The following is a 91,820-nucleotide window of genomic DNA, read 5'->3' on the forward strand; positions in this document are numbered from 1 at the left end:
CACGATCGCGGCCATCGCGCTCGGCTTCTGTATCGCGGTGCCGGTCGCCGTGCTCCGCGTCTACGGCGGCCCGCTGCGCTGGCTCGCGCTCGCCTACACCGAACTGATCCGCGGGACGCCGCTGCTGGCCCAACTGTTCGTCCTCTACTACGGACTGCCGTTGGCGGTCTGGCTCAACGATATCAGCGTCATCGGCCGCGGATTCGTTCCGGAGTACGCGTTCTGGATCGCCATCGTCGGCTTTACGATCAACGGCTCGGCCTACCAGGCCGAGTACATCCGCGGTGCCTTAGAGAGCGTCGACGAGGGCCAACTGACCGCCGCGCGGGCGATCGGCCTCTCGAAACTCGAGGGGATCCGCTACGTCGTGCTCCCCCAGACGCTGCGGTACGCGATTCCGGCGTGGACGAACGAACTGGTCTACCTGATCAAGTACTCCTCGCTGGCGGGCTTTATCACGGTGCCCGAACTCTACTACCGCGCCAGCCGGATCGCGTCCTCGACGTTCGAGTACACGCCGATCTACGTGCTGCTCGCGATCGTCTACCTCGGGATCGTCCTCTCGGCGACGAACGTGATGGACCGCGTCGAGCGCTACGTGGCGGTCCCCGGTATCGGTCAAGTGGAGGGTCGCCAACAGGCGACGGGCGACGAGGCTGCGGCTGACGCGCCCTCCGACGAGGACACCGACCCCGGCACCGAGACGCCCGAGCGATCCGGGGCGTAAGTCCGTCTGTCCGTCCGGTTCACTCGCGCTCGTCCGTTCTGCGGCGCGTCGTTTCCCAGTCGATGTGGCGACGCACAGTTCACGCTCAGCAACCCAGCGGCTGCTCGAGCGCTCCGTCGGAGTAAATCACGGTGAGAAACAGGCGGTCCGACGGCGCTTCTCGACTCAGTTCGTCGTCGACTTCGACCCCGAGTCCTCATCGGGTTCCGGGGGCGGCTCCGCGCCCTCGATCGCCTCCGCTGCGTCGGTGTCCTTCTCGACGTCGACGTGCCAGCGGTCGATCTCGTCGTCGAACTCGGCGAGACGATCCGAGACGTCGGCCTTCAGGCCGTCGTCGTTGATGTTGACTTCGAACACGAACTGCTCGTCGCCGTTCCCGCCGCGGGCCGACTGCTGGATGTTCGCGCTGATCAGTTCGTTGTCGAAGTAGTACGGCGCCAACTGGGTCATCACGTTTTGGTAAACCGTGTCCTCGACCCGACGCAGGGCCTTGCGGCTGGCCGAGTCGGCCGCGCGCGCGACGTAATCGATCGACTCCTTCCAGTTGTCGACCGCGGCCTCGGCGTCGTCGTCCTCGAGTTGCTCGTAGGACTCCGACAGCTTCTCGCCGGCCGTCTTGATGTCCTCGTCGGGGCCTTTGCCGGCCTTCTCGCCCTTGCCCTCTTCGACGCTTGCCTGGTCGGCGGTCTTCTCGCTCACGTCGACCTCGAGGGTTTCGTGGGCCTTGGGCCGCCACTCTTCCCACTCCTCGAAGGCGTCGGCGAGTTGTTCCTCGTCGCGGTCGTCGGAGCCGTCGGGCTCGGTGTCGTCGACGCTGACGATATCCTCGTCGGGGTCGTGGACGCCCGCGTCATGGAGCGCGCGGGTGATACGTTCGCCGTGCTCGACGACGTCTCCCCAGTCACCGCGAACTTTGAATCCCGAGATGCTCTCTTCCATTCGGCTGACCGGGTAATAGGTGCGCGTCGGTATAAACTTCTCCGCCGTCTCGAAATCTGCGGGGGTCGGTGCGGCCCACGCGGTGGCCGGCAGAACCGACAGTAACGTCCTGCTCGCAGCGGTTTCGTCTACATCTGGGTCATCTGGCCGTGCTGGCCCTGCTGTCCCATCCGCTCCTGCCGAGTCATCGGCTCCAGCTGTCCCTGCTGGCCGACTATCCTCAGCACCGTTTCACAGGAGTTCATCGTCCGCTCGATCGTCGCGACCGTCTCCGCGATGTGGGAGTGTTGCTGGCTGTACTGGCGGATCTCCGGCAGCCCCTCGGTCGCAACGCGGATGAACGTCTCCGCGAGTTCGGGGCCGAACATCGAGTCGCGCGCGAGCATCTTCTCGTTGAGTTCGGCTATTTCGGCGATATCCTGGCAGATACGCGCACACGTTTGCATCTGCGGGCCCATCCCCGCACACTCCTTCGCGCACCAGCCGGCGACGTGGGATAGCTCCGTGAAGTCCTCGAGGGCGATGCGCAGTTCGTTCGTTAGGTGATCTTCGAACGAGCGCGCGCCGCCGGTTTGGGGCTGCATTTGGGTTTGGGCCTGTGGCTGCTGCTGGATCTGCATCTGCGGCTGGGACTGCGGTTGCATTCCCTGGCTTCCAATCTGCCCGCCCGTCTCCTGCATTCCCGGCTCCATCTGGGACGACTGTCCGCTCGTGCCGGTCGTTCTCATCTGTTGGGTCCCCGACTGCATGCCCGGCTGTCGCTCCGATCGCGCGCCCGGCTGCGTGCCCGTCATCTGTGCGCCGCCTCCCTGCTGCATCTGCCCGGACTGCTCGTTCATCGCCTCGTACTCGGACCGTTCGTGGGGCTGTCGCTGCGGTGGCTGGTGCGTCATTGTCCTCGAGACCGCCTTCGCCGATTCGTCGATTAAACCGGGACCACCGTTTCGCCCGGTTCGAACGACAAATCCCCGTTTTCCGTCCCCGGTGCCCGCCCCCGAAATCGGTGGCTCGCGAGGGTCGAATCTGCTACCGATCCGATCCCGCGATCGTAATCGATTCTTAGGCGATCGTAACTCGCTCTTTCGCCGAACGGCAGTACCGTGCTGGAGCGAGCGAGCGCCTCGAGCCGGCCGAACGCGGCGCGGTCGGCGCGAAATCGCGCGAACGGTGGACATACCGGCGGCTGATCGATACCGTAAACTATCCGGCGGGAGGCTGTACTGGTATGCCGATCGAAGATCGGGACGACGCCTATCTGATCACCCACGCACTGGCGAAGGACACGCTCTCGCGGCTTCGAGACGTCGAAACCGAGCAGGTCAGCTTCCGGAAGGGCCTGGTCAAACTCGGCCGCATCTGCGGCTACGAGATCATCGACGGCCGCATGGAGACGGAGTACGTCGAGATCGAGACGCCCCTCGAGCAGACCATGGGCGAGCGCGTCCGCGGGCTCGACGACGTGGTCATCATCAACGTCCTCCGCGCAGCGACGCCGTTCGTCGAGGGGCTGCTGAAGGCCTTCCCGCGCGCCCGGCAGGGCGTCATCAGCGCGAGCCGCGATGAAGAGGCCGGTCGAGACGAGGACGGCTCGTTCCCGATCTCGGTCGACTACGTGAAACTCCCCGAGATCACCGAGGACGACACGGTCATCATCGCGGACCCGATGCTCGCAACCGGCTCGACGATGTGTACCGTCCTCGATCACGTCACCAGCAACGCCGTCGAACCGGAGAACCTGATCGTCCTCTCGGCCGTTTCGGCGCCCGAGGGACTGCTCCGCGTCGACGAGGAGTTTCCCGAAGCGGATCTGCTGACGGTCTCGATCGACGACTACCTCGACGACGACGGGTTCATCGTGCCGGGACTGGGCGACGCCGGCGACCGAGCGTTCCGAACGACCTGATCCGCTTCTCACGCCGCGGCAGTGTTCGGTTCCGGCTTCGTCCACCGCTACTCGAGCGAGCGTCGGAGCGAGCCGCGAGCATCGCTCGTCCCGGCCGCTCGAGCACCCGCCTTTTTACCGATCGGTCCGAATCGAGTGGTATGGTGACGAACACGGAGACAGACGGGGACGACGCGTACGCGGTCGTCGATCCGGACGACCTCGAGTCGGTCGAGGGTCGGCCCTGCGATCTGCGGCGGCTCAGCGAGGCGACCGGACTGGAGAACCTCGCGATCAACCGGTTCTGCGCCGAACCGGGCGAGCAACTCCCGTTGGCGTACCACTACCACGAGACCCAGGAGGAGGCCTTCATCGTCCTCTCGGGAACGCTGCAGGTCGAGACGCCTGACCGGGAGTTTTCAGTCCCCGAAGGATCGGTCTTCACGGCGAAACCCGAGTCGCCCCACCGCGCGTACAATCCGGACGACGCTGACGACGCGGTCGAAGTCATCGCCGTCGGCGCGCCGCCGGTGCCGGACGACGCCGTGGCGTACGACCCGGACGATTCGTAATCGCCTGCGGAGCAGCGAGTCGGCTACTCGAGCAGGCCCTTGATGTAGCCGATCGCGAACAGCCGGCCCATGTCGGTGTAGCCGGACATCGCGTCCTCGCGGTCGTCCTCGCCGATCATCCGCGGGACGTGGTCGGGCCGGATCGGGCCGTCGAAGCCGACCTCCCGGTAGGCGTCGATCGCCGCGCGCATGTCGGTCGGCCCCTCGTCGTGCCAGGTTTCGACGAAGGAGTCGCCGTCGCCCTCGACGTCGCGGAAGTGGACGAAGTGGATGCGCTCGCCGAACTCGCGGATCGCCTCGATGGTGTCGGTCTCCATCGCCGCGAAGTTGCCTTGACAGAAGGTGACGCCGTGGCGCGGGCTGTCGTGGAGGTCGAGGATGCGGCGGTAGTCCGCGACTGATTTGACGATGCGCGGGACGCCTCGGACGGGGGAGCGCGGCGGGTCGTCGGGGTGCAGCGCCAGGTTGACGCCGTACTCCTCCGCGACGGGAACGACTTCCTCGAGGAAGTACTCGAGATTCTCCCAGAGTTCCGCTTCCGTGATTTCGGCGGCGGGGTGGTCCGGGGCGCGCTCCATCCACTCGTTGTCGAAGGCGATCCGCTGGGAGTCGCCGCGACCGGGCACCGAGTCGGAGGTGCGGATGACGCCCACCGGGTTCTCGGTCCAGACCCAGCAGTAGGTGTCGATGCCGAGCCGACCCATGTTTTCGATCAGCGTCTTTACCGTCTCGATCTCCTCGTCGCGGCCCTCCTCGCCGAGGACGGTGGCGTTCATCGGCGGCCGATCCTCGACGACGTCGAGCGAGAAGCCGTGGTCGGCGAACCGGTTGCGGGTCTGCATGAGCGTGTCGTACTCCCACCACTTCTCGTCGACGCCCCAGAAGCGGACGACGGCGGTGTCGATGCCGAGCTGCTTGGCCATCGTCCACCGTTCGTCCGGTTTCGGGGGCAACATCACGGTCGGATCCATATTACGCGGTTCCTCATGTCCCGGGGGTATCGGTGTTTCGGAACGTATCGGTGGCGTGTGACACGGTTCCTCGCCGCGAATCCGACGGTGCGACGTCGTTTGCCGTCCTCGAGTTACTCGGCGCCTCGAGCGCGTTATTCAGAACAGGTATCGATTCCAAACAGCGCATTCACCGGACACCGCTGGATGAGCGCCGTTGCGAGCACGTCGCTGCCGACGACGAACGCGAGCGTGCCGAGCGTCCGATCCCGGTTCCGGTAGCCGAACACCAACAGTGCGACCGCGAGGACGGTTCGCATCGCTCGGTCGAGGCCGCCGACGTTCTTGTCCATACCGAATCGACGGCTGCGGTGTACGTAGTAGTGTCCCCGAAGACGGGAGCCGTCGGTTACTCGCCGGTCAGCCGACGAAGCGGGTCCTCGCCTTGCCACCGGGCGTACGCGTACGACGCAGCCAGCAGAATCGCCCCGACGACGAGGAACGCGAGCGCTCGAGCGATCGCATCGAGTCCCTGCATGTCGAACAGAAACACCTTCGCGGTCACGAGCCCGAGGACGGCCATCCCCTGGAACCGGAGTCCGCGAACGTCGACCGAAAGGCCGGCGGTAACGAGCGCGAGGCCGAAGGCAGCCCAGGCGACGGAGACGCCGGCACCCGAAAGCTCCAGTCCCAGAACGACGACCGTCAGCCCGGTGCCGGCCACGGCGTACGGCGCGGCAACCGGCACCGAGTCGCCGGTCCGCGGAGTCGTCATCGTTTCGCCGCGGAACCGTAGGGCGAGACCGTAGAAGACGGCGACCGCGAGCGCGAACGCGACCGGTCGGCCGGTTGCTGTCGCCAGCGGCGCACCGGTGTCGAACGCCGGGAGTTCGGCGGCGTCCACGGCGAGGAGTTTGCCGACCGTCCCGAGCGCGACGAGATGGCCGCCGGTGCGGAACGCCGGAGCATCCGTTCGGTCGGCCCCGAAAATCGAGCCGCAGAGGAGCGCGAGCAGCCCGACGGTCGCCCCGAACGGCTCCGCTGCCAGCACGACGGCGCCCCCGAGCAACACGACCGCGAGGGCACCGGCTGCCTCGTCCCGTCGCACCGGCCGGCGATCGGTGATCGCGTAGACGCCGACGAGCGCGAGGCCGACGGCGCCGAGTGCGACTCCCTCGAGCGGCGCTTCCGGAACCCACTCGGTGACGATGTCCTCAAGGAAGACAGCCCCGATTCCGGCGTTGAGGACGGTCAGTGCGCCAATCTGGGGGCGATACCAGCGACCGTCCGCGTCGGCTCGGCGAAGAACGTAGCCGCCCACGAGGTAGATTCCGAGGGCAGCGACGACGACTGCGGCGGCGAGCGACGCCGCCGGCTCCGTCTCGGCGCGCCACACCGCGACGAGTCCGTACGTCGGCAGGACGCTGGCGAGGACGAGCCGGTACCACGGGCGTACCGCGGCGATGGCGACGAGGCCGACTGCGAGCAGCAACGCGTAGGCGGGCGTCACGACGAACGTCTCGGCCTCGAGGCCGAGGTACGCCGTCCCGTAGCCGAACAGGAAGGCTTCGCCGGCGACGATCGGCGCGCCGTCGCGGACCGACACGGCCGCTGTTCCGGCGACGAGGATCGTCAGCGCCGCGAGGACGGCCCACAGCGGCGTTCCCAGGGCCGTCCGATACGCTTCGAAGCCGTAGGCCGCGTAGCAACTGAAGTACGCGATCGCGAGCCCGACGCCGGCCGCGATCTGCCCCCAGCGAACGTAGCCCTGTCGCTCGGCGGCAAATCGACCGCCGGCGAACAGCGCCACGCCGGCGACCGTGCCGGCGACGACGCGACCCAGCGGACCGAGCAGGCCGGCTTCGATGGCCAGCCGGACGAAGAACACCACGCCGGCGACGAGCGCGGCTCCGCCGAGGAGTCCGAGCCACTTGATGCCGATGTCGCGCTCCCAGTTCTGCGTGCGCTCCTGTTCTCGATCGTGAGCCGCTGTGTCGTCCTCGCGCGGCGTCGTCTCGTCCGACGGCGCTCGATCGGCGCGGTCGTCGACCGCGTCGCGATCGGTCCGCGTCGCCGCTGTGGACTCTCCGTCGACCGCTGCCTCGAGGTCGGCGACGCGACGCCGGAGGGTGGCGACCTCGGACCGGAGTCGCCGTACCTCCGCCGCGAGGTCGTCATCGTCGTCGCTCATAGTCGGTTCTCTCAGCGTCGGCTGAAAAACATTCTGGAGTGACAGGTTGGTCTTCGGTGCGCTCGGCGATCCGGTCCGACTCCCGAACCCCTTCGTTTCCGGTCGAACTCGCGACTACCGTTCGTCCGGTCCCGCCGAGTCGCTCGAGGCCGAAAGCCCCGCGTCCCGGTCGCGATCGAGTGCCAGCGGCGCCTCGTGGTGGTCGGAGTAGCCGTCGAACCAGCGGGCGATCCGCTCGAGGCGGTCGACGACGTGGGCGGGTTCCCCCGAGCGCGAGAGTTCGTGGCCCTCCCGCGGATAGCGCACGAGTCGGGTGTCGACGCCGTGTTTCTTGAGTCCGAGGTAGAACAGTTCGGCGGTGTTCGCGGGCGTCCGGTAGTCGCGATCGGAGTGGAGGACGAGCGTCGGCGTCTCGACCTCGGCGACGTGAGCGACCGGCGACTGCTCCCAGAGGAACTCCGGTTCCTCCCAGGGCGTCGTGTCGAAATCACCCTCGAGGAGGTGGAACGCGTCCGTCGAGCCGTAGAAGCCGGTGAGATCGTAGACGCCGCGCTGGGAGACGGCCGCCGTGAACCGATCGGCGTTGCCGACCGCCCAGGCGGTCATGAACCCGCCGAAGCTGCCGCCGGTGACGAAGACCTCGTCGTCGTCGACGTACTCGCGGTCACAGACCGCGTCGACACCGGCGAGCACGTCGGTCAGCGTGACCTCGCCCCAGTCGCGCTCGATGGCCGTCGCGTGGGCCTCGCCGTAGCCCGTCGAGCCCCGCGGGTTGCACCAGAAGACGGCGTAGCCCCGCGCCGCGAGCGTCTGGAACTCGTGCCACATCGTCCCCGCGGTCGTCCAGTGGGCGTGGGGGCCGCCGTGGATCTCGACGAGCAGCGGGTAGGTTTCGCCCGGAGAAGCGTCGGCGTCGAACTCGGGCGGGGTGAGCAGCCAGCCCTGAATTTCTTCGCCGTCCTCGCTCTCGAACCACAGTTCTTCGGGCTGGCGGACCGCCCGCTCCGCGAGGTAGTCGCCGTTGACGCGGCTCAGACGGTGCGGCTCGTTGCCGCCGCGGGTCGTCACGAAGACGTCGCCGGGGTGGTCCCACTCGCTCTGGACGAGTGCGACCGCGTCCCGACCGACGTGGAAGTCCTCGACGGTCGCGCCCTCCCCGTAGATCCGCTTCGGGTCGGCTTCGGCGTCGCCCGGCACCGACCAGAGAACGCGCGATCCCTCGTCCGGCGTCGTGAAGTACAGGTCGTCGCCCTCGGGCGCCCAGGTGAAACTGCAGCGGTGGCCGACGGTCCGATCGAGCGGCGCCGTCGGCGTGGTCTCGGTACCATCTACGCGGTCGTGAACGCGAATCTCGGTCTGGCGCATCGAGGCCTGCTCTTCGGGCGTGTACTCGAAGGCTACTCGCTCGTCCGCGGTCGCCTCGAGCGAGTCCGGCCCGAGCCAGCCCGAGGTCTCGGTGAACGCCTCGCGGTCGTCGGTCGCGAGGTCGTGAGCGAACAGTTCGTACCGCAGCGAGTCGTCGGGTTCGGGCTCTTCGCCGACCTTGCTCGCGTAGTAGACCGTCTCGTCGTCGCCCCAGGTGGGTGCGATGTAGTCGCGGTCGCCGTCGGTGAGGCGGGTGATTGCCTCGCCGTCGTCTTCGTCGCCGTCCTCGAGCGCCGGCCCGTCGGAGAGCGCCGCCTCGAGGTCGAGCACGTAGACGTGGCTCCGACGGCCGTCGAAGTACTCGGTGTCGGCCCGGTAGATGGGCCGGTCGATGACGCGCGGATCGGGCTCGTCGGGTTCGTAGTCGGGATCGACCGCCAGGTCGCGGCCGTCCTCGCGGTCGGCTGCCGTGACTCGCTGGCTGAAACATAAGCGGGAGCCGTCCGGACTCCACTCGAGGCTGCCGATGCCGCCGACGACGGCCGTGAGTTGCCGGGCCTCGCCGCCGTCGGTCGGGACGACCCACAGTTGCTGGCGGTCACCCTCGCCGCGAGTGCTGACGAACGCGAGCCACGAGCCGTCGGGGTGCCAGCGGGGTTGGCTGTCGACGCCGTCGCGGGCCGTAAACTGCGTCGGTTCGTCGCCGCCGACCGGGACGACGAACACCGTCGCAGTGTACGATTCGTCGTCATCGGGGACGCGGCGGACGAACGCGACGCGCTCGCTGTCGGGCGAGACGCGGGGGTCCTCGGCGTGTGCGAGGTCGGTGTAATCGCTCGCAGTAATACCGTTCATATCAGCGGGGAATAGCGGCCGTCTGAAAGGCGTTCGGGTACAGTGGTGATTTCACGCCCTGAAGTTAGGTCGTCTCCCGCGAGGAACCGATCTTTACTACCACCGGAGAATATTCAGGCAACATTTCCGAGGCTTAAAGCCACTTCCGACGAACAATGTGCACGACGACGCTGCTGCGGGTCGAGAACGGGCCAGCCTGTTTATTCTTATTCATTAAATATAAAGGATATGTTTGATAGGAAAAACTCGGAAATAGTACGTATCTCAAAGGTAAATCGAAGACTCTATTAATATAATGATGGATATATGGCTGATATGGTGCAAGACATCAATCGGCGTCGGTTCATCGCTGCAAGTGGGATTGCTGGACTAGCTGGACTCGCCGGGTGTATCGGTGACGATGCCGAAGGCAACGGTAACGGAAACGGCGACGGCAACGGAAGCGGCAATGGAAACGGCGACAGCGGCAACGGCAACGACAGCGGTAACGGCGACGGCGAAGAGGACCTCGAGGAGGCCAACCCCGACGAAGGCGGGGAGATCCTCTCGTGGCACGCCGGCGGGACGGGCGGTACCTACTACCCGCTGTCGGGCGACTTCAAGAGCATCGTCTCGGAGCACACGCCCCACGACCTGCAGGTCCAGTCGACGGGTGCGAGCGTCGAGAACGTCGGCAGCCTCAACCGCGAACGGGCCGACTTCGCGCTGATCCAGAACGACATCGCGTACTTCGCGGTCAACGGCACCGGCCTCGAGGAGTTCGAGGGCAACGCCATGGAGAACATCCGCGGCGTCGCGACGCTGTACCCCGAAACGATCCACGTCATCACGCAGGCCGACTCGGGCATCGAGACGCTCGAGGACCTCGACGGTGCGACGATCAACACCGGTGACCTCGGCAGCGGGACCCAGGTCAACGCCCTGCAGATCCTCGAGTCCGCGGGGATCGAGGAAGGGGATTTCGAGGAGCAAAACGCCGACTTCGCGACCGCGGCCGACCAGATCCGCGACGGCGACGTCGACGCCGCGTTCGTCGTCGGCGGGTGGCCGGTCGGCTCCATCGAGGAGCTCGCGACGACCTCGGACATCGCGCTGGTTGAGGTCTCCGGCGACGTCCGCGAGAGCATCATGAGCGACGCCGAGTGGTTCGCCGAGGACACCGTCCCCGCCGGCACGTACGACGGCGTCGACGAGGACGTCGAGACCGTCTCCGTGCAGGCGATGATCGCCACGCACGAGGGTGTCGACGAGGGCATCGTCGAAGAGGTCACGACCGCGATCTTCGACAACACCGACCAGATCACGCAGAAGGCCGACTTCATCAGCGCCGATACGGCACAGGACGGCATGCCGATCGACCTCCACCCCGGCGCCGAAGCGTACTTCAACTAACTCCGGTTCGGGAGTCCACCCTTTCATCTCTTGACCGTGAACGTAACCCGTCGACACGTCGTCGTTGTCCTCCTCGTACTGGCAGTTCTCGGCGCGTCAGCGATCGCCGTTGCGACCGCTGCGGACGACAAAACGCTCGTCGTCACGGATGCCGATACCGGGGAACCGGTGCTCGAGGTTCCCGTCGAGGACGGGACCGAAGTGACGCTCTCGTACACGCACAGCGTCGAGAAGACGACCGTCGAGGACATCTACGTCGTCGACGGGACGGAACTGCGGATGGATCGGATGGTCTTTTCCTCGCACGGTGCGGGGCTGCCGACCAGCGGTCCGATCGAGGAGACGTCGGACGGCTTCGTCGTCTATTCGAACGAGTCGTACGCGAACCTGAACGTCGTCCCGGGATCGGTCGCCGGCCACGAACTCGTCGTCGGCAATGAGCGCTACGACTTAGTCGCCCGCTCGGACGGGCCGGTGGTGCTCTCGGTAGCCGAACGCAGCCTCTCCGAGCAACTGTCTGCGCCGCTATCGACCGACCACCGGCTCGATCCGATTCGCGCGCTCGACTCGATTACCACCCATCGCTGACCAGATATGAGCGTAGACACGCCTAATACGGACGCACTCTCGGAGGAAGAACAGGAAGAGATCTTACAGGAAGTCCAGCGCCGGCGAACGCTCGGCGGGCTGGTCGCCGGTCTCGTCGGACTCATCGCCATCACGTTCTCGGCGTTCCAGCTGTGGCTCGCCGCCCGCGGGCGAACGTTCTCGGCGACGCTTCCGTACGTCGGCGAGGTCGGCTTCGGCCAACTGCAGCAACTCCAGATCAACGCGATCCACGTCACCTTCGCGCTGGTGCTGGCGTTTCTGCTGTTTCCGCCGACCCGCGGCCGGGGGCCGGTTTCCAGGCGGCTCGGCCGGATCGAACCCGCCGCTCGCGATCAATTCGGCCCCGACAGCGCGCTGACCCGGCTCGTCGAACGGCTCGGCGACGGGGTGCGCTGGGCGTTCGTCGATCGATCCATGCGCCGGATCACGCCCGTCGACGTCGTCCTGATCTTCCTCTCGCTGCTGCCGATGCACTACATCGTGACCCAGTTCGACGAGATTCGGCAGATTCCGATCTTCGGCATCCGTGCCTCGAGCCCGGTTCAGGAGGTGTACACCCACCGGTTCGTGAGCCCGATCCTCGAGCCGCTCGCGACCGGCCTCGGCGCCGTCGGAATTCCGCTCGACGACGTCTCCTACGCGTTCCTGGTCGGCGTCCTCGGACTCCTGCTGGTGCTCGAGGCGACCCGGCGGACGCTCGGCCCCCTGCTCATGGGGCTGGTCGGCTTCTTCATCGTCTACGCTCGGTGGGGGTACCTCGTCCCTCGCGATTCGCCGATCGGCTCGCTGGCGATCCAGCCCGACACGTGGGGGAACATCGTCTACAACCTCTGGTACACGGTCGAGGCGGGCGTGATGAGTACGCCGGTCACCGTCAGCGTCCGCTACATCTACATTTTCATCCTCTTCGGCGCCTTCCTCGAGATGAGCGGCGCCGGGAAGTGGTTCATCGATCTGGCGTACTCGCTGACCGGGACCAGACAGGGCGGCCCCGCCAAGGCCAGCGTCGTCTCGAGCGGCTTCATGGGGATGCTCTCGGGGTCGTCGATCGCGAATACGGTGACGACGGGGGCGTTCACGATTCCGCTGATGAAACGCTCGGGATACTCCCCCGAGTTCTCCGGTGCGGTCGAGTCCTCGGCGTCCTCGGGCGGCCAGATGCTGCCGCCGGTGATGGGGGCCGCCGCGTTCCTGATCGTCGAGTACCTCGGCGTCCCGTACGCGGACGTCATCGTCGCCGCGACACTGCCCGCAATCGCCTTCTTCTTCGGCATGTGGATCATGGTCCACTTCGAGGCGGTCCGCGGCGGTATCGGCGGCCTGCCCCGCGACGAACTCCCCGCCGTTAGCTCGCGGTTCCGTGAGGGCTGGTTCTACCTGATTCCGATCGTCCTCCTGCTGTACTTCCTCATCGTCGCGCGGCTTTCGATCGGCCGCGCCGGCTGGTACACGATCGTCGCGATCACCGCCCTGATCGCAGTGGTTGCCGCATACAACGACCGAACCCGCGTCCCGCTGCTCGGGACGATCGCGGCCGTCTACCTCGCACAGACGGCGGCGTACGCGGTCGCCGGCACCGGGATCGCGGGGACGATACAGGCGGGAATCGACGCTGGGTCGGCGGCCGAACCGCTCTCCGTCGGCGCCGCCGCGACCGCCGCGTTCGGCGATCTAGGCGCGATCGCGGTCCTCGTCAGCCTCGCCGTCCTGCTCGCCCGTCCGAGTTCGGAATCGCCGCTGCTCGAGTTCGAGGACGACGTCGACGACGCCGCCGAGCGGACCGCGACGACGCTCGGTCTGTCCCGGGCTGGCTCGAACACGGCTTTCCGGTTCATCACGTTCGTCCTGAAATCGATGGACTCGGGCGCGCGAACCGCGACGACCGTCGTCGTCGCCGTGGCCGCCGCGGGCGTCGTCCCGGGCGTCATCAGCGTCTCCGGGCTCGGCCCGAACCTCGCGGCGCTCATCGACACCGTCAGCGGCGGCTCGATGCTCCTGCTGCTCTCGCTGACCGGCGTCGCCTCGATCATCTTCGGGATGGGGATGCCGACCACCGCGATGTACATCATCCTCATCGCGATGCTCGAGACGCCGCTGGTCGAGGCCGGCATCGTCGCGCTGGCGGCGCACCTGTTCGTGCTCTACTTCGGGCTGATGGCGGACGTCACGCCGCCGGTCGCCGTCGCCGCGTTCGCCGGTGCGGGGGTCGCCAAAGCCGACGAACTCAAGACGGCGTCGACCGCGTTCCTGCTCTCGCTGAACAAGATCCTGGTGCCGTTCGCCTTCGTCTTCTCGCCCGGCATCCTCCTGCTCCAGCGCGGCGAGGACGGCTGGACCCAAAGCGTCATGTCGCTGTCCGACGTCGCCGATCTCGGCTTCTTCGTCCCCGAGGTCGTGATCCCGGTCCTGGGCATGTTCCTCGGGGTCTACGCCCTCGGCGTGACGATCATCGGTTACCAGTACGCGGCCGTCTCCCAACTCGAGCGGGCGGGCTACTCGGTGGCGTCGATCCTGCTGATGGTGCCGGAGATCCCGCTGCTCGTCCTCGAGGGCGTGATCGAACTGTTCGGTATTCCGGCGGCGCTGACGATCTTCCCCCTCACGGTATCGCTTCGCGCCGTCGGGCTGGCGATACTCGTCGGACTCTCCGCCCGGAACCGTCGCGTGGCCGACGAGAGCGAGTCGGATCTCTCCGCCCCGACGGCGAGCGACGCCTGATCGGCGCGCCGTCCGCTCGTCGCGTCCCTGTTTTCTCCGTTCGATCGTCGCCGTAGAATCAGTTACTCGTCGGCTTTACCGAGGTCGACCCGTCCGCTCGTCGCACTCCGCAGCCGATCCCGCAGCGCGTCGGCTTCCTCGAGCGGCACGCGCACGTCGAAGGTGACGTCGGCCGCGTAGTCGGCGTCGAACTCGTAGCCCTCGCTCTCGAGAATGCCCCGCACAGTACCGGAGTCGTCGTACTCGACGGTGACCGACACCCGCTCGTGGGGGCGCTCCTCGACGACGCCGGCCGCGTCCACGGCGTCCTTCACCGCCCGCGAGTAGGCCCGGACGAGCCCGCCGACGCCGAGTTCGGTGCCGCCGAAGTAGCGGGTGACCACGACCGCGCAGTTCTCGAGGTCGCGCTGTTCGAGGACGTTCAGCGCCGGCTTGCCCGCGGAGCCGGAGGGCTCGCCGTCGTCGCTCGAGTACTCCCGCAGGAGTTCGCCGTCGGCGTCGGCCCGCACCCGGTAGGCGGGGACGTTGTGGGTGGCGTCGGCGTACTCCTCGCGGATCCGCGCGACGAACGCCTCCGCGGCGTCGACGGAGTCGACGGGTCGGGCGTGGCCGATGAACTCCGAGCCCTGCACGACGAACTCCGCGGTCGCGGGCTCGGCGATCGTCTCGAACGTTCGGCTCACGCTCTCCCACCGCCGCTTTCCCGCGTCTCGACCATAGCGACCCTACGCTCGCCCTCGAAAAGAGACCGTCGGTCCCGCGCTCGCGGCGTCGGGGCCGTCCCAGTGGTCACCAATATTAGCCGTCGACCCCGATCCCTTCAACTCTGGCTCACCTTTTATCGTCATCGCCGTGCTATCGGCCCGCATGGACGACATCGACACCGATCCCGAACTGGCCGACGAAATCATGTCCGTCTGCCGAACGACGGTCGGCGACGAACTCCGCAGCGTCACGTACTTCAGCGAGGATGCAGTCGACCAACTCTACCTCCGATCGGACTTAGAGCAGACCGCCGACCTCGTCGGCTTCGCCGAACACGAACGGATGGGCTTTCGCTCGCAGTCGGCCTACCGCAACACGCAACTGGGCGACTACGAGGCGACGATTCGGATGTTCGAGAACGGCTACCTCTCGCGGGTCATCCGCGGGGAGCACGGCGTCTGGGTGACGACCGACGACATGTCGATGGAGCGGTTCGAGGAACTCACGAGCGCGCTCAAACAGGTGCTCGACGACGCCTGAGTCCCGAGCCGACCGCATTACACTGCCGCTACCGCCACCGCCGAGCCCTACTGCAGTTCGATCTTCCGTACGTACTCGAGGTCCCGAATCTCGGTGATCACGTCACCCGGCAGCTCCTGGTCGGTGACCAGGTAGAGCTTCGGTTCGTCGGTGAACTCCGGATCCTCGCTGATGGTCTGGCGGATCGAGATGCCGTTGTCGGCCAGCGTGCCGGTGATACCCGCGACGATGCCCTCCTGTTCGGCGTTGTCGGGCGTGATCGTCAGCACCGTCAGATCGAGCACCGGCGCGAGATCCATCAGGCTCGGCACCTGCGAGATGTTCTGGAAGATCCGCCGCAGTTCCGGATCCTCGAGGATGACGTCCGTCGTCGAGTCGACGACCCGCCGGTCGACGTCGATCTCCCGCGCGATGCCCGTGTTCGGGATTTCGATGCCGCCCGAGACGACCCGTCCCTCGTCGTTGACCGAAAAGCCGCGCTCGAGGAGCAGCCGGATCACCGCCTGCTGGCTCGGCGACCCCTCGAACTTCTCCATGATTTCGTCGAACATTCGTCGATTCTTTCCGGGTGTACGGGGGCGAGCGTATAATGGTCGGTGGTTGGCCGCCGTCGCTGTACCCGTCTGACGGACGTTTTTACCCGCCCGGCGTCTATCGGTGCCCATGCGCGCACTCCGGAGCTGTGACTTCTGTGACGCCGAGGCGGTCGGCGCGTTCGAGGTCGTCCCGCCCGAACTCGAGCCGACCGAGGCCGAACAGCGCCGCGTCGTCCTCTGTGGGGACTGCAAGGCGCAACTCGAGACCCTGCTCGAGCCGTTGCTCGCCCGTGCCGGCGCGGCATCGACGGCCGCCGGCAGCGGTGCCGACGTGGGTTCGGATTCCGATACGAACGCGGATTCGAACTCGGGACCCGTCGTCGCAGCGGCCGACGAAACCACGCAAAAACGCCAGCGAACGAGCAGCCCGAACGCGACGATCTCCGAATCCGGAGGCGACTCGAGCGCGACCGCTGACGCCGCTGCCGACACGTCCGCCGACGCACCGGCGTCGGACTCGGAGTCGAAATCGGAGTCGGAGCCAGGGATTACGTTCGAGACCGACGAAGCGGCCATCGCCGACTCGAGTGCGGGTCAGTCGGATCCGGATACGGCTATCGAATCCGGAGACGAATCCGCCGATACCACCGAATCAACCGAGACAACAGCGCATCCGTCCAAATCGGACGCCGACTCCGGCTCGAGTGACGGGAGTGAGACCGCCGACGCGAACCACGAGAGCGCGAACCGCCCGCCACGAGCCTACGGCAAAGTAATTCGGCTCCTTCGCAACCGCGAGTTCCCCGTCGCCAGAGCCGACGCAGCCGAACTGGCAGCCGGCGCGTACGACCTCGAGCCGACAGCCGTCGATGCGATCATCGACCACGCGATCGAGAACGACGAGTTCGTCGAGCGCAACGGGGCGTTACACAGGGCCTAACTCGTCTCGATAGCCGACGCCTGTTACTCGTTCAGCGTCCCCTTCGTGCTCGGCGTCCCCTCGCGGCGCTCGTCTATCCGCGTCGCGTCGTCGAGCGTCCGCGCCAGCGCCTTGAACAGCGCCTCGACCTCGTGGTGGGCGTTCTCGCCCGTCACCTCGAGGTGCAGCGTCAGTCCGGCGTTCATCGCCAGCGATTCGGCGAAGTGGCGGGCCATGTCGCTGGTGAACCCGCCGATCGAGTCCTGGGAGAACTCGCCGTCGAAGTAGAACCGCGGTCGGCCGCTGACGTCGACGACGGCGCCCGCGACGGCCTCGTCCAGCGGGACGCGCCGATCGGCGTAGCGGACGATCCCCGACCGATCGCCCAGCGCCTCGTCGACGGCCTGCCCGAGCGCGATCGCGACGTCCTCGACCGTGTGGTGGTCGTCGATCTCGAGGTCGCCGTCGCAGTCGACCTCGAGGTCGAACAGGCCGTGTTTGGCGACCGACTCGAGCATGTGATCGAAGAAGCCGATACCGGTGTCGACCGCGGCCGTTCCGTCCCCGTCGATCGTGATCGTACACTCGATGGCCGTCTCAGCCGTTTCGCGGGTTACGGTCGCCGTTCGCTCGCTCATGTCGGTCCGATCGGAGCGACGGTACAAGGGGATTGCGCTCGGCAGCGGTCGTCGGCCGCGCTCAAGGACCATCGAACCGACGCTCTCTGTTACCGATAGGGTACCACTGACCATTGGCGACCGCAGTCGTGTGTCCCCATTCTGATCGGTTACGATCCCAGTCCATTTTGGTGCCTCACTGTTCCCCTCGAGCGGACAGTCAGCCGAAAGCGAAGATACGGGATGAGAGAGTGTTTTAAAATTTTAGACGGAATCTCAAAGCGTTTCGAATAGTGATTCACTGCCGGCTAACGCGGTGAAACGAACCGAAACGACGCCAATGTTCGGCCCCTTATATGATGTCCGCAGTGAATGTCTGTCCTACGCAGAGGTGAACCGACGACGATGTCAAACCACTCCCCGCTCTCGAACGAATCGATCGGTCCGTCCAGCCCTGAGACGGACCGACACCGACGAGTCCTCCACTCGCTCAAAGGTCCCGCCCAGTTCCTCTCGTTCTGGGTTGCGATCGCCCTCCCCTTCATCCATCTCCCGTTGCTCGCACAGGGACTGGGCGATCCGAGCGTCACCTTCACGTTCTTCGCGTTGCTCGCGGGTAACGTGCTCGCGCTGTACGTCGGCCACGGCTACAATCAGTAGTCCACTCGGCCGCGTGCGGTGGCGCTTGCCGATTCCGTCCTGTCGTCCGGCTCCGCCCTCCACACCTCCACGGCCCTCCACCGTTCGATTTCGTCGCCCTCCAGGACTCAGTCCGGTGTTCGCGGCCACCGACCGACGTACTCGTTGCGCCGTGTGACTCGAACCCACGGTCAGCGGATTTTGCCGTTACTGCGGCGCATATGTGCGTGGAGTAGTATGCATACTAAACATGAGCGACGACGCGAGCGACGGGACCGACGAGTCGGACTGTTCCGAGCGGGGGCTCGGAACACGAAGCGTCCACGCCGGACAGCACCCCGATCCCGAGACGGGGGCGATGGCGCCGCCGATCTACCAGACCACCTCCTACGTCTTCGACGACGCCGACACCGCCGCCGCCCGCTACGCCTTAGAGGACGACGGCTACATCTACTCGCGGATCAGCAACCCCACGGTCAACACCTTAGAGGAGCGCCTCGCCTCACTCGAGGGCGGCGCGGGCGCGGTCGCGACGGCCAGCGGGATGGCCGCGCTCGATTCGGCGACGCTCGTGCTCGCCGAGGCCGGCGACAACGTCGTCTGTTCGACCGACACCTACGGCGGGACGACGGCCTACTTCTCGAAGACCGCCTCGCGCCGCGACATCGAGGCGCGGTTCGTGCCGACCCTCGAGTACGACGCGTACGAGGACGCGATCGACGAGGACACCGCCTTCGTCCACGTCGAGACGATCGGCAACCCGTCGCTGGTGACGCCCGACTTCGAGCGCGTCGCGGCGATCGCCCACGACAACGGGGTCCCGCTCGTGGTCGACAACACGTTCGCGACGCCCGCCCTGTGTCGGCCCTTGGAGCACGGCGCGGACGTCGTCTGGGAGTCGACGACCAAGTGGCTCCACGGCTCCGGGACGACCGTCGGCGGCGTCCTCGTCGACGGCGGCTCCTTCGACTGGGGTGCACACGGCTACGACGAGATCGCCGGCCAGAACCACGCCTACCACGACGTCGATTTCTCGCGGGACTTCCCCGAGGCGCCGTTCGCCGAGACCGTCCGCTTCCGGTCGCTGCGCAGTTTGGGCAACCAGCAGTCCCCGTTCGACGCCTGGCAGACGCTGCAGGGACTCGAGTCGATGCCCCTGCGGGTCCAACGGCACTGCGAAAACGCCGCCGTCGTCGCGGACTACCTCGCAGACCACGCGGACGTCGCCTGGGTCACCTACCCGGGCCTCGAGAGCCATCCGACCCACGACAACGCCACTCGCTATCTGGACGATTTCGGCGGGATGGTCGCGTTCGGGCTTGAAGGCGGGTACGAGGCCGGCAAGGCGTTCTGCGAGAACGTCGAGGTCGCGCAGTTCCTCGCGAACATCGGCGACGCGAAGACGCTCGTCATCCACCCCGCGAGTACGACTCACGGGCAGCTTACACCCGAGGAACGCGAAGAGGCGGGTGTGACGGAAGATCTGATTCGGATGTCGGTCGGCATCGAGGATCCGACGGACATCCTCACCGATCTCGAGCAGGCGATCGAGGCAGCCACACGGGAGACGGCGGGTGACACACCGTGACGACCAAAAACACGGTCGACCTCGGGGCGTTCCAGTTCCTTTCGGGAGAGACGATCTCCTCGCTCGAGGTCGCCTACGAGACCTACGGCGAGTTCACCGGCGACAACGCGGTGTTGATCTGTCACGCCCTGACCGGCAGCGCACACGTCGCGCGACGACCCGACGCGGGCGGCGACACGGCGGGTCAGGCCCGCGCCTGGTGGGGCGACGTCGTCGGCCCCGGGAAGGCCATCGACACGACCGAGTACTTCGTCGTCTGTGCGAACGCCCCCGGCTCCTGTTACGGGACGACGGGCCCGGCCAGCGAGAACCCCGAGACGGGCGAGCCCTACGGCACCGACTTTCCGCCCGTAACGGTCGGGGATTGGACCCGCGCGCAGCGACAGCTGCTCGACGAACTCGGTGTCGGCCGCCTGCACGCCGTCGTCGGCGGCAGCGTCGGCGGGATGAACGTCTTGGACTGGCTGCGTCGCTACCCCGACGACGTGGACCGCGCCGGCGTCGTCGCCTCCGCCGCCCGCCTCGATCCGCAGTGTCTCGCGCTCGATACCGTCGCTCGGCGGGCGATCACCAGCGATCCGAACTGGAACGGCGGCCACTACTACGGCGGCCCGGAACCCGACGACGGCCTCGAGCGCGCGCGCCAGATCGGTCACATCATGTACCTCTCGAAGGCCTCGATGGCCCGCAAGTTCGGCCGCCGGTCGGCCGGCCGCGAGACGGTCCGCGAGGAGCCGCCGGACCCCGCGGCAGCCTTCTTCCCCTACCGGGAAGTCGAATCGTACCTCGACTACCAGGCCGAGAAGTTCGTCGACCGGTTCGACGCCAACAGCTACCTCTACATGACCCGCGCGATGGACGACTTCGACCTCTCGGCGGGCTACGAGGGAGACGCCGACGCCTTAGCTGCCTTCGAGGGGGAACTCCTCCTGCTGTCGTTTACCGGCGACTGGCACTTTACCGTCGACCAGTCCGAAACCCTCGCGGATGCCGCCCGCGAAGCCGACGTCGACGTCGCCCACCACGTCATCGAGTCCGACCACGGCCACGACGCCTTCCTCGTCGAACCCGAGAAGGTCGGCCCGCCGCTGTCCGAACTGCTCGAGACCGGACTCGCGGGCCGCACGATCACCGACACCGAGGCGGAGCCCGAATCCGCCGATTCCGATGGATTCGCACCGGTTCACACGAGTCTCTTCTCCAAGTAACCGGTCAACCGGTCGAGCCGACCTCGAGCCGTGCGCTCGCACCTATCCGAACCCGAGTAACGACCGCAGCGTTCGCGTTCGAACGCCACAGTCGTCGGCGAACTCGCAGCCCTCGCACTTGGTGCGGTTGGTCGTGCGCGCCGGCGGCCCGTCCATCTCGCGGACCGTCCGGAGCACCCGCCGGTAGCGAGCCTTGCGTCGCGTCGTCAACGCGACCGAGCGGACGACCCCGTAAGCCGGGTACTCGAGCCACGCCCGGTCGACCGCCGTCTCGTGCTCCCACGCCAGCGCCTTCGCGGCCGCGACGGCGTGGACCGACTGGGGATCCCAGACGCCCTGGTCCGGCGGTTCGCCGGTCGAGACGAGCACCGGCTCGAGGGGATCCTCGAGCACCTTGTGGACGATCCCCCGACAGTCCCGGCCGGTGGCTAGCACGTCTCGATCGGCGGGTGCACAGAGACGGCGCCAGTGGTCGCGTTCGTCCCCTGAGTCGTCGCCGGTCTCGAGTCGCTCCCGGGTCGCCCCGAGCGTCTTCCGGTACTGCGCGGCCGGGATAGCGATCGGTTCGTCGGCGAGGGCGGTCGATGGCGCCTCGAGCAACTCGTCGTACCGCGTCGCGAGGTCGCGGACGGCCTCGACGTCCGGAGGTGGCCGTCGCTGGTCGTCGGTGGTGCGCCGGTAGTAACACTTCCGCGGACAGTACGCCGCCGTTCGAAGATCGCTAAACGAGACGAGCGAGCGGGACACGGGGCGTCTGGCCGCCCCTTCGTACAAAAACGCGCGGCCGATACCGCGCGCTCGTCACCGTCGAACCGAGCCGAAGTGGAGTAGCCCGTCGAATCGTTAGAAGTCGACGTCCGTCTCCATCCCTTCGGTCGCGTCCTCGAGGCCGTCCTCGCGAACGTCGGTCGTCATCCGCTCGGAGAGTTCGGCGTCCGCGAGGATGCTGTCGAACTCGTCGCGGTAGCGGTCGTTGGCCGTCCGGGACTGGTCCTCGGCTTCCGCGACGCGGCGGTAGCGGCGGATCTGGGCCTCGCTGACGTCGTACTCCGCGGCCAGCGTCGCGTCGTCCTCCTCGCGGCCGCGGATCGCCGTGAGGTCGACTTCGTCGGCGTCGTCGTCGCGGACGAGGTGCAGCGACATTCGGGCCTCGAAGATCTCGTCGGCGTCGACGCCGAGTTCCTCGGCGATCGCCGCGTCGCTCTCGTCGTCGTAGAACGCCTTCGCGACCTCGCTGAGTTCGTCGTTCGAGAGGTCGGTCTCGAACTCGTAGCGCTCGCGCATCTGCGTGATGACGTTCTCGAGGCGCTCCTCGTCGGTTTGTTCGTCCCGCTCGAGCGAACCCCGCGTGTTCTCCTGGGACTCCGTGACGGTCTCCTCCCCGTCGGTGACGTCGGTGAAGATATCCCGCAGTTCCTCCGTTTTTTCGTTCATGCGTGGACACTCCCGACGGGCGGCTATTTAAGCCTGTTGCCAGATAGCGTTGGCGAGAAATCGACCGTGTAGAACCGTTGGAAACTCGAAAATGGTTTCGAATTTTCGCACGACAGCGACGGGATAAACCGGTTGCAATCGGGACAAGAATTAAGGTCCAGTCTTCCGGGTAATTGACTATGAACGTTATCGCCCAGTCGGACGTCGCGCGGGAGACCTACTGGGGCATCAGCGCCACGGAGTACGCCGTGTTCTACCTCCTGACGGCGATCGCGATCGCCGTCTTCCTGTACGGCGTCTACCGGCGATTCGCCCGGTACGCGGCCGGCGACGACGACCCGTTCGCTCGCTTGAACGACCTTCCGTCGCGCACGCTGGCTGCGGCGAAGATCGTCCTCTCGAACGAGAAGCAGTTCGATCGGGACCTCTACGGCGGGTTGATGCACGCCTTCATCCTCTGGGGCTTCCTGACGCTGTTTATCGCGACGTCGATCCTGGCGGTCGACGGCTACGTCTACAAGCCGATCGTCCAGGGGCACTTCTGGGAGGGGGACTTCTACCTGGCCTACCAGTTCGTCGTCGACGCGATGGGCCTGCTGTTCGTCGTCGGTCTCGGGATGGCGATCTACCGCCGCTACTGGGTCCGCAACGAACGCCTCTGGGGTCGCCACACTTCGAGCGAGGACGATCTCTTCATCTGGACGCTGTTCGGCCTCGGCGTCGGCGGCTTCCTGCTCGAGGGGCTGCGCGTCTACAGCGCCGGGATTCCGGACCACGAGGCCGTCAGCTTCGTCGCCTACGGGATGGCGCTCGCGTTCGATGCGGCCGGGCTCGCGACGCTCGGTCCCGAGCAGGCCGGAGTAAACGCGGCCGGCCTGAACGCCGAGAACCTCCACTGGCTCGCGTGGTGGTCCCACTCGCTGCTCGCGTTCTTCTTCATCGCGTGGATCCCCTACGCAAAGCCGTTCCACATGCTCTCTTCCTTTGCGAACGTCGTCACGCGCGACGAGAAGGCAGGGCGGCGACTCCCCAACGTTCCCGCCGATCTGGACGCGACCAACGCCGAATCCCTCGACGATTTCACCTGGAAGGAACTGCTCGATCAGGACGCCTGCACCAAGTGCGGCCGCTGTTCCTCGGTCTGCCCCGCGAAGGCGTCCGACCGGCCGCTGGATCCGCGCAACGTCATCCTCGACCTGAAGTCGTACCGCGAAGATCGCGAGGCCGGCGCCGAACCGCAGCCGATCATCGCGGACGGCGGCACGTCGGCCACCGACACCGAGACCATGGAGTCCTGTATGGCCTGCATGGCCTGCATGGACGCCTGTCCGGTCGAAATCGAGCACCTGCAGTCCTTTACCCGCCTGCAGCGCCAGATGACCGATCAGGGGGACGTCGACTCGAGCGTCCAGGACGTCTTCCAGAACGTGATGCAGAACGGCAACACGTTCGGGAACGCGCCGCGCAATCGCGCCGACTGGGCCGACGACCTCGAGTTCGACATCACGGATGCCCGCGAGGAGAAGGTCGACTACCTCTGGTACGTCGGGGACTATCCGAGCTACGACGAGCGCAACAAACGGGTCGCCCGGTCGCTGGCGACGATCCTACAGGAAGCCGACGTCAGCTTCGGCATCCTCTTCGAGGACGAGAAGTACGACGGTAACGACGTTCGACGGATCGGCGAGGAGTTCCTCTACGTCGAATTAGCGGGCCACCACGTCGAGACCTGGGAGGACTGCGAGTTCGACACGATCGTCTGCACCGACCCCCACTCCTACAACACGTTCAAGAACGAGTACCCGGAGGTCGACTTCGAGGAGTTCGCCGACGACCCCATGATGCCGTTCGACTACACCGACGACTGGAACGCCGACGGCGAAATCGAGGTCTATCACTGGACGCAGGCCGTCGAGGAACTGGTTCGGGAGGGCCGGCTGGACCTGAACGGCGACGAACTCGAGTACACCGTCACCTACCACGACCCCTGCCACCTCGGACGGTACAACGACGAGTACGAGGCCCCGCGCGAACTCATCCGGGCGACCGGCTGCGAACTCGCGGAGATGCCGCGCAACCGCGCCGACTCGTTCTGCTGTGGCGGCGGCGGTGGCGGGCTCTGGATGGACTTCGAGGAGGATCCAAAGCCGAGCGAGGAGCGCCTGCGGGAAGCGCTCGAAGACACCGCGGCCGGCGCGGCGGTGGAGAAATTCGTCGTCGCCTGTCCGATGTGCATGACGATGTACGAGGACGGCCGCAAAACCGGCGACTTCGAGGACGAGATCGAGATCGTCGACGTCGCGGAACTACTCGTCGAGGCGATCGGAAAGACCGAAGACGCGCGACTCGAGGTCGCTGCGGACTGACGCTCGGCTGGAGGCTGGAGCCGACTGCACCGTGGGCCCGCTACGCGTAGTGCTCCTCGAGGTAGTCCACGATATCTTCGCTTTCGTAGAGCGTCTCCTCGCGGTCGGCGTCGACGAGGAACGGAATTATGTCCTCGCTGCCGAGGTCGGTTAGCGTTTCGCGAACCGTCTCGCCGTGCGGACAGCCCTCCGCTTGGTAGCGTTCGAGCATCCCGATACGGTACGCGGCGGCGATCCGTAAACGGTAGCCGGTACTCGCAGCCGAGCGACGCGTCCGCCGGTCCGTGACGTCGATCGGGGCGCTCAGAGCGCCTCCGGAATCGGTACACCCCCAAAGACCACCAGCGCGACGAGCCAATAGACCGCGTACAGCCCCAGGAGCGCGTAGCCGTGCCGTCGCCGGAGCCGCCCGCTCGAGATGAAGTACGCCGCGACGGCGGTACAGACGAGCACAGCCGGGAGATGGAAGACCAGCACGGCGCGGGGAATCGCGACCTCGGCGACGAACGCGATGACGCCGACGTTCGCCGTGACCGAGAAGATCACGCTCCCGATGACGTGCCCGATCCCGATCTCCGGGACGCCGCGGCGGACCGGCTCGAGCGTCAGCAGCAGGTTCTCGAACGTCAACACCAGCGTCAGCACCGTCGCACCGAAGACGGTCTGTTCGAGGCCCCACGACTCGACCAGCGCCTCCGAGCCCGTCTCGAGCAGCAGGGCGCCGGCCGTGACGCCGACCAGCGCGACGCCCGCCAGTCCGAGCCAAAAGAGCCCCTCGTAGGGTCGATCCGCGACGATTCGATCCTCTGGAATCTCCTCGAGAACCGTCCTGATGTCGACGTCCGAAACGTGGAGGTCGTCGATCGCGACGCCGCCGTCGGCCTCGAGTCGCTCCGCGATTTCGGAGTCGCGGAAGACCGGCACGTCCCGGTGGAACTCCCGGTACACGATGTAGCCGAACAGCCCGAGGAAGATCGCGGCCAGCAACAGCCCGTGGACGAGCGTGAGCGTCCCGACGAGGACGAACGGCACCAGCGCCAGCGGCGACAGCGCGAACAGCCACAGGTAGTCGTCAGGGATCGCAACCGGGAACGGCCGGACGACCGCGGCGACGGCCAGCGTGATCCCGGTGATCGCCAGCGCGGTTCCCAGCGCCGTCCCGAGCGCGACCTGCTCGAGTTCGCCGGCTCCGAACACCAGCGCGATGACGGTATCGTCGAACTCGAAGCCGGTGAAGACGATCGCGAGTGCGAAAATCGACACCCCGAGTCCCAGCGACGCGCGGGTCAGGTAGCTGATCAGCTTCTCGACGCTGTAGGTGAGCACGACCGCACCGACAAGGAGGAGGACATACGCCATCCAGAGCCCCTGTGACTCGATAACGCCCTCGAGTAGCTCCTCGAGCATGCCATCCCGTATGTGAATCGCCAGCATATAACTAACACCTCGGGTAGACGAGTCCGTTGGAAGTCTCTATACGGGATTTTGTGACTGTCGGGTTCGAAAACGGAAAACAGGACGGCGAACGGAACGGAGTCGGTCGCGACCGCGACCTCGCCGCGGTATCAGCCGCGACTGAGCGGCGCGCCGCTCAGTCTTCGATCTCGATTGCCGGTCGACCCGGCTCGGCGTTCTTCAGGACGCTCTCGTCCGCGTCGTCGGCGCGGAGCACCCGAACCGGCGCGTCGAACTCGCGCTCGAGCAGCCACGCGGCGGCCTCGAGGGCCTCGTGCTCCTCCTCGGGCGGGAGGGTCATCGACAGGGCCTCGCGCTCGGCCTGCAGGTCCTGGCCGTAGTCCGCGGCGGCGTCGCCCTGCTCGCGGATGTGGCTCTCCTGCATGAGTTCGCCGATCAGGTTGTCGGCGTCGCTCTCGATCGCGATCTCTAAGGCGTCGTACTTCCAGTCGGGCGCGACGACGACGTCGATCGCCTCGGGGTCCTCGATGCCGGCGACCTCGATGATGTCGCGGACGTCCTCGCGGGTGTTCTCGACCAGCCGGCGGCGCTTTTCGACGCGGTCGCGGTCGACGGTCGCGGTCGGCCACGCGGCGTCGACGACGAACTCGTCGTGGCCCAGTCGGTCGTACAACTCCTCGGTCAGGTGCGGCGCGACCGGCGCGAGCAGCCGGACGACGGCCGAGAGGCCGCGCTCGTAGGTCTCGGCGTGGGGCTCGGCGTGATTCGCGTATTGCCGCAGCGTCCGAGTCAGATCCTGCGTCTCGCGCAGCGCCTTATTGAAGGTCAGATCGTCGTACTCGTCGGTCGCGATGGCGATCGTCGCCTCGATCTCGTTCTCGACGTAGCGCGCGACGGCGTCGTACTCGCCGTCGGGCTCTTCAGCCGCGAACTCCTCGACCATCTCCTTCAGGCGACCCAGGAAGGCGTTCGTCGAGCGCACGCCCTCCTCGCTCCAGTCGAAGTCGCGCTCGGGTTGGGCGGCCTGCATCATGAACAGCCGCGCGGTGTCGGCGCCGTACTCCTCGACGATCCGCTGGGGCGAGACGACGTTGCCCTTCGACTTGGACATCTTCTCGCCCTCGAGCTGGACCATGCCCTGGGCCAGCAGGTTCTCGAAGGGCTCGCGGTGCTCTAAGCCCTCGTGGTCCGCCAGTACCTTCGTGAAGAACCGCGAGTACAGCAGGTGCATCACGGCGTGTTCGATGCCGCCCACGTACTGGTCGACCGGCATCCAGTCGTTGGCCCGCTCGCGGTCGAACGGCGCGTCCTCGAGGCCGGGCGAGACGTACCGGAGGAAGTACCACGAGGAGTCGACGAAGGTGTCCATCGTGTCGGTCTCCCGCGTAGCGTCGGCGCCACACTCCGGACACGTGGTCTGCTTCCACTCCTCGGCGGCGTCCAGCGGGTTGCCGGTGGTGTTGATGAACTCCGGCAGTTCGACGGGCAGGTCCTCCTCCGGCACGAGGACGGGGCCGCACTCGTCGCAGTGGACGACCGGAATCGGCGTCCCCCAGTAGCGCTGCCGGGAGATGCCCCAGTCGCGCAGCTGGTACTGCTTGGCTTCCTCGGCGCTCTCGATGTCCTCGGTCAGGCGCTCGCGGGCGGTCTCGCTGTCCAGCCCGGAGTAGTCGCCGGAGTTGATCAGGACGCCGTCCTCGGTGTAGGCGGCTTCCTCGACATCCGGCGCTTCGGGTTCGCCCTCCTCGGGTTCGGGCGCGATGACCGGGACGATGTCCAGATCGTGCTTCTGTGCGAACGCGTGGTCGCGCTCGTCGTGGCCGGGAACGGCCATCAGCGCGCCGGTCCCGACGTCCGAGAGGACGAAGTCCGCGACGAAGACCGGAATCTCGTCGCCGGTGACGGGGTTGGTCGCGGTCAGGCCGGTCTCGACGCCGTTGGGCTCGTCGCCGTCGGGGTCGGCCTCCTCCTCGATGAACCGCCGAATTTCGTCGTCCTCCTCGGCCAGTTCCTCGCTGATCGGGTGGTCCGGCGCCAGCGCGAAGAAGGTCGCGCCGTGGATGGTGTCGATGCGGGTCGTGAAGGCCGTGACTGGGCCGTACTCCCGCGGCTCGCTCCCCTCGCCGCGTCCGCTCGAGGCGCGTGGCGCCTCGCTGACCTCGAAGTCGACTTCCGACCCGTACTGGCGGCCGATCCAGTTGCGCTGCATCTGGCGCACCGAGTTAGGCCACCCCTCGAGGTCGTCGATCGCTTCCAGCAGTTCGTCCGCGTACTCGGTGATCTGCAGGAACCACTGCTCGAGTTCGCGCGTCTCGACGGGCGTGTCACAGCGCCAGCAGAGTTCGGCCTCGCCCTCGACCTGTTCGTCGGCCAGGACGGTCTCGCAGTGGGGACACCAGTTGACCTCGGCGTCGCGGCGCTCGACGAGGTCCTCCTCGTGGAATCGCCGGAAGAGCCACTGGTTCCACCGGTAGTACTCCGGCGTGCAGGTGGTGACCTCGCGGTCCCAGTCGTAGCCGAAGCCCATCGAATCCATCTGGTCGCGCATCGTGTCGATGCAGTCGAAGGTCCAGTCCCGGGGGTTGGTGTCCCGTTCCTTGGCCGCGTTCTCGGCGGGGAGGCCGAAGGCGTCCCACCCCATCGGGTGGAGCACGTCGTCGCCCTGCATCCGGCGGAAGCGGGCGTACGCGTCCGTAATCGTGTAGTTGCGGACGTGGCCCATGTGGAGCTTGCCGGACGGGTACGGGTACATCCCGAGGACGTACGTCGGATCGTCGACGTCGTCGGGCGTCCGGTAGACGTCCGCGTCGTCCCACGCCTCTTGCCAGCGCCGTTCGACTGCCGCGTGGTCGTATCCCGCGTCGCTCATTTGCTTATATACGTGTGGGCGCGTCGCCGCCCTATAGCTTTCCATCCGACAACAGCCACTGCCCGAAAATCGCGCCGGACGGACCCGGCCGTACCGACGGACTCCCCTCAGATGAGGCCCAGTACTGCGAGGACAATGCCGAGTGCGAGTGCGCCGCCGCCGACCGCCCGCTGGAGGCGGAGCTTCGAGCGCAACTGCTCTCGCTGGTCGTCGAGGGTCTCGGTCCCGACGACCAGCGGCGTCTCGTCGGTCTCTCGGAGCACGTAGCCGTCGGCCGTCTCGCGGAGTTCGCCCCGAACCACCAGTTCGTCCCCGTCGCGGATCACGGTCGCCTGATACTTGTCCGGCCAGTTCGTCTTCCCGCCGACGCTGACCGAGAACTCGAGGTCGCTCACGACGCCGTCGTCGCCGGCCAGTCCCGTCCGTTCGAAGAAACGATTGATGGGATCGAGCTCGCCGAGAAGGGTCTCTTCCTCCGGTTCGCCGAGAAATAGCTGCGGCGAGTCGAACGGATCGATCGCGTCGTCTCGCCGGGACGGCAGCGCCGAGGCGTCGACGCGGACGCGATCCCAGCCGCGGTCGACGGCGAACTCGCCGACCGACAGTCCGTCCTCGACGGTCCGCCAGCGGGTGCTTCCTTCCGATCCCCCGCCGCCCTTTCGGCGGAGACGCCACGCCCAGAGGGCGGGCGGATCGCCGCCGACCGTGAGCTCGGGTCCGGTCCGCGCCGGCGCTGCGGCTTCGTCGACCCGAACCGGCCCCCGAATCGTCGCTTCGCCGCCCGGCTCGAGGCGCTCGTCGTCCGCGGTGTCGACCTCGTCGATCGTCGCGTACCGCTTGCGAGTCGAGCGGGCCTGTAACAGGACGAACCCGCCGATCAACGCGCAGACTCCCGCGACGACGAGCGCATTCGCATCGACCATGTCCGACTAGCTGTCACTCGGGTATAATAGTCGTAGGGGTGACGTTTCGAGAACGGTGCGAACGCGATCCGCTGTCGATCGGAACGCCGCGTCGAGGCGGTGCCGGGAGCGATGTGACCCCACGGTCGACCCCCAGCGGGTAGTTGTCGGTCGATTCAGTTTCGATATCGACCGGTCGACGATTATTCGATGTCGATCTCTTTCGACTCGTTGCCGCCGCTGACCTTCGGCAGCCGAACGGTCAGCACGCCGTCCTCGTAGCCCGCCGACACTCCGTCCTCCTCGACTGGTTCCGGTAGGCGAATTCGCCGGTTCGCCGTCTTGTGGGTCCGCTCGCGGCGCAGGTACTCGCCCTCCGCGTACTCCCGTTCGTCCTCGCGGTTGGCTTCGAGGCGCAGCGTCCCCTCCGAGAGCGTCAGATCGATGTCGTCGGTCTCGTACCCCGGCAGGTCGGCGGTGACGACGTACTCGTCGCCGGTGTCGGCGACGTCGACCGGGACCGTACCCGGTACCTGAAGCCCGCCGCTGGTCATTCCCTCTTCGACCTGCCGGCTGACGCGGTCGAGCATCTCCTCGAGTTCGTCGAACGGGTTTCGTCGCATACGCGACGCTACGCCCTCGAGCGGGATAAATCTGCCCGCGAGCGAAGGACAGAAGGCTCGTCTCGGCAGCGATCGGGCAGCAGCGGGCTCGAGCCGAAGATAGCGCCGACTACTCCGGCAACGTTACCAGCCCGTTCTCGAGCGCGTCCTGCAAAACTTCCCGCGCATGTCCGTCAGGATTGACGCCCTCGTAGACCGCCTGCACCTCCCCATCAACCAAGAAGTACGTCGTCCGCGCGGCCGCGCCACCCTGCACGTCCACGTCGAACGCCGCTGCGATCTCGCCGTCGGGGTCCGCGAGCAGATCGAACTCGAGCCCTTCCGCTTCGCAAAACGACTGGTGCGAGTCGACGTCGTCGGTCGAGACGCCGTAAACGTCGACGCCGGCGTCTCGGTAGGTATCGTACTCGCGCTGGAACTGGTTCGCTTCGATCGTACAGCCGGGCGTGTCGTCCCGCGGGTAGAAGTACAGCGCCGTCGGCTCGTCGAACTCGAGGGTCACGTCGGTACCGTCCTGATTCGGCGCGGTTACGGTCGGGGCGTCCGTTCCTTCGTCGAGAGGCATACGCGACCTCCGGCCGGAGCCGAAAAACCGTTTGCGGTGCTCGAGGTGATGTGCGCCCCGATGCGACGCGGTTCAAGTGAAAGCCGCGCGTTAAAGCCGCTGTCTCCGGTTGTCATAGGTGCTATGTCCGTCATCGAACTCGGTCCGAACGACGTCGTCACAGCCGATCCGGACACCGATCTCGGCACCATCGCACAGCGTCTCGCCTCGAACAACGTCGGCGCCGTCGTCATCGTCGAGAACGACGAACCCGTCGGCATCGTCACCGACCGCGATATCGCTCTCGAGGTCGGCCAAAGCGACGACGTCGAGTCGAAAGCGGCCGAAGACGTGATGACGGGGAGTCCGACGACGCTCGCCGCGGACGCGGATCCGATCGAAATTTCGGAGGCGATCAAGGAGGAGAACGCGCGACGGTTCCCGGTCGTCGACGAGGACGGCAAACTGACGGGGATCGTCACCCTCGACGATCTGGTCGCGACGATCGGCGAGCAACTCGAGAACGTCGCGGACACGATCGAGACCCAGTCGCCGGAGTACAGTCCGTAGACCGTCATCGCGGCGGCTTGCGGATCGCCACGGTCTGCGAACCGCGCTCCGTACCCGTACTCGCGTCCGTTCGTTCTTACTCGCCGACGTCACTCGACGACGTGTTCCGTATCGTACGAGCCGAGCCGGCGCACCCACCCGTCTTCGGCGAGTGCTTCGATCTCCTCGAGGGCCTCCTTCGTCCGGCGCTCGTAGAGGCCGGCTTCGATGTCGATGTGGAAGACGTAGTCGCCCAGTCGCTGGCCGCTCGGGCGCGACTCGAGGCGCACCAGGTTGATGTCCCGCTCCGCGAAGGGCTCGAGCAGTTCCAGCAGGAGGCCGGGGTAGTCGACGTCCGGGTAGACGACCAGCGAGGTCTTGCCGCCGCCCGTCGAGCGTTCCTCGGCGGGCGCGATCGCGAAGAACCGCGTCGCGTTCGAGTCCCGGTCCTGAATGTCCTCGGCCAGCACCTCGAGGCCGTTCCCGCCGTCGGCGTTCGCGGGGTGGCCGATGCCGGCGACCGTCGGATCCTCGCGGGCGAACTCGACACCTTGGGCCGTGCTCGCGACGGCCTCGAGGGTGGCGTCGGGGTACTCGCGCTCGAGGTAGTCGCGACACTGCGCCAGCGCCTGCGAGTGGCTGGCGACGGTGTCGAACGCCGGACCCTGCGCGAGCAAGGCGTGGCGGATCGGGGTGACGATCTCGCGGACGACGGCGACGTCGTACTCCGCGAGGGCGTCTAAGCTCTCGGTGACGCTGCCCTCGATGCTGTTCTCGATCGGGATGACGCCGCGCTCGTACTCGCCGCTCGCGACGGCGTCGACGATCGACGTCACCGACTGGCGGAAATCGATCGCGTCGTCGTCGGCGACGGCGGTCGCCGCTCGATGTGAGTAGGTCCCTTCCGGTCCGAGCGTCACTGCGGTCATTGCCGTTCCGTAGTGTGGACGGGGTGAAAAGAACGTCGGGACTGAACGCCCGCCCGACTGCGTCGCTCGAGCCGTGGCTGCACCCATCGAGGGCCGCTCGAGAGCGAATCTGCCACAAGCTATATTCGAATTCTGGCGAATAGTTCGGGAACCGCAGGTCGAGAGCTAGTGCCAGGAGTGGACAGGGATTGGGATAGTCGCCGATCGTTTCACGTACGCTACGCCGACGTCGACGGCGGCCGCGAACGCCTCGCCGCGGCGATCGAGCCGCCGTATCGCGTCACCGACGTCGCCGCCGCCGAGGTCGACACCCTTCGCGGGGCGGTCGATCCCGACGTGGACTGTTTGGTCGTGACCGAGGCGTTCCGCGAGCGGAGCGACGGCCGGTCGTGGACCGACTCGCTCGAGGCCGTCCGCGCCGCGCGGCCGTCGCTGCCGATCGTTCCCGTCGTTCCGTCGTTCGATCCCGAGCGGGTTCGATCGCTGGTGCGGGCCGACGTCGCCGACGTCGTCTGCCGCGCTGATGGGTCCGAGTCGTCGGAGACGGGTGCCACGCCGGAGTCCGATCCAGCGGCGCGCCTTCGGGCCCGGATCGACGACATCTACGACGCCTCGATTTCGGACGTCAGCGGCACCGTCCTCGAGATCGCGCGCTCGCTGATGGGCGCCGCCCCGGACGAAGTCGACATCGAGATCGAGTGGGCACTCGGCTCGATCGGCACTCGGCTCAACGCCGACCGCTGTCTCGTGTTCGAGTACGACGAGCAGGCGGCGCGACTCGAGCCGACTCACGCCTGGGACGCCACACAGTCGGGTACCGCTTCGCTCGAGTCGACGGGCTCGACTGCCGTCTCCGATACGGATGGCACAGTATCTGCGGACGCTTCGGCCGTCGAGCCGATCGACCCGTCCGCGTTCCCCGGCTTCGAGGACTCGCTCCGGGAGTACGACGCTCACGCGATCCCGCCGACGACCGATCGTCCCGAGATCGACGTGCCGGACGGATTCATCGGCGACCTCGCCCCGAACGAGGACGGCGAGGCCGGCGATACCCACCCCTACCTCGAACGACGGGGCCTCGAGGCGCTGCTCGCGGTGCCGATCGTGATCGACTGGGAACTGCGCGGCGTGCTCGTCGTCGGCCAGGATCACCGCCGACCGTGGCCCGACCGGCTGTGCCGACAGCTCCGGATGCTCGGCGAACTGATCGGCCACACGATCGAACGTACGCGCCGCCGGCGCGAACTCGTCCGGAAGAACGAGCACCTCGAGCAGTTTGCGTCCGTCATCAGTCACGATCTCCGGAACCCGCTGAACGTGATTTCGGGGACCGCCGACCTGATCGCGGAAACCGAGGAGTTGCACCGCCTCGAGCACATCACCGCCGCCGCCGATCGCATGGCGTCGATGATCGATGACCTCCTGTTGCTCGCCCGCGACGGGGCGAAACTCGGCGCGGTCGAATCGGTTTCGCTCGAGTCGGTCGTGCGCGATGCGTGGGCCGGCGTCGAGACGGCAGACGCGACGCTCGAGACGCACGATTTGCCGACGGTCGAAGCGGATCCCGGCCGGCTGCAGCAGGCGCTCGAGAATCTCGTTCGCAACGCCATCGAGCACAACGATACCAGCGTCAGAATCCTCGTTGAAGGCACTGCCGACGGGTTCGCGTTCGAAGACGACGGCGCCGGCGTTCCGCCGGACCGCCGCGAGCACGTCTTCGAGGAGGGGTACTCGGGCGCCGGCGGCACCGGTCTCGGCCTGTCGATCGTCGAAACGGTCGTCTCGGCCCACGGCTGGGACATCTCGGTGACCGACGGCAAGCAGGGCGGTGCGCGCTTCGAGATTGCGACGGGTGAGGCGACCGAGTCTGTCGTCGGCTCGGTCGCGACGTCGGGCGTCGATCCGGATTCGAACTCGAACGTCCCGTTCTAGTGCCGTCGATCGGATTCAGCGATCATCTGACCACCACCCGTCTTCCCCGTTCTCATCCACGAGTTGTCAGGTGGCGGTAACAATTATCACACTCTCGGAGAGTTCCTTCCAGTAGCCGGTAGCCACCGGTTCCCCGGTGGTTCAGTTCGGCGAACAGATACGATGATCGAAACCGTCATACCGAATCGAATCCGCCGCCAGTACAGCGTTAAAATCGTCGCAATATTGGGGTGCGTCATCGGCGTCACCCTCCTCTTTGCGGTCATCTTCGGACGGTACGCCGTCTCCGGTCCGGCCGCGGAGACCGAAACTCGTGCGATCGCGGCCCTCTCGGGGCTGGTCGTCGTGTTCGTTATGAACCTCGGCCTGCTCGGAATCGTCCTCGGCGGGAACGTCTCTCTGGCGCTTCGCCGGCTCGGGACCGAAACCGAGCGAATCGGCGACGGCGAGTTCGACGTCGACCTCGAGACCGATCGCATCGACGAGATCGGCGAGCTGTACGGCTCGGTCGAGCGGATGCGCGACTCGCTCGAGGACACCCTCGCCGACCTCGAAACCGAACAGGAGCGCGCACAGCAGGCCCAACGGGAGGCCGAGGAGCGGGCCGACCAACTCGAGGACGAGCGGGAGCAGCTCCGGGAGACCCGCGCGGCGGTCGAGCGCCAGAACGAGCGGCTCGTCGCCGAGGCCGAGCGCTTCTCGGACGTCATGGACGCCTGCGCCGACGGCGACCTTACGCAGCGACTCGAGCCGCAGGTCGACGACGAGGCGATCGAAGCGATCGCGCGTTCGTTCAACGAGATGCTCGATCGGATGAGCGAGACGATGGCGGACGTTCAGGACTCCGCGGACGCCGTCGAGGAGATCTCCGTCGAACTCGAGGACTCGAGCGCGGAGATCCGGACGGCCAGCCGGGAGGTCGCCGATTCCGTTCAGGAGATCGCCGACGGGGCGGCCGAGCAGACCGACGACCTCGACGCGGCGGCCGCGGAAGTCAGCGACCTCTCGGCGGCCACCGAAGAGGTAGCCTCGACGACCGGCGAGATCGCCGACCAGTCCGAGTACGTCACCGAACTGACCGAAGAGGGCCGCGAGGCGGCCGCCGAGGCGGCCGAAAACATCGACGAACTGGTCGAGAACACGGAGACGGTCGTCGAAACCGCCGACGCGCTCACCCGCGAGACCGAACAGATCGAGGAGATCATCGCCCTGATCGACGACATCGCCGACCAGACGAACCTGTTGGCGGTCAACGCCTCGATCGAAGCCGCCACCGCCGGCGCCGACGGCAGCGGCTTCGCGGTCGTCGCCGACGAGATCAAGGCCCTCGCCGAGGAGACGATGGCCGCCGTCGACGACATCGAGGAGACGCTCGAGTCGATCCGCGACCGGACGGAGACGACGGCCGACGAGATCGGCGAGGTCGAGTCGAACATTACGTCGACGGCGACGATCGTCGACGATCTGGAATTGCGCCTCGAGACGATCGCCGGCGAAGTCGAGCAAGTCGACGGCAGCATCCAGCAGATCGCCGCGACCGCGGACGATCAAGCCGATTCCGCACAGGAGCTGTCGGCGATCGTCGACGACGTCGCGGCGGTCTCGGACGAGACCGCGACCAAGGCCCAGCAGGTCGCCGCGGCCTCCGAGGAAACCAGCGCCACGATCGATTCGGTCTCGACGACCGCGACCGACCTCGGCGACGACGCGCGCGACCTGAAGCAACTTCTCGACGCGTTCACGCTCGAGGGTGGAGCGACGAATCGGTCCGTTCGTTCGGCGGCCGGGGTCGGAGGTGACTGATCGTGGTCGATATCGCAACCGCCATCGGCGCCTCGACGCTCGTTTTCGTCGTCGCGACGCTCGCGTTTCTGGCCTGGACGCGGCGCCTTCCGGCTGCGTGCCGACGCTACGGGTACGCCGCGACGGCAGCCGTCGGCGTGATGGCGATCGCGTACGTCGGTATGACCGCCATCGAATTCGTTATCGGCGGCAATACGGATCTGGCGCGGTTCCTGGGCTACACCGGGATGTGGATCCCGATCGTCTACGTGACCAGCGCGATCGCCGGCGTCGACCGGCGGGCGGCGCTACTCTTGCTCGCGATCGTACTGGGCCGAGTCTGGATCACCCTCGTCGGCTACCTCCTGGACGGAATCGCGGGACAAATCGCGTCCCTGTTACCGTTCGCGCTGCTGATCGCCGGCGTCTACCTCCTGTACGGTCCGTTTACGCGCGTCGCCGCGTCCCGGTCGGGCGACCGGTCGCTGCTGTTCACGAAGCTCAAGCACCTGATCGTCCTCGGCTGGATCGGACTCGTGATCAACGGCCTCATCGCGGCGGACGGGCTCGGGCTCGTCGACGACTTCGTCGCGCTGTTGACGCTCGTCTACGTCGAAGCCATCCTCCTGCTCGGGTTCGCCGGGCTCGTCCTGCGAAACGTCGACGCGCTCGAGGCGGCGGCTGAGGAGGGAAGATTGCGCTCGTCTCGAACCGATACCAACCTCGAGGAGAGGCGCCGCGCCGAAACCGCTGAGACCGCTGAGACTGTCGAGACGGCCGAGAGCGTCGAGACGGGCGACTGAAGCGGCAGATTTCGATCGTTTCTTTTACACGTAGTCCGGTTGCGATCACTCGAGTGTCAGCCGCTACGCCTCGAGTGGACGCTGCGATGGATCGGCCGCGCGTATGGTCGGCCGAGTTAATCGTCGCTCGGCGCGGGACCGGCGGTCGACGCGTCGGCGTCGACGATCCAGCCGTCTTCGGTCGCCCGCTCGGCGACGCGGGGCTGGAAGACCCACGCGGACAGCGCGATGATCGGAATCATCGTCGCGGCGACGACCGCGTAGCCGAGGTGGAGGTTCGGCAGGAACGGCGCGGCGAAGATCAGCGGGTAGATCGACCCGCCCGAGGAGCCGATGCCGCCGACGACGCCGGCGACGCTGCCCGAACTGTCGGGGAACATCGCCGGCACCTGCGCGAAGATCGCGCCCTCGGCGAAGGCACAGCCCAGCCCGACGAAGAAGCCGGCGACGACGGCGACGTAGATGTTTCCAGTGAGGCCGGCCGCGGTCATTCCGAACATCGCACACGTGACGAACACCAGCGTCGCGAACGTCCACTGTTCGCGGTAGCGGCCCTCGAACCACGGGAGGAGGTCCGTCTCCGTGCGCGCGACGACGTCGCTGACGTAGCCGCCGATCGGCCGCAGCAGGCCCGCCGCGATCGAGAACGTCGCCGCGAAGGTCGCCGCGATCACGATGTCGCTCTGGCCGAACGCCTCGCGGTAGTAGGTGCCCAGCCAGCCGTTCATCGCCAACTCGAGGCCGAAGGTCATGACGTAGGCGACCGAGAGCACGACCGCGCCGTAGCGGGTCGCGATGTACAGCCACTGTTTCAGGCTGACGCTCGCTTTCGTCGCCTGACGCTTGTGCTCGCTCTTGGCGGCGTCGCCGAAGACGAAGTACAGGACGCCGACGACGACGGCCAGCGCGCCGGTGTAGAAGAACGCGGCGCGCCAGTTGGCGTCGAACAGCGGGCCGACGTACCCCTCGCCGAAGAGCCGCGGCAGCGTGAAGTACGCGCCCAGGCCCGCGCCGGCGTTGCCGATCCCCGCGAAGATCCCCTCGGCCGTCCCTAACTCTTCTTCCTCGAACCACTCGGAGACGTGCTGGATACCGATGACGAACGTGATTCCCGCCAGCGACGCGACGATCCGCGAGGCGGTGAACACCTCGTAGGTCTGGGCGAACGCGCTGATGATCGCGAACGCCCCCACGATCACCATCGTCCCGCCCGCGGTCACCGGCGCGCCCCACTTGTCGGTCAGCGGCCCGATGACGATCCGACCGAGCGGGACGGCGATGACGGCCGCGCTCGAGACGACGCCGAGTTGCGCGACCGAGAGGCCGAACTCGTCGGCGATCTCGCCCGTAAAGGGGGCAAAGGAGAACCAGATGACGAAGCCGAGGTTGAACATCGCCGTCGCGAGCAGCAGGTTCTTCCACTTCCCGGGGAGCACGCTCATGCCACCACCTCCGCCTCCGGGTCCGGATTCGAATCCGGATCCGATCCTGAGGTCGTCTTCGCCGGCTCGGGCTCGAACTGGGCGCGTTCGTCGCACGCCACTTCTGTCGTACGATCCGACTCTCTATTCCGAATCTGGTGGACGAACGGGTTCATATCTCGGGTGACACTCGACGCTCGAAATTCTATAAACCTAATCATTAGTCGAATCCAACAATACTGTCTCTTCCCCGTCCGCTCTAAGGGATAGAATGTCCTTTAGGAAATTGACGGTCGTCGCTCGACGCCCGATTCGGATTTCGTTTGTCGCGAAAACCCGCGTCGAATATCACAGACTAAACCACACGATCTGTACAGTCGTCACTCGACGTGTAATGTGTCCGAGAAAATACCGTCGGCCGTCGTCACTCCTCGAGGTGTTCGATCCCTTGTTTCGAGACGTTCGCCTCCGTGATCTCGTCGGGCATCCAGTCGGGCTTGTCGTCGGGGGCGGTCTCCTCCCAGGCCCAGCCCTCGTAGATGTGGACCTTGTCCGTGCCCTTCTCTCGGAGTTTCAGTTCGACTCGGTCGGCGTCGGCCTCGCTCGAGCCGGGCTCGAGCCGTCGGGCCGCCTTGAGCGCCGCCTGCCGCGGGGTGTTCCCCGAGAAGACGCTCGTCTCCTCGCCGTCCGAGTCGCGCAGTGCGAAGTTCCGTTTGCCGTCTTCACGTACCATGGGTTCGCCTCCGTGTCAATTCAGCACACGACCTGACATAAAGATATCCCCCGAAATCGACCGACTGCGGCGGTATCTTTAAGTGCAGCGGGTGCGCATCTTCCCCGCAGTATCAACCGCTTGTCGTCGCTTCGTCCACTTTCCTCTCGAACCGGTGTGTAACAAGGTCATTCGCCGAGGCGTCGAAAACACTTAAGTATATCCTACGGCGAAGTTCGGCATAGAATCCCGCGATGGTACGGAAAAAGAAGCTGAGTCCGAGTGGTGCGAAAGACGAAGACGGCAACTACCACAACGTCCACCTCAACCTCCACGAGGATGAACTCGCAGTCGCGGGCATGGATATCGGCGACGAGGTCTTCGTCCGCGTCCGAGACGGCAAGATCATCATCCAAAAGGCCGACGAGGAAGACGTCGAACACGAATTCTAGGCGGTCGCCTTTCTTTCGACGCGTCGACTCGCCGAGTCGGTAGTTCGCTCGATATGCACCCCACATCTACATAAAAATACGTCCCGCAGTGAAATTCACTTATTCCTTATAGTCTTTATTTGAATCCATTGTGATCCGTCGCCGTGGGTAACACCCGCTCGATCCCCCATGGCACACGGACCTCACCACTCACGATCGGATCGCTCCGCTGAACGCGCTTCCGACGCCGAGTCCGACGGCGCCGACCGCGCTCGGGCCGACGCGTTCGCGGACAGCCCCATCGATCGACGGACGTTCCTCTCGCTATCGGCGGCGACGGGTGCCGCGCTCGCGCTTCCCGGCGCCGCGACCGCCGACGTCTCGGGCGAACCGTTGACCGACGAGTACGCCTTCGTCGTCAACCACACGCCCGACGACTACGAGGCGGCGACCGTCGTCGAGTTCGCGAACCGGGAGGCCCTCGAGGCCTTCGCCGACGAGTACGCGGCGGCGCCCGATCCGGACCTGTCCCGCGCGCCGAAGGCAGTCACGCGGGAATCGCCGACACCGGCCGCACACGCCCACCTCACGGCCGACGAAGTCGAGGACGTCCTCGAGTTGGACGGCGTCGAACTGATGGATTTCTCCCCCGGCGCGAACCCCTGGTGGAAGCTCGAAGATCCCTACGCCGACGGCGTCTTCCCGCCGGTCGAGGAGGCCCGGAACTTCGTCTCGTACCGGGAGACCGCGCAGGGACTCGCGCACCTCGAGTCGACGTTCCCCGATCGCGTTCGGGTGCACACCCTCCGGGAATCGCCGGGCTGGCCCAACCGGTACACCGGCGAGGATCCCGACTCGCAGGACATCTACGTCGTCGACGTTACGAACGACGTCCGGGACGACGAGTCGTTCGCCGAGAAGGAGAAGGCGGTCTTCTCCCTCTCGATCCACGGCGACGAGCGCGCGGGCGTCGAGGCCGGCTGTCGGCTCATCGAGGACCTCGCGCGGGGCGACGCCGACGACTTCGCGGGGCTGCTCGACGAGATCGCGATCGTCTTCGTGTTCACGAACCCCGACGGCTGGGTCTCGCGAACGCCCCAATTCGAGATCCCGTGGGGCGAGACGCAGACGAACTTCCGGCGCGGAAACGCGAGTCGCGTCGACGAGAGCCCGATCGACACGAACCGACAGTATCCGACGATGGGCTGGGTCGACCCGGCGTTCTGGCCCGCCGAACCCGAGGACGCGCCCGACGTTCGCCCGGGCTACGAGGACGAGGGGCTCGGGTACGCGGACGTCGTCCCCGACTCGTTGGCGATCGTCGAGCACTTCCGCGGGTACGAGAACGTCGAGTACCTCTGTGACTACCACGGGATGTACACCGCGGACCACATGGTGTTCAACCTCGAGACGAACGCGCCGTTCGACCACGCTGGCACCCACGATCTGGACGAGGTCAATATCCGGATCGGCGAAGGGATGGTCGACGAGTGGGGCGGGATCGACGCGGTTTCGGACGCCCTCGCCACGTCCGGCGAGGAGATGTACGGCGTTCCGGCCGTCCCGGACGGCGATAGCTACGACGGTCTCTTCGACTGGGGGACGATCTACGACTCGCTCGCCTACCAGGTCACCGGCGCGTTCCTCGGCTGGGCCGGCCAGCCCGAGGAGTTCGGCGGCCTCGGGGCCGTTACGGTCGCACCCGAGATCGTCCGCGCGAATCACTTCTCCGAGGCCGAGATCGAGTGGAAGCCCTACGTCGAACGCCACTTGGCCAGAGCGTACCGCATCTCGATGCGCGAGTACGCCGAGATGACCGCCGCCGACACCAGCGCGACCGTCGCAACCGGCGGCCGGGACACCGCGTACGTCACGTCGGACAAACTCACTCGGTCGTCCGCCGACCTCCCCCACACCGATGACCACCCCGGCAACGGACGGGGACGGGGGCGGGATCGAGCGACGGCGGTTCGCCGCCGACACGACGTCGTCCAACCCGGTCCCGGCGACCGAGGGCGCGTCGCGGCCCAGACCACCGACCGATCTCACTCGCTGTCGATCCACCTCGCCGGCGTCGCAGGTGCGAGCGAGGGTGTCGTCCGCGTTCGGAATCCCGCCGGAAACGTCGTCCACGAGCTCGACCTCGGCGAACGGACGGCTCCCGACGCTCCGGGCCGACCGCACGACTTCGAGGGCTGGTTCGTCGACCGTCCCGAGGCGGGGCAGTGGGAGGTCGAGGTCGAAGCCGACGCCGAAATCGAGGCCGACGTGACGATTCTGGAGAGCGACGACGAGTACCCCGACCCTGAGGAGGTACTCGGCTACGAACAGCGCGAGTACACCGTCAACCCGATGCAGTTCTTCGCCGACCTCGAGCCCTTCCTCGAAGACGGAAAGATGGACGGCCTCCGGGTCCACGACGTCCGCATCGGCCGACTGCTCCGCGGCAACTCCGGGAAGCGCCGCTACGACAAACTCGTCGTCTCCCACGACGACGGCATCGACGACCCGCAGTACCTCGAGGCGATCGAGGCGTTCGTCGAGGCCGGCGGCGACCTCGTGTTGACCGATACGGGCGTGAACCTGTTGGCCGAACTCGACGTCGGCGACGCCGCTGCGATCGAGGCCGACGACGTCGAGACGATCGACGTCCAGTTCGCGAACCTCGACGACAGGGACTTCGATCACCGGCTACTCGCGGGTATCAGGCCCAGACAGCGGGAGATGTGGAAAGGGTCGCAGCTCGGCTACACGACGGGCGTCGACCAGCCGGCGACGGTCGTCGACCGCGACGCGTTCGAGAGCGCCGGCGGCGACGTCGCCGGAACCACCGGCGGTGAGGACCGCGTCGGCGCCGGGACGCTCGAGGCGGACGACGCCGAGATCAACGTCCTCGGCTCGATCCTGCCGCCGGCTCGCCAGACCGTCCTCCACCCGTTCGGGATGGCGGACTACGCGGTTTCGTTTATGGGTCACACGCTCATCTGTAACGCGCTGGGCTTCGAACAGCGACGGTACAGGAACGGCGAACTAGTGCGGACGTACGGCAAAATACGGTAGGACGGATCGTCGTCTCGCCGACCCATCGACGGGTTCAGTCCGTCGGTGTTACCGCAGCGCCGCGAGATCGAACTCGAAGCCGGCGATGGGGACCTCGAGGTCGTGCTCGACGAGCACCTTGGGATGCACCTCGCCGATCACGCCGACTTCCTCGCCGTCGATGACGACGCTGGCCGTTCGACCCGAAATGAAGGTGGGGTGCTCCGTGGGCGGCGTCTCGAGGTCGACGTCGAAGCGGCGACAGAGCGCCTGCAGGCGCGCCTTGGCGTCCTCGTAGCCGGCTTCGTGGCTCGCGAGGACGGCGCCGACGCGCCGGCGCTCGGCGACGCCGGTGTTCTCGCTCTCGTCGACCTCGGCGGTGAAGCCGATCTCCGCGAGGTCCTGCGGGTACGCACGGTGGGTGTTTCGCTCGAGGACCATCAGCAGCGACGGCGTGACCCACGTCCGCAGCATCGTGAAGTCCTCGCTGTAGGGCTCCTTGATCGTCGCGGGCTCGCCGGCGCCGTAGACGTCCGTTCCCGGCTCGATATCGAGGCGCTCGTAGTTCTCCGCCTCGTTGATCATGTGGAAGTTCAGCAGGTCCTCGAAGCCCAGCCCGACGAGCTGCTCGCGGACCGAGCGCTCGAGCCGCGAGCGCTCGTGGCGGCCGCCGACGGTGCCGACGTCGGGGTAGCGGGGCTCGAGGTCGTTGAAGCCGTACGCGCGCCCGAGGTCGTCGATGACGTCCAGCGGGTGGAGCACGTCGACGCGGTAGGGCGGTACGGTGACCTCGTAGACGAGGTCGCCGTCTTCGCTTTCTTCCCTTTCGGCCTCGAGGCCCGACCGCTCCGCGAGGTCGATCACTTCTTCGGGATCGAGGTCGATGCCGAGGATGGTCTCGATGCGGTCGTGAGCGACCGTCTTCGTCTTCGTCGAGAGATCCGGGCGGACGATTTCGTGGTCCGGGTACTCGACGTTGACCTCCTCGAGCGTGGCGCCGCGGCCGGCCAGCGCGTAGCAGACGATGTTGAGCATCTTGTCGATCGTCCACTGGTCGGTACCGGTCATCTCGACGAACAGGTCCCGCGAGTCCGTCGAGACCTCGGTGCGCCGACCGTTGATGACCGGCGGGAACGAGAACAGCCCGAGATCGTCGTAGATCGCCGGGTAGCGCTCGTACTCGCTGACCAGATCGGCGTAGGTCTGGCCGGTCTGGTGCTCCTCGAGCACCTCGGCCGGCGTCATTTCCTGATCCGAGTCCAGCGGGACGAACGTATCTTCGTCGGGCTCTAAGCCGACGTACTCGATCGTCGGGTTGCCCTCGGTGGCGGGGCTGCCCTTGAGCATCGTCAGGTCGTGGATCCCGATCGCGCCCTTCGCGCGCTTGCGGCCCATCGTCGCGTGAAGCTTTTCCTGCAGTTGGATGAGCGACTCGAGGCTCTCCTCGTCGAGATCCACGTCGCGGATCACCGCGCCCGTGACGTAGGGACGCTCGTCCGGCACCGACTCGTCGACCTCGATGGTCCAGTCGGCGTTATTTGTCGAGGGGACGTGCACCCCGCGGGCGTCGCCGTACTGGTAGCGCAGCGAGCGCGCGACGCCCTCGACGGAGAGCCGGTCGAGCCGGTCGGGCGCGAACTCGAGTTCGAACGCGCCGTCCTCCGTGCGGCCCTCGAACTCGAGGCCGAGCCCGAACAGGTCCTCCTTGAGTTCTTCGTCGCCTTTCTCCTCGCGACCGGTCAGGTCCCGCAGTTCGTCGGGGTCGATGTCGACCGTGGGCATCAGTAGGTCACCTCCGTGTTGCGCAGCAGTTCCAGGTCACACAGCGTGCCGTGGATGTCCCGGATGTCTTCGAAACCGTACATCAGCATCAGCAGGCGCTCTAAGGCCAGTCCCCAGGCCATGACGTCGCACTCCACGCCCAGCGGCTCGAGCATCTCCTCGCGGAAGATGCCCGAGTTGCCGATCTCGACGAGTTCCCCGGTGGTGGGATGGGTGCCGAACAGCTCGAAGCTCGGCTCCGTGTAGGGGTTGTAGTGGGGCTTGAACCGAATGTCCTCGATGCCGAACTGGGCGTAGAACTCCTCGAAGGTGCCCATCAGATCGCGCACCGAGAGGTCCTCGGCCATCACCCAGCCCTCGATCTGGAAGAACTCGAGCAGGTGCGTCGGGTCCAGCGTGTCGTTGCGGTAGACCTTCTCGACGCTGAAGAAGCGGGCCGGCGGCTCGATGTCGCCGATCTGTTCGCCCGACAGGTAGCGCGTCGAGAGCGAGGTCGTGTGCCCGCGCAGCGCGAGCGCCCGCGCGAAGTCCTCGTCCCACGGCGAGTGGTAGCCCTCGCCGTCCTCGCCGACGCCCTCCCTGTGGGCGCGCTCGACGTCCTCGACGAGGTCTTCGGGGAGGTCGTCGATGTGGGTCGGCTGCTCGAGGGCGAACCGGTCCCAGTGCGTTCTGGCCGGGTGGTCCTGGGGCATGAACAGGCAGTCGTTGATCCAGAAGTCCGCGTCGACGTGCGGGCCCTGCATCTCTTGGAAGCCCATCCCGACGAGGACGTCCTTGACGCGCTCGGCGGTCTGGCGCAGGATGTGGACGTTCCCGCCCTCGAAGCGCTCGGCGTCGGCCTCGACGTTGTAGTCGGCGAACTCGACGTCCTCCCACTCGCCGCTGGTGAGCAGTTCGGACGTGACCTGCCCGACCGTCTCGGCGGTCTCGATGCCGGCCATCAGTTCGGTGACGGCCCGCTCGGTCAGAGTCGCCTCGCGGACGGTCGTCTCCGAGATTTCGACCAGTCCGCGCCGGTCGAGTTGCTCGAGCGTGTCCGCATCGACGTCGACGGCGTCGCGGGGCGTCTCGCCGGTGCCCTCGAGGGACGCGAGCGCGTTCGCCTCCGCGTCCGCGTCGGGGTCGGCGTCGGGATCGGCGGTGATCTCGCCGCTGTCGATCGTGCCGTACCCCTTGCGCGCGTAGTTCGAGAGCGCGATATCGACTTGGGGCCCCTCGAGTCCCGACGCGCCGATGACCTGCCCCATCTGAACGGGCTCGGCGTCGGCGCCGGCCTCGAGGGCGGCCTCGTAGAGTCGGATCTCGGGGAGCGTCTCGGTCGCGTACTCGCCCCCTTCCTCGGTCAGTCGGATCGTTTCGTCGACCCGCTCGTCGACGGCGACCAGCCCCTCGTCCTCGAGTTCGAAGACCGCGCCGGTGACGGTCTCCGGGGGCAGGTCGGTCGCCTCGGCGAGGGCGTCGACGGACGTTGCCTCGTCCGCGCTCGCGGCCTCCAAGACCGCGACCTGTGATTCTGGAAGTTGCATTCGCTTGTTTGGATGGCTGACGGGCGGTCAGTTAGCGGTTCCGACTCGGATCGGCGTTTCGACGCTGGCGAGGCCAGCCTCCCGATCCGATACTGACGGCCGCCGATCACAACGATCGGCGGCGTGCGGTCGGTTTCGCCGCGGATGTCCGGTGTGGACGCCCGCGGGTCCGCCGACCCGCGTTACGCGGGGAAGAAGAAGCCGAATCCCGATCGCGGCCGCTGGGGCTGACTGACGACGCCTCCGGCGTGGGATTCGGATGCCATATGCGTTCGATGCGAGGGGGGAAGCAAAAACGTTGCGGGTTGGTAGCAGACCGGACGGCGGCAGCGGTTCAGCCGTTCGAAAGCCGCGTCGTCTCGAGCGTCCCCGAATCGACCCAGACGAATCCCGACTGCTCGGCGGCGGCTTTCGCCTCCCGAACCGCGTCGGGGTCGAACGGATCGTCGAACTCGATCCGGCGCTCCTCGGGTTCGACGGCCGGCAGTTCCGGCAGGAAGTCGTCGTCCTCGAGCAGCCCCTCGACCGAGACCTTGCCGCCGGCGCCGAGCGCAGCGCCGAGCGCACGGTAGCGGTCGTTTTCGGTCTCCCACTCGACGTCGGAGCCGAACGAATCGTTCGAGACGCGGGTCCTGGTGGTCGTTCCAGAGAGCGTACCGAAGCCGTCGTCCGATTCCGATTCGCTGTCGGTGACGTCCGCTCGAGGCTCGTCGGATCCTCGCTTCGTACCGTCATCGGTCGTCGGCGACGAGTCATCGCCGCCGCTGACGCGCGAGACGGTCGGCGATCCGCGGAGTTCGAACCCGTCGGCTTCCCTCGAGGGCGGGGCCGTCGTCCGGTTCGCCGTGTCGGGTTCTCGCTGTCGGGTTTCGGACGCAGCGCTGGTGGCGGACGCCGCGGCTTCGGTTGCACCGCTTTGCTCGCTCGCTGGTTCGGCTTCGGCTTCTTCGATGAGCGAGCCGATTTCATCGTCCCCGCCCTCGAGTGCCGTCGATTCGTCGTCGGCGTCGTAGCCGCTATCGCGTTCGCGGTCGTGGGCCCATGTGGGCCACGGCTCGTCGGCACCGTCCGTTGCTTCGTCCGGGACGTACGCCTCGAGACTGTGTTCAGGAAGTAACGGCCGCTCGACCGCCGTAATCCGCGGGCCGTACCGATCCCGCAGGCGCTCGAGTTCCTGTTCGTCGACCAGCGCGGCGCGCCAGCGGTCGACGCCCGACGACAGCAGGACGAACCGAGCGGCCGTTCCGGACAGCAGCGCTTCGTTGATCGCGTGCAGGACCGCGGGCAGGTTGTCGGTACCAAGCGGCGTGTCGGGGTACTCGAACGTCGTCTCGCGCTGCCGGCCGCCGTGGTCGGTCGCCTCGAGGTGCAGTCCCTGCGACGTCCCCCGTCTACGACCCGTCGCTGAGAGCGCGAACGACCAGTCGATCGCCTCGAAAACGGTCGTTAGCTCGCGCTCCAGAGATTCTCGCGAATAGCGTGCAGCACAGTTGAGCCCCCGGCCGCTCCGGGCGACCGTCTGCCGGAGGACGGCCGTTCGATTTCGGCCGTCCGAGAGAACGTCCGCGAGGGCGGCCTCGAGCGGGTCGTCGGTCCCGGCGCTCCGGCCGCTCCGTCGACGGTCGATATCCGCCGTCGTCACGCTGAACGTGCCGAGGACGTCCGCACAGACGAGGAGGGTATCGCGGGGAGGGCGGGCCATTCGTCCGAGTGGTTTCACGAACGGGCCTATATAACTTCGTCAGACAACGACCTGTAAGTTAGGGGAAAGAACGCGAAACGAGTCCGATAGCGGCGCCGATTCGAACGCCGTCGTTACTGCCGCCGTCGCGGCGACTCGAGTTCGATATCCGCTTCCTCGAGCAGTTCCTCGACCTCCTCGCGTTTCTCCTGGTGTTCCTCGAGGAACTCCCGCATGAGTTGGGCGGCCTGCTCCTTGCAGTCGCCACAGAGCCGTTCGCCGCCGACGCACTCGTCGTAGACGCGCTTGGCGAACTCGTCGTCGTCGCCGGCCAGCAGGTAGGCGTAGAGTTCGTAGACGGGACACTCGTCGGCGCGGCCGCCCTTCTCGCGCTGCTCCTCCGCCGTCTCGCGGCCGCCGGTGGTCGCGGCCTTGACCTTGTCGTAACCGTCCTCGGGATCGTCCAGCAGCGAGATGTGCGAAGCGGGGATCGAGGAAGACATCTTGCCGCCCGTGAGGCCGGTCATAAAGCGGTGGTAGATCGAGGACGGCGGCTGGAAGCCGTAGCCGCCGTTCTCGACTTCGATCTCGCGGGCCAGTTCCTCGGCCTCGGCGCGCTCGAGGTCGAAGGCGTCGACGTGGTTCTCGTAGACGCGCTTCTCGCCCTCGACGGCGTCGATCAGCGCCTCGAAGGCCTCGTCGGTCGCGCGCCGGTCGAAGAAGCGGATGCGGGGCCGCAGCGGTTCCATGCCGCCCTCCTCGAGTTTCGTCAGGACCGAGTCGAGCGTGCTCGCGTCGACCTCGAGGTCGGACAGCGGCGTCTCCTCGAGTTCCTCGGCGACGTGGGTGCACCGGAGCATGTCGTCGTCGAAATCGGCGGGGTCGAGGCGCTCGTAGAACTCCGCCACGAGGGCGCGCTCCGCGTCCTCGAGTTCGAAGCTGGCGTACGCCTCCGAGACCTTGAAGAAGCGCATCCGCTCGGCGAGGTCGCGCGCGAACCGGACGTGGGGATCCTGGTCCGGGCCGACCGGGATAACCGTCGGCTTGGGTTCCTCGAGTTGCGGGTAGAGGATGTCGGCCATCTGGGTGACGACCGACTGCATGTGCGAGATGTCGGTCTCGCCGTCGAAACCGTAGATCGACTGGAACTCGGAGAAGTTGGCGTCGGCGCCCAGCTCGAAGGCCAGATCCTGCAGTTCCCGGTTCGTGGACTGGCGGTAGAGCGTTCCCTCCTCGGGGTCGAAGCCGAGCGCGAGCAGGGAGAGGAGGTAGTCTCGAGCGTGTTCGTCGATCTCCGCCCAGGACATCCCGCGGGCCGAATTGGCCTCGAGGTCGGCGATCAGGGCGTAGGCGTCGGCGCCCTGCTGTTGGTGCCAGATGATCTCGTCGAAGACGAGCTTGTGGCCGATGTGGGGGTCGCCGGTGGGCATGAACCCCGATAGCACCGCCGCGGGCTCGTCGTTTCGCAGCGCTTCGGCGACGGGGCGGTAGTCGCGGTGGCCGAAGATGACGCCCCGGCGCATCAGGTAGTGCGGGTGGGGAACCTCGTCCAGTACTTCGTCGAACTCCTCGATGCCGAACTCCTCGAAGAGCTTGCGGTAGTCGGAGACGCTCGAGGAGCCCCACGGGTCGAGCGCGACGTCGTCCGCGCCTGCAGCCCCTCCGTCCGTCAGCGGTTCTCCTGACTCGGACTCGGAGTCAGTCGACTCCTCGAGTGGATCGTCTCCGGTCATTATCGTCGCTTTGGCGCTCGGGTGCGCAAAAGCCTTCGCTTCTCGCCGCTCGATTCGCGCTCGGCGGGGAAGGGCCGGCCGCGGACCGGTCGGATCGCCAGTATCTTCATGTGACGGCGCCGACAACGACGACCGATGGCAGACGCAGACCCGGATCCGGGCCGCTCGGTCGCCGCCGCCAGCGACACCTGTACCGAAGTGATCGATCGGATCGGCGACGCGGTGATCACGGACCGCGAGTTCTTAGAAACCGTCCTGACCGCCGCGCTCGCGCGCGGCCACGTCCTGCTCGAGGACGTCCCCGGAACCGGGAAGACCCTCACCGCGCTAACCTTCGCGCAGGCGCTCGGCCTCGAGTTCTCCCGGATTCAATTCACGCCGGATCTGCTGCCCAACGACATCACCGGCTCGCACGTCTTCAACGAGGCGACCGGGGAGTTCGAGTTCACCGAGGGGCCGGTCTTCGCCAACGTCGTCCTCGCGGACGAGATCAACCGCGCGCCGCCCAAAACGCAAGCCGCACTGCTCGAGGCGATGGACGAGGGCCAGGTCACCGTCGACGGAACGACCCGGGACCTGCCGGACCCGTTCCTGGTGATCGCGACGCAGAACCCGGTCGAGCAGGAGGGCACCTTCGAACTGCCCGAGGCCCAGCGCGACCGCTTCATGGTCAAGAGTTCGATCGGCTACCCCGAGCGCGAGGGCGAACTCGAGTTGATCGAGCGCCGGAGCCAGCGAGATACCAAGATGCCCTCCGTCGAGCCGGTCCTCGAGACGGCCGGCGTCCGCCGATTGCAGAACGTCCCCGAGCGGATCACGATGGCCCGCGAGGTCCGCGAGTACCTCGTGGATCTCGCGCGGGCGACCCGGGCAGACGACCGCGTCGATATCGGCATCTCGCCGCGCGGGATCCAGCGCTACTACGAGGCGGCTCGAGCGCGGGCAGCGATCGAGGGCCGCGAGTACGTCGCCCCTGACGACGTCAAGCGGATCGCCGTCCCGGTCATGCAACACCGGCTCGTGCTGACGACCGACGCGCAGATCGAGGGCGTCGACGGCGCGACCGTCGTCCGGGATGTGCTCGAGCGGGTCGAGGTGCCGGCCGTCGAGCCGTCGCGGTAGTCGGGTTTCTTCTCGAGCGCCGGCGGAGTTAGTCATCGTCCGCCGCCGCTGCAGCGGCCGTCGCCCGCCGCTTGAGCACGATCAGCGCCGCGAGCAGCGCGACGGTGAGACAGATGACGATCGTCGCGCCGGTTCGGACCGTCGCGCGCTCGAGGACGGCGGTGAAGCCGAGCGCGAGCGCGATGCCGACGATCCCGACGACGACGGCGCCGGTCGCGTGTGCGACCGCCGGCCGGAGAACGCTCGGCTCGCGGCCCAGTTCCTCGGTGATCGAGACGCCGTAGACCGCGCTGTCCCAGGCGACGAGCGCACACGCGACGACGGCGCTAACGACCGGGGTCGACGCGCCGGCGACCGCCGCGGCGATCGCCCCGCCGACGAGCGCGCCGGCCGCCAGCGATCCCGGTGCGCCCCGATCCGGCAGCAGTCGGAGGGAGCCGAGCAACCAGATCGCGACGAAGAGCGTTCCGGCGGCGCTGACGACGCCCGCGATCACGATAGCGACGATCGCGATACCCTCCGGCGGCGCGAGCAGCGAGGCGAGTTCCTGCGGCGCCATTGCACCGAGTCCCGGGACGGGAAGCGGCTCCCCCTCGGCTGCGATCGCTTCGAGTTCCGGCCGGAGCAGTTCGTCAAACGCCCGCGGGTAGCCCACCAGCACGAGCAGCGAAACGATCGCGCCGCCGGTCAGTACCGGCAGCCACCTGACGGCGGGATGGTACCGGAGTCGGTAGAGGCCGGGCAGCCGCGAGACCAAGAGTGCTGCGACCAGAACGCCGATCCCGGCGACGAACGCGACGCGCGGTCCCGTCGCCATCCCGAGCGGCACGACGGTCGACTCGAGTAACGGGTACACCTCCCGGATGTACGGCTCGTCGGTCGCCCGCGAAAGCGCGGCGGTGATCGTTAGCGCACCGCTGACCAGCAGGACGGTCCAGCCGGCCCAGCCGGCTCGCGACGCGAGCCGTCGAATTCGCCAGCGGACGTCCGCGCGTCGATCACGGGGTAACAACTCCGGGATCGGCAGCCGCGGCAGGACGAAGTATACGGTCCAGAGCAGGGCGACGAGCGACGCGACGAACGTCGCGATGCCAACCGCCGTGCTTTCGGGCGAGAACAGGTGCGCGAGCTCGAGGCCGCTCTCGCTTGCGGCCGGTCCGGTCCCCGTCTCCGCCCCCCTGGCGCCCGCGAACGGAACGATCTCGCGAACTCGCCGTCGAACCGGCGGGAGGTGGAACCCGCCCACGACCGCGAGCGGAAGCGTCGTGGCGACGGCGACCGGGATCGCCGACCGAACCGCGCGGTCGCCGATCGCGCCCGTAACGGTCGCCGTCGCGCCGAACGCCGCCAGCCCGATCGCGACGACGACGCCGACGCGGGTCGCGATTTCGCTCGGACCCGCACCGGTGCCGACGGTAGTCGCCGCCTCGAGACCGGCCGCCGCCGCGATCCCGAGCGCCGCGAACACGACGAGGCAGCTCCCGAGGGCGCGGCCGCCGGGCGTCCGCCGCTTCGTCGCCGTCACCGTGCCCGTCAGGAGACAGCCGGCCGCGACGGCGGCGATCGCCGGAACGAGTGCGTCGATGCCGATCGCAAGCGCGAGTGCGCCGGCCAGCGTCGCGAGGATCGTCGTCAGCGCGGTCACCGGCGCGCTGGTCGTCTCAGGGGCGCCGGCAGGAGAGGGATCTCGGCGCGTCGGTGCGGTCGTCTCCGGCGGCTCGCCGATATCGCTCGCCATCAGCGGATCACCTCCCCGAAGCCGCGGCCGAGGGCGCCGGCCAGCGGCGTTTCCGGATCCCAGTCCGCGATCGGCACGTCGAGCCGGCGCAGGCGCTCGAGGCGAGCCTGTCGCCGGATCGCGGCCAGCCGCGCTCCGACGGCGTCGGCGTCGGTGACGGCCGGCGAGATCACCGCCGCACTGTACCCTCGACGGCGGAATTCGGCCGTGAGGTCGACGATCTCGTCGTCGACGGCGGGCGTACAGACCACGAGCTGGGCGGTGGCGGGCAGCAGCGCCTCGAGGTGGTCGACGTCGGCTGCGGCGCCTCCCTCGGGGCCGCCGTCGGCGCGAGCCGCGCTCGAGTCCGAGCCGGCGCCGGGAGAGCGCGCTCGCGCCGCCGACGCGTCGCCGTTCGATGTCGACTCGCCGCTCGACCCGTCGGCACCGCTGCCGCGGGCAGCGACGGCGTCGCAAACTCGCGCGACCCGACCGCCGACGTCGACGCCGGTGCCGGGCTTCACGTACGCCGGCGGACCGGTGTAGACGCCGGGCGTGCGGCCCCGAACGCTGAGGCCGACGATGCCGACGTTGTGGCCCACCTCGAGCAACGCACTGGCGGTCACGACGCCGGCGTAGGCGGCGAGCGTGATGCCGTCGGGCCGCCCGCGGGCCGGCGCGACGCCCGCAACGTCGCGGCCGTCCACGATGACGACGACGTTCGTCGCTTCCTGCTCGCGGTAGAGCACGGTGCCGAGTTCGCCGGTGCGGGCGTAGCGGCGCCAGTCGATCCGGCTCAGCGGGTCGCCCTGCTGGTAGTCCCGAGTAGAGTGGAACTCGTATCCTGCGCCGCCGCTGTCGCTGGCGACGGCGCCCGTGACGGCGATCGTGTCCCGGTGGAGCGGGAGGCCGTCCAGCGGGATCGTACACTCGAGTTCCGTGTCGCCGTCGGCGGGGAGTTTGTCATTCGCGACGGCCGTCGCACTCAGGCTCCGCAGGCGGATCCAGGTCGCATCGAAGACGTAGGTTCCGCGCCGCGGCTGGATCGCGTACTCGAGTTCGATCTCCTCGCCGGCCCGCAGCGTCGTTGCGCCGCGCGCGTCCCCGTCGATGACGTCGAGGTTCTCCGGTACGCCGTCGACGATCCGTACGTCGGGCAGCGTTCGGTCGGATTCGTTCCGCACCGTCAGCGTGACCTCGACGCGCTCGCCGGGCAGCGGCGTCCGCGGCGCACAGTCGCGCTCGAGGGCGATCGCCGCCGACGGATCGGGCGCCGAGGAAAGCGCCGCGTAGCCCAGGTACGTCACGGGGACGATCGCGGCGATCAGCAGCGACGCCGAACCGACCACGGCGCCGGCGGCCGCGAGGACGAGCGAGGCGACGACGCCGGAGTGCCACCGGGTGACGCGACGGACGCGCGGGTGCTGCTTACGCATCGTCTCCCTCCGGTTCGGCGGTTGCACCGGTTGCAGCGCCGCCGTCAGTATCGATACTTCCCCCGCCGTTCGTCTGCGTTGTCGGATTCATCGTCGCCGAACTCGCATCGTCGTCCGATCGCTCCGTATTGAATTCTCCCTCCGCCGCGTACCGTTCCATCTCTTCGAGCGTCCGCTCGAGGCGCCGCTGGAACGTCCGGCCGGGGAACAGCCACCGCCGCAGTCGGTGCCCGAGCGAGAGCGTCCCGGCGGACTCGTCGCCGAGGAAGACCGCGGCGATCCGGTCGTCGGTCCACTCGCCGCGTCGGATCCGCTCGTCCGCGGCGTCGCTCGAGTAGCCCTTCGCGGTCTCGACGGCCCGGAGCGACTCGCGCAGGTCCGCGACGACCGCGTTCGTGTTGGCCCGATTCCCTCGCTTCAGCGCGTCGATCGTCCGGTCGACGCGTTCGGTCGTCAGTTCGCCGACGACGTCGACGCCGGTCCCGGCGTTATCACCGCGCTCGTCGCCGGCGGCCGCCGCTACCGACGCGTCGGGCTCGTCGGCTCGAACGTCCGTCGCGCCGGAGAAGTACGTGCGCCAGAGGCCGAACAGTCCGATCGCGGCCGCGGTTCCGATAAGCACGTGCTGCCGATCGACAGTCTCCTCGACCGTCGCGACGGCCTCGAGCGCATCAGGCGGGAGTGCCGACGGCGCGGTCGCCAGCACGGCGCCGATACCCAAGGCTGCCAGCATCACGAGGACGAGAAGAACGTTCGTCTTGGAGTAGCTGGACCCGCTCATGGCCGATCACCGCCGTTTTCGCCATCGTTCTCGTCTTCGGTATCGTCAGCGGTAGTGTCGTCGCCGTCCGTCACCGACCGCACCGCGGATCGCACGCGCTCGAGGCGGTCGTCGGACGGCGCGGTCTCCCCGTACTCGCTGTCCCGGAAGGCGTCGACGACCGTCCGAACCGGCGGTTCGGGGAATCCCTTCTCGACCGCGTACCGGCCGACTTCGCCCGGCGTCTTCGTTCGAAGGCGAGGCGGCCGCACCAGTCGCACGAACTCCGCCCAGAGTTCCCGGAGCGTCCGAACGTCCTCGTCCGTTTCCTCGTCGCCGGCCGCAGCCGTCCCGTCGGTGCCGGTAACGGCCTCGCTGACGTCGTCGGCGCGCTCCCTCGAGGAGCGCAACAGGGACCGAATCGCGTCGCGGAGGTATCGGTACAGTCGAATCGGGTGAAGCGCCGAAAGCGCCGCCAACCCCTTCGTGGCGAGTTCGCCGGGCAGCTCGACGAGCCAGCGGCCGGCCCGCTCGAGCGCGCGAGCGACCGCGCGGGCGCGATCGACGATCCAGTAGCCCAGCGACTCGAGGGAGCGGGCGAGCCGGACGATGGCGTCGACGGTCCGCCGGCCGAGCGTCCGGAGGGCGTCGCCGAGCCGCTGAAGCAGGCTCGCCGGCGAGGGCAGCGAGCGGACGCGGTCGCCCACTCCATATCGTGCGGAGAGTCGCCAGAAGAGCAGCAAGCCACCGACGACGGCCAGTGCCAGCAGCGCGGCGTTCCGGTAGAGCCCGTCGACGGTGGTCGTCGCGCGTGCGCCCTCGTACGTCGCGGCGATCGTCGCCTCGTTCGCGAGCGGCAATCCGACGGTCGCCGTCCCGTCCGCGCCGGTCGTCGCCGCGGCGGCGCCGTCGACGAGAATCGTCGCGTTCGCGACCGACTCGTTTCCGTACTCGAGTCGCGCGTCGACCGGCCGACCGGGCAGCGGGAAGCGGTCCTCGACCGTCAGCGACAGCGTTTCGACCGTGACCGTTCGCTCGGCCCGGATCTCGCCGCGCTCGACGGCGATCGTCGCGTTCCCCGGGGTCTCGGGAACGGGAACCACCGCCGCGCCGTCGTCCCCGGTCGTGCCGTACTCCTCGCCGTCGATCGAGACGGCCCCCTGCGGGATCGGGTTGCCGTCGACGGTGGCGACGACGGTGACGTTCGTCCCGGCGATCGGAGCTCCGTCGATCGTCAGCTCCGTCTCGGGGTTCATCTCCACCGTCGTTTGCGCTCCGTTTCCGGTCTCGCTCTCGTTTCCGTCCTCGGTCTGCGAGTCTTGCGCCGCCGAAAGCGGCATTGCCACGGTACCGTGGAACTGCCGAGACGCGTCGAGTCCCGGCAGCGTCGGTCCCGAAATCGAGGCGGAGCCGCGAGCCGTCGTCGTCTCCGTTTCCGTCGGGGACACCTCGGCCCGCACCTCGAGGGTTTCCGTGTACGGCACCTCGCCGGTAACCGTTCCGTCCGCGTCGGTCGTTCCGATCCGCTCGTCGTTGAAGTAGACGGTGGCGTCCTCGACCGGGTCGCCGTCGCCGGTGACGGTGACCTCGACCGTCGAGCCGGGGGTCGGCTGTTCGTCGAACGAGATGTCGTACGACGTCCCGTCCTCGTCGCCGGTTTCGTCGTCGCTCGAGTCCTCCGTGTCTTCGCCGTTTTCGCTTTCGTCGCCGTCGCCTGACTCCTGTCCACCACTCCCGCTCTCACTGTCACTCTCGCTCGAGCCGTCGCCACTACCCGTATCCCCGTCTCCGCCGCCGTCTTGCGACGGAGAAGACGAGTCGCCGTCTCCGGTGGTACTTTCGTCCCCGTCCGCGCTACCGTCGCCGGTGGATTCGCCGCTTCCGTCGCCGTCGCCCGTTTCGGTGCCCGTGCCGTCGGTCTGCTCGCCGCTCGAGCCACTGATGCCGTCACCCGACGTCGTCCCGTCGGCGGGCGATCCCCGGCCGTCGGTCGACGTTCCGTCGGATCGGCCGCCGGGCTCTTCGGCCGTTCCATCGCCAGGCGATCCGGTGGTTCCGTCGCCGGATCCCGTGCCGAACTCTCCCTGAGACGGCTCACCGGTTCCCTCCCCGTCGGCGGAACCCGTTTCCGAGCCGGAGCCGGATCGGCCGCCGGCCGTTCCGTCCTGCTGGCCGTCGCCAGCGTCGCCGACTTCGGATCCGGAATCGGAACCGGACTCGGCGTCCGTACCGGTGCCAGAACCGGCACCGGAACCGGCCCCCGACCCGCCGGCGCCGTCACCCGTTTCCCCCGGCTGGTCACCACCCGTTCCGGAGTCGGTTCCGTCGGCACTGCCGGCTGCATCGGAGCCTAACTGGTGATCGCCGGCGCCGCCACCGCCGTCCCCACCGCTGCCGAGTTGTAGTAACCCGCTCGAGCCCTCCTCACCGGCCGGCTGCGCTGGTCCCTGTCCCTGGAACCCGACGCCGCCGAGCGGCGGGATCGTGACCGCCGCAAGCGCCAGAATCGCCGCGGCGACGAGGACGAGCGCGACCTGCCCCCAGTCGGGACCGGTCGCGGCTGCGGTGCTCGAGTCGACTGACTCGTCGCCCGCGTCCGTCGATCCTGATCCCATCCGAAACTCCCGTATCGGACCCACCTAATTCCCGGATACCCATAAAAATATGCAGCGATAGCCGCTCTGCCGGCCACAACGCTTAGGTGACGGCTCCCCTCGCTCGACGCGGGGCGACTGCGCTCACCGATTTTCCGCGCGCATCGTTTCGAGCCGTTCGATCGGATCGACACCCGCGAGGACCACGACCGCGAAGACCTCGTCGCCGCCCGACCGCGGCGCGTCGCCGCCGAGAATCTCGACCGAGCCGGTCGCCGACTCGAGCGTCTCGCGGCCCTCCGAGATCGCCCGGCGGTTGAGCCACGCGGGCGGCCCGCCGACGATCAGCATCGCTCGCTCGGCGTTTTCGCGCTCGCACTCGAGGGTGAGTTTCCCCCGCAGCGCCTTCCGGATCGTCGTTTCGACGGCGCTGAACGCGGCGCCCGTGTCGACGCTCGAGTCCGACCCGAAGAGGCCCAGGCCGAGGTCGATATCGAGCCCGAACGGCGAGCCGCCGCCGTCGTCGCTCTCGACGCGTTGCGTGCCGTAGCCGAGGCTCACGACGTCGCTTTCGCCCCCCAGAATGCGGCCGACGTCGTTCGCGTCGATGACGGTCTCGGCGCCCGATTCGCCGCGCCGATCGCGGCCGTCGCGGGAACGCTCGTCGCCGTCGAGTCCGCCCGTGTCCGCCGTCGACCCGAAGAACGCACCGACGCGGGTCGCGAGCTCCCGATTGAGCCGCTGGCGGCCGTCGCCCAGCCCCTCCCGCGGCCGCAGCCATAGCTCGTTGTCGAAACAGACGATCGCGTTCGCGAGGCCGTCGAGTTGCTCGAGGGTTTCGACGGCGTTCGCTTCCGCGAGCGGGCGCGTTTCGGCTTCGGGGATCGTGGCCGGCTCGGAATCGGCGGCCGTCTCGGTCGCCGTTTCGGTGTCGTCCGTCGGTCCATCCGTCGCCGGCTCGGCAACCGGTGCTCGATGGTCGATTTCGTCGGTCGGCCCGTCCTCGAGTTCCGACTTCGCCGGCAGCGTCGCGAGGACGTACACCGGCTCGTCGTACAGCGTCTGTAAGTTCGCGACGAGGTGCGGCGCGGTCCCGCCGCCGGTCGCGCCGCCGAGGCCGACGACGACCAGGAAGGCGTCCGCCAGCGAGGGCTGGCCCTGATCCAACTGTCGGCTGAGTTCGTCGACGTACTCCTCGCCGACCTCGAATCCTCGGTGGAGGTTCCCGTTGAGTCCGTGGTCGATCGTCTCGCCGTACCGGTGTCGATGCGTGTCGGGGATCGCCCCGAGATCGGTCAGCCCGTCGACGTCGGTGTCGAACGCGAACGCGTCTGCGACGAACGACGAGGACGCTGCCTCCTCGTCCGCCGCACGGATCGCATCGGCGATCCGACACCCTGCGCCGCCGACCCCGATCACCTCGAGTTGCATAGCGGAACCTATCGGACGACCGGGCTTTCACGTTTCCGTTCCGATCGCTTGCGCGGCTGACACCTCTTGAGCCGCACTCGCCCTCGAACTCAGTTCCGCAGTCAGGGCGTCAACCGCTCGAGCGACCACCACTCGATCCCGCCGTCGTCGTCGACCAGCGCGAACACCATCGTCTTGCGGACGCCGTGAGCGAGGCGTACGTCCAGCGCCAGATCCCGCGGTTCGAAGACGTAGTCGGCCGGATGTACCCGCACCAGCAGTTCGGAGTGATCCAGTTCCGAGACGGACTCGACCGCCGCGTAGGTCCGGAAGTCCGCGCCGAACTTGTAGCCGGTCTTGGGAACGACGTCGCGCTCGCGCAGTTCCGTGTAGACGGCCAGGCGGCGCTCGAACCGTTCGCCTTCGACCTCGCGCCCGCGTTCCCGGACGGTCGCCGGATCGAGGTCGATCGCCCCCCGCTCGGCGAGGGAGGCCGCCTCGAGCAGCGAACACTGCAGCGTCGGCCGATCGTACTCCCGTCCCTCGAGGGGCTGGCCGTAGAACAGTCGCTCGTAGAGTTCCAGCGGCGGGTCCCAGACCACGACCCGGTCGGCCAGCAGGTCGGCCTCGCAACGGTCGGGGAGGCTCACGTCGGGGTTCGAGTTCCCCGTCGGCGCCTCGCGGTTCACCTCGAAGTAGGTAATTTCGCTCTCCTCGTCGACGACCGCGAGGACGCCCTCGGCGAGTTCGCCGGCCGGCACGTCGGTCCGCTCGCCGATGATCCGCAGGGCGTAGGCGATCTCGCCGTCGCCGGGCCCCTTCCCGCGGGGAAACACCGCGAAGTCGGCCTCGCCGGTCGGCGGGTCCTCGACCCACGATTCGTCGGCCGGCGAGAGGTAGAAGCCCCGCGAGCGCAGATCCGCGTAGACGAGAAAGCGAACGCCGAAGCCCTCGCCCGGTTCGCGGGCGACGAACGCTTGGAAGTCCAGTCGGGTCCCGTCCGCGTCGTCGACCACCGCTTCGAGATCGCCCCGATAGAGTAGGTGGGCCGCCTCGACGGGCGAGAGCGCGATTTCGTTGCTCGAGATCGGATAGCCGTACCCCCGGGAATCGTGGTAGCGCTGTCGCGCGTCGCCGCCGACGTAAACGAGACCCGCCTCGGCGTCGAACCGCCCCTCGAGTGACATACGCGTGGCTTGGCCGTGGGGCACTAAGTGGCTGCGGATCCCGCGCCGTCGCGGACCGCCGTCTCAATCGTCGCTGACGGCTTCGGGATCCCCTTCGCCCTCGCCCTCGAGCGCCCGCGCTTGCGCCCGATCGCAGGTCGCGTCGAGACACCGGGTCCCGCTCCGGGTTTCGAACGTCGGGAGGCCGCAGGCGCACTCTCCGTCGATGACGCCGGTCGGCATCGCGAAACCGGTATCGCAGTCGGGGTAGTGCTCGCAGCCGGCGATGAGCCCGCCCCGGCGGAGGATGCGGAGGTCCCCGTCGCAGTCGGGTTCGGGGCAGTCCCACTCCCGGTCGAACGCCTCCGAGACGGCCTCGTCCAGCGACTCGCAGTCCCGATCGAGACAGACGTTGAAGGCGAGGCCGCGCTCGACGCGCATCCGCGGCAGGCCGCAGTCGCAGTTGTGTCCGTCGTGCCGGATCGTCGCGTCCGACGGCACGCCGTACCGCTCGCCGCAGTCGACGCAGTGGACGCCTCTCGAGCGAACGAGCGCCCCCGAACAGTCCGGGCAGGTCCCGATCCGCGGCCCCGCCGCCGAGACCGGGTAGTGGGCGAACCCGTCTTGTTCGTGGGCCGCGATGCGCAGGGTCTGGGTGTCCTTCTTCGCGAGGAGCGTGAAGCCGTCCGAGCGGTCGCTCGAGACGCTGTCGGCGCGGGTGAGCCACGCGACGGGCTGGTAGCCGTCGCTGTCGTGGACGAGCACGGTGTTGTCCGGTTTGACGACCGTCGTCATGCGGCCGCGGTACTCCTCGCGGTCGGTGCCTTCCGTGATGACGGTGCAGTCGCCCGCGAGCACGCGGATCGCGTCGTCGATCATGGCGACGTTGGCCGCGGGTTCGTACTTAAACTCGAGGTCGGCCGCAGCCGTCGGTCGCCGCCCCGTCGCCCGGCACGGGCCGCCGTCACGTCGCGGTACGCTTTTGCCGATTCCGTCGCTCGTCCGGACTATGCCCGAATCCGACGAGTTCGGCGACGGACTCGCCGACGCGTCTACCGCGGCGGATCTCGAACGCGCCCTCGAGAATCTCGCGGACGACGTCGCGACGCTGGAAGCGGCGCTTTTGGGGCCTGACGGGGCGGACCCCACGGTGACGGCAACCGAACCGGATCCGGAACAGCGAGCCCGGTTCGAAGCCGTCGCCGGCCGCTTACAGGACCTGCTGGCGGCGACGGACGGCGGCCATCGGCCGATCAACACGCGGTCGGGAAAGCAAATTACGCCGCTCGAGCCCGATCCCGACGCCATCGTCCTCGAGGATATCGCCCACGCGCTATCGAATCTGAGCCGCTTCGCCGGACAGGGACGGGAGTTCTACGCCGTCGCCCGCCACGCGGTCCACGTGAGCCGCGAGGTCGAAGTCCGCAGCGGCTCGCCGGCGGCGCAACGATGGGGGCTCTTGCACGACGCCAGCGAGGCCTACTTCGCGGACGTGCCCGCGCCGGTCAAACGGAGCCTCCCGGGCTACACTCGCGCCGAGAAGCGGTTTCAGGCCGCCGTTCGGGACGCCTTCGACCTCGCGCTCTCGCCGGAAGACGAGCGATTGGTCGACGAGGTCGACGCAGCCGTCGGTCGCTACGAACTGGTCGCACACTTCCCGGCAATCGGATACGAGGCGCCCGACCTCGAGTACGTGCCGCCGTGGTTCGGGTCGGCTGAACGGACGAACTCGGGGGATGCGACGGTGATGAGCGCGAAGGCGCTGTTTCTCGAGCGCGCTCGCGAACTCGGGCTCGACTGAGACGTTCGAGGTCGAAAAAACGGGAGTTCGGCTTCGAGAAAACGGGAAAACGAGAGAACCGAATCGGTCCTGGCGACCGAGTACTGCCTACTTCGACAGCGACTCGACGAGCCGTTGCGGGAAGCCGGTGATCAGCTCCCACAGGCCCATCGGCTCCTCGTCGGCGCGCAGGCGAGCCCGGATGCGCTGACTACAGAGTTCGACCGAGATGATCAGCAGGAAGATACACAGCAGCGTCGCCATGGTGTTGGTGAACTGGAGCAGTCCCTGCTGTACCTCGAGGATCTGCCCGAGGCCGCCGCCGCCGATGACGCCCAGCGCGACCGCCGCGCGGACGTTGATCTCGAAGATGTAGAGCGTCCAGGCGATAAACGGCGTCGTCACCTGACTGAGCATCCCGAATGTGATCGTCTGCGGGCGGTTCGCGCCGGTCGTCTCCATCGCCTCGATCGGCCCTTCCGAGATCTCCTCGAGTTCGTCAGTGAAGAGCCGCCCGAGGTTGCCGATGGTGTCGATGCCGACCGCCAGCGTCGCCGAAGCGGGGCCGAGGCCGGCCAGCGGGATGAGGATCAGCGCCCAGATCAGCGCCGGGATCGACCGAATCGCCGACATCGTCCCGCGGAAGACGAAGTTCAGCGGGAACGGCGTCACTCGTTCGGACCCGAGCACGCCGAACAGCAAGGCGAGCGGGAACCCGATGATGGTGCCGCCCAGCCCGATCGCGAGCGTGGTACCGGCCTCGCCGAAGACGGCGAAGATCCCGAGTTCGTCGATGAAGAAGGCGACGGGATCGGTAACGAGTAACTGCCCGACCGCGGGATCGAACAGCAGCTGACGCTCCGTGATGAACGCCCAGTACTGGCCGATGTCGAGGAACGGGATCACGCCGAAGTACCACGTGATCGGGAAGAAATCCCGCAGCGACTCGAGGAAGAAAGGAGCGTTGTACTCCGCGTCGAACATGCCAACGGCGCTCAACGCTTGCAGGAACAGGAACCCGATGACGCCGAGCAGCGTCAGGCCGCCGATCGCGCGCCGTCGTCGGGACCGGCGGATCCGCTCGTAGCGCTCGGTGAGTCGCTCCGTTCGGCGGACGCCGTCGGCATCGGTGGCGGCGCTCCCGGATTCGGACTGCGGGCGGGTATCGGTACTCACGATCGCGATCCCCCCGTTCCCGAGTCGATCGCCGATGCGGGAGACGCCCCTTCCGCGCCGTCGGTCGCGATGTCGGCGCTCCGGTCGGTCCGCTCGTCAACGTCGGTCTTGGCGAACATCCCCTCTGTGTCGACGTCGCCGTAGATTTCGTCGATGACGTCGAGCGTGAGTTCGTCGCGGTAGCCGTCGAAGACCTTGCGCCCGTCACGCAGGCCGATAAAGCGCTGGCCGAACTTCCGGGCGAGGTTGACCTGGTGGAGACTGATCATCGCCGTCAGATCGCGGTCCTGCGCCGCGGTCCGGAGGTAGCGCATTACCTTCTGGGCGCTCCCCGGATCCAGGCTCGCGACCGGCTCGTCGGCCAGCAGAATGTTCGGCTGTTGGACCAGCGCGCGGGCGATGCCGACTCGCTGTTGCTGTCCGCCGCTCATTCGCCGGGCCTTCTGCTGGGCCTCCTCGAGCAGCCCGACCGTCTCCAGCGCCTCGAGGGCGCGGTACTTCTCGTCGTCGGACTGGAGTTGCAGGAGGCTCTCGACGTACCGGCTGCGGTTGAGCGTGCCGGTCAGCGCGTTCGAGTAGGCCGTCATGTTCTCGATGATGTTGTGCTGCTGGAAGACCATCGCCACGTCGTCTCGCGGTTCGAGGACCGGCGTGTCGTCGATGCGGACCTCGCCGGAGGTGGGTGCGGTTAACCCGTTCAGACACCGCAACAGCGTCGATTTCCCCGATCCCGAGACGCCCAGAATAACGACGAATTCGCCGTCGGGAATTTCGAACGAAACGTTATCGAGGGCGACGGTTTCGCCGAACGTCTTGGTGAGGCCGTCGGCGACGAGTGTGCTCATGATGTGTCCGTTACGAGAGGTCTTTGAATTCGAGTCCGAGTTCGTCCATCACGTCTTCGATCGGTGCGTAGTCCTCCACGGAGCCGGATTCGACGCCGCTGAACCAGAGTTCCTCGCCCTCGTAGTCGTCGCCGTGCTCGAGGTCCTCGGCTTCGACGTTGAGGATGGCCTCTTCGACGTCCTCGCGGATCGGATCGTCCCAGTCCGAGCGCGCCATCAGCGGCGCCCGCGGGATCGGGTCCGACACGGCCAGCAACTCGAGTTCGGGCTCTTCGGAGCCAGCGTTTTCGTACTCGGCGGAGATGTCGACGAAGTCCTGAGACAGTTCGTCGAACTGCTCCTGGGGCACGTGCGGTGCCGTCGAGAACGCGCCGGTCGTCGCGGCGGCGATCGAGGGATTGTTAATTAGCTGGTCGCGCGCGGTCGAGTGGTCGGAGTACCGCGGCGTGAAGTCCGGCGGGTCGCCGTCCGGCGCGGAGCCGGTGTCGAGACCGGCCTGACTGAGCATCATCATCGGGACGAGCGTCCCCGAAACGGACATCGTAGCCCCCATCGCAACCTCCTCGCCCTCGAGGTCGGCGAGTTCACTAATATCGCTGTCGGGAGTCGTGGTGATCAGCGAGAAGTACTGTGCGGCACCGTAGGCGACGCGGATACCGATCACGTCCGCGACGTCCTTGGCGGCGACCGCCGCCGACGGCGACGTGTCGGCTAACTCTCCGGCGCCGCGGCGCAGTTCCTGAATCGTCGCCGTGTAGCTTTGAGCCCGATTCGGTTCGATCGTCACGTCGACTTCGGACTCGACGTAGTCGAACAACGGCTGATACTGCGCCACGATGTCGACGTCCGATTCGGCCGGATTGAGGATCCAGGAGATCGTCGTCTCGTCGACCGAGCCGGTCGTCGTGCCGTTGGTCTCGCCGTTTCCGTTCCCGTTCCCGCTGCTACTCTCGTCGAGGCACCCTGCTGCGAGTCCCGTTCCGAGCGCGCCGCTGGTGATCAGAAACCGTCGTCGGCTGCTCGTTCGCTCACTCCTGTCACGCATTATCGTTCATCTTCGCCGTAACGTTCAGCCAACATAATTGTTTATATCGACATAATTCACTGATATGGTGATATCCGGATACATATGTGGTCTATATATTCTACATACGGAACAAACGCGGGACCGATCTTGAGAAACCGAAAACACTGTCACGGCAACCGCCCGCGTCCGATCGTTCGTTCTGCGGGCCGTCGACGATGGCGGCTGTCCGGCGGAAGCGGATCCGTCGCTCGTTGATTCCGGCGAGAACGGGGTCACCGCCGAGCGGTGAAATCCGTTCGGATTTAGTACCGGTGTCATCGATACGACCCTGTGTCCCGTCCATCGCTGATCGTCTACTGCGGGTTGCCCGGGGTCGGGAAATCGGCCGCCGCGGCCTACACCGCCGACGAGCTGCCGGCCCGACGGTTCCGGAGCGACGAAATCCGCAAGGAGCTGTTTCCCGAACCCGAGTACACCGCCGCGGAAACCGCGGCGACATACGACGAACTGCTCGAGCGCGGTCGCGAGGCCCTCGCGTCCGGCTCGAACGTCGTCCTCGACGCGACGTTTCGCTCGACGGAGTACCGCGACCGCGCGGCCGCCCTCGCAGCCGAGGTCGACGCCGCCGACGGTGTCGCCTTCGTCCGCGTCACCTGCGAGACGGACGTCGTCACGGAGCGCCTCGATCAGCGGACCACCGCGGAGTCGGTCAGCGACGCCGGCCTCCGCGAGTACCGGCTCGTCAGCGAGTCGTTCGAACCGCTCGAGCGCGACCACGTCGTCGTCGACAACTCGGGGCCGCTGGAGGAGACGTACCGGCAGATCGACCGGTCGGTGCTAGACCGATGACGACGATCAAGGACAGCGTCCACGACTATATCGAACTCGACCCGACCGCGGAGGCGCTGCTGGACACGCCCGAAATGCAGCGGCTGCGGAACGTCCGTCAGCTGAGCACCGTCCAGCTCGTCTACCCCTCCGCGAATCACACGCGTTTCGAGCACAGCCTCGGCGTCTACCACCTCGCCTCGCGGGCCGTCGACCGCCTCGAGGTCGACGATGCGCTCGCCGACCGGCTCCGCGCAGCGGCGCTGGTCCACGACGTCGGCCACGGCCCGTTCGGCCACCAGACCGAGGCCGCGATCGAGCGCCACACGGACCGTCACCACGACGAGATCGAGTGGCTGCTCGAGGACTCGGACAGCGATCTCGGTCGCGTGCTCACCGAGCAGGGGCTCGATCCCGCAGCCGTCGCGGCGACCGTCGACGGCCGCGGGCCGCTGGGGGAACTCGTCTCCGGCTCGCTGGACGTCGACCGGATGGACTACCTCGTGCGGGACGCCCATCACACCGGCGTCCCGTACGGCACGATCGACCACGCCCGGCTGCTCTACGCCCTGCGGCGCGTCGACGGCGAACTCGCCCTCGAGGAGGGCAACGTCGCGACCGCCGAGAGCGCGCTGATCGCGCGGACGCTGATGAACGCGACCGTCTACCGCCACCACGTCTCGCGGATCGCCGGCGCGATGCTCGATCGGGCCAGCGAGCGGCTCCTCGCGGACGAAGTCGCCGACCCCGACCGGTTCGCTCGGCTGACCGACGCCGAACTGCTCGCGACCTTCGAGGACTACCAGCGGACGGCCGATACCGCGGCGCGAATTCGCGAGCGCAACCTCTACAAGCGGGCCGTCTGGGTCCGCCGCGACGCCGTTCCCGACCGGTTCGTCGGCCTCGCGTACGAGCGGACCAGACGACTCGAGCGCGAGATCGCCGAGATCGCCGGCGTCGACCCCGCCGCCGTCATCGTCGACAGTCCCGCCGAACCGAGTTCGCCGGAATCGCGGGCGAAAATCGTCGTCGACGGTGAACTCCGTCGACTCGAGGACCGCTCGGCGCTGGTCGCCGGGCTGGACGCCTGCGTCCGCGAGATTTGGCGACTGGGCGTCTACGCGCCGCCGAGCGCGCTCGAGGCCGTCCGCGAGGCGGCGACGGCGGTGCTCGATCTCGGGAGCGTCGAGGGCGACGTCGCGCCCTGACCGGTTCGCGGCTCGTTTCTGATCCGCCGCTTACTCGCCCGAACTCGGCGATTCGCTTTCCGACAGGCGATCCTCGTACTTCGCCAGCGCCTCCTCGAGCGCCGCACCCGCATCGATCTCGAGCGAGTCGGCGAGCGCGAGCAGGGCGAACAGCGCGTCGCCGATTTCGTCCGAATTGATCTCGAGGTCGTCGGGATCGGACCCGTATCCGGTCGACTCGTTGGCGTCCTTCGCGAGTTCGCCGACCTCCGAGACGAGATCGAGCAGTCGGTACTCGGGCGGCGTCTCGAGGTCGTAGCGCTCGACGAACTCCGCGACGCGTTGCTGGTGGTCGTCCATACGGGCAGCTGCACCTATCAGCAAAAAAGAGAGTCGAAATCGATCGGCGGATCGGCGCTCGATCGCTCGAGTACCGGCGCACGGGCCACGCTCACCCGGCAGTGACGCGTTACTGTGCGCTCGCGTTCGCCGCACCGTCGGATCCGTGGCCCGGAACTGCGCTGTCGGTATCGGCCTGCGGATCCCCTCGCCGGTCGTCGATGTCGACCGGCGGGCCGGGCTGTCGTTCGGGGCCGAACGCCTGGCCGGCACCGTCGCCGGCGATCGAGCGCGCGACCGCCGCGGTCTCCGGCCCGTCGAGTTCGCTCGCCCGCTCGCGCAGCGTTCGAATCGCGTCGCGGTCGACGCCGCGGTCGGCCAGCACTCCGTCGGGAACGTCAGCCGCACTCGTTTCGACGGCCGCCAGTTCCCGCTCGAGGCTCCGGATCTCGGCGACGGTCTTCGCGACCTCCGCGCGGTAGCGGCCGTCGTTCAGTTCGCCGGCCTCGCGGGACTCGTTCAGTGCCGTGAGGCGCTGCTCGAGTTTGGTGAGCCGGGTTTCGGTCTTCGCGAGACGCTCGTCGATGATCGCCGCCTTCGACGCGTTGCTCTCCGCGGCCGCGAGTTCGGCGGCGTAGGCGCGTTCCGACATACTGCCGTTGATTTCGGCCTGCTGGACGCCGACGACGCCGGCGAACTGTGCGCCGGGCTGGATCGATTCCCCGGAGCCGTCGGTCGCTGTCTCCTGCGTGCCGCTCGAGGCCGGTGTCGCGGTTGCGCCGCCGAGCGGCGCTGCAAGGATCGCAACGACGAGGATCGTCGCGAGCGTGATCGTCGTGAGTCGGTTCGGTAGTCCGGTCATGGGTGTGGGTGGGTACGGGAGTCGGTTCGGGATAACTTGTCGAGGCGATGCGTGCTGTTTGCCGCCGATTTCGACGCGTTGCCGACGGTTTCGGCCCCGACGAGCGGGTCCGAGCGCCGTCGCAGTCGGTTACGCCCCATCGTCGTCGCCCTCACCTCCGGTTACCGTCGCGGGATCGACCGCGTCGGGCAGCGCGAGGACGTTCTCGCGGCCGAGCCGGAACGACTCGAGCTTGTCCTCCTCGCGGAGTCCGCTGACGACCTTGCTGGTCTTCGCGTCGGTCCAGCCGAGTTCCTCGACGACGGTCTGCTGTTTCATCCGCCCGCCGCGGTCCCGGACGAGCCGCAGCACCTGCTCCTCGTTGCTGAGGAGTTCGGGATCGACGTCGCTCGCGGGGATGGAGTCCGACGACGGCTCCGAACCCGGCGACCGGGCTTCGCTCGAGTCGGTATCCGAATCTACGCCGGCGTCCGAACTCGCGGCCGCCGTTGCCGCGCCGCCGTTCGCTGCTGCTGACGGCGAACCGGTGTCGGGTTCGTGTCCGCCCGATGGACGCCCGCGCCCGCCGCTCGTCGGGAGTCGGTCGCGGTAGCGCCACGCACCGGCCGCACCGAGTCCGATGACGACGGCTGCGATCGTGGCCACGAGCGCCGTGCTGGGCCCGCCGCCGGTAGTGACTACGACCTGTGGCTCGCCGGTGATGAAGTCGGTCTCGCCGCCCCGCCAGAGGACGGCCCGCTCCCGTCGCTCGTCGGGATCGGGGGTCGCCGACTCGAGTTCGTAGCCCGCCGGCCACTCGAGGAGCAGCCGCGTGCCGTCGTCGAGGAAGAGCCCCTCGATGGCGTCGCCTGCACGGAGAACGTCGCCGTCGCCTTCGACGGCGGCGAACCCGTGCCACCGGAACGTGTACCTGACGACGCCGTACTCGCGAGCGAACGAGCGCCGTTCCGTCTCGACGGCGAACCCGTCGGCGCGCATCTCGCGGCCGGTCGCGTCGCTCGCGGTGGCGACCGTCGTTCGCATCCGGTCGGCGAACGAGCGCGTGTAGTTGTCCGGGTCGTCTCGGATGTCCGACTCCAGGGAGTCGAACGCCGTCCTGCTCTCGTCGTCGTTCAGCCGGACCCAGAACTCGAGGGTCCACTCGGCGGTGCCGTTCGGTTGGATCGCGACGTCCATTCGGACCTCGTCGGCATCGATCCGATTCTGGTCCTGCGCGATTCCCCGCATCGCCGTCTCGGTCCCGGATTCGGAGCCCGCCTGCGCGCTACCGCTCGAGAGCGCAAGCGACGGCTCACCGTTCGTCGGATCGGCCGCAGCCGCCCCGATACCGGGACTGAGGAGCAGTGCCGCGACGACTACGACCGCTACGCCGACGCGACCGTTCATACCGCTCGATGCTCGTACCATTGCTTAAAGGGAACGAAAATCGTGTTTTTATGATCGTTCTGTGTCAGCAGGAGCGACTCGCTCGTCGGCTACCGACTGACCGGTCTGCGCTGTGGGTGAGCCGTTGGGCAGGGGTGGTAGGCCCGCACGCGGGAGGAACGGGCTCCGTTAGCGGGAGGGCCGAAGGCGTCGGTGACCGTCGGAGTCGGTCGAGATCGACGGCACAGTGGGCGGCCGCCGGTCGTTAGGCGTCGGTTTCGTTGTCCGTTGACTCGTCGGTGTCGTCAGTCTCGTCAGTGTTGTCGCCAGTCCCCTCCTCGTCAGCGTCGCCGGTTTCCGGTTCGGGTTCGTCACTGTCGGCGTCCTCGTCTTCATCGGCGTCATCGCCATCATCGCCCGGCGTCACGTCGCTGATCGCGTCACCCAGCGGGTTCTCGAGGTCGCCGCTCAGGAACGACGAGATCCGGTCGTGGATCGCGGAGACGTGGTCCGGGACCTGGTCAGGGAGGTCGACGGCAGGGCCCTGTCCGTTTCCGGCTCGCTCGGCGTCGTTAGCGTTACCGCTCGCGTTCGCGTTCGCCGACTTGTCGTCGGCGTCTGCGTTTTCGGCGCCGTTGCTTCCGTTTTCGGTTCCGTGTTCGTGCGCGTCCGCATCCGCGCCGTCAGCCGGGGACGCGGGTGCGTTCCCCGGAACGGCGGCGGCGAGGCCAGTCGTTGCAACCAGTACCGCGAACGCGGCTGCGATGAGCGTCGTTCGGTTCATAGCTCGCATCCGATCCTCGAGGGCCGGACCGATATGAAGGTGGAATACCGCCAACGCGGTTTTCGGGGTTTTGAACCGGCTTGAACGACGTTTTCGACGGTTTGTATTCCGTTTAACGCGGGTTGAACGGTCGGTCTTTCCCAGAACGGATCAAACCACGTCAGCGGACTGCCGTGCCCGCTGGCCCGCACGCGTCGTCTCCGATCGGTCGGTCCGCAGCGCCATGGTCCCTCCCGTTCGATCGCACCCGTCCCGGTCTCGAGCCCGCGGCGTCCCGTCCGCGAACCGGCGGTAAATCCGCATCTTTTTCACATTTTCTCGAGAATCTGAGAAAGAATCGATGGAGAAGGCGTTGTGGTACCTCATCGCCGGCACGCGCGGCGGCGAGAACAGGGCGCGGATCATCCGGGCGCTCGAGGCCAAACCCCGCAACGCCAACCAGTTGGCCGAGGAGTTGGACGTCGGCTACAACACGGTTCGCCACCACCTCGAGATGCTCGAAGATCACGACGTCGTCGAGCGCGGCGGGCGGACCTACGGGGAGTTGTACTTTCTGACGGACCGGTTCATGCGCCACTGGGACGAGTTCGAAACGATCACGGAGCACTTGGAGTGATACCGATGGCAATGTCAACCGAAATCACGGCGGCAGCGGTCCTCTCGGCGGGGAACCTCGTACTGCTCGCGGCGCTGACCTACGTCTGGGTGCAGAACTACCGGCGGTTCAAGACGCCGCTCGTCGCCGGCCTGCTCGCGTTCAGCGTCGTGCTCGCGCTCGAGAACGCGGTGGCGATCTACTTCTTCTTCAGTTCGGGAATGTTCTACGCCTCGGATCCGATCGTCCAGCAGGTGGTCGCGCTGCTCCGCGGACTCCAGTTCGTCGCGCTGGCGTTTCTGGCGTACGTGTCGCTGAAGTAGTCGTGGTGCGATCCCGCGATCCCGTCTGTCCTCGAGTCGCGAGTCGACCTGAACCGGCACCGACGTGCTCAGATCCCGTCCCACAGCCGTTCGTACTCGTAATAGGCCGCCGTCTTGACGACGGTCGTCGCGATGCCGATGTCGACGGCCGTGCTCGCCTGTCCCGTAATCGCGAGCGCGATCAGCACCGTCGTTAGCAGCATGACGACGCGGTACAGCAGGGCCTTGCACAGCGCTCTGCGCCGGGTCCCTCGCTCGAGGATCGCAGTATCGGTGCGGAGTCGAGTCGTGCGTGACTGCGTGCGGTCGTCGGTCATCGTGTCGTGGTCTCGGCTGTTGGTCGTCCCCGCTGTCGTCCCGCGTGGGGCTGCTTTCGTCGCCCGCTGCTCCCGCCGCCCGCTACTGCAGCGTCGCCCACGCGAGAAAGCAGAGAGCGACGAACTGCAGCCCGCGGAGGCCGGTCGCGACGAGCAGCGGCCCGGTCGCGTCGGCGTACAGCATGCCCATCCCGAGGTGGAAGGCCAGCGCCGCGAGGTTCTCGCCGGCCAGCAGCGCCGCGAACGAACACAGCGCGAGCACCTGTTTGGTTCGGAACGTCCAGTAGTTGCGTAGCCAGACGGCCGAGAGCGCGCCCAGCAGGACCAGGTTCAGGCCCGAGAAGACGGCGGCGAGCAGGAGCAGCGACTGGGCGCGGCTCATTCGCGCCTCCGTCGCGGGCCGTCTCGAGCGGTGCGGAACGGACTCACGGCTCGATCGTTTTGGACACCCAGCCGGTCGCGCCGTCGGGCTTCGGTCCCGAGGGATCCTCGGTCTGAACCGCACCGGTCCCGTCGATCGCCCGGACGACGACCTCGTGGCGGTCGGCGGCGGGCTCGAAGCTGTAGCGCCACTGCCGCCAGACGTCCCGAAGTTCGGTGCCGGCGTCGGGTTCGGGCGAGAGTTCGGCGGCCGTCCACGTCTCGCCGCCGTCGATCGAGACCTCGACGGCGTCGACGCCCTCGAGGCCGGCGTAGGCGTGGCCGCCGACGGTGATCGCGTCGTCCTGGTGATCGACCGACCAGAGTTTGGTGACGGTCTCGACCTCGCCGGTGCCGTCCCAGCCCCGTTCCTCCCAGTAGCCGTCTCGCTCCTCGCGGACGAACTCGAGTTCGTCGAGCCACTTGACGTTGACCTCGCCCCAGTTTCCGGGGACGAACAAGCGGACCGGATGGCCGTGTTCCCGCGGGAGGAAGCGGCCGTTCATCCCGTAGACGAGGTACGACCGCTCGAGGGCCTCGCGCGTGATGGTGTTCCAGTAGTCGTCGACGGCGTGGGCGACGACGTGCGTCGCTTCGTCGCCGGGGCCAACTTCCTCGAGCAGGTCGGCGACGGGAACGCCGGTCCAGACGGCGGTGTCCATCTCGCGGTCGTTCAGGTCCTCGCCGACGCAGCGCAGCGTGCCGTAGAACCGTTCGGCCTCGCGCTCGCGGAGGGCGTCGTAGTCGATCGTCAGCTCCGAGTCGACGGCGCCGGTGATCGAAAGCGCCCAGTCGCCGCGCTCGAGGATTGGATCGATCGTGTTGATGTCGACCGTGTAGAACGCGCCGATCTCGCTGACGAGCCCCGGCGCGTCGGGGAGGTCGAGGGCTGCGTCCGCGGCGTCGTCCAGCAACTGTTGTTCCGTGCGAGCCCCCTGCTCGTCGGTCTCGAGGGCGGGAACGCCCTCGCCGGGCGTCCGTCGCTGCCCGACGAGCGCGGCGATCCCGGCGAAGGAAAGCGTGCCGAAGCCGGCCTGCAGGGTCGCCCGCTTGGTTCGATCGACGGTGCGGGCCTGCGCGTCGGTTTCGCTCTCCGACTGGAGCCGCTCTCGCACCCGGCGGACGCTCAGCGGATCGTGCACCGCGGCGAGCTCGACGACGGCGACCACGGCTGCGGCCGGGACCGCGGCGGCGACGGCCGCAACCGGCGCGCCGGTCGCTGCGGTCGCGACTAGCCAGACGGCGACGGCGGCCAGCGCGACCGCGAGGTACCGGCGGTCGGCGAGGACCTCGATCTCGAGGGCCAGCAGAACCGTCGCGGCGAACAGTGCCGCGACGACGAGAAGCGCCAGCAGGAAGCTCGCCGGCTGGGCGAGCGGCCCGAACGCGTCGCGGACGGCGTTGACGATCGCGGCGGGCATCGAATCGACGACGAACGAGGCGGCGGGATCGCCGACGAATGCCGGGGTTAGCCCGGCGTAGGCGAACGAGCCCGCGATCGCCGCGACGCCGGCGAGGATCGCGGTGACGGTGCGCCAGACGAGGTGTGCGGTCGACAGTCGGGACGTGATGTGGGTCATTGGGTCGTAGAGGTCCGTTTTCAGTGGGGTGGGACGGTCGTTCGGGCGTTACTCGAGTCGCCGCACGGCGACGATTCCGACGAGGCCGACGACGACGGCGGACGCCGCGAGGAGCCCGACGGTACCGATGCCGCCGAGCAGGCCGCCGCTCATCTCCTCGCCGCTCTCGTCTGCCATCTCGTCGTTCATCGACTCGTCACTCATCTCGTCGTCCGACATTTCGTCGCCGCTCATATCGTCCTCGCTACTCATCCCGTCGCTGTCGTTCATCTCGTCGCTCTCGGTCATTCCGTCATCTTCACCGGACATCTCGTCACTGTCGCTGTCGTTCATTCCGCCGTCGCTCCCCGTCTCGTTGCTGTCGTTCATCCCGTCGTCCTGTATCGCTGCGTCGACTGCCGGTCCGGTCGTCGCTCCGGCGACCGCCGTTCCGGCAGTCGCCACGAGCGCTGCGATCGTCAGGAGTACGGCGATGCGTTTCCGCGTCGGTTGGAATCGAACCATTGTGGTCGAAGCGACTCGAGGCTCCCTGAAGGGTATTTTTCGGGATTCGGGGCAACTCCGCGGGAACTCGGTCGCAACTCCGTTGTACGTCGGTTCGATTCCGTGCGGAGTCGATCGCAACTCCGTTCAAAATTCGGGCCGCTGTCGTGCGGTTTCGCTCTCTTACCGATCTCGCGACGCGTCGGCCTCTCCTGCAAGGAAACCGCTTTCCCGCCCGCGGTCGATCCGCCGATATGGTCGACACCACAGCCGAAATCGTGCTCTTCGACGGCTTCGACGAACTCGACGCGATCGGCCCCTACGAGGTCCTCGAGAACGCCGCCCACGCCGGCGCATCGCTGGACGTCCAACTGGTGACGCTCGAGGAGACCGATCTCGTCACGGCGAGTCACGACCTCCGAGTTGAACCGGACGGCACGCTGGGCGAACCGGATCTGCTGATCGTCCCCGGCGGCGGCTGGACGACGGCGAACGAGGGGGTCAGGGCGGCCGTCGAGGACGGCGTCCTGCCCGGCGCCGTCGACGACTGCTACACAGCGGGCGCGACCGTCGCCTCGGTCTGTACCGGCGCGATGATCTTAGCCGAGGCGGGGCTGCTGGAGGGCCGGCCCGCAACCACCCACCAGGACGCGGTCGCGGACCTCGAAGAATCGGCGGCGAACGTGGTCGACGAACGGGTCGTCGACGACGGCGACGTGCTGACCGCCGGCGGCGTCACGTCGGGGATCGATCTGGCGCTGTGGGTCGTCGAGCGGGAGTTCGGCGAGGAGATCGCCGCGGCCGTCGCTGAAGAAATGAACCACGAGCGCCGCGGGAGCGTCTTCGGCTAACTCGAGCGTCGCTACTCGGCGATTTCGTCAGCAACCGTCGCACCCCGCCGTCTCGATCTCGCTCGAGGTTGCAACTCTCCGGGTGTAGTCAATAGTAGAAACGAGTTACACGCTATCGTCTTCCGACGACGCCGTGAACCGTATTACGCGCGAACGACGTTCGTCGCGCGGGGGCCCTTGGGGGCCTGTTCGATATCGAATTCGATCTCGGTTCCTTCCGTCAGATCCTCGCCGCCAACGTCTTCCATGTGGAAGAATACGTCGTCGTCGGAGTCCTCAGTCGCGATGAAACCGTAGCCGCCTGTGTCGTTAAAGAAGTCGACCTTACCGTTTGCCATTGCGACTAAACGAAACCCCGTTACACGGTTAAGTGTTCCGCATTCGTTTTCTAAAATACTGCATCTGTATCCGAACGTATTCTATATCTTCATTCGGGTCGACGAATATCCATAAACCACCAGTTATTCCGGAGATAGCTTTCGATCCGTCGAAACGACCCCGTCCTTTCGCGGAACCACGAATTCTGCCGCCGATAGCCGATCGAACCACCGTTCGTTGCAGCCCGTCTCGGGCTGCAACGGAGCTTTACGTCTCCGCGCCGCCTGTTACGTATGGATTCTTCCGATGTTCGGCGGCAGTGGAAACACCGCGCCGGGGAGTTTTCGCCGGAGTACTACGCCTACTACGGCCCCGACGAGACGAGCGAGTGTATTCGCCGCCGGCTCGAGCGCCACCTCGACCGCGGGCAGGACGCGACCGTCCTCGAGCTCGGCTGCAGTTCGGGTCGCCACCTCTCTCACCTCCACGCCCACGGGTTCGAGACCCTCGCCGGCCTCGAGGTGAACGCGGACGCGTTCGACGTGATGGAAGACGCGTATCCCGACCTCGCCGCCGACGGAACGTTCTATCTGGACGCGATCGAGGACGCTGTGGCCGACTTCGAGGACGACCAGTTCGACGCGGTCTACTCCGTCGAGACGCTCCAGCATCTTCACCCGGACGCGACGTGGGTCTTCGACGAACTGTCGCGCATCACGGGAGAGTTACTCATTACGGCGGAGAACGAGGGTGATTCCGATTCCGGTCCCGATCCCAATCCCGATTCGGATTCGGACTCGGCGTCGGCGTCCGATTCCCGTCCGGACCGGTCTCCCGACCGTGCAGCGTCGAACGATCCTGACGTGAACTACGTCAACGACGAGTTCCCGCTTTACTACCGCGACTGGAACGCGATTTTCACCGACCGCGGCTTTACCGAGGTCGACGCGACGGAGGGCCGACGGGATACGATCCGGACGTTCCGGACGACCTCGAACTGATCGGCATCGCGTAATCGGCGCTAGGGGCCGTCGGCCAAACGGCTATATGGATCCGTCGGGTAGCCCGATCCACGACCGAGACATGCAGGCAGTGTTATTCGACATGGACGGCGTGCTCGTCAACAGCGAAGATTACTGGACCGAGTTCGAAGCCGACGATATCCTTCCCGCCGCCGTCCCCGACGCGGACGTCGACGTCGCCGAAGTGACCGGCATGAACTACCGCGAGACCTACGACTACCTCGAGGCCGAGTACGGAACCGCCATCTCCCGCGAGGCGTTCGAGGACCGCTTCGAGGAGACCGCCCGCGAGATCTACCGCGAACACGTCGAGGCCCTCGACGGCCTCCACGACCTCCTCGCCGAACTGGACGCACGCGGCGTCGAACGCGCGCTCGTCTCGTCCTCACCGCATGAGTGGATCAGCATCGTCCTCGAGCGGTTCGAGCTCGAGGGCTCGTTCGATCACGTCATCAGCGCCGAGGATATCGACGCGGCGGGGAAGCCGGAACCCGACGTCTTCGAGTACGCCGCGAGCGAGGTCGGCGCGCCCGCCGAGGAGTGTATCGTCGTCGAGGATTCCGAAAACGGCGTCGAGGCCGGCGCGCGCGCCGGCGCCGTCGTCGTCGCCTACCGGATCGACGCCCACGGCGATCTCGACCTCTCGCCGGCCGACGAGATCGTCGACTCGCCCGCCGAACTGCGGGAGACGGTGCTCGAGTTGACGGAATAAGGTCGTTCGGTACTCTTCTCTCGCGGTGTCGACTCGACTCCTATAGATAGCGGGCCTATTCGACGCGGACCGTCCGCGTCTCCTCGACCGGAAGCAGCGGCTCCTCGGGGAAGGCGACGCTGACAGTATACTCGAGTTCCTCCGTCTCCGCGCCGAAGACGCCGACGGGGACGGTGTCAACGTCGCGCAGGTAGGAGTTCGCGCTCGTCATCTCGCGGCCGTTGACGGTCACCCGGATACCGGCCCGCGCGGGTTCGCCGACGTTCCGAACGGTGACTTCGCAAACCTCGTTCTCGCCGGCGGCGATCGCGTCGGGGAAGTCGCCCCAGTCGATCTCGACCGAGGGCAGCGACTGGGCGCCCTCGTAGACGCGCTCGGCGACGCCCTCCGAGAGACCGGCGTCGATCAGACCGTCGATTCCGGCGTCGACGACGTCGCCCGGCGTCGACAGCCCCTCCTTCGCTAACTTGCTCGCGCGGCCGGGGCCGACGCCGTCGATGGCGGTCAGGCCCACGGCGTCCGCCGAGACGCCGTTCTCGATGCGGGCCTCGGCTTGCCGCGCGAGGTTGGCGGCGTGGGGACCGACGAACCGATCGAGGAAGGCGCCCAGCGCGGAGACGAGTCGCGTCGCGTTGCGCCGGATGACCCAGGCGTCGCTGGCCAGTTCCGCGGGCGTCGTGCCGCTGGCCGCGCTCCGGAGGATCGCCAGCACCTTCCGCTGGCCGGCCTCGAGGTCGCCGTACTCCTGGCCCACGAGCACCGCGTCGATCGCGTCGCGTTCGTCCTGGCGGGCCGAGACCGACTCGAACTCGCCGGCGGTCGCGACCGCCTCGAGGATGTCGTCGGTCTCGAGTTCCTTGCCGGCTTCGACCCGATCACAGAGGTCCGCGAACTTCGCGGCCGTCTCGAGGCGCAGGTAGTACTTGGACGCTAACACGCCCCGCGGCGTCGCCTCGATCGAGAGGTCCTCGCCGGTCTCGACGAAGCCCCGATCGACCAACTCTTCGAGGCAGTCCCGCACGCGCTCGCGGAGGTTCGGGAAGTCGTACGCCTCGGGTTTGGACTGGCCGCGCACGTAGTAGAAGGTCGTCTCGAGCCAGTCCATCACGTCGTCGAGATCGGTGATCGTCCCCATCGCGATCTCGGCGTTGAGGTGGGTCTCGAGGCTCTCGGCCAGCCGGGACTCGATCTCCTTGCCGTCGCGCAGCAGTCGGCGGTACTTGTCCGCGTCGGCGGTATCGCAGACGACCCAGCCGTAGCCGACGTCGTCGTACCCCGGCCGCCCCGCGCGCCCGAGCATCTGGAGCACGTCTAAGGGGCTCATGTCCACCTCGCCCTCGAGCGGGTCGTGGAGTTTCGTGTCGCGGATGACCACGCAGCGGGCGGGGAGGTTCACGCCCCAGGCCAGCGTCGACGTCGAAAAGAGGAGTTCGACGTGGCCCTCCTTGAACCACGCCTCGACGAGGTCCCGGTCGTTCTTCGAGAGCCCGGCGTGGTGGAAGGCCACGCCGTCGAGAACGGATTTCCGGAGTTTGTCGTTCTCGAGTTCCTTCGATTCGGTGTGGAAATCGTAGTCGCCGCGAGCGCCGATCGGAACGTCGCGCTCGGCGATCTCGTCGCGGGCCTTCTCGGCCGCGCGGACGGTGTCCTGCCTCGAGGAGACGAACACGAGCGCCTGGCCGTCCTCGCGGAGGTGCGGTTCCGCCAGATCGAGCGCGCGATAGAGTCGGCGGTACTTGTCCGCGAAGGAGTTCTCGCCGTGCGTGTAGGTCTTGACGCCCGCGTTGAGGTCGACGGGGCGGTACTCCTCGCCGAACTCGAACGTGGTTTCGTCGGGGGCGTCGAGCCACGCCGCCACGTCGTCCACGTTGGGCATCGTCGCCGACAGCGCGACGACGCGAGGGTCACAGAGGCGGCGCAGGCGGGAGATCGTGACCTCGAGCACCGAGCCGCGCCGGTCGGCGTCGAGCAGGTGCACCTCGTCGATGACGCAGACGTCGACGTCGGTGACGAAGTCGTAGCGCCGGGAGTCGTGTTTGCGGGTCGCCGAGTCGAGTTTCTCGGGGGTCATCACGAGGATGTCCGCGCGGCGCGCGCGGCGCGGATTCAGGTCCCGTTCCCCCGTGACGACGTACACCGAGTAGTCGAGATTTTCGAAGCGGTCCCAGTCGTCCTCCTTCTCGTTGGTCAGGGCCCGCAGCGGCGCGATAAAGAGCGCGGTGCCGCCGTCGGCCAGGGCCTTACAGATCGCCAGCTCCGCGAGGGCGGTCTTGCCCGACGCCGTCGGCGCGCTCGCGACCACGTTTTCGTCGCTTTCCAGCAGTGCGGGCAGCGCCTCGCGTTGCATCCGGTTGAACTCCTCGAAGGCAAAAGCGTCGGCGAATTCGGGGAGAACCTCGGCGACCTCCATCACACGGATACGGGGAGCGTCGGGTCAAAGGCGTTTCCTTCCCGGCCGCTCGCGACCGGGGGCCGGTCGGGCGGCGAGTTGAACCCGACCGTCGGGACGCCAGCCGGCTCAGGTCGGCTGCCGTCGCTGCGTTCGCTTCGTCTCGACCAGTTCCCCGAGTTGGTCGTTGAGAGCGCCGTTGGCCCGCTCGGGGCGGGGCGTGCGCTCGAAGGTGAGTTCGGGGTCGCCCGAGCCCGCGGTGTAGATCGTCAGGTCGCCGTACCCCAGCAGCCGCCCGAGCATGTCCTGCTCGAGGGTCGTGTTCTGGATGCGGTCGATCCGAAACTGAGTGACGTCTCGCGAGACGATGCCGCGTTTCTTGTACAGTTCCTCGGAGGTGATCACGTAGCGGGTGTTCGTCCAGACGGCGTAGCGGACGAGCGCGACGCCGGCACCGCCGAGGCCGAGGAGGGCGCCGAGCAGCGCGGTGAGCCCCGCGCCGTCGGTGCTTGTAAGGTCCATAATGATGAGCGCCGTGCCGACGACGGCGACCAGGACGGCGATCGGCACTCCGGCACCCATCGTGATCGGGTGGGGACGACTCTCCCAGACGACGGCTTCGTCGGCCGTGAGATGGAGCCAGTCGGGCGTCGAGCGGGCCATCGGTTTGGCCGTCGTATTCCGCTCGTCACCGTAAAGCTATCGCGGTAGGGAACCCCTTCTGGCCCGCACCCAGCAGTGAGACCCAGGTCGCAGTCGAGCAGTGCTCGAGGTGGATTCGAGAACGCAGTCCGAACCGAACAGCGGTCTCACTCGGGAACCGTTCCGGCGAGAACGTAGTACTCGTGGCGGGGCTCCCGTCCCCACAGCACCGGATCCGACAGCGGCTCGTGCTCGAGATCCCGGTAGCCCGCCCGCTCGAGTTCCCCGCGGAGCTCGTCGACCGGCCGACCGTCGTACAGCGGCAGGTCCCCGTGGACGGCTTCGTACTCGTCCCACGGCTCGTCGTGGTCCCAGTACCCCTCGAGCAACGCGACGCGGCCGCCGGGCTCGAGGACGCGTCGCCACTCGGCCAGCGCCGCCTCGGGGTTCGGGAGCGTCCAGACGAGGTGGCGAGCCGTGACCAACTCGAACGCGTCGTCGGGCAGCGGGAGCGTCTCCGCGTCCCCGCGGCAGAACGCGATCGAGCGGTCGGCCGCGCTGGCTTTCGCCCGGGCGCGCTCGAGCATTTCGGGGGCGAAGTCGACGCCCGTGACGTCGTGGCCCAGTTCCGAAAGCAGCAGCGAGATGACGCCGGTGCCACAGCCGACGTCGAGGACGCGGGCGCGACGGTCCCGCGGGTCGCCAGCGGCGTCACTGCCGGCGCCGGTCCACTCCCGGAGCACCGACAGCCACCGTTCGCGCTGCTCGGCGTCGTGGATGCCGTGGTGGCTCGCGTCGTCGAACGTCGCCGCGCGCCCGTTCCAGTGGCGTCGAACGAGGTCCTTCACGTCGGTGTCGCTGCTCCCGCCGCGGTCGTCGGTTCGATTCGAATTCGTCACGCGTTGGCCTCCTGTTGGTCCGAGTCGCCCGAGCGGCCCGTCCCGGCTCGAGCGCCGGTCTCGGTCCCGACATCGCGTGCGGCTGCCATCCGACATCGCGTGCGGCTGCCATTACTGTACCGCCCCCGCAGACGCGGCGTCCGCGGCGCGGGCGTTCATCCCGCCCGAGGTCTCGTACCAGTAGTACCAGCCGAGCCCGATCGCCGCTGCGATGTTCGACAGGGTAACGGCCCAGAAGACGCCCGTCACGTCCGTTCCGAGGACGAGTGCGGCCGCAGCGGCGATCGGCAGTCGGACGAGCCAGTACTGCACCAGCGTCGCGACGAGGCTGGTTCGCGTCCGGCGAGCCCCGTTGAAACCGGCCTGCAGCAGGTAGGTCGCGCCGATCGCCCAGTAACCGTACGCGAGAATCTGCAGGTACTCGGTGGCAACCGCGAGTTCGGCGGCGGTCGCGTCGGGGACGAAAAGCACCGCGAGCGGTTCGGGAACCAGCCACTGGAGCGCGCCGACGAGACAGAGCCCGCCGCTCGCGATGGCGACCCCGATCCAGGTCGTCCGGCGCGCCCGCTCGGGCAACGCCGCGCCGAGGCTCTGGCCGATCATGCTCTGTGCGGCCTGCTGGAGCCCCATCGCCGGCACGAAGGCGATGGTCGAGACGCGCGCGCCGATCGTAAACGCGGCCAGTCCCACGGCGTCGCCGACGAGCACGACGAGCCAGATCATCCCGACGCGCGCGGACTGACTCGAGACGTGTTGCCCGCCGTTCGGCCAGCCGATGTCGATAATCTCCCGCCAGTCGGCGCCCTCGAGCGTCCGGGCGTCCCGCGAGAGAACGAACTCGCCGCGACCGCGAAGCGCCATCGCGAGCCCGACGACGAGTCCGCAGCCGTAGCCGATCCCCGTCGCCGCCGCGGCGCCGGCGACGCCGAGCTCGGGGGCGAGCCACCAACCGAATATCAGGAACGGGTCGACGACGACGTTGACCGCGACGGCGACGGCGTTGATGTACAGCGCCGCACGCGTATCGCCCCAGCCGATAAAGCCCGCCTCGAGGGCCTCGCTCGCGGCGGCGACGGCGAAGACGAGCCCGTAGACCGCGAGGTAGGCGGCGGCGTACTCGGTGACGACCGCGCCCGCGCCGAAGAGCGCGACGACGTCGCGCGCGACGGCCCACGTCGCGAGGCCGGTCCCTGCGCCGACGACGAGACCGAGGACGGTACCGTTGAACGCGGCCCGGCGCCCGGCAGCGAGTTCGTCGGCGCCTACGCGCTGGGAGACCAGCACCTGCGTCCCGACGCCGACGCCGATCGCGACGGCCGCGAGCAGGCCGGTCAGCGGAAAGTTGATTCCGACCGCGGCGACCGCCTCGAGGCTGTGGCGCCCGAGCCAGAGCGTATCGATCACCTGCTGGAGCACCTGCACGAGATTCTGGACGAGAAGCGGCAGCGCTAACAGCGCGAGCGTCCGCGGAATCGGCCCGTTCGTGATCTCATCGCGCTCGAGCGCCAACATCTACCCCCATTGGTGATTAGTAATAAAAATAAATGTTTTCCCCAACTCAATCCTCGCCGGGAGGGGTGGTCCACCAGAATGACTTTTCCCTCCCGGCGCCGTCCCTGTACGCATGAGCAGCGCTCGAAAGCCCGACTGGTTGAAGATGCGGCCGCCGTCGGGCCGGGAGTTTACCGACATCCGGGAGACGCTGCGCGACCGAAACCTCCACACCGTCTGCGAGGAGGCGAACTGTCCCAACCTCGGCGAGTGCTGGTCGGGCGGTGCAGGAACGGGCGACGGCGAGGGCGGCACCGCGACGTTCATGCTGATGGGCGATCGCTGCTCTCGAGCCTGCAACTTCTGCGACGTCGAGACCGGCGGGATGGAGCCGCTCGATCCCGACGAACCCGAAAACGTCGCCGAGGCGGTCGCCGAAATCGGACTGGATTACGTCGTGCTCACCTCCGTCGACCGGGACGACCTGCCGGATCAGGGCGCGGGCCACTTCGCCGAGACGATCCGCGAGATCAAGGCCCGCCATCCCGGCATCCTCGTCGAAGTCCTCATCCCCGACTTTCAGGGCGAACAGCGGCTCGTCCGAAAGATCATCGACGCCGAGCCGGACGTCATCGCGCACAACGTCGAGACCGTCGAGCGCCTGCAGTACCCCGTTCGCGATCGCCGGGCCGGCTACGAACAGTCGCTGTCGGTGCTCGAGCAAGTCGATCGCGAATCCGACATCTACACGAAGACGTCGATCATGCTCGGCCACGGCGAGTACGACCACGAGGTCTACCGGACGCTCGCGGACTGCCGGGAACGGGGCGTCGATATCGTCACGCTCGGGCAGTACCTCCGGCCCTCGCGGAACCACCTCGAGGTGAAACGCTACGACCATCCGGACAAGTACGAGACCTGGCGCCGCGTCGCCGAGGAGGAACTGGGCTTCCTCTACTGTGCCAGCGGCCCGATGGTCCGCTCGTCCTACAAGGCAGGTGAGCTATTCGTCGACGCCGTTCTCCGCGAGGGCAAGAGCGTCGAAGACGCTCGCGAAGCAGCGCGACCGACGCAGGACTGAACGGTCTCACCGCTCGGTCGCCGCTTGAACGGCTGATTCGAACTCGGCGGGAACGGCGATTCGGTCGTCGTCCGTGTCGATCGTCATCGTCTGCGGGTCGATCGGGTACGTCTTCGAGACGAACGGCGGGACGAAACTGAGCCCCGGCTCGAGGACGGCTTCCATCTCGCCGAACACGAGGAGCGCTTTCAGTTCGCCTTCCTCGACCGTTTGCAGGCCGTCGTACACCGCTCCCGCGATCGTCAGAAGGAGCACACCGCTGATGGCGAGTATCGCTACCATGTTTTCCGCATGAAACAATCGGATTATAAACGTACTGGCGGCCTTCGCACTGACTCTCGCAGTGACGAGTACGACACAGCCGATAGCGACGTCGCGATCGGTGCCCGGACGAGAGTGTTGGTTTTTGACCATTGACGGGCGGATGTTGACGAATATGCTCGGTATGCGACGACGGACTGGCAAGAATCTCACCGAAAGTAAGCTATTTTGGGAAACTCCTTTATCCCGAGCGATAGTTCGTTACGGTATGCACAGGTGGGTTCACCCGTGAGTACGATCCAACGCGACGCCCGCGATCGAGTACAGGTACTCGACGAGGACGGGCGGGTCCGCGAGGGTGCTGAAGTCCCCGAGCTCGCCGACGACGAACTCCTCGAGATGTACGAGCAGATGCGGCTGGCTCGTCACTTCGACGAGCGGGCGGTGAGCCTGCAGCGACAGGGACGGATGGGCACCTATCCTCCGCTGTCGGGACAGGAAGCCGCACAGGTTGGCAGCGCCCACGCCTTAGACGAGGACGACTGGGTCTTCCCCAGCTACCGGGAGCACGCCGTCGGCCTCGTTCGGGGCCTCTCGCTCGAGCGGACCCTCCTCTACTGGATGGGCCACGAGCAGGGCAACTACGTTCCGGAGGACGTCAACATGTTCTCGGTCGCCGTGCCGATCGCGACCCAGATTCCTCACGCGACCGGCGCCGCGTGGGCCTCGAAGCTCAAGGACGAGGAGAAGACGTTCATCTGTTACTTCGGCGACGGCGCGACCTCCGAGGGCGACTTCCACGAGGGACTGAACTTCGCCGGCGTCTTCGACACGCCGAACGTCTTCTTCTGTAACAACAACCAGTGGGCGATCTCGGTGCCGCGGGAGCGCCAGACCGCAAGCGCTACCTTAGCGCAGAAGGCGACGGCCTACGGCTTCGAGGGGGTGCAGGTCGACGGCATGGACCCGCTCGCGGTCTACAAGGTCACTCGCGACGCCGTCGAGAAGACGAAGGATCCCGACGAGGACGAACTGCGACCGACGCTCATCGAGGCCGTCCAGTACCGGTTCGGCGCCCACACCACCGCCGACGACCCCTCGGTCTACCGCGAGGACGACGAAGTCGAGCGCTGGAAGCGAAAGGATCCGATCCCGCGCCTCGAGACGTTCCTCCGGAATAACGGACTGCTCGACGACGAACGCGTCGACGCGATCGACGAGCGGATCCGCGAGGAGGTGGCCGACGCCATCGAGGGCGCGGAGTCGGTCGAGCGACCGGAGCCGGAGGAGATCTTCGCGCACGTCTACGAGGGGATGCCCAAGCGGCTGCAGCGGCAACTCGAGTACTTCGAATCGATCCGCGACCGACACGGCGACGACGCGCTGCTGGAGGGCTAACGTACTATGGCGACACAACCGGAATCAGACGCGGACGTACAGGCGACCGGCGAATCGGAAAACCTCACCCTGGTACAGGCGGTTCGGGACGGCCTCTACACTGAAATGGCCCGCGACGAGGACGTCGTCGTCATGGGCGAGGACGTCGGGAAGAACGGCGGCGTCTTCCGCGCGACGGAGGGGCTGTACGACGAGTTCGGCGAGAACCGGGTTATCGACACGCCGCTCGCGGAGTCGGGGATCATCGGTACCGCGATCGGCATGGCCACCTACGGGATGCGGCCGGTCCCCGAAATCCAGTTCATGGGCTTTATCTATCCGGGATTCGACCAGATCGTCTCCCACGCCGCGCGCCTGCGGACGCGCTCACGCGGGCGATACACGTGTCCGATGGTGGTCCGTGCCCCCTACGGCGGCGGTATCCGCGCGCCCGAACACCACTCCGAGTCGACCGAGGCGATGTTCGTCCACCAGCCCGGTCTGAAGGTCGCGATTCCCTCGACGCCCGCCGACGCGAAGGGGCTGCTGACGAGCGCGATCCGCTCGCCCGACCCGGTGATCTTCCTCGAGCCGAAGCTCATCTACCGGGCGTTCCGCGAAGAAGTCCCCACGGAGTCCTACGAGGTCCCCCTCGGCGAGGCGGCCGTCCGCCGCGAGGGGTCGGACATATCCGTCTACACGTGGGGCGCGATGACCAGGCCGACGCTCGAGGCCGCCGAGAACCTCGCGGACGAGATCGACGTCGAAGTGGTCGACCTGCGGACCCTCTCGCCGCTGGACGAGGCGACCATCGTCGAGTCCTTCGAGAAGACCGGCCGCGCCGCGGTCGTCCACGAGGCGCCCAAGACGGGCGGGCTGGGCGCGGAACTCGTCGCCACCCTGCAGGAGGAAGCACTACTGTATCAGGAAGCGCCGGTGGAACGTATCACGGGCTTCGATACCCCGTTCCCGCTGTACGCCCTCGAGGACTACTACCTCCCGGAGGCGGCACGCATCGAGGACGGGATTCGGAACGCGGTGGAGTTCTAACATGGTACGCGAATTCCAACTTCCGGACGTCGGCGAAGGAGTCGCGGAGGGCGAACTGGTCTCGTGGTTAGTCGAGGAAGGCGACGAGGTCAGCGAGGATCAGCCAGTTGCCGAAGTCGAGACGGACAAGGCGCTCGTCGAGGTTCCTGCGCCGGTCAACGGGACAGTCCGTGAGCTACACGTCGAGGCGGGCGAGGTCGTCGACGTCGGAACGGTGATCATCTCGTTCGACGTCGAGGGCGAAGTAGGCGAAGCAGCGGAGACCGAACCTGAGGCCGAACCCGCGGAATCCGAGACGGCCGACGGTGCCGACACGACCGCATCCGGTGAAGCCGGCAGCCCCGGGGCTGAGCCCGCCGATATCGACGAGGCCGAGACGCCGGCCACGCCCGAGGACCGCATCTTCGCGCCGCCGCGAGTCCGCCGGCTGGCCCGGGAGGAGGGCATCGACCTCGCGCGACTCGAGGGGTCCGGCCCCGGCGGTCGGATCACGACGGCCGACGTAGAGGCTGCCGTTCGCGGCGGGTCGCTCGAGGGCGCTGCCCAGGTCGAGTCGACGGAGGGAACGGCCGAAGCGGAGACGGACGATTCGACGAGTGCGACCGACGGTACCGCAACCGCAAGCGAATCCGTCGCGGCGGCTGCCGAAACGGAGACGCCCTCGAGTGCATCGACTCCCGAGACGCCGTCGACGGTCGAGTCGGCCGACCGCGACCGCACGCTCGCGGCGCCCGCAACCCGCCGGATCGCCCAGGAGGCGGGCGTCGACATCGACGCCGTCCCCGCGGTCGAGCAGCGGGACGGCGAGGCGTTCGTCACGCCAGAGGCCGTCCGGGAGTACGCCGAGGCACAGCAGCGAGCGCAGGAAGCAGCGGATCGCGAGGCGCTCGAGGCCGGTGGGACCGGCGAAACTGGCGGGACGAAAGGCACCCAGTTCGCCGAGGGCGAGCGCGAGCGCCGCGAGCCGTTCCGCGGCGTCCGCAAGCGCATCGCCGAGGCGATGGTCGAGTCGAAGTACAGCGCGCCCCACGTCACCCACCACGACGAGGTCGACGTGACGGAACTCGTCGAGGCCCGCGAGGAACTCAAGCCCCGCGCCGAGGAGCGGGGCATCCGGCTGACCTACATGCCGTTCATCATGAAGGCGGTCGTCGCGGCCCTGCAGGAGTACCCCGAGATGAACGCGGTCATCGACGAGGAGAACGACGAGATCGTCTACCGCGACTACTACAACATCGGCGTCGCGACGGCGACCGACGTCGGATTGATGGTTCCCGTCCTCGAGGACGCCGACGAGAAGGGCCTCTTACAGCTGTCCTCGGAGATGAACGAACTCGTGCAGAAGGCCCGCGAGCGGTCGATTAGCCCCGGCGAACTGCGGGGCTCGACGTTTACGATCACCAACGTCGGCGCGATCGGCGGCGAGTACGCCACGCCGATCATCAACTACCCCGAGGCGGGGATCCTCGCGATCGGCGAGATCAAGCGTCGACCTCGCGTCGTCGAGCAGAATGGCGAGGAGTCGATCGAACCGCGATCCGTGCTGACGCTGTCGCTGTCGTTCGACCACCGGCTGATCGACGGCGCGATCGCCGCTCGGTTTACGAACACCGTCATGGAGTACCTCGAGAATCCCCAGCTACTATTGCTCGAGTAAGCCTACGAGAGGATATATCATGGAACCAGTCACCGCTACCACCGAACCCACACTCGAACCGCACGGAGGACCGCACTGATGGTCGTCGGAGACGTCACCACCGGCACGGACGTCCTGGTTATCGGCGCCGGCCCTGCGGGCTACGTCGCCGCGATCCGCGCCGGCCAGCTCGATCTGGACGTCACCCTCGTCGAGAAGGACGCCTACGGGGGGACCTGCCTGAACTACGGTTGTATCCCCTCGAAGGCGCTGATCACCGCGACCGACATCGCCCACGAGGCCCGCCACGCCGAGGAGATGGGCATCCACGCCGACCCCGCGATCGACCTCGCGGGCATGGTCGGCTGGAAGGACGACGTCGTCGACCAACTCACCGGCGGCGTCGAGAAACTCTGTAAGGCAAACGGCGTCAACCTGCTCGAGGGCACCGCTACCTTCGTCGACGAGACCACCGTCCGCGTCTCCCACAGCGGCGAGGGCCAGGGCTCGGAGACCCTCGAGTTCGAACACGCCATCGTCGCGACCGGCTCGCGGCCGATCGAGATTCCGAACTTCGAGTACGGCGACGAGCCCGTCCTGAACTCGAGGCAGGCCCTCGCGCTCGAGTCGGTTCCCGACTCGATGGTCGTCGTTGGCGCCGGCTACATCGGGATGGAACTGGCCAGCGTCTTCGCCAAGCTGGGGACCGACGTGACGGTGATCGAGATGCTCGACTCGATCCTCCCCGGCTACGACGACGACCTCAAGCGCCCCGTCAAACAGCGGGCCGAGGAGCTGGGTATCGAGTTCGAGTTCGGCTACACGGCCTCGGAGTGGCACGAGCGAGCCGACGGCGACGGGATTCGGGTCGTCGCCGAGCCGGCGGATCGGGCCGCCGCCGACGGCGGCGCTGCAGCCGGTGAGACGGACGCAGACACGGACGCCGAAGCCGAACCCCTCGAGCTCGACGCCGAGAAGGTGCTCGTCGCGGTCGGACGAGAACCCGTTTCCGATACGCTCGCCCTCGCCGAGGCGGGCGTCGAGACCGACGACCGCGGCTTCATCGACACCGACTCGCAGGCCCGAACGAACGTCGACCACATCTTCGCCGTCGGCGACGTCGCCGGCGAGCCGATGCTCGCCCACAAGGGCAGCGCGGAGGGACAGGTCGCCGCCGCGGTCATCGCCGGCGAACCCGCGGCGATCGACCACCAGGCGATGCCAGCCGTCGTCTTCACCGATCCCGAAATCGCGACCGTCGGTATGACCGAATCCGATGCAGCGGAAGCCGGGTTCGACCCCGTTACCGGCGTGTTCCCCTTCCGCGCCAGCGGTCGCGCGCTGACGACCGGCGAGAGCGACGGCTTCGTCAAGATCGTCGCCGAATCCGACGAGGGCTATCTGCTCGGCGCGTCCGTCGTCGGCCCGGAAGCGTCCGAACTCATCGGCGAACTCGGGCTCGCAGTCGAACTCGGCGCGACGCTCGAGGACGTCGCCTCGACGGTCCACGCCCATCCGACCCTCTCCGAGTCGGTGATGGAAGCCGCGGAGAACGCGCTCGGTCGCGCGATTCACACGCTCAATCGCTGATCGGCCCCCACCGATTCGCCGTCCATACGTCTGCCTCTCCGGTCTCACCCGGTTTCGAATTCTCGCCCACGACGCTCGCACGGGTGCTCGAGTTCCCACCCCCTGAGAAATAGGGTACTACCCCTTCAGTAGGCGGTTCTTCTCGTTGAGTGTGACAATGACGTCTAACACCTCCTCTTCCGGGATGCGACGCCGAACCGTCCTCTCGATCGCGGGTGCGGGCGCCCTCGGCTCGCTCGCGGGCTGTCTCTCTACCCTCTCGAGCGGCGACGCTGCCGGTAGTGACGGACCGGAATCCGACAGCACCGACGACGGTTCCGACGAGGACGCGCCGCTGACCGACTACGAGTACACCGCACCGCCACAGATCGTCGACCTCGCTGAACAGAACCACCAGTCGACGCTCCGGACCGTCCCCGCGCGCCACCAGCTCGTCACCGACGAGGCAAAGGGCGGGCCCGTGGAACTCCCCGAGGTCTGGGCCTGGCAGGCCGACGACCTCGAGCCGAGCGTCCCCGGTCCGATCTACCGTATGCAGGAGGGGGAAACGTTCGAACTCACCTTCGAGAACTCTGAGCACGACCGCCCGCACACCGTCCACGTCCACGCGGTCGGCAAGTCGTGGAGCGACGACGGCGCCCCGATCTCGACCCGGACCGACGTCCAGCCCGGGGAGAGCCACACCTACGAACTCGAGGGCGACGTTCCCGGGACGCACTTCTATCACTGCCACGTCCAGACCCACAACCACCTGGACATGGGGATGTACGGCATCCTCCGGGTCGACCCTGCGGGCTACACCCCGCCAGATCAGGAGTACTTCCTGACGCTCCGGGAGTGGGACAGCCGCCTCCACGAACGAGAAGCCGGCGGCGACGGCGACTACAACGCCGGCGACCGCTCTCCGAACCGCTACACCGTCAACGGCCGGAGCGCCCCCACGACATTCAATCCCGAACTCGGCTCGCCGCTCGTGGTCGGCGCCGGCGACACCGTGCGGGTCCACGTCGTCAACGCGGGCTACGAACAGCACGCGTTCCACACCCACGGCCACCGCTTCACCGTCGTCGAGAAGGACGGCAGTCCGATTCCCGAGGCCGCTCGGTACCAGGAGGACGTCGTCGGCATCGCCCCGGCTGAACGGGTCACTCTCGAGTTCGAAGCCGACTCCGAACCGGGAATCTACCCCGTCCACTGCCACAAGGTCGACCACGTCACCACCGACGGCGCCTACCCCGGCGGCATGGCGACCGCCATCGTCTACGAGGACGCCATGGACACCGACGAGTTCGCCGCGGTCATGGACGACGCCGGCTACGACGGGTAACTGCATCCCGTCGTTCCGTTCAGTCTTTTACTCCCCGTTGGTACTCGGCGCTTCGAACGCGTCCGGCCCGGCGCTGTTCGCGGTGAATCGTGATTTCACTGCGGTATCCGAAATACGGCTCGAGAAGACGACCGCTACTGGACGTACAACGAGTACGCGATCACGAGAAAGCCCGCGAGCACGAGCAGACTCTCGAGGAGCACTCCCATCGCCAATTCGACGTTGAGGAGCAGGTCGAACATCCCCGCGAGGACGAACCCGAGCGTCACAAGCCCGAATCCGACCGCAAGGTACCCGAGCGCCCGCTGTCTCGTCCGCCGATACGCCTTGAACGCGAAATACGTAATGATTCCCCCGACGACGAGTATGATCGTCTTGACGACCGCCAGGGCGACTGCGATTTCGACCGTTGATTCTCCCATCATGTTTCCTTTCGCACCTCCGACCACAACTCGGCGAGCCGTTCGTCCGCCGTCCGCGCCGGCCGATCGATCTGGACCGTGAGCCGCCGCTCCTCGTCCAGCGAGAGCGTGATCTCCTCGAACGCGATCGAGTACTTACTCGCGTGGTGACCATCACGCCTGATTTCGGTCGATTCCTCGAGCAGCGTCGATTCGGTCAGCAACTCGAGTTTCCGATACAGCGTCGATTGCGGGATCTCGCATCGGTTCGTCAACTCCGACGCCGTCATCGGCTCCTCGAGATTTCGGATGATTTCTCGACAGTCGGGATCGTCAAGCGCAGCGCAGATCTCCTCCGCCGACGGCGTCGACTCCGAGGCGATCGGGTCCCGGACCATTCGTACGACCGTTACGACGCACGTGGTTTATTCGCATCGATGCGCATCGGCGCTCCGGGCCGATAGCGCTCCGATTTCCGAACGTGTTCGTTCCCCGGTCGCCACTGCGCTTCCCACACGCCGTCGGTAACGACTTCCGGACCTCCGGGACTAAACTCCCCTACCAGCACCAAACCGAACTTTCTTGCGCGTACGCGCTCGAGTGGGACCCACGCGGGTATCATCCGGTCCGACCGCGTCTGCGAGGACGGGATGACTGGCCGGCCTCCGCCCGCGTGATATTCCTGCGCCACTACGACAGTCTGCGACCGTCGGCAGCTCCTCGAGTCCGGTGTTTATTAGTGTAGGCTCAGTGACTGGCTGGTGGAAAACCGTGGCATGGTAGCGGGTTCCGAGACGGTTCTGGTTCGACGGCCTTATGTATCAACCCGGTCTTCGGTACTAATGCGAACGACGTGGCGCACGCCGCCGCGTCCCCTCCGGCCGACACCCGGCACGGAGGCAGGAATCTCATCCGTCGCCCTTATACGCTTTCGGGCAATCACAAACGGTCGCACAATCCCACGCCGGCTGCGATTTCCGGCGTGGCTGCGATCCGTTGCCCTTAAGTGTATCCGGGGACTCGGATGGATTGCAAAGAAACAGTGATCGACGACCCGTTCAACTCGAGTCGTCATCTCGGACGATTCGCGATCCGCGGTCCGAAGGGGTTAAGTACCCTCCGCGGATTACGAATACGTCCGAAGGAGATGAGGATTCCACCCCTGCGGTCTTCCGTACAGATGGGATCTGATGTGAGCCTTGGTAGTTCGGTGACGCCCGACCGGTCCACG

At 67.3% G+C, this 91,820-nt stretch carries 84 protein-coding genes (1 of these 84 running past the window's edge); 33 read left to right on the forward strand and 51 right to left on the reverse strand.

Annotated elements, in window-relative coordinates:
• On the forward strand, nt 1–727 hold the 3' portion of the coding sequence (locus ATJ93_RS17520; RefSeq protein WP_120245935.1) for an amino acid ABC transporter permease. Its footprint begins 389 nt before the window's first position; only the last 727 of its 1,116 coding nucleotides appear in the window; the start codon falls outside the window, past its left edge; the stop codon is at nt 725–727.
• Between the two features lie 165 nt (nt 728–892).
• On the opposite strand, the gene ATJ93_RS17525 is transcribed toward ATJ93_RS17520, so the two are convergent.
• Both ATJ93_RS17525 and ATJ93_RS24110 read right to left on the reverse strand, forming a co-directional pair.
• Nucleotides 893–1,666: a DUF5828 family protein gene (locus ATJ93_RS17525; protein WP_120245936.1), complete on the reverse strand. Its 774-nt coding sequence runs from the start codon at nt 1,664–1,666 to the stop codon at nt 893–895.
• 128 nt (nt 1,667–1,794) lie between these two features.
• Nucleotides 1,795–2,559, reverse strand: coding sequence for a hypothetical protein (locus ATJ93_RS24110; RefSeq protein ID WP_245977640.1), 765 nt, complete (start codon nt 2,557–2,559; stop codon nt 1,795–1,797).
• Nucleotides 2,560–2,891: 332 nt separating this feature from the next.
• Here ATJ93_RS24110 and upp point away from each other — a divergent pair, with 332 nt between their 5' ends.
• Both upp and ATJ93_RS17540 read left to right on the forward strand, forming a co-directional pair.
• Nucleotides 2,892–3,569 carry a uracil phosphoribosyltransferase gene (gene upp / locus ATJ93_RS17535; RefSeq protein WP_120245937.1) on the forward strand — a complete coding sequence of 226 codons (678 nt, stop codon included), beginning with the start codon at nt 2,892–2,894 and terminating at the stop codon, nt 3,567–3,569.
• A gap of 140 nt (nt 3,570–3,709) precedes the next feature.
• Nucleotides 3,710–4,120 carry a cupin domain-containing protein gene (locus ATJ93_RS17540; RefSeq protein WP_120245938.1) on the forward strand — a complete coding sequence of 137 codons (411 nt, stop codon included), beginning with the start codon at nt 3,710–3,712 and terminating at the stop codon, nt 4,118–4,120.
• 23 nt (nt 4,121–4,143) lie between these two features.
• Here ATJ93_RS17540 and ATJ93_RS17545 read toward each other — a convergent pair whose 3' ends face one another.
• From ATJ93_RS17545 to ATJ93_RS17560, 4 genes are all read right to left on the reverse strand, one after another.
• Complete coding sequence (locus tag ATJ93_RS17545; RefSeq protein WP_211334080.1) at nt 4,144–5,091, reverse strand: mannonate dehydratase; 948 nt, start codon at nt 5,089–5,091, stop codon at nt 4,144–4,146.
• Between the two features lie 134 nt (nt 5,092–5,225).
• Nucleotides 5,226–5,423 carry a YgaP family membrane protein gene (locus ATJ93_RS17550; RefSeq protein WP_120245939.1) on the reverse strand — a complete coding sequence of 66 codons (198 nt, stop codon included), beginning with the start codon at nt 5,421–5,423 and terminating at the stop codon, nt 5,226–5,228.
• 56 nt (nt 5,424–5,479) lie between these two features.
• Nucleotides 5,480–7,261: a DUF2339 domain-containing protein gene (locus ATJ93_RS17555; RefSeq protein WP_120245940.1), complete on the reverse strand. Its 1,782-nt coding sequence runs from the start codon at nt 7,259–7,261 to the stop codon at nt 5,480–5,482.
• A 114-nt stretch (nt 7,262–7,375) separates the two neighbouring features.
• The gene (locus ATJ93_RS17560; protein WP_120245941.1) at nt 7,376–9,481 is read right to left on the reverse strand and encodes a S9 family peptidase; all 2,106 of its coding nucleotides are present in this window, start codon (nt 9,479–9,481) and stop codon (nt 7,376–7,378) included.
• Between the two features lie 315 nt (nt 9,482–9,796).
• On the opposite strand from ATJ93_RS17560, the gene ATJ93_RS17565 reads away from it, so the two are divergent.
• From ATJ93_RS17565 to ATJ93_RS17575, 3 genes are read left to right on the forward strand one after another with little or no spacing between them, the layout of a single operon-like run.
• Nucleotides 9,797–10,873, forward strand: a complete 1,077-nt coding sequence (locus ATJ93_RS17565) for a TAXI family TRAP transporter solute-binding subunit (protein ID WP_120246052.1) — start codon at nt 9,797–9,799, stop codon at nt 10,871–10,873.
• Between the two features lie 36 nt (nt 10,874–10,909).
• Nucleotides 10,910–11,461 (forward strand): DUF1850 domain-containing protein, encoded by a 552-nt coding sequence (locus ATJ93_RS17570; RefSeq protein ID WP_211334085.1) that lies wholly within the window; start codon nt 10,910–10,912, stop codon nt 11,459–11,461.
• A 6-nt stretch (nt 11,462–11,467) separates the two neighbouring features.
• Complete coding sequence (locus tag ATJ93_RS17575; RefSeq protein WP_120245943.1) at nt 11,468–14,200, forward strand: TRAP transporter permease; 2,733 nt, start codon at nt 11,468–11,470, stop codon at nt 14,198–14,200.
• 62 nt (nt 14,201–14,262) lie between these two features.
• On the opposite strand, the gene ATJ93_RS17580 is transcribed toward ATJ93_RS17575, so the two are convergent.
• A complete protein-coding gene (locus ATJ93_RS17580; RefSeq protein ID WP_120245944.1) occupies nt 14,263–14,883 on the reverse strand; it encodes an IMPACT family protein in 621 nt (206 codons plus the stop codon).
• A gap of 184 nt (nt 14,884–15,067) precedes the next feature.
• Here ATJ93_RS17580 and ATJ93_RS17585 point away from each other — a divergent pair, with 184 nt between their 5' ends.
• Nucleotides 15,068–15,445, forward strand: coding sequence for a DUF7522 family protein (locus tag ATJ93_RS17585; RefSeq protein WP_120245945.1), 378 nt, complete (start codon nt 15,068–15,070; stop codon nt 15,443–15,445).
• Between the two features lie 47 nt (nt 15,446–15,492).
• Here the strand turns inward: ATJ93_RS17585 and ATJ93_RS17590 are convergent, their stop codons facing one another.
• Nucleotides 15,493–15,996 carry an amino acid-binding protein gene (locus tag ATJ93_RS17590; protein WP_120245946.1) on the reverse strand — a complete coding sequence of 168 codons (504 nt, stop codon included), beginning with the start codon at nt 15,994–15,996 and terminating at the stop codon, nt 15,493–15,495.
• 112 nt (nt 15,997–16,108) lie between these two features.
• Between ATJ93_RS17590 and ATJ93_RS17595 the strand changes: the two genes are divergently transcribed.
• Entirely contained in the window at nt 16,109–16,921 is an 813-nt protein-coding gene (locus ATJ93_RS17595) for a hypothetical protein (RefSeq protein ID WP_120245947.1), read from the forward strand.
• A 23-nt stretch (nt 16,922–16,944) separates the two neighbouring features.
• Here the strand turns inward: ATJ93_RS17595 and hisB are convergent, their stop codons facing one another.
• Nucleotides 16,945–17,538 (reverse strand): imidazoleglycerol-phosphate dehydratase HisB, encoded by a 594-nt coding sequence (gene hisB, locus ATJ93_RS17600; protein WP_120246053.1) that lies wholly within the window; start codon nt 17,536–17,538, stop codon nt 16,945–16,947.
• Nucleotides 17,539–17,922: 384 nt separating this feature from the next.
• Between hisB and ATJ93_RS17605 the strand changes: the two genes are divergently transcribed.
• The 3 genes from ATJ93_RS17605 to metX all read left to right on the forward strand — a co-directional run bounded on the left by ATJ93_RS17605 (nt 17,923) and on the right by metX (nt 20,952).
• Complete coding sequence (locus ATJ93_RS17605; RefSeq protein ID WP_120245948.1) at nt 17,923–18,177, forward strand: hypothetical protein; 255 nt, start codon at nt 17,923–17,925, stop codon at nt 18,175–18,177.
• 229 nt (nt 18,178–18,406) lie between these two features.
• Nucleotides 18,407–19,744 (forward strand): O-acetylhomoserine aminocarboxypropyltransferase/cysteine synthase family protein, encoded by a 1,338-nt coding sequence (locus ATJ93_RS17610; RefSeq protein WP_120245949.1) that lies wholly within the window; start codon nt 18,407–18,409, stop codon nt 19,742–19,744.
• Entirely contained in the window at nt 19,741–20,952 is a 1,212-nt protein-coding gene (gene metX / locus ATJ93_RS17615; RefSeq protein WP_120245950.1) for a homoserine O-acetyltransferase MetX, read from the forward strand. Before ATJ93_RS17610 ends, metX begins: the two co-directional genes overlap by 4 nt.
• A gap of 42 nt (nt 20,953–20,994) precedes the next feature.
• Here metX and ATJ93_RS17620 read toward each other — a convergent pair whose 3' ends face one another.
• Both ATJ93_RS17620 and ATJ93_RS17625 read right to left on the reverse strand, forming a co-directional pair.
• The gene (locus tag ATJ93_RS17620; RefSeq protein WP_120245951.1) at nt 20,995–21,699 is read right to left on the reverse strand and encodes a CRISPR-associated protein Cas4; all 705 of its coding nucleotides are present in this window, start codon (nt 21,697–21,699) and stop codon (nt 20,995–20,997) included.
• 96 nt (nt 21,700–21,795) lie between these two features.
• Nucleotides 21,796–22,386: a conditioned medium-induced protein 4 gene (locus tag ATJ93_RS17625; RefSeq protein WP_120245952.1), complete on the reverse strand. Its 591-nt coding sequence runs from the start codon at nt 22,384–22,386 to the stop codon at nt 21,796–21,798.
• A 179-nt stretch (nt 22,387–22,565) separates the two neighbouring features.
• Here ATJ93_RS17625 and ATJ93_RS17630 point away from each other — a divergent pair, with 179 nt between their 5' ends.
• On the forward strand, nt 22,566–24,752 hold the full coding sequence (locus ATJ93_RS17630; protein ID WP_120245953.1) for a heterodisulfide reductase-related iron-sulfur binding cluster: 2,187 nt from the start codon (nt 22,566–22,568) through the stop codon (nt 24,750–24,752).
• Between the two features lie 40 nt (nt 24,753–24,792).
• Here the strand turns inward: ATJ93_RS17630 and ATJ93_RS23775 are convergent, their stop codons facing one another.
• The 6 genes from ATJ93_RS23775 to ATJ93_RS17655 form a co-directional block, all read right to left on the reverse strand.
• A complete protein-coding gene (locus ATJ93_RS23775) occupies nt 24,793–24,963 on the reverse strand; it encodes a glutathione S-transferase N-terminal domain-containing protein (protein ID WP_170155600.1) in 171 nt (56 codons plus the stop codon).
• Between the two features lie 92 nt (nt 24,964–25,055).
• Nucleotides 25,056–26,159, reverse strand: a complete 1,104-nt coding sequence (locus ATJ93_RS17635; protein WP_120245954.1) for a sodium:proton exchanger — start codon at nt 26,157–26,159, stop codon at nt 25,056–25,058.
• Nucleotides 26,160–26,343: 184 nt separating this feature from the next.
• Nucleotides 26,344–29,037: a leucine--tRNA ligase gene (gene leuS, locus ATJ93_RS17640; protein WP_120245955.1), complete on the reverse strand. Its 2,694-nt coding sequence runs from the start codon at nt 29,035–29,037 to the stop codon at nt 26,344–26,346.
• Nucleotides 29,038–29,144: 107 nt separating this feature from the next.
• A complete protein-coding gene (locus ATJ93_RS17645) occupies nt 29,145–29,960 on the reverse strand; it encodes a hypothetical protein (protein ID WP_120245956.1) in 816 nt (271 codons plus the stop codon).
• Nucleotides 29,961–30,142: 182 nt separating this feature from the next.
• Nucleotides 30,143–30,562: an Hsp20/alpha crystallin family protein gene (locus tag ATJ93_RS17650; protein ID WP_120245957.1), complete on the reverse strand. Its 420-nt coding sequence runs from the start codon at nt 30,560–30,562 to the stop codon at nt 30,143–30,145.
• 109 nt (nt 30,563–30,671) lie between these two features.
• The gene (locus tag ATJ93_RS17655; RefSeq protein WP_120245958.1) at nt 30,672–31,127 is read right to left on the reverse strand and encodes a peroxiredoxin; all 456 of its coding nucleotides are present in this window, start codon (nt 31,125–31,127) and stop codon (nt 30,672–30,674) included.
• 123 nt (nt 31,128–31,250) lie between these two features.
• Here ATJ93_RS17655 and ATJ93_RS17660 point away from each other — a divergent pair, with 123 nt between their 5' ends.
• Nucleotides 31,251–31,676: a CBS domain-containing protein gene (locus tag ATJ93_RS17660; RefSeq protein WP_120245959.1), complete on the forward strand. Its 426-nt coding sequence runs from the start codon at nt 31,251–31,253 to the stop codon at nt 31,674–31,676.
• Nucleotides 31,677–31,765: 89 nt separating this feature from the next.
• Here the strand turns inward: ATJ93_RS17660 and pheA are convergent, their stop codons facing one another.
• Entirely contained in the window at nt 31,766–32,584 is an 819-nt protein-coding gene (gene pheA / locus ATJ93_RS17665; protein WP_120245960.1) for a prephenate dehydratase, read from the reverse strand.
• Between the two features lie 168 nt (nt 32,585–32,752).
• On the opposite strand from pheA, the gene ATJ93_RS17670 reads away from it, so the two are divergent.
• From ATJ93_RS17670 to ATJ93_RS17680, 3 genes are all read left to right on the forward strand, one after another.
• On the forward strand, nt 32,753–34,516 hold the full coding sequence (locus ATJ93_RS17670; protein WP_120245961.1) for a sensor histidine kinase: 1,764 nt from the start codon (nt 32,753–32,755) through the stop codon (nt 34,514–34,516).
• Between the two features lie 162 nt (nt 34,517–34,678).
• The gene (locus ATJ93_RS17675) at nt 34,679–36,319 is read left to right on the forward strand and encodes a methyl-accepting chemotaxis protein (protein ID WP_120245962.1); all 1,641 of its coding nucleotides are present in this window, start codon (nt 34,679–34,681) and stop codon (nt 36,317–36,319) included.
• Nucleotides 36,320–36,321: 2 nt separating this feature from the next.
• Nucleotides 36,322–37,101: a bacteriorhodopsin gene (locus ATJ93_RS17680; RefSeq protein ID WP_120245963.1), complete on the forward strand. Its 780-nt coding sequence runs from the start codon at nt 36,322–36,324 to the stop codon at nt 37,099–37,101.
• A gap of 116 nt (nt 37,102–37,217) precedes the next feature.
• Here the strand turns inward: ATJ93_RS17680 and ATJ93_RS17685 are convergent, their stop codons facing one another.
• The 3 genes from ATJ93_RS17685 to ATJ93_RS17690 form a co-directional block, all read right to left on the reverse strand.
• Entirely contained in the window at nt 37,218–38,537 is a 1,320-nt protein-coding gene (locus ATJ93_RS17685) for an MFS transporter (RefSeq protein WP_120246054.1), read from the reverse strand.
• 2 nt (nt 38,538–38,539) lie between these two features.
• Nucleotides 38,540–38,698 (reverse strand): hypothetical protein, encoded by a 159-nt coding sequence (locus ATJ93_RS23780; protein WP_170155601.1) that lies wholly within the window; start codon nt 38,696–38,698, stop codon nt 38,540–38,542.
• A gap of 248 nt (nt 38,699–38,946) precedes the next feature.
• Nucleotides 38,947–39,255, reverse strand: coding sequence for a non-histone chromosomal MC1 family protein (locus ATJ93_RS17690; protein ID WP_120245964.1), 309 nt, complete (start codon nt 39,253–39,255; stop codon nt 38,947–38,949).
• A gap of 233 nt (nt 39,256–39,488) precedes the next feature.
• On the opposite strand from ATJ93_RS17690, the gene ATJ93_RS17695 reads away from it, so the two are divergent.
• Both ATJ93_RS17695 and ATJ93_RS17700 read left to right on the forward strand, forming a co-directional pair.
• Nucleotides 39,489–39,686, forward strand: a complete 198-nt coding sequence (locus tag ATJ93_RS17695) for a hypothetical protein (RefSeq protein WP_006111025.1) — start codon at nt 39,489–39,491, stop codon at nt 39,684–39,686.
• A gap of 168 nt (nt 39,687–39,854) precedes the next feature.
• Nucleotides 39,855–42,725: a M14 family zinc carboxypeptidase gene (locus ATJ93_RS17700; RefSeq protein WP_120245965.1), complete on the forward strand. Its 2,871-nt coding sequence runs from the start codon at nt 39,855–39,857 to the stop codon at nt 42,723–42,725.
• 48 nt (nt 42,726–42,773) lie between these two features.
• Here ATJ93_RS17700 and pheT read toward each other — a convergent pair whose 3' ends face one another.
• From pheT to ATJ93_RS17720, 4 genes are all read right to left on the reverse strand, one after another.
• Complete coding sequence (gene pheT / locus ATJ93_RS17705; protein ID WP_120245966.1) at nt 42,774–44,486, reverse strand: phenylalanine--tRNA ligase subunit beta; 1,713 nt, start codon at nt 44,484–44,486, stop codon at nt 42,774–42,776.
• Entirely contained in the window at nt 44,486–46,012 is a 1,527-nt protein-coding gene (gene pheS / locus ATJ93_RS17710; protein ID WP_120245967.1) for a phenylalanine--tRNA ligase subunit alpha, read from the reverse strand. Before pheS ends, pheT begins: the two co-directional genes overlap by 1 nt.
• Before the next feature lie 334 nt (nt 46,013–46,346).
• Complete coding sequence (locus ATJ93_RS17715) at nt 46,347–47,714, reverse strand: hypothetical protein (RefSeq protein WP_120245968.1); 1,368 nt, start codon at nt 47,712–47,714, stop codon at nt 46,347–46,349.
• A gap of 113 nt (nt 47,715–47,827) precedes the next feature.
• The gene (locus ATJ93_RS17720) at nt 47,828–49,426 is read right to left on the reverse strand and encodes a tryptophan--tRNA ligase (protein ID WP_120245969.1); all 1,599 of its coding nucleotides are present in this window, start codon (nt 49,424–49,426) and stop codon (nt 47,828–47,830) included.
• A gap of 135 nt (nt 49,427–49,561) precedes the next feature.
• Between ATJ93_RS17720 and ATJ93_RS17725 the strand changes: the two genes are divergently transcribed.
• A complete protein-coding gene (locus tag ATJ93_RS17725) occupies nt 49,562–50,548 on the forward strand; it encodes an AAA family ATPase (protein ID WP_120245970.1) in 987 nt (328 codons plus the stop codon).
• Between the two features lie 28 nt (nt 50,549–50,576).
• On the opposite strand, the gene ATJ93_RS17730 is transcribed toward ATJ93_RS17725, so the two are convergent.
• From ATJ93_RS17730 to ATJ93_RS17760, 7 genes are all read right to left on the reverse strand, one after another.
• Nucleotides 50,577–52,286 carry a DUF7519 family protein gene (locus ATJ93_RS17730; protein WP_245977644.1) on the reverse strand — a complete coding sequence of 570 codons (1,710 nt, stop codon included), beginning with the start codon at nt 52,284–52,286 and terminating at the stop codon, nt 50,577–50,579.
• On the reverse strand, nt 52,286–53,701 hold the full coding sequence (locus tag ATJ93_RS17735; protein WP_120245971.1) for a DUF58 domain-containing protein: 1,416 nt from the start codon (nt 53,699–53,701) through the stop codon (nt 52,286–52,288). Before ATJ93_RS17735 ends, ATJ93_RS17730 begins: the two co-directional genes overlap by 1 nt.
• Nucleotides 53,694–54,482: a DUF7269 family protein gene (locus ATJ93_RS17740; RefSeq protein WP_120245972.1), complete on the reverse strand. Its 789-nt coding sequence runs from the start codon at nt 54,480–54,482 to the stop codon at nt 53,694–53,696. Before ATJ93_RS17740 ends, ATJ93_RS17735 begins: the two co-directional genes overlap by 8 nt.
• Nucleotides 54,479–57,076, reverse strand: a complete 2,598-nt coding sequence (locus ATJ93_RS17745) for a DUF4129 domain-containing protein (RefSeq protein ID WP_120245973.1) — start codon at nt 57,074–57,076, stop codon at nt 54,479–54,481. The genes ATJ93_RS17740 and ATJ93_RS17745 overlap by 4 nt, the downstream gene beginning before the upstream one ends.
• A 123-nt stretch (nt 57,077–57,199) precedes the next feature.
• Nucleotides 57,200–58,486, reverse strand: coding sequence for a tubulin/FtsZ family protein (locus tag ATJ93_RS17750; protein ID WP_120245974.1), 1,287 nt, complete (start codon nt 58,484–58,486; stop codon nt 57,200–57,202).
• 101 nt (nt 58,487–58,587) lie between these two features.
• The gene (gene endA, locus ATJ93_RS17755; RefSeq protein ID WP_120245975.1) at nt 58,588–59,652 is read right to left on the reverse strand and encodes a tRNA-intron lyase; all 1,065 of its coding nucleotides are present in this window, start codon (nt 59,650–59,652) and stop codon (nt 58,588–58,590) included.
• Nucleotides 59,653–59,715: 63 nt separating this feature from the next.
• Complete coding sequence (locus ATJ93_RS17760; protein ID WP_120245976.1) at nt 59,716–60,510, reverse strand: endonuclease NucS domain-containing protein; 795 nt, start codon at nt 60,508–60,510, stop codon at nt 59,716–59,718.
• A 130-nt stretch (nt 60,511–60,640) separates the two neighbouring features.
• Between ATJ93_RS17760 and ATJ93_RS17765 the strand changes: the two genes are divergently transcribed.
• On the forward strand, nt 60,641–61,432 hold the full coding sequence (locus ATJ93_RS17765) for a hypothetical protein (RefSeq protein ID WP_120245977.1): 792 nt from the start codon (nt 60,641–60,643) through the stop codon (nt 61,430–61,432).
• Nucleotides 61,433–61,519: 87 nt separating this feature from the next.
• Here ATJ93_RS17765 and phnE read toward each other — a convergent pair whose 3' ends face one another.
• From phnE to ATJ93_RS17780, 3 genes are read right to left on the reverse strand one after another with little or no spacing between them, the layout of a single operon-like run.
• Nucleotides 61,520–62,587, reverse strand: a complete 1,068-nt coding sequence (gene phnE, locus ATJ93_RS17770) for a phosphonate ABC transporter, permease protein PhnE (protein WP_120245978.1) — start codon at nt 62,585–62,587, stop codon at nt 61,520–61,522.
• Nucleotides 62,584–63,432 (reverse strand): phosphonate ABC transporter ATP-binding protein, encoded by an 849-nt coding sequence (locus ATJ93_RS17775; RefSeq protein ID WP_120245979.1) that lies wholly within the window; start codon nt 63,430–63,432, stop codon nt 62,584–62,586. The genes phnE and ATJ93_RS17775 overlap by 4 nt, the downstream gene beginning before the upstream one ends.
• Nucleotides 63,433–63,442: 10 nt before the next feature.
• Entirely contained in the window at nt 63,443–64,477 is a 1,035-nt protein-coding gene (locus tag ATJ93_RS17780; RefSeq protein ID WP_120245980.1) for a PhnD/SsuA/transferrin family substrate-binding protein, read from the reverse strand.
• Nucleotides 64,478–64,789: 312 nt separating this feature from the next.
• Here ATJ93_RS17780 and ATJ93_RS17785 point away from each other — a divergent pair, with 312 nt between their 5' ends.
• Together ATJ93_RS17785 and ATJ93_RS17790 are read left to right on the forward strand one after the other, a co-directional pair.
• A complete protein-coding gene (locus ATJ93_RS17785; RefSeq protein ID WP_120245981.1) occupies nt 64,790–65,308 on the forward strand; it encodes an AAA family ATPase in 519 nt (172 codons plus the stop codon).
• Complete coding sequence (locus ATJ93_RS17790) at nt 65,305–66,495, forward strand: HD domain-containing protein (RefSeq protein WP_120245982.1); 1,191 nt, start codon at nt 65,305–65,307, stop codon at nt 66,493–66,495. Before ATJ93_RS17785 ends, ATJ93_RS17790 begins: the two co-directional genes overlap by 4 nt.
• A gap of 30 nt (nt 66,496–66,525) precedes the next feature.
• On the opposite strand, the gene ATJ93_RS17795 is transcribed toward ATJ93_RS17790, so the two are convergent.
• From ATJ93_RS17795 to ATJ93_RS17810, 4 genes are all read right to left on the reverse strand, one after another.
• Nucleotides 66,526–66,834 (reverse strand): MazG-like family protein, encoded by a 309-nt coding sequence (locus ATJ93_RS17795; RefSeq protein ID WP_120245983.1) that lies wholly within the window; start codon nt 66,832–66,834, stop codon nt 66,526–66,528.
• A gap of 109 nt (nt 66,835–66,943) precedes the next feature.
• The gene (locus tag ATJ93_RS17800) at nt 66,944–67,675 is read right to left on the reverse strand and encodes a hypothetical protein (RefSeq protein ID WP_120245984.1); all 732 of its coding nucleotides are present in this window, start codon (nt 67,673–67,675) and stop codon (nt 66,944–66,946) included.
• 129 nt (nt 67,676–67,804) lie between these two features.
• On the reverse strand, nt 67,805–69,061 hold the full coding sequence (locus ATJ93_RS17805) for a helix-turn-helix transcriptional regulator (protein ID WP_120245985.1): 1,257 nt from the start codon (nt 69,059–69,061) through the stop codon (nt 67,805–67,807).
• Between the two features lie 244 nt (nt 69,062–69,305).
• Complete coding sequence (locus ATJ93_RS17810) at nt 69,306–69,824, reverse strand: hypothetical protein (protein ID WP_120245986.1); 519 nt, start codon at nt 69,822–69,824, stop codon at nt 69,306–69,308.
• Nucleotides 69,825–70,164: 340 nt separating this feature from the next.
• On the opposite strand from ATJ93_RS17810, the gene ATJ93_RS17815 reads away from it, so the two are divergent.
• Entirely contained in the window at nt 70,165–70,440 is a 276-nt protein-coding gene (locus ATJ93_RS17815; protein ID WP_120245987.1) for an ArsR/SmtB family transcription factor, read from the forward strand.
• An 11-nt stretch (nt 70,441–70,451) separates the two neighbouring features.
• Nucleotides 70,452–70,742, forward strand: a complete 291-nt coding sequence (locus ATJ93_RS17820) for a hypothetical protein (RefSeq protein ID WP_211334081.1) — start codon at nt 70,452–70,454, stop codon at nt 70,740–70,742.
• Nucleotides 70,743–70,810: 68 nt separating this feature from the next.
• On the opposite strand, the gene ATJ93_RS17825 is transcribed toward ATJ93_RS17820, so the two are convergent.
• The 4 genes from ATJ93_RS17825 to ATJ93_RS17840 form a co-directional block, all read right to left on the reverse strand.
• Complete coding sequence (locus ATJ93_RS17825; RefSeq protein WP_120245989.1) at nt 70,811–71,059, reverse strand: DUF2061 domain-containing protein; 249 nt, start codon at nt 71,057–71,059, stop codon at nt 70,811–70,813.
• An 82-nt stretch (nt 71,060–71,141) separates the two neighbouring features.
• Nucleotides 71,142–71,441 carry a hypothetical protein gene (locus ATJ93_RS17830; RefSeq protein WP_120245990.1) on the reverse strand — a complete coding sequence of 100 codons (300 nt, stop codon included), beginning with the start codon at nt 71,439–71,441 and terminating at the stop codon, nt 71,142–71,144.
• Nucleotides 71,442–71,484: 43 nt separating this feature from the next.
• Entirely contained in the window at nt 71,485–73,059 is a 1,575-nt protein-coding gene (locus tag ATJ93_RS17835; protein ID WP_120245991.1) for a molybdopterin-dependent oxidoreductase, read from the reverse strand.
• Between the two features lie 48 nt (nt 73,060–73,107).
• Complete coding sequence (locus ATJ93_RS17840) at nt 73,108–73,563, reverse strand: hypothetical protein (RefSeq protein WP_120245992.1); 456 nt, start codon at nt 73,561–73,563, stop codon at nt 73,108–73,110.
• A 233-nt stretch (nt 73,564–73,796) separates the two neighbouring features.
• Between ATJ93_RS17840 and ATJ93_RS17845 the strand changes: the two genes are divergently transcribed.
• Nucleotides 73,797–74,393 carry a DJ-1/PfpI family protein gene (locus ATJ93_RS17845; RefSeq protein ID WP_120245993.1) on the forward strand — a complete coding sequence of 199 codons (597 nt, stop codon included), beginning with the start codon at nt 73,797–73,799 and terminating at the stop codon, nt 74,391–74,393.
• A gap of 143 nt (nt 74,394–74,536) precedes the next feature.
• On the opposite strand, the gene ATJ93_RS17850 is transcribed toward ATJ93_RS17845, so the two are convergent.
• Entirely contained in the window at nt 74,537–74,731 is a 195-nt protein-coding gene (locus ATJ93_RS17850) for a cold-shock protein (RefSeq protein WP_113275558.1), read from the reverse strand.
• A gap of 273 nt (nt 74,732–75,004) precedes the next feature.
• Here ATJ93_RS17850 and ATJ93_RS17855 point away from each other — a divergent pair, with 273 nt between their 5' ends.
• Entirely contained in the window at nt 75,005–75,712 is a 708-nt protein-coding gene (locus ATJ93_RS17855; protein WP_120245994.1) for a class I SAM-dependent methyltransferase, read from the forward strand.
• 82 nt (nt 75,713–75,794) lie between these two features.
• Entirely contained in the window at nt 75,795–76,445 is a 651-nt protein-coding gene (locus tag ATJ93_RS17860; RefSeq protein ID WP_120246056.1) for an HAD family hydrolase, read from the forward strand.
• 55 nt (nt 76,446–76,500) lie between these two features.
• On the opposite strand, the gene ATJ93_RS17865 is transcribed toward ATJ93_RS17860, so the two are convergent.
• The 4 genes from ATJ93_RS17865 to ATJ93_RS17880 form a co-directional block, all read right to left on the reverse strand.
• Nucleotides 76,501–78,855 carry a DEAD/DEAH box helicase gene (locus tag ATJ93_RS17865; protein WP_120245995.1) on the reverse strand — a complete coding sequence of 785 codons (2,355 nt, stop codon included), beginning with the start codon at nt 78,853–78,855 and terminating at the stop codon, nt 76,501–76,503.
• A 108-nt stretch (nt 78,856–78,963) separates the two neighbouring features.
• Nucleotides 78,964–79,497, reverse strand: coding sequence for a PH domain-containing protein (locus ATJ93_RS17870; RefSeq protein ID WP_120245996.1), 534 nt, complete (start codon nt 79,495–79,497; stop codon nt 78,964–78,966).
• Between the two features lie 146 nt (nt 79,498–79,643).
• Nucleotides 79,644–80,375, reverse strand: coding sequence for a class I SAM-dependent methyltransferase (locus tag ATJ93_RS17875; RefSeq protein ID WP_245977648.1), 732 nt, complete (start codon nt 80,373–80,375; stop codon nt 79,644–79,646).
• A gap of 111 nt (nt 80,376–80,486) precedes the next feature.
• Nucleotides 80,487–81,887: an MATE family efflux transporter gene (locus ATJ93_RS17880; RefSeq protein WP_120245998.1), complete on the reverse strand. Its 1,401-nt coding sequence runs from the start codon at nt 81,885–81,887 to the stop codon at nt 80,487–80,489.
• 112 nt (nt 81,888–81,999) lie between these two features.
• On the opposite strand from ATJ93_RS17880, the gene lipA reads away from it, so the two are divergent.
• Complete coding sequence (gene lipA, locus ATJ93_RS17885) at nt 82,000–82,947, forward strand: lipoyl synthase (protein ID WP_120245999.1); 948 nt, start codon at nt 82,000–82,002, stop codon at nt 82,945–82,947.
• Between the two features lie 6 nt (nt 82,948–82,953).
• Here lipA and ATJ93_RS17890 read toward each other — a convergent pair whose 3' ends face one another.
• Nucleotides 82,954–83,229, reverse strand: a complete 276-nt coding sequence (locus ATJ93_RS17890; RefSeq protein ID WP_170155602.1) for an SPFH domain-containing protein — start codon at nt 83,227–83,229, stop codon at nt 82,954–82,956.
• 267 nt (nt 83,230–83,496) lie between these two features.
• Between ATJ93_RS17890 and pdhA the strand changes: the two genes are divergently transcribed.
• The 5 genes from pdhA (at nt 83,497) to ATJ93_RS17915 (ending at nt 90,188) form a co-directional block, all read left to right on the forward strand.
• Nucleotides 83,497–84,606 carry a pyruvate dehydrogenase (acetyl-transferring) E1 component subunit alpha gene (pdhA, locus tag ATJ93_RS17895; protein WP_120246001.1) on the forward strand — a complete coding sequence of 370 codons (1,110 nt, stop codon included), beginning with the start codon at nt 83,497–83,499 and terminating at the stop codon, nt 84,604–84,606.
• Between the two features lie 6 nt (nt 84,607–84,612).
• The gene (locus ATJ93_RS17900) at nt 84,613–85,635 is read left to right on the forward strand and encodes an alpha-ketoacid dehydrogenase subunit beta (RefSeq protein ID WP_120246002.1); all 1,023 of its coding nucleotides are present in this window, start codon (nt 84,613–84,615) and stop codon (nt 85,633–85,635) included.
• Nucleotide 85,636: 1 nt separating this feature from the next.
• A complete protein-coding gene (locus tag ATJ93_RS17905; RefSeq protein WP_120246003.1) occupies nt 85,637–87,292 on the forward strand; it encodes a dihydrolipoamide acetyltransferase family protein in 1,656 nt (551 codons plus the stop codon).
• A 78-nt stretch (nt 87,293–87,370) separates the two neighbouring features.
• The gene (gene lpdA, locus ATJ93_RS17910) at nt 87,371–88,861 is read left to right on the forward strand and encodes a dihydrolipoyl dehydrogenase (protein ID WP_120246004.1); all 1,491 of its coding nucleotides are present in this window, start codon (nt 87,371–87,373) and stop codon (nt 88,859–88,861) included.
• Between the two features lie 157 nt (nt 88,862–89,018).
• Nucleotides 89,019–90,188 carry a multicopper oxidase domain-containing protein gene (locus tag ATJ93_RS17915; RefSeq protein ID WP_211334082.1) on the forward strand — a complete coding sequence of 390 codons (1,170 nt, stop codon included), beginning with the start codon at nt 89,019–89,021 and terminating at the stop codon, nt 90,186–90,188.
• A 134-nt stretch (nt 90,189–90,322) separates the two neighbouring features.
• Here the strand turns inward: ATJ93_RS17915 and ATJ93_RS17920 are convergent, their stop codons facing one another.
• Both ATJ93_RS17920 and ATJ93_RS17925 read right to left on the reverse strand, forming a co-directional pair.
• Nucleotides 90,323–90,613, reverse strand: a complete 291-nt coding sequence (locus tag ATJ93_RS17920; RefSeq protein ID WP_120246005.1) for a DUF7521 family protein — start codon at nt 90,611–90,613, stop codon at nt 90,323–90,325.
• A complete protein-coding gene (locus ATJ93_RS17925; RefSeq protein ID WP_120246006.1) occupies nt 90,610–90,987 on the reverse strand; it encodes a winged helix-turn-helix domain-containing protein in 378 nt (125 codons plus the stop codon). Before ATJ93_RS17925 ends, ATJ93_RS17920 begins: the two co-directional genes overlap by 4 nt.
• Between the last annotated feature and the right edge of the window lie 833 nt (nt 90,988–91,820).

This window comes from Halopiger aswanensis (assembly GCF_003610195.1).
Lineage (GTDB): Archaea > Halobacteriota > Halobacteria > Halobacteriales > Natrialbaceae > Halopiger > Halopiger aswanensis.

Coding starts and splice junctions, on each gene's coding strand:
- ATJ93_RS17800 (WP_120245984.1), bottom strand. CDS start 67,675: ATGACCGGACTACCGAACCGACTCACGACGATCACGCTCGCGACGATC.
- ATJ93_RS17835 (WP_120245991.1), bottom strand. CDS start 73,059: ATGACCCACATCACGTCCCGACTGTCGACCGCACACCTCGTCTGGCGC.
- ATJ93_RS17695 (WP_006111025.1), top strand. CDS start 39,489: ATGGTACGGAAAAAGAAGCTGAGTCCGAGTGGTGCGAAAGACGAAGAC.
- ATJ93_RS17880 (WP_120245998.1), bottom strand. CDS start 81,887: ATGTTGGCGCTCGAGCGCGATGAGATCACGAACGGGCCGATTCCGCGG.
- pheA (WP_120245960.1), bottom strand. CDS start 32,584: ATGACCGCAGTGACGCTCGGACCGGAAGGGACCTACTCACATCGAGCG.
- ATJ93_RS17915 (WP_211334082.1), top strand. CDS start 89,019: ATGACGTCTAACACCTCCTCTTCCGGGATGCGACGCCGAACCGTCCTC.
- ATJ93_RS17575 (WP_120245943.1), top strand. CDS start 11,468: ATGAGCGTAGACACGCCTAATACGGACGCACTCTCGGAGGAAGAACAG.
- ATJ93_RS17635 (WP_120245954.1), bottom strand. CDS start 26,159: ATGCTCGAGGAGCTACTCGAGGGCGTTATCGAGTCACAGGGGCTCTGG.
- lipA (WP_120245999.1), top strand. CDS start 82,000: ATGAGCAGCGCTCGAAAGCCCGACTGGTTGAAGATGCGGCCGCCGTCG.
- ATJ93_RS17650 (WP_120245957.1), bottom strand. CDS start 30,562: ATGCGACGAAACCCGTTCGACGAACTCGAGGAGATGCTCGACCGCGTC.
- ATJ93_RS17745 (WP_120245973.1), bottom strand. CDS start 57,076: ATGGGATCAGGATCGACGGACGCGGGCGACGAGTCAGTCGACTCGAGC.
- ATJ93_RS17725 (WP_120245970.1), top strand. CDS start 49,562: ATGGCAGACGCAGACCCGGATCCGGGCCGCTCGGTCGCCGCCGCCAGC.
- ATJ93_RS17595 (WP_120245947.1), top strand. CDS start 16,109: ATGCGCGCACTCCGGAGCTGTGACTTCTGTGACGCCGAGGCGGTCGGC.
- ATJ93_RS17855 (WP_120245994.1), top strand. CDS start 75,005: ATGGATTCTTCCGATGTTCGGCGGCAGTGGAAACACCGCGCCGGGGAG.
- ATJ93_RS17810 (WP_120245986.1), bottom strand. CDS start 69,824: ATGAACCGAACGACGCTCATCGCAGCCGCGTTCGCGGTACTGGTTGCA.
- ATJ93_RS17780 (WP_120245980.1), bottom strand. CDS start 64,477: ATGCGTGACAGGAGTGAGCGAACGAGCAGCCGACGACGGTTTCTGATC.
- ATJ93_RS17920 (WP_120246005.1), bottom strand. CDS start 90,613: ATGATGGGAGAATCAACGGTCGAAATCGCAGTCGCCCTGGCGGTCGTC.
- ATJ93_RS17845 (WP_120245993.1), top strand. CDS start 73,797: ATGGTCGACACCACAGCCGAAATCGTGCTCTTCGACGGCTTCGACGAA.
- ATJ93_RS17525 (WP_120245936.1), bottom strand. CDS start 1,666: ATGGAAGAGAGCATCTCGGGATTCAAAGTTCGCGGTGACTGGGGAGAC.
- ATJ93_RS17795 (WP_120245983.1), bottom strand. CDS start 66,834: ATGGACGACCACCAGCAACGCGTCGCGGAGTTCGTCGAGCGCTACGAC.
- pheS (WP_120245967.1), bottom strand. CDS start 46,012: ATGCAACTTCCAGAATCACAGGTCGCGGTCTTGGAGGCCGCGAGCGCG.
- ATJ93_RS23775 (WP_170155600.1), bottom strand. CDS start 24,963: ATGCTCGAACGCTACCAAGCGGAGGGCTGTCCGCACGGCGAGACGGTT.
- ATJ93_RS17675 (WP_120245962.1), top strand. CDS start 34,679: ATGATCGAAACCGTCATACCGAATCGAATCCGCCGCCAGTACAGCGTT.
- upp (WP_120245937.1), top strand. CDS start 2,892: ATGCCGATCGAAGATCGGGACGACGCCTATCTGATCACCCACGCACTG.
- ATJ93_RS17830 (WP_120245990.1), bottom strand. CDS start 71,441: ATGAGCCGCGCCCAGTCGCTGCTCCTGCTCGCCGCCGTCTTCTCGGGC.
- ATJ93_RS17560 (WP_120245941.1), bottom strand. CDS start 9,481: ATGAACGGTATTACTGCGAGCGATTACACCGACCTCGCACACGCCGAG.
- ATJ93_RS17900 (WP_120246002.1), top strand. CDS start 84,613: ATGGCGACACAACCGGAATCAGACGCGGACGTACAGGCGACCGGCGAA.
- ATJ93_RS17870 (WP_120245996.1), bottom strand. CDS start 79,497: ATGGCCCGCTCGACGCCCGACTGGCTCCATCTCACGGCCGACGAAGCC.
- lpdA (WP_120246004.1), top strand. CDS start 87,371: ATGGTCGTCGGAGACGTCACCACCGGCACGGACGTCCTGGTTATCGGC.
- leuS (WP_120245955.1), bottom strand. CDS start 29,037: ATGAGCGACGCGGGATACGACCACGCGGCAGTCGAACGGCGCTGGCAA.
- ATJ93_RS17775 (WP_120245979.1), bottom strand. CDS start 63,432: ATGAGCACACTCGTCGCCGACGGCCTCACCAAGACGTTCGGCGAAACC.
- ATJ93_RS23780 (WP_170155601.1), bottom strand. CDS start 38,698: ATGAACCCGTTCGTCCACCAGATTCGGAATAGAGAGTCGGATCGTACG.
- ATJ93_RS17590 (WP_120245946.1), bottom strand. CDS start 15,996: ATGTTCGACGAAATCATGGAGAAGTTCGAGGGGTCGCCGAGCCAGCAG.
- ATJ93_RS17545 (WP_211334080.1), bottom strand. CDS start 5,091: ATGGATCCGACCGTGATGTTGCCCCCGAAACCGGACGAACGGTGGACG.
- ATJ93_RS17790 (WP_120245982.1), top strand. CDS start 65,305: ATGACGACGATCAAGGACAGCGTCCACGACTATATCGAACTCGACCCG.
- ATJ93_RS17565 (WP_120246052.1), top strand. CDS start 9,797: ATGGTGCAAGACATCAATCGGCGTCGGTTCATCGCTGCAAGTGGGATT.
- ATJ93_RS17865 (WP_120245995.1), bottom strand. CDS start 78,855: ATGGAGGTCGCCGAGGTTCTCCCCGAATTCGCCGACGCTTTTGCCTTC.
- ATJ93_RS17610 (WP_120245949.1), top strand. CDS start 18,407: ATGAGCGACGACGCGAGCGACGGGACCGACGAGTCGGACTGTTCCGAG.
- ATJ93_RS17720 (WP_120245969.1), bottom strand. CDS start 49,426: ATGACCGGAGACGATCCACTCGAGGAGTCGACTGACTCCGAGTCCGAG.
- ATJ93_RS17740 (WP_120245972.1), bottom strand. CDS start 54,482: ATGAGCGGGTCCAGCTACTCCAAGACGAACGTTCTTCTCGTCCTCGTG.
- ATJ93_RS17850 (WP_113275558.1), bottom strand. CDS start 74,731: ATGGCAAACGGTAAGGTCGACTTCTTTAACGACACAGGCGGCTACGGT.
- ATJ93_RS17605 (WP_120245948.1), top strand. CDS start 17,923: ATGTCAAACCACTCCCCGCTCTCGAACGAATCGATCGGTCCGTCCAGC.
- ATJ93_RS17555 (WP_120245940.1), bottom strand. CDS start 7,261: ATGAGCGACGACGATGACGACCTCGCGGCGGAGGTACGGCGACTCCGG.
- ATJ93_RS17905 (WP_120246003.1), top strand. CDS start 85,637: ATGGTACGCGAATTCCAACTTCCGGACGTCGGCGAAGGAGTCGCGGAG.
- ATJ93_RS17690 (WP_120245964.1), bottom strand. CDS start 39,255: ATGGTACGTGAAGACGGCAAACGGAACTTCGCACTGCGCGACTCGGAC.
- ATJ93_RS17550 (WP_120245939.1), bottom strand. CDS start 5,423: ATGGACAAGAACGTCGGCGGCCTCGACCGAGCGATGCGAACCGTCCTC.
- ATJ93_RS17660 (WP_120245959.1), top strand. CDS start 31,251: ATGTCCGTCATCGAACTCGGTCCGAACGACGTCGTCACAGCCGATCCG.
- ATJ93_RS17735 (WP_120245971.1), bottom strand. CDS start 53,701: ATGCGTAAGCAGCACCCGCGCGTCCGTCGCGTCACCCGGTGGCACTCC.
- ATJ93_RS17840 (WP_120245992.1), bottom strand. CDS start 73,563: ATGGTTCGATTCCAACCGACGCGGAAACGCATCGCCGTACTCCTGACG.
- ATJ93_RS17760 (WP_120245976.1), bottom strand. CDS start 60,510: ATGATCGACGACGCGATCCGCGTGCTCGCGGGCGACTGCACCGTCATC.
- ATJ93_RS17925 (WP_120246006.1), bottom strand. CDS start 90,987: ATGGTCCGGGACCCGATCGCCTCGGAGTCGACGCCGTCGGCGGAGGAG.
- pheT (WP_120245966.1), bottom strand. CDS start 44,486: ATGCCCACGGTCGACATCGACCCCGACGAACTGCGGGACCTGACCGGT.
- ATJ93_RS17645 (WP_120245956.1), bottom strand. CDS start 29,960: ATGGTCGATGCGAATGCGCTCGTCGTCGCGGGAGTCTGCGCGTTGATC.
- ATJ93_RS17765 (WP_120245977.1), top strand. CDS start 60,641: ATGCCCGAATCCGACGAGTTCGGCGACGGACTCGCCGACGCGTCTACC.
- ATJ93_RS24110 (WP_245977640.1), bottom strand. CDS start 2,559: ATGACGCACCAGCCACCGCAGCGACAGCCCCACGAACGGTCCGAGTAC.
- ATJ93_RS17860 (WP_120246056.1), top strand. CDS start 75,795: ATGCAGGCAGTGTTATTCGACATGGACGGCGTGCTCGTCAACAGCGAA.
- ATJ93_RS17655 (WP_120245958.1), bottom strand. CDS start 31,127: ATGCCTCTCGACGAAGGAACGGACGCCCCGACCGTAACCGCGCCGAAT.
- ATJ93_RS17825 (WP_120245989.1), bottom strand. CDS start 71,059: ATGACCGACGACCGCACGCAGTCACGCACGACTCGACTCCGCACCGAT.
- ATJ93_RS17715 (WP_120245968.1), bottom strand. CDS start 47,714: ATGGCCCGCCCTCCCCGCGATACCCTCCTCGTCTGTGCGGACGTCCTC.
- ATJ93_RS17585 (WP_120245945.1), top strand. CDS start 15,068: ATGGACGACATCGACACCGATCCCGAACTGGCCGACGAAATCATGTCC.
- ATJ93_RS17540 (WP_120245938.1), top strand. CDS start 3,710: ATGGTGACGAACACGGAGACAGACGGGGACGACGCGTACGCGGTCGTC.
- endA (WP_120245975.1), bottom strand. CDS start 59,652: ATGTCACTCGAGGGGCGGTTCGACGCCGAGGCGGGTCTCGTTTACGTC.
- hisB (WP_120246053.1), bottom strand. CDS start 17,538: ATGAGCGAGCGAACGGCGACCGTAACCCGCGAAACGGCTGAGACGGCC.
- ATJ93_RS17890 (WP_170155602.1), bottom strand. CDS start 83,229: ATGGTAGCGATACTCGCCATCAGCGGTGTGCTCCTTCTGACGATCGCG.
- ATJ93_RS17750 (WP_120245974.1), bottom strand. CDS start 58,486: ATGCAACTCGAGGTGATCGGGGTCGGCGGCGCAGGGTGTCGGATCGCC.
- ATJ93_RS17820 (WP_211334081.1), top strand. CDS start 70,452: ATGTCAACCGAAATCACGGCGGCAGCGGTCCTCTCGGCGGGGAACCTC.
- ATJ93_RS17805 (WP_120245985.1), bottom strand. CDS start 69,061: ATGAACGGTCGCGTCGGCGTAGCGGTCGTAGTCGTCGCGGCACTGCTC.
- ATJ93_RS17730 (WP_245977644.1), bottom strand. CDS start 52,286: ATGGCGAGCGATATCGGCGAGCCGCCGGAGACGACCGCACCGACGCGC.
- ATJ93_RS17815 (WP_120245987.1), top strand. CDS start 70,165: ATGGAGAAGGCGTTGTGGTACCTCATCGCCGGCACGCGCGGCGGCGAG.
- ATJ93_RS17700 (WP_120245965.1), top strand. CDS start 39,855: ATGGCACACGGACCTCACCACTCACGATCGGATCGCTCCGCTGAACGC.
- ATJ93_RS17625 (WP_120245952.1), bottom strand. CDS start 22,386: ATGAACGAAAAAACGGAGGAACTGCGGGATATCTTCACCGACGTCACC.
- ATJ93_RS17630 (WP_120245953.1), top strand. CDS start 22,566: ATGAACGTTATCGCCCAGTCGGACGTCGCGCGGGAGACCTACTGGGGC.